Origin of the sequence: Bacillus sp. DJP31 (assembly GCF_049310945.1) — a bacterium.
Lineage (GTDB): Bacteria > Bacillota > Bacilli > Bacillales > SA4 > Bacillus_BS.
This window is the reverse complement of record NZ_JBMERO010000001.1, coordinates 346,030-461,372: the sequence shown is the minus strand read 5'-3', so window position 1 is coordinate 461,372 and position 115,343 is coordinate 346,030. Positions and strand designations below refer to the sequence as shown.

Genomic DNA, 115,343 nt, shown 5'->3' with positions numbered 1-115,343 from the left:
GAACAATTAATTGGGGAGAATCCAACTCTCGTTCATTTCTGGTCGGTTAGTTGTTATTTATGCAAGGAAGCCATGCCTGAAATCAATCAATTCCGTGATGATTATAAAGATCGCTTGAATGTGGTGGCTGTTCATATGCCTAGATCAGAAGAAGATCTAGATCTTGAAAAAATAAAAGAAGTTGCAGCAGAACATAATATTACACAACCCATTTTTGTTGATAGTGAGCATAAATTAACCAATGCTTTTCAAAACGAATATGTACCAGCCTATTACGTTTTTGATAAAGCAGGACAATTAAGACATTTTCAAGCGGGTGGTAGTGGAATGAAGATGTTAACAAAACGAGTAGACAGAGTCTTAAACGAAGCTGCACTATAAGCTAGAAATCCAGCGGGTATAATTAAACGCTGGATTTTTTAATTCATTTACAAGTAAAACCCTTAGTATACAAGGTTTTAAAAATTAGAAATGTTTTGAAAAAAATAAACAAAATACTGGCAATTTACTTCGATATCCGATATATTTTTAACTATGTTCTATTTTTTTGATTGAATGTACGGAACTAAGGAGGGTAACCAAAATGGAGACATTTAAAAAACTAAAGCAATTTTATTGGCCTTATTTACCTTATTTTTACTGGTCATTGTTATTCTTACTATTTGTGACGGTCATTACCGTTATGTATCCAATAATCCTACAATTTACCATTGATGATGTCATCATTGCAGGGAGTTATGAATACATTCCATATTTGGCTATTGGGTTTATTGGTATTATGACAATAAAAGGTATCACAACTTACTTTCATCAATACTTAGGAGATATGTTCGGGATCCGTTCTGTTTATCGTCTTCGAAATGCTTTATATGAGAAGCTTCAATTCCTTCCATTTCGCTATTTTGATAATGCAAAAACAGGTGACTTGATGTCACGGTTAACCGCAGACGTTGAAGGATTTCGCTTCTTCTTATCATTCGGATTTGCGGAGTTATTGCGCTTTATGTTACTAATCACGATTAGTTTAGGGGTCATGTTTTACTATTCAGTCGAGCTAACCCTTGTAACTATGGCAGCTCTGCCATTCTTAGCGGTCGTCGTGTACCGTTTTGATAAGAAGGTTCACCCTGCCTTCAGGGGCATTCGAAAGTCCTTTGGTAAGCTTAATACAAAGGTACAAGAGAACATTAGCGGAATAAACACGGTAAAGTCCTTATCAAGAGAAAACTTTGAAATTGAGAAATTTAACGATTCAAACGGAGACTATCGTGATAATTACCTTACTACTTCTAATATATGGGCTAAATACTTTCCTCTAATGGAATTCATCGGAAATATATGTGTAGTGGCTTTACTCTCTTATGGAGGGTACTTAGTTATAAATGATGTTGTAAAGCCGGGAGAATTAGTTGCATTCTTTAGTTTAGTTTGGTACATTATGTGGCCAATTATGAATTTAGGTTTTGTCATTAATCTTTTTTCTCAATCGAAAGCATCAGGTGAGCGTCTTCTTGAAATCTTAGAAGCTGACACTGAGATCCATGAGGTTGCAAATCCAATAGAAAAAGAAAGACTCATTGGGCATGTTCAATTTAAGGATGTCACTCTTCAGTATAAAGAAGAAGATGCGATTGCCCTTCAATCCATTAACTTTGATGCAACGCCAGGTAAAGTAATTGGTTTAATAGGTGCAACGGGTAGTGGCAAGACGAGTATTACTCAGCTGATTACAAGATTTTATGAGCCGACAAGCGGACAAATCTATATTGACGGTCTTGATATTAAAGAGTATTCCCTTAATACACTTAGGCGGAATATAGGATTTGTTTTACAGGAGTCCTTCTTGTTTTCCTCCTCTATCAAGGCTAATATTGCTTATGGTAATCCCAATGCAGAGATGGAACAAATCATCGAAGCAGCTAAACGGGCTCAGGCTCATGAATTTATCATGGAGTTACCTGAGGGCTATGATACGATGCTAGGTGAAAGAGGAATGGGACTCTCAGGTGGACAAAAGCAACGGATCGCCATTGCACGGTCTATCCTCATTGATCCTAGTATTCTAGTATTAGATGATGCGACAAGTGCGGTTGATATGGAAACAGAGTTTCAGATTCAAAAGGCATTCCAAGAGGTCATGACTGGTAGGACAACATTTATTATAGCTCACCGAATTTCGTCCTTGAAACATGCTGATGAAATTATTGTTCTTGAAAATGGAGCTATTGTTGAAAGAGGAGTTCATGAAAAACTACTCAATAATCATGGGCCATACCAAAGAATTTATGACATTCAATATAAAGATAGAGAAATTGTCTTACAAGGACAATAAGGAGGGGGGATATCAATGAAAGGTAGAGTAGAAGGAAAGAAACATTTAGATCGGTTCCAGTACTCGGTAGAACAGGTGATTGAAAGTCCGTTTAACTGGCGACAGCTTTCAAGGCTATTTGCCTATATGAAGCCATATTCAAAAAAATTACTACCACTTGCTTTTCTGGCAATGATGCTTTCAACAGCTGTGCGTCTAATTGTTCCAATCATTATTGGGGTATGGACATTTGACTATGCCATTAAGGAAAAGGATACGAATCTATTAATTACACTTGTGCTCATTATTGCTGGCCTATACACCATATCCTATATCGGAAATGTGTATAGAATTCGATGGACAAATCTTTTAGGTCAAAACATTATTTATGATTTACGTCAGCATTTATTTACACATATCCAAAGGCTGTCGCATCGTTTTTTTGATTCACGTTCAGCTGGTTCCATACTTGTACGGATACTGAATGACATTAACTCACTACAGGAATTGTTCACGAGTGGAGTAATCAATCTACTGATGGATTTAATCATGTTAATAGGAATTTTTGTCATTCTATTTATGTTAAGCCCTGAACTTACGATTGCCGTAATGATTATTTTACCTATTATGTTTTTCATCTCTACAAGTCTTCGTAAGAAAATTAGACGGTCTTGGCAGCTTGTAAGAATGAAACAATCTAAGTTAAACTCTCATCTAAATGAAAGTATTCAAGGTATTCGTGTTACACAAGCTTTTACCCAAGAGCATGAAAATATGGAGTTCTTTGACGGTGTCAATAAAGAAACTCATGATTCATGGAAGGATGCAACGAAGAAAAATGCAATGTTCCGTCCGTTTGTAGAAATGTCTAATGCGATTGGAACAGCCATCCTAATTTGGTATGGTTCTAGTTTAGTTGCTAATGGAACGATTGAAATTGGTGTATTTGTTTCCTTTGCCTTTTACTTAGGGATGTTTTGGGAACCAATCTCAAGGATTGGGCAAATATATAACCAATTATTGATGGCAATGGCTTCATCCGAACGTATATTTGAATTTTTGGATGAAGAACCAAATGTGGCTGAAAAAGAAAATGCAGAGAGATTAGAAAATATTAAGGGCCACATTGAATTTGATCAAGTAGAATTTGCTTATGACGAGAATCGAAAAGCGCTTAAAGGAATCTCACTTGAGATGCTACCAGGTCAAACGATTGCTCTAGTAGGACACACTGGTTCTGGAAAAACGACGATTGCCAATTTAATTGGTCGATTTTACGATCCAACTAGTGGAAGTGTGAAGATTGATGGTGTTGACCTATTGGACGTTTCACTTGAAAGTGTTCGTTCACAAATTAGTGTAGTCCTACAGGACACATTTATTTTCTCTGGAACCATTATGGACAATATTCGATTTGGTAACCCCAGGGCAACAGATGAAGAGGTAAAGAAGGCAGCTACTGCTGTCGGAGCGCATCTCTTTATTGAAAAGCTATCAAGTGGGTATGAAACGGAAGTAGAAGAGCGAGGAAATGTGCTTTCTGTCGGAGAGCGTCAGCTCATATCATTTGCACGTGCTCTACTAGCTGATCCGAAAATCTTAATCTTGGATGAGGCGACAGCAAGTATTGATACTGAAACAGAAGTTAAGATTCAAACAGCACTAAAAACATTGCTACAAAATCGTACTGCCATTATCATTGCCCATCGATTATCAACTATAAGAGAAGCGGATAAAATATTCGTTCTTGATCATGGTGAGGTCATGGAACAAGGTAGTCATTCTCAGCTTATGGATTCTAAGGGGATATACTTTAAGTTAGTGAAGTCTCAATTTAATATGTTGAGTGCTGGGTAGGTAGTGGGCTCTGACTGTGGATAGTGCTGGTAGTTAATTGTTGTTTTCACACTCCTGAATGTGAACACCATTCAGGGGAGGTGGGAAGAAGGGTATTCGGGTAGGTGCGGCCTCGGCACGAGACCGAGATTAAACCCAAACCAAACCAAACCCTAAACCCAAAAACCAATAGATTAGATATAGTAATAGAAAATATGAAAAGGGACTTGCAAGTTGAGGTCCCTTTTTTGTGTGTCAAAATTAGTATAGGCAAGGTATCCAATTAAAGGGTATTATAAAACCAAGAAATTTTATTTAATATTCATTATTTTGTAACAAATCTGTAATATTTTCGTCTATGTAAAAAAGAGGGGCCTAGTTTGAAGCTGAAAGATATGGTTTTATGGTCATTATTTATCATATTAATGGTAACACTTATTGGTTGTAGTGGAGGAAATAAAGAGGAATCAGCGGATATGTCGGGAAAGGAGTCTTCGATCGATGAGGATTCAAAAATGGATAATCAAGCTACTGAGTCAGAAGTAGAAGAAGCAGAGTCTGCTGAAGAGCCAGCCGCCATTTCAAGTGGTACCGATTCTAAAAGTACAAATCAACCTCAATCCAACCAGATGATCATTTATCATGCTAGTATTACTATTGAGGTTAAGGATTTTAACAAAGCGAAAGACAGTCTGGAACAGCTGATTGTTGAGAAGAAGGGTTACATTGCTAATTCATCTAGTCAACAAATTAGTGATGGACAGGTAGAGGGTTCATTGTCTGTAAGGATCCCTCAAGAGCATTTTCAGCAATTCTTAGATGAAATTGAAGACTTAAGTGTTAAGGTTCATCACCAATCCATTGAAGGTATGGATGTTACCGAGGAATATGTAGATTTAAGCTCTAGATTGAAGTCAAGAGAAGCGGTAGAAGAGCGACTATTGCAATTTATGCAAGAAGCACAAAAGACAGAGGACTTACTAAAAATTTCCGCAGATTTAGGTAAGATTCAAGAAGAGATGGAGCAAATTAAAGGAAGAATAAAATATTTACAAAACCAAGTAAGTCTTTCAACCGTGGAAATATCGTTTACAGAGAATAAGATTATAGTTCCTTCAATTGATAACAGTGAATTAAATACATGGGAAAAGACGAAGAAACAATTCATAACTAGTGTCCAGTTATTGCTGTCTTTTTGTTCAGGAGTGTTTATTTTTCTAATCGGTAATTCACCAGTATTTATTATTTTGGCAGGTCTATCCCTTCTTATCTACTTGTTTTACCGGAGAAGACTAAAGAAAAACCAGTTGCCAACAAATCATCATGATGGGGATATTAGCTGAAAATAATAGTACTTTGTGATAAAATCACAGTGAATAGATTTAATAAGGTCAATTGGAGGAATCATCGTGAAAAAAGAGTTCGCCGTCATTGGCCTAGGAAGATTTGGTGGTAGCATATGCCGTTCACTAAGTCAGCAAGGGATGGAAGTATTAGCTATAGATTTGGATGAAGATAAAGTGAATGAATATTCTTCAATTGCTTCACATGCCGTTGTTGGAGATTCAACTGATGAAATGGTTCTTAAAAGTCTAGGAATTCGTAACTTTGATCATGTAATCGTAGCAATTGGTGAAAATATTCAAGCAAGCATCCTAACCACTCTTATTCTAAATGAATTAGGAGTTAAGCACATCACGGTTAAGGCCCAAAATGATTACCATGAAAAGGTACTTTCAAAAATTGGTGCCGATCACATTGTGCATCCTGAAAGAGATATGGGTCAAAGAATTGCCCATAATATTATCTCAAACAATGTACTGGATTATTTAGAACTTTCAGATGAACATAGTATTGTTGAACTTATTGCGAGTAAACGAGTAAACGGGTTCTCATTAATCGATTTAGATATTCGAGCGAAATACGGTATTAATATCGTTGCCATTAAGCGTGGAAAAGAAATCTTGGTTTCGCCACAAGCTACCGAAACGATTCAACAAGGTGATATATTGATTATCATTGGTGCGGATACTGACATTAGCAAATTTCAGAAAAAATTTATCGACTAAAAGTAAGTCCCTTATCCACTTGGAACAGGGGCTTTTTTATGTTAAAAAAAGAAAAAACTCCTCAAGTAGAGGAGATTTCTTCGAACCGCTTAGCTGTAAAAGTATTCTTTAAACTTCCATTATGATTGGTAAAATCATTGGTCTACGCTTTGTTTTCTCATAAAGGAAAGGAGATAAAGTATCGGTGATTTCATTTTTAATTTCAGACCATTGTGTTGTTTTTCTTTCCATCACACGATTAAGGTGCTTTGTAATGAGTGCTTGGGCATCGTTGATTAGATCTCCAGATTCTCTCATGTAAACAAATCCACGTGAAATTAAGTCTGGTCCTGCTGAAATTTTGAATTCCTTCATATTGATGCTAACAACAACAATGACAAGTCCTTCTTCAGATAAAATACGGCGATCTCTTAAAACGATATTCCCGATATCACCAATACCACTTCCGTCGATATAAACATTACCTGAAGGGATCTTACCGGCAACACTTGCTTCATTTTCGGTAAGTGCTAACACCTCACCGTTGTCCATAATAAAACAGTTTTTTTCGTCGACACCACAGTCTACTGCTAGATTTGAGTGCATTTTTTGCATGCGATATTCACCATGAATAGGCATGAAGAATTTTGGTTTCATGAGACGAAGCATTAACATCTGCTCCTGTTGTCCACCGTGACCTGAAGTATGTATATCACTAAGTGAACCATGAATAACGTCTGCCCCGGCTTTGAAGAGGGCATTTATTGTTCGGCTTACACTTATCGTATTACCAGGAATAGGTGAAGAAGAAAAAACGACCGTATCACCAGGTATGATTTGAATCTGACGATGAGTACCGTTAGCAATTCGTGATAAGGCAGCCATTGGCTCACCTTGACTACCTGTACACAAAATAACAACTTTATCTGCCGGTAATCTATTGATTTGAGAATGTTCAATAAGTGTTTCCTTAGGGCAAGTAACATAACCCAATTCTTGACCAATCGTCATAGCAGCTTCCATGCTTCGACCGAATACGGCTACTTTTCGTCCATTAATTACTGCTGCCTCGACAACCTGTTGAAGACGGTGAATGTTAGAAGCAAATGTTGCAAAGATGATTCTTCCTGGAACCTTACGAAAGATCTCGTGTATACTTTCGCCAACTTTTCGCTCAGACATCGTAAAATGAGGAACTTCACTATTTGTACTATCAGATAATAAGCAAAGTACGCCTTCTTTTCCGATTTCCGCCATCTTGGTCAAATTAGCAGGTTCCCCAACAGGTGTAAAATCAAACTTGAAATCACCTGTGTGAACAATTTGTCCAGGAGGTGTTTTCACAACAATCCCATAAGCATCAGGAATACTGTGGGTAGTTCTATAGAAGGATACTGATGTTTTTCTAAACTTTATAACATCATCTTCTTTAATTTCATTTAAAATCGTTGTTCTTAGTAGGCCATGCTCTTCTAGTTTATTTTTGATTAAACCTAGAGCTAACTTTCCACCATAAATGGGGATGTTAATTTCCTTTAATAAATAAGGAATTCCACCGATATGATCCTCGTGTCCGTGTGTGATAAATAATCCTTTAATCTTATCTACATTTTTGACTAAGTAGCTGTAATCCGGAATAACATAATCGATTCCCAATAATTCATCTTCTGGGAATTTAATACCAGCATCAATTAAGATGATTTCGTCCTGAAATTGAACTCCATATGTGTTTTTACCAATTTCGCCCAGTCCGCCTAGGGCAAATACTGCTGTTTGGTCATTCTTTACAAACTTCATATCTTACACCGTCTCCAATACGTAGTTTTCAGATTGTTTTTCATAATCAAGGTAAGCACCTGTTACTTTTTGTACGAGTTCGATATTGTAGTTGCGGTCTGCTAATCTTCTTCGTACTTCTCGTTCCGTTTCAGCCTCTAAGTAAATTGCTTTCGTACGCTCACGTACTGGTACTTCAAAAGTACCTTCTTGAAAATATACTTTAAATATCATTTCTATCTCTCCTTGGGTTACTTTATATATAATGTTCAAAGCTTCACTAACACGCCTCTATTGTTTATTTGTGTTCTAAAAGAAAGAGGGTTAACTAACTACCAAATTGAACATTTCTATGAAATATCTGTAAATACAAATAAAATCAATTATATGATGATATGTCCGAGTATGCAAACAACATAGTAAACGAACCAATTAATCTCAAGATAAGTTCTATTATATCGGAAATCTAATTTTATTTCATGTTTTTTCTATACCACGTAAATTTCACTAAATAAAATGCGTCTTAAATAAGCTTTTTGTCCAACATATTTTGACAAGTGCAGCCTCATTCTTGAGTTATAGTAAGAGGTACTATTACGCAATTGTTCTTTTTCGTAGCATATCATTCCATTGCTCCATTAATTTTTGCTTTAGTTTTTTTAACATGTCTTATCAAACTCCTCTCTCGTTTTACTTATTAATAGAATGGTCTCAGTTGGCCTTTTTACTACTAGTATATGATTTTTTAGGTCAACCCTTTCGTGGATAAGAATGGAAGTTTGCGAAAAGATACAATTGACATTTAATGAATCATTCTTTAGCGTAAAAAGTAGATGTGTTTTGAAGGGGAGATACGCACGTGGGGAAGCTATACGTTGTTTTACTTACATTGAGCTTGATATGGGGAACGTCTTTTTTGTTTATAAAATTGCTTGTAGATCCATTAGGTGCATGGGGAGTAGTGTTTTGGCGTTGTTTTTTTGGGACAGTCATCCTCGTTGTAATTGTAACCATTCGGAAAGAATGGGGTTCTAGTAAAAAATTACCTTTTATGATGATTATTATTGTTTCCTTATTAAACAACGCTATACCTTGGGTCTTAATTGCATTGAGTGAAACGCAGATATCAAGTAGCTATGCTTCATTGATTAATGCCACGACGCCAATTTGGACGGTTATAATAGGGTCAATATTTTTCTTCCAAAAACTAGGGTGGATACAGTGGTTTGGAATATCCCTTGGATTTATCGGAATCGTGATTTTAACTGACGTCCAATTAGTCAATCTATTTAACCAATCCTTCATAGGTTTGTTTACAATGCTAGGGGCAACAATCTGTTATGGGTTATCAACCCACCTTTCAAAAAAATACTTGAAGGGAATAAGTATAACGATGATTTCCGTAAGTACATTACTAGTCTCAACGATTATTAGCTTCTTTGTCGTTCTAGTCTCCAACCCTAGCACCTTCAGTAAGGTAATGGATCCATCTATCTTCCTTGCTTTAATTGGCCTTGGGGTGTTTGGTTCAGGATTTGCTTACATCCTATATTATTATTTGATTCAAGAAGGAAGCCCGGATTTCGCTGCTCTTGTAACGTATTTAGTTCCAATATCAGCCATGTTGTGGGGATCTTTATTTTTAAATGAGAAAATATCGTTTATGATGATTATTGGCTTCTTTATTATATTAAGTGGTGTTTACTTCTCTTCAAAGAAAACGAAAGTACCAGAACTCGAAAAACGAGCTACAGCCTAATTATACTTGGAGGTTTAATCAATATATGCAGAATACAAAACTCATTTTCTTTGATCTTGATGGAACGTTATTAAATCATAACAAACAAATTCCAACGAATACTATAAAAGCAATTGAATCCCTAAGGTCTGCTGGACACTTCGTCGCGATTGCAACAGGTCGAGCACCCTTCATGTTTAAAGAAATACGGGAGAATCTTTCAATCGACACATTTATTAGTTTTAACGGACAATTTGTTGTCCATGAGAATGAACCTATTTTTAAAAATCCATTAAAGAAGTCTACCTTACAAAGGTTGCACGTTGAATCAAATGAATCAGGTCATCCGCTTGTCTTTATGGACCATTTAACAATGAAGGCAAGTAGCGGAGATCATCCTCATATACATGAAAGTTTAGGGACGTTACATTTTACACATCCAGAGGTAGATCCACTTTATTATGTAGACAATGATATCTATCAAACCCTATTGTTCTGTAAGAGTGTTGATGAAATGCCGTATGTGGGCTCTTATTCAGACTTCCATTTCATAAGGTGGCATAAATATTCGACAGATGTTCTCCCACATGGTGGCTCGAAGGCGAAGGGAATAGAAGTTATGATGAAAAAACTTGGATTTCAGAGAGAAGATGTTATCGCATTTGGTGACGGACTAAATGACCTAGAAATGCTAGAATTCGCTGGAACTGGAGTAGCAATGGGGAATGGTGTTCAGAAAGCAAAGGAAATTGCAAACATAGTTACCAAATCTGTAGATGAAGACGGTATTGTATATGGGTTGGAAATGTTAAAGTTGATCTAATAGAAGGTAAACCCCCGACAATATGTCGGGGGTTTACTTGTTACTATTATATTCCATTTCATTGTACTATTATCTTTCAATCGCAATAGCGCCCTCAGGTTCTTCCATTGGGTCCTCTTGGTTTATGTGATCATAAAACATCACACCGTTTAAATGATCGATTTCATGTTGAAAGACAATGGCCGGAAGTCCTTTTAATCTTAGCTTAACTTCTTTACCGTCTAAAGTAATTGCTTTTACAGTAACCCTTGCGTATCTTGGAACATATCCTTCAACTTCGCGGTCTACTGATAAGCATCCTTCCCCAACTGTTAAGTATGATTTCTCAACAGAGTGACTTATGATTTTTGGATTAAAAAGAGCATAACTAAGTAGGGATTCTTGATCATCTGTAACATGAATTGCTATCATTCTTTTTGAAACATTAATTTGAGGGGCTGCAATTCCAATTCCAGGGCGTAGATCATACTTGTTAGCAAGCTCAGGAACTTGGCTATTGATAACAAATTCCATCATATCCTTTAAAGTCCCTTTATCCTCTTCAGAAGCAGGAAGATTTACTTCTTCCGCTACTTTTCGAAGAGTGGGATGACCTTCTCGTATAACATCATTCATTGTAATAATGGTAACCCTACCTCCAAACATGCATTTATAATTGTAAATAGCATACCATATCTGTGGCTTTGTAAAAAGAATAAAATATCGTATTTATATGGCAGTCAGCCTTATATACTTTTATAGGCTAGGACTATTTTTTGGGACAAGCGCATATGGTTGGGATAAGACTTTTGTTGTCAAAAGAAGGATAAAAAACTATAGTAGAACGAGGAGATATAAAGGGGGGAGTAATTAAATTATGAAATATGTTTTGATCATTTTGGGCCTGTTGAGTATCCTTTTAAGTGCTTGCCAAACTGGTCCATTACCAGAGGAACAAATATATGTACATCTTGAACAAGCTGTCAAGCTAGAGGCTGAGTTTGAAAATCAACAAGACCCTATTGTGGAACTTGAACAGAAAGAGAAAGAATTGTATGATCAAATTATTGAGCTTGGACTAAAGGAACTGGATCAAATCAAAAAACTATCAACAGATGCACTCTCTTTAGTCGCCGATAGAAAGTCAAGACTAGAAAAAGAATATGAAAGCATAAAGCAATCCAAAATTGAATTTGATAAAACGGCTGAAATCGTTGAACAAATAGATGCTGAGCAACCTAAACTACTAGCAAATGAAGTAGTAGGTTTAATGAACGAGCGTTTTCTAGCATACGAGGAGCTTTACAAAGCGTATTCTAGTTCTATAACTTTAGATGAAGAGTTATACAAGATGTTTCAACGAGAGGATTTAAAGCTTGAGGAGCTTGAGTCTCAAATTGAAAAAATAAATAAAAGCTATGAGCAAGTTATCACGTTGAATGAAACGTTTAATAAACTGACAACAGAATACAATAATCAGAAAAGAACGTTCTATGAAGCAGCAGGAATTGCAGTAACCTATGGTAAAGAATAATAATGACATATGGACTCTGTATAGGGTCTCTTTTTTTTGTGTGTTGTAATATATAGTACAGATGATTTAGTTGTGTTAGTACAGAGTTAATTCCTTTAAATACTGAATTTACTGATTTATTATAAATACTCAATATTTGACGGTAAAAAGATCTTTGTTGTAAACTGTTAATATAGTTTATTGTTGTATTAGTTTAGTTTTGAATTTGACTGATACAGATCATAGATTCTAACTTATAGTGCAACAATTTAGGATAAACAAGAAATAGGGAATAGAATACTGAATTAATTAAGTGGTTTATGAGTTTCTATGTTGTTTTTTGGGTAACCTAATGCTGTATGTAAACTAGGTTATTTACCATTATTTCTAAATGGAATATATAGGAGGAAGGGTGACTTATATGGCTGCCAAAACAAAAAAGGCTACTTTAGATGGACAAAAACAGTTTGATGCAATTGCAGACCAATTTCAAACTTTACAAATCTTAAATGAAGAAGGAAAAGTAGTAAATGAATCTGCAATGCCAGATTTAACTGACGCACAACTAAAGGAATTAATGTCAAGAATGGTCTACACCAGAATACTAGATCAACGTTCAATCTCACTGAACCGTCAAGGACGACTAGGGTTTTATGCCCCAACTGCTGGTCAGGAAGCTTCTCAAATTGCTTCTCAATACGCTCTTGAAAAAGAAGACTTTATCTTGCCTGGTTACCGCGATGTACCGCAAATGATTTGGCACGGACTACCATTATACCAAGCATTTTTATTCTCAAGAGGCCATTTCCATGGGAATCAAATGCCAGAAGGTGTAAATACGATCTCGCCTCAAATCATTATTGGTGCTCAATACATTCAATGTGCTGGAATTGCTCTTGGAATGAAGAAGCGTGGAGCGAAGTCTGTTGCGATTACATATACAGGTGATGGTGGTGCATCACAAGGTGATTTCTATGAAGGGATCAACTTTGCTGGGGCATTTAAAGCTCCTGCGATCTTTATTGTACAAAATAACCGTTTTGCAATTTCAACACCAGTAGAAAAGCAATCAGCTGCAAGAACAATAGCTCAAAAGGCTGTCGCAGCAGGAATTCTAGGAATTCAAGTTGACGGAATGGATCCGTTAGCTGTGTATGCTGCCGTGAAGGATGCCCGCGTGCGTGCGATAAACGGAGAAGGTCCAACATTAATTGAAGCCTTAACGTATCGTTATGGACCTCATACGATGGCTGGTGATGATCCAACTCGTTATCGCACGGAAGATTTAGATAATGAATGGGAACTGAAGGATCCACTTGTTCGTTTCCGGAAATACCTAGAAAGCAAAGGTATTTGGAATGAAGAAGAAGAAAATAAAGTAATCGAGCAGGCTAAGGATGATATAAAAGAAGCCATTAAAAAGGCAGACGCGCAACCAAAGCAAAAGGTTACTGATTTGATTTCGAATATGTATGATGAAATGCCAAACCATCTAAGAGAGCAAATGGAAATTTATAAAGAGAAGGAGTCGAAGTAAGCGATGGCTCAAATGACGATGATTCAAGCAATTACGGATGCGTTACGTACAGAACTTAAAAACGATCCGAATGTATTGGTATTTGGAGAGGACGTAGGAAATAACGGAGGAGTATTCCGTGCTACTGAAGGACTACAAGCTGAATTCGGTGAAGAACGTGTATTTGATACACCTCTTGCAGAATCAGGAATTGGTGGACTTGCAATAGGGCTCGCGCTTCAAGGATATCGTCCTGTACCTGAAATTCAATTTTTCGGTTTCGTGTTCGAAGTAATGGATTCAATTTCAGGTCAAATGGCTCGTATGCGTTATCGTTCTGGGGGACGTTACTCTTCTCCAGTGACGATCCGCTCACCCTTTGGTGGTGGTGTACATACACCTGAATTACATGCTGATAGTTTAGAAGGTCTAATGGCTCAACAGCCTGGTTTAAAGGTTGTTATTCCATCCACTCCTTATGATGCAAAAGGGCTATTAATTTCTGCCATTAGAGATAATGATCCAGTTATTTTCTTAGAGCATATGAAGTTATACCGCTCCTTCCGAGGTGAAGTTCCAGAAGGTGAATACACAATTGAGATAGGGAAAGCTGACGTAAAACGTGAAGGTACAGACCTATCTATCATTACGTATGGAGCTATGGTTCATGAATCTTTAAAAGCAGCGGAAGAGCTTGAGAAGGAAGGACATTCTGTAGAGGTAATCGACTTACGTACAGTAATGCCTTTAGACCTCGACACTATTATTGCCTCTGTTGAGAAAACAGGACGTGCAATCGTCGTTCAAGAAGCACAGAAACAAGCGGGTATTGCGGCTAATGTTGTAGCAGAAATTAATGACCGCGCTATTTTAAGCTTAGAGGCACCTGTGCTACGTGTTACGGCACCTGATACAGTATTTGCATTCTCGGCTGCCGAGACTGTTTGGCTGCCAAACTATAAGGATGTAATGGAAACAGCGAAGAAAGTATTAAATTTTTAAGACTTTTTGACATCATAAGAAATCAGATGAATAGTGCTGATTTCTTTTTCCCATTCTATAAAATTTTTCTTCACATGAAAGAGGAGGTAACATACAGTGTCATTTCAATTTAAATTACCTGATATCGGTGAAGGTATCCATGAAGGTGAAATCGTTAAATGGTTCGTAAAGCCAGGCGATGAAATTAATGAAGATGATTTACTTGCTGAAGTTCAAAATGATAAAGCCGTAGTTGAAATCCCATCACCTGTTAAGGGAAAAGTATTAGAACTACTAGTTAGTGAAGGTGAAGTCGCAACCGTTGGTCAGACGTTAATAACGTTTGATGCTCCAGGCTATGAAGACCTGAAATTCAAAGGGGATGATCATGATGATCATCCGAAAGAAGAGAAGAAAGCAGAAGAGCCTAAGCGAGAAGTGAAAATGGAAGAAGCTCCAAAAGCTCCTGTTGCAGAAGCACCTGAAAAGACTGAGGCTGCCAAGGTAGATTCTAACCATCGAGTAATAGCTATGCCTTCAGTCCGTAAATATGCACGAGAAAAAGGTGTGGATATTCGTCAAGTTGCTGGTTCAGGTAACAATGGTCGTGTGGTAAAAGGAGACGTAGATACTTACGCAAGTGGTGGTGGAGTTAAGGCTGAATCAACTCCTGTAACAGAGCAAGTAGCAGCACAAGGAACAGAAGAAAAGGCAGTTGCAACAAAGTCCGCGGCTACTCCTATCCCTACTGGTGATTTCCCAGAAACACGAGAGAAAATGAGTGGAATCCGTAAAGCAATTGCAAAAGCAATGGTCAACTCAAAGCATACAGCTCCACACGTTACACTAATGGACGAAGTAGATGTAACAGAGCTTGTTGCGCATCGTAAAAAGTTTAAACAACACGCAATTGATCAAGGTGTAAAACTAACGTACTTACCTTATGTGGTCAAAGCTTTAACTTCTGCTCTAAAGAAATTTCCTGCATTGAATACATCACTAGATGACTCAACAGATGAGATCGTCCATAAGCATTATTTCAACATTGGGATAGCTGCTGATACAGATAAAGGTCTACTCGTTCCAGTTGTTAAAAATACTGACCGTAAATCGATTTATGAGATTTCGAATGAAATTAACGAGCTTGCATCAAAAGCACGCGACAGTAAGCTGGCACCTGCTGAAATGAAAGGGGCATCTTGCACGATTTCAAATATCGGTTCTGCTGGAGGACAATGGTTCACACCAGTAATCAATCATCCTGAAGTCGCAATACTTGGTATCGGTAGGATTGCTGAGAAACCGGTTGTTCGTAACGGAGAGATTGTTATTGCTCCTGTTCTAGCACTTTCATTAAGCTTTGACCACCGTATGATTGATGGAGCAACTGCTCAACATGCATTAAATCATATTAAAAGACTTTTAAATGATCCACAATTAATCTTAATGGAGGCGTAACTAATGGTAGTAGGAGATTTTCCAATTGAATTAGATACTCTTGTCATTGGAGCTGGACCTGGTGGTTACGTTGCCGCAATTCGTGCTGCCCAACTAGGCCAAAAGGTAACAATTGTAGATAAAGGTGAGCTTGGTGGTGTTTGTTTAAATGTAGGATGTATTCCCTCTAAGGCACTAATTGCAGCTGCCCACCGGTTTGAAACAGCGAAGCATTCTGAAGATATGGGGATTAAGGCTGAGAATGTTACAGTTGACTTCACGAAAATGCAAGAATGGAAAACGGGTATTGTTAAAAAGCTAACAGGTGGAGTAGAAGGACTGTTAAAAGGAAATAAGGTTCAAATTCTTAAAGGTGAAGCCTATTTTGTTGATGAAAATACAGTGCGTATTATGGACGAAAATTCTGCTCAAACATATACATTTAATAACTGTATTATCGCAACAGGCTCTCGCCCAATTGAAATTCCAACCTTCAAATATTCAAAACGTGTCATTGATTCCACTGGGGCTCTTAATTTGAAAGAGATACCTAAAAAGCTAGTTGTAATCGGTGGCGGATATATTGGAACAGAGCTTGGTACAGCTTATGCAAACTTTGGCACAGAGGTTGTCATTGTTGAAGGTGCTGATGAAATTCTAAACGGATTTGAAAAGCAGATGACATCTATTGTGAAGCGTCGCTTAAAGAAGAAAGGCAATGTTGAAATCTTTACAAAAGCGATGGCAAAGGGTGTAGAAGAGACTGAAAATGGTGTAAAGGTTACCTTTGAGGTAAAAGGTGAAGCTCAAACAGTCGAGGCTGACTATTGCTTGGTAACTGTTGGTCGTAAGCCGAATTCAGATGAATTAGGACTTGAACAAGTCGGTATTGAAAAATCAGACCGTGGTGTCGTTAAAATTGATGATCAATGTAGAACTACTGTGAAAAACATCTATGCCATAGGCGATATCGTGGATGGACCACCGTTAGCTCACAAAGCGTCATATGAAGCAAAAATAGCAGCTGAAGCAATAAGTGGACAAACTTCAAAAATTGACTATCATGCTATTCCTGCTGTGGTATTCTCAGATCCAGAAATGGCAACGGTTGGATATTCAGAACAGGAAGCAAAGGATGCGGGAATTGACAGTATTGCTTCTAAGTTTCCGTTTGGAGCCAATGGTCGCGCACTAGCATTAGACAGTGCAGATGGTTTCCTAAAGCTTATTACACGTAAAGAAGATGGATTGGTTATTGGTGCTCAAATTGTTGGTACAAATGCCTCTGATATGATTGCTGAGCTTGGACTAGCAATTGAAGCAGGAATGACGGCTGAAGATATTGCCATGACAATTCATGCACATCCTACATTAGGTGAGATCGCAATGGAAGCTGCTGAAGTGGCCATTGGTCACCCTATTCATATCGTTAAATAGATGAAGAAAAAGACGAGTCAAAATTCAGAAAGTGAATTTGTGACTCGTCTTTTTTTTATAATATAAAATGTTTATCCCTTTAACACAGAACGAAATTCCCCGACACCAATTGTTTTTAAGAAAAGGTCAAATATGTGTCTATTTGGGATTTTCTATAGAAAATCTGTTTTCGAAAAACGTTGTTGCTTTTTAGAATAGGGGTTGATTGTAACGAGAGGATGCACCATTCCCCGGGGTGGGCGGTGAGCTTACTCGGCGAGAACGCCATGTGTTGAGTCTCACCTGTCCCACTGCTCTAAGCAGGTGCCCTAGCACCTTCGGTTCCAATCAACTCATTTATTTAAGGGTTGCTTGACCACTTTTTAGAGGGTGTTCAAAAAGTCCGGCAAAAATAGCTTCAAATTTCTTCGTCAGCTCGTCTCTCCGCTCCTCACGTATACAAAACATACGCGCAGGAAGCTCAAGACTTCGCTTCCTCGAACTTCTTTGCTCTTTTTGTCCTCCTTTTTGAACAGACTCTTTTAGAGAAAGAGCTTAAAGAAAAACACCAACACGACTACTTATTCTGAGATAGTGGGATAATCAGTTAATATAATTCTTTTTTTACTGTTCACTAATAACCATAGTCATTTTACTGATGATACTATCTTTTTCATTTTCACCTTCGATTTTAGCTATGATTTTTTTTTGATCAATAAGTAATAAAGTAGGGTAAGTCTGAATTTTTAACTCTTCTTTTATATTCTTTATATCATGGTGTGAAAGAACAAGGATTTCTTCCATTTCACCAGGGTACAGCTTCTTAATTTCTAAAAGGGCATTATAATATTCATTCTCAGTTTTACTGTTTTCTTCATTTGATATATATAAGGCATCTGCTTCAAGGAGCGTCAATAGCCTTGGGTCATTTTCCCTGTTTCCAAATTGGCAAGATGTTAACAATAAAAAAGAACATAGTGTCACGAGTATTCGTTTTTCCATTCCATCTCACCCTTTTTCTAACGGAAATAATTTTAGGGCTATTGTATCATGTTATCTGACATTATTTGTGAATGTCATTTAAATGTTACAAAAATGAAAAATACTCTTTCTTATCTTGCATAAACTTTAAATAATAAAGTTGTAGTTAGGAGATTGTCTATGAGGGGATTACTTGTAATAAGCTTACAAAACATCATATATAGTAGCTTTTTAATGGTTGAAATGAATTCCCAACACGACCGGTTATATGCCAAAGTCCTGTTGTTCATGGTATTTCTTTACCTTGCATTCTTTACAGCGAATATATCTGGTTATAACACTAAGCGTGCCTTTAAAATGACAATTGGATCATTAACAGCTTTCTTACTTTTACAGCAAGCATTTTGGTGGGTTTATTCCTCCATATAAGTCCTACCTATAAGTAATCTAATGTTGGTAGGAAATACATATTTACATCTACTTTTCCTTGTAGTAGCGTTGAATGACAGACAACATGTTATTTTAGTATGGGGGAGACTATGAAAAAGAAAAGGATTTTCGAACTATTGTTTATGATAAGTATAGTGACGGCATGTGCTACTGATACAAATGAATCTAAAGAAGAAATTCAGGTTCAAAAAGAAGATAGAATTCAAGAAAAACCGAATGAAGAAAATGCTACCGAAGATTTAGAGTCAATTGAGGATACAGACACCGTCAAGGAAACAGAGACAGTTAAGGATACAATCCAAAAGCCAATGTATAAAATAAATGACGCACATTGGGGAGTTGAGCCTTTAGAGAATGCCAATGATAAGGTCGTCCTATTAACAATTGATGATGCTCCAGATCAATACGGCTTACAAATGGCAGAGGTTTTAAAAGAGCAAGGGGTGAAAGCGATATTTTTTGTTAATGGACACTTTATTGACTCAGCCGAGGAAAAAGCTATCTTAAAACAAATTTACGACCTCGGATTTTCTATTGGTAATCATACATGGAATCATAAAAACCTAAAGAACCTGTCTGAAGAAGAACAATTTCAAGAAATCGTAAAGCTGAGCGACGAAATTGAAGCCATTACAGGTGCTCGTCCATCTTTCTTTAGAGCACCATTCGGGGCTAATACAGATTATGCTAGGAAGCTCGTGAAGACAGAGGGTATGGTTCTAATGAACTGGACATATGGCTATGATTTTATGAAAGATTATATGACGAAGGATTCAATAGCAGACATTATGGTAAACACTCCACTTTTAACAAATGGGGCTAATCTTCTCATACATGACCGTGAATGGACCTTTTTAGCATTGCCTGAAATAGTGAACGGGTTAAAAGAGAAAGAGTATGAGTTTGTGGACCCCAAAACCATTGAAACCGGGGCAAGTAGCTATTAATTAAGTAGAAAAAGATAGCCAGTGGCTATCTTTTTTTTTATATAAACATTAATCAATTAAAGGAAAAAGAGCACCCTTTGCTTTTCTTTATAAATATTTGCTTGCCTAAGGCTGGTTAGGCGCTTTCCATTTCTCATTTTCTTTTATAAAAGTACATAACTCTTCCGTTGAAAAGATGCAGTTCACCCTCAAGCTTCTTTGCAAGAAACTTACAAAATTCGTTGCCTTTTCCTTTATCACCAAATGTAGATCCATCTGGCAAAACGACTTGAATGTAAGACTGAGTTGACGGCTGACCATCTTCGGTTACCAATTCCTCACTACCTACACCGACAAGCAACATATTATATCCTCTCTCCTCAGATTTTAAATAAAACCATGTATCTTTTCCTTCGGGTTTCTCTTTTATTTCATACGGAAAGGCAACAGAGCTATATTCCCAACTCAATTGAGAGCCTGTTTTAGAAGTAATCTCTTTGTAATAACTAAATAATTCTTTTACCGCATCTAGCGTAATCTCTTGCTTGTTTGATGCAGATACAAGCTTAACATATGCACTATGACTCAACAAACTCACTCCTACTTAGCATTTTTTATGAATTAAAGAATAAGTTTTTAATAAACTAATTATTTTTCTCTTCGTACTTGGGTTGTTCGTCGCTACAGAGAATAATCCATTATGTTACTATTCTATCAGACGTTTTTTATGATTGACAACAGTTTGGTGAAAGGAATGAGAGAAGGTGCTATTGAATTTTGTTCCAACTATAAGATTTGGGTATTTGTGCGGGTTGATGAACGTCTGTTTTTAATTTATAATAATATTCAGAATAATTAAATTAAAATGGAGGGATACAATGAATTACTTTGATAGGCTCTATGATGAGAGTGAAACGGTAAAGGTTCGATTCGTTGGTTTTACGACAGACGATGTTCGATATGATTTTGGCATCGTTTATACTAATATGTTCTTTGGAAAACCTCTGGTCGTCTGTATGCAAACAGGTAGATCAGCCCTCCTTGACCCTCAAGATATAAAAAATTTAGAACATCTTCAACAAGTCTTCAAAATACGTTCCCTTAAAGAGGCAGAGGACATTGCCGAATTTTTTAAAGAGACATTGCCCTCTATGCCTCTAGAAACCCAATATGAATAACAGGTTAAGACGTCAACATGGCGTCTTTTTCTTCGTGGAGTTTTGTTGAGTTCTTAATAAGGGTTATGCATTAATGAGTGATACATAACAGTTAATGTGTTATACAAATTATTATTGACAGGTTTAATATGTCATATTATTATAAAAGAAAGAGATATTGATAACGCTTTCAACTTTTTTTAAATAAAGGGAGATGAGTAGCCTGGGTATTATCATTTGTCAGTCATGTGGGAAAACTATTGAGCATTTTGAAGAAGAGAAAGTAACGACCCTGTATGCACATTGTAACAATTGTCCGTGTGACTCAGTTAATAAAGAAAATAGAAAATTGAACTAATTTAAAATATAGAATAAAAGCATGCGGTGCATTACTCCTGCATGCTTCTTTTATCGTTTATTTGATTGCGCGATGTTCCTTTATGACTCTGAGATGTTTAAGTTCAAAATCCTCAGGACCTTGAACAGGTAAACCGACTTCAAGATTTTTTTGGATATAACTAAGGTTTTCTTCAGTAATAATTTCACCAGGGATAAAAATTGGTATTCCAGGTGGATATACCATTATAAATTCTGCAATAATTCTACCAGCAGACTCATGGAATGGGACGATTTCAGTTTCAGCGTAAAAGGCTTCCCTCGGTGATAAGGCAAGTACTGGAATATCCGGTACATAAACATGTGCTGCTTCAATTTTTGACGAATTTTCATATGTTTCCGAAAGCTTCTTTAATGCATTTACTAATATGGTGGTTTCTTTTTCAGTGTCGCCAGGTGTGATGATACATAAAATGTTATATAGATCAGAAAGTTCAACCTCGATGTTATAGTGTTCTCTTAGCCAACCTTCAACATCGTACCCTGTTATTCCTAAATCCTTCACTGAAATGGTCAGCTTGGTAGGATCAAGATCAAAGGTTGCTTTTGAACCTACTATTTCTCTTCCTACGCAATATAAATTTTTGATCTCGTTTATTTGATTTCTCGTCTTTTCAGCCAACTCAATTGCTTGACCTACTATTTCTTTACCTTCAACGGCTAACCTTCTACGAGCTGTATCTAAAGAAGCGAGAAGTAGGTAGGAGGTTGATGTTGTCGTTAACATACTAATAATGGATTGAATCCGTTTAGGTGAGACACGCCCTTCCTTTATATTAAGGATGGAGCTTTGAGTCATCGATCCTCCAAGCTTATGAACACTAGTTGCAGACATATCAGCCCCTGCTTGCATAGCTGATAATGGAAGTTCGTCATGGAAATGTATATGGACACCGTGTGCTTCATCCACAAGAACAGGTACATCATAAGAGTGGGCAATTTCAACAATACGTTTCAAGTCTGCGGAAACTCCAAAATAAGTAGGGTTTATGACAAGAACCCCTTTTGCATCTGGATTTTGTTGAAGTGCTTTTTCAACTGAATCAGAGGTGATTCCGTGCGAAATTCCTAATTCTTTATCAATCACAGGATGAATAAAGACTGGAGTTGCTCCAGAAAAAATAATGGCTGACATCACTGACTTATGGACATTTCGTGGCACAATTATTTTATCTCCAGGACCACATACAGACATAACCATCGTCATAATGGCTCCACTAGTCCCTTGTACAGAAAAAAATGTATGGTCCGCACCAAATGCTTCAGCTGCTAGCTCTTGAGCTTCTTTAATAATCCCTTTAGGATGATGCAGGTCATCTAAAGGTCCGATGTTAATTAAATCAATGGATAATGCATTCATACCTACAAAATCTCGGAATTCAGGGTCAATACCATTTCCTTTTTTATGCCCAGGTATATGAAACTGAATGGGATTTTTCTTTGCATGTTCTAATAAACCCGTAAATAACGGTGTTTTAGTTTGGTTCAATACTTACACCTCTTTACTTGTATCTTTATAGAAAAATAAAACAAAAGTGATTATAGCATTAATCGTTCCTGTTGCAAAGAAAAAATAATTGCCTAAATTATGCTTGCTCTACCTCTATACCATAACCTAACATTAAATGAATAAACAATAAGTATAAGAAAATCAATTTCATACCGGGTCGATTTAGAAGGAGGAATATAATTTATGAACTGGAAAACAAGAGTGACAGAATTACTGCATATCCAGTATCCGGTTATTCAAGGAGGATTAGCCTTTCTTGCTTATTCCGACCTGGCTGCTGCGGTTTCAAATGCAGGAGGATTAGGACAAATTACAGCCATGTCGTTACATAATCCTGAAGAACTACGTGAAGAAATTCAAAAAGTCCGTAAAAAGACAGACAAACCATTTGGTGTAAATTATGCGATTGGTCAACATGGTCGTCCTTTTGAAGAAATGTTAGAGGTTGCCATAGAAGAAAGAGTACCAGTTATATCAATGACTGGTGGTAACCCCTCTTCCTTTTTTGAACAGTTAAAAGGAGTCGACGTAAAAAAGTTAGTGTTAGTCGCTGCCAGAAGACAAGCGGAAAAGGCAGAAGAGCTCGGAGCAGATGCAGTAATGGTTGTTGGTCAAGAGGGGGGAGGTCACCTGGGGAAAAATGATATAGGTACAATGGTGTTAGTTCCACAAGTTGTTGATGCCGTAAGTATCCCTGTTATTGCATCTGGTGGAATTGCTGATGGACGTGGGTTGATGGCAGCCTTTAGTCTTGGAGCTGAGGGAATTGAAATGGGGACTCGTTTTATTGCGACAAAAGAGTGCATTCATGCTAGTCTAGAATATAAGAACCGACTAGTAGAGGGTACAGAAAATGACACAGTTGTGATTAAACGAAGTTTAGGTGCCCCAGCAAGAGCCATCCGTAATGTCTGGACGGACAAAATCCTTGAGATTGAGGCAAGGAACGAAGGGTATGACTCCATTAAAGAGTATATTAGTGGACTTGCCAATATGCGTTATATTCATGAAGGTAGAGAAGACGTAGGATTTGCATGGGCAGGGCAGGTAATGGGAAGAATCAAGGATATTCCAACAGTACATGAATTATTTGAGCGAATCATACTAGAGGGCGAGGATATTCGTCTAAAGTGGTCTTAGGAGGGAACGTGTATTATGAGCTATCACTATCCGATTTCAACGGATTGGAAGACAAATGAAATTGTGGATGTTGTTAACTTTTTTTCTTGTATTGAAACAGCCTATGAAAAAGGGATAGAGCGTGACAAATTAATCCAGGCTTACCAACGCTTTAAAGCAATCGTGACGAGTAAGTCAGAAGAAAAAAGTATTTGTGGGGATTTTGAAGATGAGAGTGGATATTCCTGCTATAAAACAATGAAAAAAGCAAAAGAAGAAACCACTACTAAAATAATAAAGATGAGATAGAAAAGTTGAATGCTTCCGTAAGAAAGCATTCAACTTTTTTTTTACAATATCAGAATTTATATGGACTAGTGCAATCTGAATCCGGCTCCAGCGCCCTGCACCTCGAGGTCTAATAACCTGAGGCAAAACGGGGCGCTTGCGCCTTTTGTTCCATCACTTTTGTCTTGCGTCTTTTTTATAAGGACTGCTTATAAATTGGCATAAGAGTTTTAAAGGTTTCTCTTGCAAACTCAATAAAAGCCTCTCCGTTCTTAAGTAATTCATCGTTAGCTTGTACATGTCTTCCGATTAGGAATTCAGCCTTTTTCACATTCTTAAAGTACTCAAGTGATTGTATAAATTCCGGTTTGGAAATATCTTTTATCGACTTTGATTCCTTCTTAGTATGATCCATCGACATTACATAGGTAGGGGGGATGGTCTTGTATATATTTGTTGCATCTTTTAAGAAAGCATTTGCAATCTCCGTTTTATTTGGAAGTTCATAAATAAAAGCTAACCAAATAAAGACATGATCATCAAACAATCCTATTTGAAAGTGAGGATGCTGTTTATAACCACGTTTATTATGGCAAATAGCTAACCATGTGTCCTTAGGTGGATTTACCGTTCTCCTTAAATGCTTGGCAATATGTAAATACATTTCCACGCCCGAAAATCCGGATATATCTTGGCAAAGAATATCCCCTAATTCCTTAAATTTCGGCTGAATGTTTTCTTTTATTGACTCCATCCGATTATCGAGTCCTTCGATTAAAAATGTCTGAAAATCTTGTTCTGAAAATCCGTTAAATATCATGTTTACCTCCATAGCTCTTATTCCCTATCATCATAGCATATCTAAAACTGAAGCTTTGAAAAAAATGCTTAAAAAAGAAAGAATAGGTGAATACACATTTTTGTTGCATAGCACAAGAACTATACATAATATATATAAATAAAAATATCAGAATATTAAGTTTATAACCCAGGTATTTAATTAGTGCAAGAGACAAAAAAACAATGAAAAGGGGTGCGATTTTTATGAAACAAGTGTTAAATACCCAAAAGAGAACAGACGCCGAAAAAAGGATCCCAGTTTTACGTTTAGAAGTAGACTATGAATTAGTTACCCTATATGATGCCATGAAAGAAAGTAACGCTAAGCAAATAATTGAATGTAAACGCAAATTAGAAAAACTTAGACAAGAAAAGATACGCTTGGAAGCATAAGCTTAGGTTACGAACCTTTGATGAGGTTCGTTTTTTCTGTGCTAAGACTCATGCATTTAGATTCAAGAGTATCCTATACTTGCTTTTCACCAATTACTTCCTTTAATCTTGATTTATGAATAGTAACAGGCTGTAAAGTAAAGGAGAATCTATAATGGTGGGAAAACATGATTGGGAAAAAATTGATACATATGCAAAACAGTGGATAAAGGAAGCTGGAAACATCATTTGTGAATCATTTTCGAAGGAATTGATGATTCATACAAAGTCATCAGCTAATGATCTTGTAACAAATATGGACCATGAAATTGAAAAGTTTTTTATTAAGAATATTTCTGAAAACTTTCCGGAGCATAAAATACTAGGTGAAGAAGGATTCGGGGATATAGTTTCAACCTCAGAAGGTGTCATATGGATCATTGATCCGATTGATGGAACGATGAATTTTATTCATCAGCAGAAGAACTTTGCCATTTCAATTGGTATTTATGAAGATGGAGTTGGTAAAGTCGGACTTATTTATGATGTGGTGAGTGACGAACTATATCATGCAAGAAGGGGAAAAGGTGCATACTTTAACGATACCAAATTACCTACACTTTCAAACGTATTGATTGAGCAATCTATTATAGGAATTAGTGCAACTTGGGTAACAGAGAATAAGCGCATAAATCCAGACCTTTTGTCCCCTTTAATTAAAAGGGTTCGAGGAACTAGATCTTATGGCTCAGCAGCAATTGAGCTAGCCTACGTTGCTTCAGGTAAGCTAGATGCGTATATTACAATGAGACTTGCGCCATGGGATGTTGCAGCAGGGCTTATATTAATTGAAGAAGTTGGAGGGACTGTCACGACGATTAACGGTGAGCCACTTAATCTGTTGGGACAAAACTCTATTTTTGCATGTAACAAAAGTATTCATGAAGAGATTATCCAGACCTATATAAATGGATCAGAGGAATGACCCTCATAAATCGAAGTATGACAAAAAAGGACTTCCCTTTTTTTCAGACTCTAATTAAGAGTAGTCCCGAATGGGAAACAGAGGAGTGCACTTCTGAAGAGCTAGAGCACTATTTGAAGAGATACGAAGACATTAAAGGAAAATGGTCTGTTTGGTATGTGGACAATATTAAAATGGCCATAACTTACTGTGTTGAAAACGCTTCTTCTAATTTACGTCCTTGGGTCGGAACCATAATAGTAGAGCCAGCTTTTCGTCAAAAGGGCTGGGGTAAAAAGATTGTCCATCGCTTAACGACTGACTTTCAAAAAAACAATCATCAAATTGTTTATGCGGCAGTATCAATACATCAAAATATCTGGATTTCTTTTCTAGCCTCATGTGGTTTTGAACAGTATAAAATAGAAAAGGAAGATGGAAAAACGTTTTTACTTTTTGTTAAGCCACTAAAAAAAGAGTAGGTCAAGGGACCTTACTCTTTTTCTCTTAGCTTTTTTTTATAGGTAAAACCAATCCCCATCATGGCAACAATACCGACGATGGATCCAATTATTCCAAGTATACTTCTCTCACCAACTGCAATTCCAATTAAAATAATTAAAAATGCTGTAAGAAATGCTAATATTAAGAATACTATGTTTGGTTGCTTCATTTTATCCCCTCCAACCTACAGTTTACAAAAGTTTTATAAAAATGAATAGAAGATTCCTTCACCACAATGAAAACTGTATGGTATAATAACAAAGTTGTAAAGAAAAGCCTGTCGAAAGCACAGGAACAGAGGACAAACCCTTAATATAAAGTAGGAGATGAGATCGTGAACTTACGTAACGATATTCGTAATATTGCTATTATTGCTCACGTTGACCATGGTAAAACAACATTGGTCGACAAATTGCTGCATCAGTCTGGAACATTCCGCACAAATGAACATGTGGAAGAGCGCGCTATGGACTCAAATGCACTTGAAAAAGAACGTGGGATCACAATCTTAGCGAAAAATACGGCGATAGAATATAAAGAGAAAAGAATCAACATTATGGACACACCTGGTCACGCTGACTTTGGTGGAGAAGTAGAACGAATTATGAGAATGGTTGACGGTGTTCTACTTGTTGTAGATGCATATGAGGGTACAATGCCTCAAACACGTTTCGTATTGAAAAAGGCGTTAGAACAAAAGCTTACACCAATTGTTGTTGTAAACAAAATTGATAAACCATCAGCTAGACCATTAGAAGTGGTTGATGAAGTTATCGATTTATTTATCGAACTTGGTGCGGAAGAGGATCAGTTAGACTTTCCAGTAGTCTACGCTTCTGCAATTAGTGGTACTGCAAGCTTAGATCCCGATCCTGCTAAACAGGAAGAGAATATGAATTGTTTATTTGATTCTATTCTAGAAAACATCCCTGCTCCAATCGATAACAGTGACGAGCCACTTCAATTTCAAGTTACACTTCTTGACTATAATGATTATGTTGGTCGTATCGGGATTGGACGTATTTTCCGTGGGACGATGAATGTTGGACAAGAAGTTAGCTTAATGAAACTTGACGGTACCGTGAAGAAATTCCGTGTAACCAAAATGTTTGGTTTCATTGGACTTAAACGAATTGAGATTCAAGAAGCAAAAGCAGGAGATCTTGTTGCTGTATCGGGAATGGAAGATATTAACGTTGGTGAAACTGTTTGTCCAACTGACCACCCAGATGCATTACCATTGCTTCGTATTGACGAACCAACTCTTCAAATGACATTCCTTGTTAACACTAGCCCTTTTGCTGGTAGAGAAGGGAAATGGGTTACAGCCCGTAAAATCGAAGAACGTCTAATGGCTCAACTAGAGACAGATGTAAGTTTGCGTGTTGACCCTACAGATTCTCCAGATGTCTGGACCGTTTCAGGACGTGGAGAACTTCATTTATCCATTCTTATTGAAAATATGAGACGTGAAGGCTTTGAACTACAGGTTTCTAAGCCAGTCGTTATCATTAAAGAAATTGATGGTGTTAAATGTGAGCCTATAGAACGAGTTCAAATTGATGTGCCTGAGGAAAATACAGGTGCTATTATGGAATCTGTTGGAATGAGAAAAGGCGAACTGATTGATATGGTAACAAATGGTGGTGGTCAAACACGTATGGTGTTTAATGTACCTGCACGTGGTTTAATTGGATACTCCACAGAATTCTTAACCTTAACGAGAGGTTATGGTATCCTTAACCATACTTTTGACAGCTATCAGCCTGTATTCCAGGGACAAATTGGTGGAAGAAGTAAAGGTGTTCTTGTTTCAATGGACGCAGGTAAATCAACTCTTTACAGTATTTTATCATTAGAAGACCGTGGTACCATCTTCGTAGAACCAGGTACTGAAGTTTATGAAGGTATGATTGTTGGGGAAAGTAGTCGTGATAATGATTTAACTGTAAACATTATTAAGGCGAAACAGATGACCAATATGCGTTCAGCAAATAAAGACCAAACAACAACAATGAAAAAGCCTAAAATCATGACCCTTGAGGAATCATTAGAATATCTAAATGATGACGAGTATTGTGAGGTTACACCACAGTCTATTCGCCTTCGTAAAAAGATTCTTGATAAAAATGAGCGCGAAAGAATGGCTAAAAGAAAGAAATTTTCAGATATAGAAGCATAAGAATTTTTTGAAGTGGGTTAACGTTTTTCGTTGACCCATTTCTTTTAATTTATTTTTTGGATCCATAACATGGTAATGCATGTGAGAAGTTAAAATACTACTTTTACATAGGTTTAAGGTAAGGATGACCTTGCCTTTATTTGGAAGGAGGCTGTCAAATGGAAATTAACGAGCGATTATCATTCTTTGCTGCTTTATTTAAAGTGGGTGAGTACCCAGAAGTGGGGATGTGGTTATTATATGGAGCTATTTTCCTTCTCTCGGTTCTCGTCTATAAACTTGGTTTTGCAAAGAAGCTACCTGTTTTGAAATCAGCTGTTGTTTATTTCGTTTTAGCCCTAGGTTGTACATTTTTGACTTTTTTAGGTGTATTTTTACCTGTAGCAGAAGGTTTAGTCGCAGCAGCAATTGTGCTCATCATTTATAAAATTCGATTACATCAGTCAAAAAAGGAAAATTCAACAATATGAGCTCACTTCAGGACACTCTTTATAATTGGTTAACAATCAAGATAGTGGCTGATGCAAGAAAAGATGATGTGTCTGCTCAAGAAACAACTGAAATGTTTTATGATATTCTAACGAAAGACCTCGCGTTAAGGAATATTCAAGTTGAGAAGGCCGACCAAATGTATCTTGTTCATTACATAATTGGAGATGAATCTAAATCAACAAAGTTCCCTATTGAGCTCATCGATGTCATGCTCCAACAAATGGAAGCAGAGCCCGAGAAATTTAAAAACTATCCAGAACTGAAATAAGGCCAATTAGTAATAAACGTTTTGTTCCATTTTATCTTATTTGAAATAACCAATCGTTGCTAGTAACAACTTGAAAATCCCGCCAAAAAATTGGCGGGATTTTCAAGTTGTTTGAGATTTCAGATGTTTGTCATTAACTTTCTAATTATCGACACATTTCACAGATTCAATACGAAACCAATTTGCCATATTAAACTCTTCTAACCAAAATTTGATGACTCAGAGCTAGAGCCAAAGCAAAAAGAATATGACCTGCTACCCACCATAATATTGCATATAAATCGTAAAGTGCCGGTGTTTCTTTTATAGATAGCAGTGTTAGTGGCACATACAATGGAATGGTAGGTAAGGTAAGAAGGATAGCCAGTGTATATCGATTGGATCTTTTTATAAGAAGTGCTCCATAACTTAATCCAATAATACAAGCAATGAGTAAGTGAAATACAAATTCAATTAATTCAGGCCATACAATATGGCCTATGATGGGCATGAAATCCACATTTAAAAGTAGTGTGTATACTTTTATATGTGTTACGATTTGAATTAGTTTTAAGAATAATCCAAGTACTACACCACTAATCAATCCACTCATTATTCCGACAGTATACCATTTCATGACTACCAGTCTTCCTTTAATTTCTTTTCTCGATAAAGTCTAAAGTTTCCGGTTGCAAAGCGTTCATTTGTTCTTTCTTCAATGCGTTCATGACATGGTTTACACATATATGTATGAATGGGACGATTTCTTAATCGTTTTGCAATTAATGTCTCATCCTCGATCTCTTCTATTTTGTCGCATAGCACGCATTTAACTCTCATTTTTCCCACCCCAATTGTTGAAATCTTCCTGTAAACAGTATAGCATGAAAAAAGTATGATGTTTATTTAAAAAAGTAAGAAGGATTAATCAATTGAAGATCGAATGTCCATAGGGTGAGTGCGCTTTTGACAATATAAGCATTCTAAAAGGATTAGAGTGAATCCACAGACTCAAATAAAACAGAATGGAGGTACTTTTATAATGGCAAATCAGGTAGAGCCTACTTTAACTAAGAGCTTATTTGAAAACCTTCAAAGGGAAAAATTTGTAACTATTTCAACCGTTGATCACGAAACAGCAGGTCCAAGTTTACGTGCAATTTCTTGGGTGTTTGCTCCAAATCAGGAGAAAGTTTTTTTTGCTATCGATAATCGTTCAAGAGTTTTGCAAAACATCAAGAAAAACCCACTTATTGTATTAAATATGATTGCAAATGAATCTACATATGCAATCTATGGTGAAGCGACTATTAAGATTGAAAAATTAGAGGAAGTACCATTAAAGCTTGCCCTTATTGAAATTTCAGTAAAGGAAGTTCGTGATGTTATGTTTTATGGCTCTAAAATCTCTGCCGAGCCTAAATATGAGAAGACATATGATGCAGAAGCAGCAGCGAAGTTAGATTGTCAAGTTATGAATGCCATAAAAAAAGCTTAGTAAGTTTTAATTTACTAAGCTTATTTGTTTGATTTTGGCCTTTTCTAAAAGCTTGTTGCTTTTAGATAGGAGTTTGTAAAAGTAACCTGAAGATAAACAAGTTGATTGGAGCAAGCATCCTGGAGAGGAAATCAGCCACTCCTCTTTTGGGTTAGATAGCAACAAAGTTTACGAAATCAGCCTAATCTTTTGAAGGAACTTTAGGGTTTTCTCGATCTTTCATATGTCCCTTTGATTGATCCTGTTGTACTTCGTCGAGCTGATTTTCTTTTCCTTCTGGAAGTTGTTTGTTATTACTATCAGTTGGTTCATCTGGTGCTTGCTCGAAGATATCGGCTGGTAGTTCTGGCATTAATCGACCAATCATAGCGGATAGTTCGTTCATAATCCCACTAATTGGGTGGCCTTGTTGTATGTCATTTGCCATTTCTCTTAATCGAACATTTGCATCCGGATCAGCAATAACTATGGCATTTGCTCCATGGGGATCATGCTTTAGGCTCTCTGCAACAGAATACTTAATGGTTCCAACTCGTGATCGATCAATTTTTGAATTTACGTCAATTCCAACAACAGCCACATTTCCAACGACAAGTGCTGTTGCATCATTTACATCTGGAACACTAGAAGCAAGTTTCACTAAATTCTTTGCTATCTGCTCAGCGGATTGCTTCTCGCTTTTGTCTGGTGCCTGATTTTTTACTTGAATAAGTTCATTCTTGGTATTTTGATTATTTTTGGCTTCGTTATTATTTGAGCAGGCAGTAACCATGCTAAGGACAAGAACCATAGCCATCAAAATTTTACTATTCATGATATCACTCCCTTTTTGAATCTCTTAAGAGTTTACTTGTGCTTATTGTTTAATAATTCTTCTATCTTTATTCATCCACTCATATATTTAAAGCAACATCTGAGCTGAGATATACAGGCAGATGAGTGGTTTTCACTCCTTAAATATGAACGGTTGGGCTCGTTGTCAACCAGTTACCTCAGATTATAACGCTTTTGTACAGCCAGAAAATCTTTGATGATACATAAACGCGTTATATACAAAGAAAAAGTGGAGTCAGGAGGCGGAAATTTGAGTAAAATCTATGTATTAGACACAAATGTGCTCTTGCAAGACCCGCAGTCTATCTTCTCATTTGAAGATAATGAGGTAGTCATTCCAGCAGTAGTCTTAGAAGAGGTTGACTCAAAAAAAAGGAATATGGATCAAATTGGAAGAAACGCTAGGCAAGTATCCAAACTGATTGATAAGTTAAGAGAAACGGGCCGTTTGAATGAGCAGGTCCCTCTTGAAAATGGAGGTACATTTAGAATTGAATTAAATCACCGATCCTTTCATCAGCTTCAGGAGATCTTTATTGAAAAGACAAACGATAATCGTATATTGGCGGTGGCCAAGAATTTATCATTAGAAGAACAAACAAAGGAAAATGGAAAACCCGTTATTTTAGTAAGTAAAGACGTCTTGGTGCGTGTAAAAGCAGATGCTTTAGGGCTTCAATCAGAGGATTTTTTGAGTGACCGAGTTGTAGAATTTGATCACATTTATACTGGATATCTTGAGCTTTATGTTAATTTAGAACTGCTCGATCGCTATTATGAAAAGGGTGAAATCCTAACAACGGAGCTTGCAAATCATCCGTTTTATCCGTATCAATTTGTCCTTTTAAAAGATGCTCTTGGTGGTTCTGGTTCGGCTGTAGGCATGGTTGATCCAACTTGTAGAAAAGTAAGGAAGCTAGTGTTTAATCAGGAGCCAATATGGGGGATAAAGCCTAGAAATGTTCAGCAAATAATGGGTCTAGAACTGTTGCTAAGAGAGGACATACCACTTGTTACACTAATGGGTAAGGCAGGCACTGGTAAAACACTTCTTGCTTTAGCGGCGGGACTTCTTCAAACAGAAGATTTAGGCATGTATAAAAAATTATTAGTTGCAAGACCAATTGTGCCTGTAGGGAAGGATTTGGGGTATTTACCTGGTGAAAAATCGGAAAAACTAAAGCCTTGGATGCAGCCGATCTTCGATAATCTAGAATACCTATTTAATACAAAAAAGCCAGGAGAGCTTGATGCTATCTTAGCTGGTATGGGATCCATTGAAGTTGAAGCACTGACATATATACGCGGTCGCAGTATTCCAGAACAATTTATTATCATTGATGAAGCACAAAATCTAACAAAGCATGAAGTAAAAACAATTCTTACTCGAGTTGGAGAGAGAAGTAAGATCGTTTTGATGGGGGATCCAGAACAAATTGATCATCCTTACTTAGATGAATATAATAATGGATTAACATACGTGGTAGAAAGCTTTAAGGATCAAAAGATTAGCGGGCATGTTCGTTTTGTAAAAGGAGAACGCTCAGGCCTAGCCCAGTTAGCTGCAGATCTTTTATAAGTGCTCTAGATCTATCTAGAACCTGTACTTGGATACTTTAAAAGAACAAAAGGCGCAAGCGCCCCGTTTAGCCTCAAGCATAGCAAATGTTCTCGAGACAAAAAGGCACTTTTTGCCTTTTTGGGCTTGAGGTTATTTAACCATGAGGGGCTGGGCGCTGGAGCTGTATTCCAACAACCCAACCTAGTTATCCACAGTTTTTTTACTCTATAGTTTCCTAGAAAATAAAAAAGGTTGAGGGGTATTTTAATTCCCCTCAACCTTTTTACGTCACGATTATTTCATGGATGGACGTAATGGGCTGATCCTTATTAGAACCATCACCATAATAAAAATGAATGGGCCCGTTTTCTGTGAAGCGTTTCCCTTTTAGGGAAAAGCCAAACAAACCGTTGTATGCATCTTTGTAAGGTAAGATAAAATCTTCCGTAGATGTCTTTAATACCACATGTTCAGCACTTGACTCTGGCTCAGCATTATCCAAGAAATAATGAAATGGGATGGCAAACGTGCCTGTTAAAAGTTTTTCTTTTTCATATTTTTTTACACTTTTCTTTATAGGAGGAAGAGAAGAACCTTCTTTAATTTCACGATCCCAATATTCAGAAACAGATTTTGTATAGGTCTCAAGAGAATCCACCTCAACAAGTTCTTGATCAAAATAAATAGTCAGATCCACTTTTCTGTCATCAAAAATCCAAACACCTGGATCGATTGTGAGTGGGAACTTCACTTTACCTTTTAATAAAACAATGGATTCCATTAATCGTTCACCTCGTTATTAATAAGAACATTACTTGTAAAAGTATATACGTATATCACCGATTTGTCATTTGGTGGGTAACCTGTCAAAGACCATTTATACATTTGAGCGCAAGTTCTTGCGATTATACCTAACTTTGCCGAGATTACGATCTTAATCTTGCCATGATGTTGACGATAAAGAGAGAATAGTATTGCCGAATTAAAACTATTCTAAATTCATTTCTGAACGCCATGAAGTTATCATATCTTAAGGAGTATTTTAAAGGATTGTTCGCTATTTTTTCTTGCATTTTGTTTCATATCAAGATAAGATTTAAAGATAAGAATGCAATCGCTCATAGAACGGAGGGATTCTATTGATGTCAGAGGTTGCGATCGACCATCGCGAAAAAGCATATGAGCTGTTAAAATCAGATGCTGATAAAATATTAAAGCTAATAAAAGTGCAAATGGACAATTTAACCATGCCACAATGTCCTTTATATGAAGAAGTCCTAGACACACAAATGTTCGGCTTATCAAGAGAAATTGATTTTGCAGTAAGATTAGGACTTGTAGAAGATCATATAGGCAGGGAACTAATGGACACGTTAGAACGAGAGCTGTCTGCATTGCACGATGCTTTTACAAATAAATAACCAAAGTAGTAAACTCACACTATAAAGATAATAGTTTGAGTTTTTTTCTTTTTTAATAGGGTTTCTTACCTAAATCTCTAATGTTTATAGTAAAATAATAATAGAATAACCATTAAATTAAAATAAGGAAGATTCTGATGCTGAAAAAAATGTTTCAGTTGTATGATTACAAAATAATTATCGCTGTTTTTTTATTGTGCTTATTTGGTTTGGTTATGATATATAGCTCGAGTGCAGTTATAGCTGTTTCTCGCTATGAGTTTGATTACAATTATTTTTTCTTGAAGCAGCGAAACTCGTTGATTCTTGCAAGCCTTGTATTTATATTTACAATGATTTTACCTTACCGAATATATTATAAGTTTTTCAAGATTATTGCCCTAGGTAGTATTGTAATATTAGCTTTAGTTTATATGATAGGGACGACAGCAAATAATGCTCAAAGTTGGATTTCAATAGGGGGATTCGGTTTACAGCCAGGTGAGTTTGTGAAAATTGGAGTCATTGTTTATTTAGCGGCAATTTTTTCTAAAAAACAGGCGTACATTAATGAATTTGGTACAGCTGTCTTACCACCACTTATTTTCACAGTAATTATATTTTCACTTGTGTTTTTTCAGCCTGATTTAGGGACAGCTGTTTTAATTGCAATGATTGCAGTAGTACTTACACTTTGTTCAGGGATGAATATGAAGAATGTAATAAAGCTTCTTGCGATGGGTGCAATTTTAATTGCTATATTAATTCCATCTGCTACCATAATTCTATCAGATGAACAGCTATCAAGAATTGGGGCAGCCTATGATCCTTTTGCTGATCCTGAAGATAGTGGGATGCAATTAATAAACTCCTATATCGCAATTGGATCTGGTGGTGTTACAGGTTTAGGTCTAGGAAACAGCGTCCAAAAATCTGGATACTTACCTGAGTCACATACCGACTTTATTATGGCCATTATTTCTGAGGAACTTGGTATTTTTGGAGTAGGTTTTGTGCTTCTGCTATTAAGTTTTATTGTGTTGAAAGGGTTTATACTTGCAAGAAAGTGTGAAGACCCATTTGGTAGTTTACTAGCAATAGGCATTTCAAGTATGATTGGAATACAAGCTTTTGTTAATTTAGGTGCCTTAACTGGACTATTACCTGTTACTGGAGTGCCATTGCCATTTGTTAGTTTTGGAGGTTCTTCTTTACTTGCACTTATGGCTTCAATGGGTGTTTTACTGAATATATCCATGTTTGTAAACTATCGAAAATTAAAAGATATACCTCAAGATTTAGCAGCATAGATGGCTCTGTCGTAAATGCAGAGTCATTTTTTTGGGAATACTTTTTTTGTAGAAATCACTAGGAGGGTTTATATGAAGAAGCGGATTCAAAAGGTATTGGTAGCCAATAGAGGAGAAATTGCCATACGGATTTTTCGAGCGTGTACGGAGCTCAATATTCGCACAGTCGCTATATATTCAAAAGAAGATACAGGTTCGTATCACCGCTACAAAGCAGATGAAGCGTATTTAGTCGGTGTTGGGAAAAAGCCAATTGATGCTTATTTAGATATTGAAGGTATTATTGAAGTTGCCTTAACAAATGGGATTGATGCCATTCACCCTGGTTATGGGTTTTTATCTGAAAATATCCAGTTCGCGAAGAGATGTGAAGAAGTAGGGATTATTTTTATTGGTCCTAAATCAAGTCACTTAAATATGTTTGGGGATAAAGTAAAAGCAAGACATCAAGCTAAGCTTGCGAACATTCCTGTTATTCCTGGAAGTGATGGTCCTGTTGATAATTTGGATGAATTCATAGAGTTCGGAAGACAATACGGATTTCCAATTATGATTAAAGCGTCTCTTGGTGGTGGCGGTCGTGGCATGAGAATTGTTAGGAATGAATCAGGAGTAAAGGAAGCTTACGAACGAGCTACATCTGAAGCGAAAGCCGCATTTGGAAGTAGTGAAGTGTATGTAGAAAAGTTTGTTGAAAAGCCCAAACACATAGAGGTACAAATTTTAGGTGATGAAGATGGAAACATCATTCACTTATTTGAAAGAGATTGTTCCGTTCAAAGAAGACATCAGAAGGTCGTTGAAATAGCTCCAAGTGTAACTTTATCGGAGGAACTTCGGATGGAGATATGCGCGGCAGCAGTTACGCTCATGAAAAATGTAAACTACATAAATGCTGGGACAGTTGAGTTTCTCGTCAATGATGACGGTTTTTACTTCATAGAGGTCAATCCGCGTGTCCAAGTAGAACACACGATTACTGAAATGATAACAGGTGTGGATATTGTCCAAACTCAAATCCTGCTTGCAGAAGGACATAGCTTACATGATAAAAAAATTGGTATACCGCACCAAAATGAAATCAAGACACATGGCTATGCCATTCAATCCCGTGTGACATCGGAAGACCCTTTAAATAATTTTATGCCTGATACAGGCAAAATTATGGCTTATAGAACGGGTGGTGGATTCGGAGTTCGTCTCGATGACGGCAACGGATTCCAAGGGGCAGTCATAACACCTTATTACGATTCTCTATTAGTCAAAGTTTCTACTTGGGCTCTGACTTTTGAACAAGCAACCGCTAAAATGATTCGAAACTTAAAGGAGTTTCGTATTAGAGGTATTAAAACAAATATTGCCTTTTTGGAAAACGTCATGAAACATGAAGATTTTATTTCAGGTGAGTATGACACTTCTTTTATTGATGCAACGCCAGAATTATTTGTTTTTCCAAAAGGTAAAGATCGTGGAACAAAAATGCTCTCCTATATTGGAAATGTTACTATAAATGGATTTCCGGGTATCGAAAAGAGAGAAAAACCATTCTACCCAAAGCCGAGAATGCCAAAAGTCAAATATGCAGAAACGATTCTTTCTGGTACAAAACAAATTTTGGACGAAAGAGGGGCTGAAGGTGTAGTTAAGTGGATCCAAGAGCAATCCAATGTACTATTAACAGATACTACCTTCAGAGATGCTCATCAATCCCTTCTGGCGACACGAATTCGTACGAAAGATTTAATAAACATAGCAGATCCGACAGCGCGTCTATTGCCAGATTTATTTTCATTAGAAATGTGGGGAGGTGCGACTTTCGATGTTGCCTATCGCTTCCTAAAGGAGGACCCTTGGGAACGATTATTAACCCTTCGTGAAAAAGTGCCCAATACTTTGTTTCAAATGCTTCTTCGAGCATCTAACGCGGTAGGTTATAAAAACTATCCAGATAATTTGATAAAAGAATTTGTTGAGCAATCATCACAAGCAGGAATTGATATTTTCCGGATTTTTGATAGTTTGAACTGGGTTAAAGGGATGACGTTAGCAATTGAGGCTGTTCGTGATTCAGGGAAGATTGCAGAAGCTGCCATTTGCTACACAGGAGATATTGGTAATTCAACAAGAACGAAATACGACTTAGACTATTATGTGAACATGGCGAAGGAATTAGAGGCAGCAGGAGCACACATTTTAGGAATAAAGGACATGGCTGGTTTATTAAAGCCTCAAGCAGCCTATACGCTTGTTTCTGCACTGAAGGATGCTATTACTATTCCCATTCACCTTCATACACATGATACGAGTGGAAACGGTATTTACACGTATGCAAAAGCAATTGAAGCTGGTGTAGATATAGTTGATGTCGCAGTAAGCTCAATGGCAGGATTGACCTCTCAGCCAAGTGCAAACTCCTTGAATTATGCTTTAGAAGGGGCAGAGCGAAAGCCTCAAGTAAAAAGCCAAGCACTCGAACAACTTTCCCATTACTGGGAGGATGTGCGAAAATACTATGTTGATTTTGAAAGTGGTATGAATTCTCCTCATTCGGAAGTTTATGTACATGAAATGCCAGGCGGTCAATACAGTAACCTCCAGCAGCAAGCGAAGGCAGTAGGTCTAGGTGAAAGATGGGAAGAAGTTAAAGTAATGTACCAGCGTGTTAATGAGCTTTTTGGTGATCTTGTCAAGGTTACACCATCATCTAAGGTAGTGGGGGATATGGCCTTATATATGGTTCAAAATGATTTAACAGAAGATGATGTGTATGAAAAGGGAGAAACACTAAATTTCCCTGATTCTGTTGTGGAGCTATTTGAGGGGTATCTGGGTCAACCATACGGAGGTTTTCCAAAAGAGCTACAACGTATTATCCTAAAAGGGAAAGAACCCATTACGGTTCGTCCAGGAGAGCTTCTCAAGCCTGTTCATTTCCAAGAGCTTAAGGAGACCATCACCCACACATTAAATCGTCCGACGACAAGCTATGATGCTGTTTCATACGCCCTATATCCAAAGGTGTTTATGGATTACCAGAAGACGGTTGAGGAATACGGCGATGTCTCTGTATTAGATACACCAACCTTCTTCTACGGAATGAGACTAGGTGAAGAGATAGAAATTGTCATTGAGCATGGTAAAACACTTATTGTTAAGCTGGTTTCAATTGGAGAACCACAGCTAGACGGTACAAGAGTTTTGTATTTTGAATTAAATGGACAACCACGTGAAATTGTTATTAAGGATGAAAGTATCAAATCAACTGTAGCAACCAAAATAAAAGCAGACCGCCAAAATCCAAATCATGTAGCTGCATCTATGCCTGGAACAGTTGTAAAGGTTCTCGTAAAAAAAGGAGAGCAGGTAGAAAGAGGAGACCACTTAGTCATCACTGAAGCAATGAAAATGGAGACAACGGTTCAAGCAACTTTTTCAGGTACTATAAAAGAGATTTTTGTAATAGACAGCGAATCTGTTCAAACTGGAGATTTATTACTAGAGTTAGAAAAATAAGTAGATGGAAGGGCTGCTGATAACCTATCAGCAGCCCTTTTTTTAGATTTAGTCGAATGGTTACATCAACAAAGAACAAACTAATTCTTTCCTGATTGGTGTCTTTTCATTAAAATAGTTGAGAGGTGAATCAGCATGAGTACTATTGGAATGTGGTTTAGAAGAGATTTTCGTATTCAGGATAATACAGCGTTATATGAAGCTGTAATGCATGCGAAGAGGGAAGGCTCCAAGCTCCTATTCTTCTATCATTTAGATCCGAAATTCATAAGGAAACGATCAAATCATCATTTGTATTTCTTTCAAAGCTTATCTGTATTTAAAGAAGAGCTAAGTAAAATAGGAGTTACACTACATCTCCTTTATGGTAATGAACAGACGGCATTCGAAAAGCTTTTGTCTGATATAGAGCTTCAGCAAGTTTATTTCAATTTAGATGAGGTTGGAAGTGGACTTCAGCGGGATCTGTATGTTAAATCCTTACTAATGGAAAAAAAGATACAGGTTCACTCCTTTCATGATTCACATATTCACAGTACTAGCCAAGTTGTTAAAAATGATGGAACACATTATCATGTGTTCACTCCTTACTATAGAGCCTGGCTTAAAAAGCCGAAAAGGAAGCCAAAATCAATTGAAGCTCAACTTCTAAAAGAGGTTTGCATTTGTGTTGATTCTCTTTCCAATGGTGAGGAAATACTGAAAAACACAATCAGTTCTAGTCCTATAAAATGGGATAAAATAGGGGAGAAACAGGCAAGGAAACAATTAAGTTCATTTTTAGAAGACTCTATCTATGCTTATCACGAGAAAAGGGACATCGTTTTTGAAAGTGGTACAAGTGGTTTATCCAAATATCTTAAAACAGGTAACATATCGGCTCGAACCGTCTACGATCATGTAAGTCAGTGCTACGGATTGGGTAGTGATGTAGGAGTAGAAACATATAGTAAGGAGCTAGCTTGGAGAGATTTTTATCATAGTGTGCACTACCATTTCCCCCTTTCAAAAGAAGAAGAAATAAATCTTAAGTATAAAGATTTAAAATGGAATGAAGATGAGTCATTATTTCAAAGTTGGTGTGAGGGTAAAACTGGATTTCCACTAGTAGATGCGGCCATGAAGCAGCTGAACGAAACGGGTTGGATGCATAATCGGTTAAGAATGATTACAGCCTCTTTCTTGACAAAGGATTATCTTATTAGTTGGAAAAAAGGAGAGCAATATTTTGAAGAGATGTTAATCGATTATGATGAGTCTTCTAATATTGGTGGTTGGCAATGGGCAGCATCTGTTGGTACAGATGCCGTTCCTTATTTCAGAATTTTTAACCCAATTACACAATCTAAGAGATTTGATTCAAAGGGTGAATTCATTAAACTGTATATACCAGAACTGAGGAATGTCGATATAAAACATATACACGAACCATATAAGATGAATGACTTAGAACAAGCTATCTCGGGGTGCATATTAGGGGTTGATTACCCTTACCCAATTGTTGACCACAAGATTCAAAGGGAAAGAGCCATTGAACTTTTTAAAACGCATAAAAGCGAGGGGTAAAATCCCTCGCTTTTCATTTTAAACATTTGCTGATTTAGCCTCATTGCTTGTATTCATTTTTTGGTGATACCTGCTTCTTGATAAAAGAAGTACAAGGTAACTTAATACTCCAAAAAGACAAGAAATAAGGAAAGCGTGTAATAGAGCAATTCCTAAGAATTCAAGTTTGGTTATGACAATCAAAGCCCCACTACATACTTGAAGTGAAACTAAAATAGAGGCAAATATAAAGCTCCATTTTATTGCAGGCTGCTTGCTATAATGTTTTACAGCAAAGAATGTAGCATATAAAATCCAAATAAAAATTAAACCTGCAACGAAACGATGTCCCATTTGGATCCATTCATGAAACTGAGTTGGTAAGCCAAACGGACTTTTGCTACACAAGGGCCATTCTGGACAAGCAAGGCTGGCGTTTTTATGACGAACTAATGCACCCGTATAAACAACCACGTAGCAATAAATAATAAGTCCAAGAATATGAAACTGCATTCTCTTATCAATAAATAAGGTTGAAGGGTTCACTTTTTTGTCCACTTCAAAAATTAATAGTGTTAATAAGAGAACGGCTGCAAAGGAAATCAGAGATATACCAAAATGGAGAGCTAATACAGTAGATGATTGTTCCCATTTAACAGCTGCTGCCCCTATTAAGGCCTGAAGAACTAAAAAAGAAAAGGCTAGAATAGCAAGGAATTTTGCTTCACGAACATGTCCTATTTTACGCCATGACCATATAGAGAGGATAAGCACTAAGATTCCAACTGCCCCTGTTACAAGACGATGGCTAAGTTCTATAATTAACTCTAGTGTTATTTCACTTGGAAGGATCTCCCCGTGGCAAAGTGGCCAACTATCACCACAGCCTCTTCCCGATTCAGTTTTTGTTACGACTGCCCCACTAATTAACACAATGAGCATTCCTATTGTTGTTAAAACAGCGAAGAATTTAAGAGCTCGATGCAAGTAATTCACCTTCATTCTATAGGAAGTAGTATTTTTAAGTTATACATACATTAGCAATCATATAAAAAAGAGGAGAAAATATCAAAGGAAATAAAGTGACAATAATGTGATAGATTTCAAAAAGCACTGATTTTATAACGATTTTTGTAAATTGGTAATTATTTATATGTACATAAACAGAGAAAACGGTTGAATATTATTCATTATTTTGCTAGTAATATAACTGGAATTACTAAATAAATTATAGAAGAATTAAAGTATGTCTTTCTATACATGCATACAAAAAGTCTAGTCACAAAAAAGACAAAAAACATCCACATCTATTTCACAATTTGTCAGTGTTTTATGGTTTAATATACTGTAGTGTTATTTTTTAAATGAAAACAATGTTATTATAGTAAAGGTACCATTAAATATGGACTGCCTTCGAATGTACTGTGTGCTTTGAAATTAAAAGGAGGAGTAATAATGGCGAATTCGAGGACATTGGATGAAACATCTGCAGATCTTTTAAAGCAAGATGGTCCTCAGAGTGATGCTTATGAAACAACCGTCTGGAAGGACCTTATGGCATTGATCAAGGTTGGTATTATCAGATCGAACCTAATCACAGCCTTCACAGGTTTATGGCTGGCATTCCATTTTTCGGGGATGAGCTTCTTTCAGAATTGGGACATTGCTCTGCTTACTTTACTAGGGACTTCATTTGTTATTGCAGGGTCCTGTAGTTTAAATAATTATATTGACCGCGACATTGATCATTTAATGGAGCGAACGAAGCAAAGACCAACTGTTACAGGTAGGTTTTCAGCTAAGAGAGTTTTATGGTTGGGTATCTTATTAACAGTAGTGGGAACAGCTCTTTTAGCAGCCACAACTTTAACTGCAGCTCTAATAGGCTTAGTCGGTACGTTCACCTACGTCGTTCTCTACACGATGTGGTCAAAAAGAAACTACACCATTAATACTGTAATAGGGAGTATTTCTGGTGCTGTTCCTCCGTTGATTGGCTGGGCAGCTGTTGATCCGGACCTTCATATGGTGGCTTGGGTTTTATTCTTGATTATGTTTATTTGGCAGCCTCCCCATTTTCTAGCACTTGCTATGAGAAGATGCGAGGAATATAGAGCTGCAGGCATACCTATGCTTCCGGTAGTTCACGGCTTTGAAATGACAAAGCGTCAAATTATGCTTTGGATTGCTTGTTTACTACCACTTCCTTTTTACTTGTATTCTCTAGGAACTGTATTTCTAATTCTAGCAACTCTATTAACTGTGGGTTGGTTAGTGATTGGTTTTAAAGGTTACAAATCGAAGGACGATATAAAGTGGGCAACCATGATGTTTGTATACTCCCTGAACTATTTGACTATTCTTTTTGTAGCGATGGTAGTAGCAACATTATTTTAAAACATTGGTTTATAGCTAGTTTAGTACCTTGACTCTAAAATAGAGTTTGAACAAGGCACTTGCTATTTAATTATTGGGATTCCTTTTTTATTCATATATAAAAAATCCAGGTAGGGTTCTCCCGTACCAACTAAGAACTATTGATAATTATAAGGAAAGTGGGGTTAACTACGTTATGAAGCAAAGGCAATTGAATTGGCGCATATTCTCATTATTAACAATGATGGCGCTTTTATTAGCGGGCTGTGGTAAGCCATTTTTGACAACACTAGAGCCTAAAGGTGAAGGAGCGGACATGCAATTCTCACTAATGATGATTAGTACAATCATCATGGTAGTCGTTGTATTGATTGTATCAATCATTTTTATTTACGTTCTCTTCCGTTTCCGTGCAAAAAAAGGGGACGAAGACGTAATCCCTGAGCAAGTGGAAGGAAACCATAAGCTTGAAATCATGTGGACTGTTATTCCGATTTTATTATTAATCATCCTAGCAGTACCAACAGTATCTTACACGTTTCAGCTAGCTGATGTTACACCAATGAAAGAAGAGACACGGGATAAAGATGCTCTTGTTATTAATGTAACCGCGTACCTTTACTGGTGGGAATTTGAATACCCAGATCATAAAGTAGTTACATCACAGGATTTAGTCATTCCAACAGGTGAAAGAGTCTACTTGAACCTTAAGGGTGGAGATGTTAAGCATGCTTTCTGGGTACCGACAATCGGTGGTAAGATGGACACAAATACAGACAACACAAACCAAATGTGGCTTCATGCTTATAAAGGTAAAGAAGGAATCTACTATGGTAAGTGTACAGAGTTATGTGGACCGTCCCATGCATTAATGGACTTTAAAGTAAGCGCCGTATCAAAAGAAGACTTCAATAAATGGATTGATAAAATGGCAAATGCGGATTCAACTGCAGATACTGAGCTAGCACAAGTTGGTGAGCAGTTATTTACCGAAAAGAGCTGTATTGGTTGTCACGCTGTTGGCAACGAAGGTAGTCGTTTAGCACCAAATTTAACGAATTTTGCTGATCGTACTCGTATTGCTGGTGTAATGGATCACAGCCCTGAAAAATTAAAGGAATGGTTACGCGATCCAGAAACATATAAATCAGGAAATAAAATGACTGGTACTTATGGAACTAAAAAAGAAGATGGAACTTATGCTCCGTTAACTGAAGAAGAAATTGATGCACTTTCTGAATATTTATTCAGTCTCTCCGTAAAGGATTAATTTAGCATCATTGAAAAAGGGAGGTAAAATCGTGACTACGTTAACAAAGAATACGATTGGCGCAACAATGTGGGACTATTTAACAACAGTTGACCATAAGAAAATCGCCATTCTCTATTTTATTGCTGGTGGCTTCTTCTTCTTAGTTGGAGGACTTGAAGCACTATTTATCCGTATCCAGCTTGCCATTCCTAGTAATGACTTTGTCAGTGCTGGACTTTATAATGAAATTTTAACCATGCATGGAACTACTATGATTTTCTTTGCCGCCATGCCATTGATTTTTGGATTTATGAACGCAGCTGTGCCATTACAAATAGGGGCACGTGACGTTGCATTCCCATTCTTAAACTCTTTAGGTTTTTGGTTATTCTTCTTTGGTGGAGTATTCATGAACTTAAGCTGGTTTTTAGGTGGAGCACCTGATGCTGGTTGGACATCATACGCATCTCTTGCAATGGAAAGTAAGAGTCATGGTGTTGACTTTTATGTATTAGGTTTACAGATTTCAGGAGCAGGTACTCTAATCGGAGGTATTAACTTCCTCGTAACAATTGTTAATATGCGTGCACCTGGAATGACTTACATGCGTATGCCATTATTCACATGGTCTAGTTTTGTCACTTCAGCACTTATTCTTTTTGCATTTCCAGCGTTAACAGTAGGTTTATTCTTAATGATGTTTGACCGTTTATTCGGATCTAATTTCTTTAATGAGGCACTTGGTGGAAATACAATTATTTGGGAACATTTATTCTGGATCTTCGGGCATCCAGAGGTATATATCTTAATACTTCCTGCATTCGGTATCTTCTCAGAAGTATTTGCTACTTTCTCGAAGAAGCGTTTGTTTGGTTACTCAGCAATGGTGTTTGCAACTGTATTAATTGGATTCTTAGGATTCATGGTATGGGTGCATCACATGTTTACAACAGGACTTGGACCCATTGCTAACGCCATTTTCGCTGTTGCAACAATGGCAATTGCGGTCCCGACGGGAGTTAAGATCTTTAACTGGTTGTTAACAATGTGGGGCGGACAAATTCGCTTTACGACTGCAATGCTATGGGCTGTAGCATTTATTCCAACATTCCTAATGGGTGGAGTAACTGGGGTTATGCTTGCAGTAGCTGCGGCTGACTATCAATATCATGACACGTATTTCGTAGTTGCTCACTTTCACTATGTAATTGTTGGTGGAGTAGTGTTTGGTTTATTCTCAGGATTACATTACTGGTGGCCAAAAGTGTTTGGTACTATGTTAAATGAAACACTAGGGAAAATTACGTTTTGGACCTTTTTGATTGGATTCCATTTAACATTCTTTATTCAGCATTTCTTAGGATTATGGGGAATGCCACGTCGTGTATTCACCTATTTACCGGGCCAAGGATTTGAACTTGGAAACCTAGTTAGCTCCATAGGTGCGATAGGAATGGCAATTGGGACAATCGTTCTTTTAATTAATGTTGTCGTAACTACAGTTAAAGGAAAACAAATTGGTAATGATCCTTGGGAAACTGGTCGTACATTAGAATGGGCAATTCCATCTCCTGCTCCAGAATATAACTTTAAGCAAACTCCACTAGTACGTGGACTGGATGCGTTGTGGGTTGAAAAGATGGAAGGACGTACTGAAATGACACCTGCTGAACCATTAGGTGACATTCATATGCCAAATGCATCTATCCTACCTTTTGTTATTTCACTTGGATTATTCATTGCAGCTTTCGGATTCTTGTTTGCAAATATTCAAGGGGATGTTACTAATATACCAGCTCTACTAGTTGGGATTGCGGGTATGTTAATAGTTCTTGGATCTATGTTCCTACGTTCAGTTATTGATGATCATGGGTTTCATATCCATAAAGAAGATTTAGAAAACGAAGACAAGGGGGTTAAGGGATAATGGCAGCACATGTTGAAGAAAAATTAACAGCCGAAACCTTCCCTGCTGATGCAGAAAAAGCTACCCTTGAAGGAAAGAACAAATTTCTAGCATTTTGGTTCTTTCTTGGGGCAGAAACAGTTTTATTCGCATGTTTATTTGCTACTTACTTAGCATTAAAGGATCAAACTGCTGGTGGACCTGGAACGGATGAATTATTCCAGTTACCAATAGCATTTCTAGCCACAATGCTTCTATTAACTAGCTCTTTAACGAGTGTATATTCAATGTATCACATGAAAAATTTCGATTTTCGCAAAATGCAACTTTGGATGGGTATTACTGTTTTATTAGGTTTTGCATTCCTAGGGTTGGAAATATATGAATTTATTGAATATATTCATGAAGGGCATACTTTTACAAGTAGTGCGTTTGGTTCTGCATTTTACACATTAGTAGGATTTCATGGAGCGCACGTTGCATTCGGATTAATGTGGATTTTGACTTTAATGATTCGTAACTCTCGTCGTGGACTTAGCTTATACAACGCTCCAAAGTTCTATATAGCAAGTCTTTATTGGCACTTTATCGACGTAGTATGGGTGTTCATCTTTACAGTCGTATACTTGATGGGGATGGTGGGATAACATATGGCTACAAAGCAATCAGGTAATCCTAATGTTGATTTAGCCTATCGTCGCAAGAAAAATAAGCAAGAAATGAAATACCAAGTTGTTTCTTTTGCCCTAATGATTGCTTTAACTTTAATCGCATTCTTGGCTGTTGGATATGAGGAGTTCTCGGCTTGGTTCTCTGTTCCGTTTATCTTGCTCCTTGCAGTTATACAGGTAATTTTCCAGCTATATTACTTTATGCATATGAGTCATAAAGGACATGAAGCTCCAGCGTTATTTTTATACTCAGGACTTCTAGTTGGTCTTATTACAATCCTAGCGTTTGTAACAATTATTTGGTGGTAAAAAAAATTGCACATGAATAGGTGTTTCAACTTAAAAAAAAGAGAGGATGAGCAAAATCAGCTCATCCTCTTTTACTTATTCTATCCTAGTGTTCACATAACGTTCATTGCTAGTGAAAAATAAACTATTGTATAATAGAAAAGTAACTACAATGAGTTACGGTTATCAAAGTCCCTTTGGAGGTGACATAAATGGATATAAGTATATTTGGATTTAGAGCATTATGGAGCCCAGGATATCTAACTTTTATTGTTGCTCTTATTGTTTTATACTTTTACTTAATACGCAAAGAAAAGTATGCTGTAACTGTGAAACAGCAATTCTTCTTCGTAACGAGCATGATCCTTCTTTATATGATGAAAGGTGGACCTCTTGATTTATTAGGTCATTTAATGTTCAGTGCACATATGACAGGAATGGCTATCGTATATTTAGCAGTACCACCTCTCTTAATTTTAGGCCTTCCTCAAACTCTACTAAGAGAATTTATTAATTTAAGAGGAATTAAACCTTTATTTTCATTTTTTTCTATACCATTGCTTGCACTGATCATATTTAATGGAATGTTTTCTTTTTACCATATTCCATTAATCTTTGACGTCGTAAAAACGGATGAAGTCCTTCATTCAATTTTTTCGGTTTTGATGTTTATAAGTGCATTTATTATGTGGTGGCCAGTTGTTAATCTTTTACCTGAGGCTGAATCACTGACTCCCATTAAAAAAATCGGGTATATATTTGCAAATGGAGTTTTACTTACTCCTGCTTGTGCCCTCATTATATTTGCGTCTGAACCTTTATACAGCACGTATTCTGATCCTACTATTTGGATGAAGGCACTAGAGCTATGTGTACCAGCTGATACTTTAGCTACATTAAACATTGGGGCTCCAGAGCTATTTAATTGGTTTCCATTGATTGAAGACCAGCAGACTGGCGGAGTGATAATGAAGGTAGTCCAAGAAATTGTATATGGTTCAATACTTGGCTATATTTTTTTCCAATGGGCGAGGAAAGAACGCGAAAAGGATCAGTTAGAACTTAAATCTACCCCACAAACTAATTTATGAGCTATACTTTGATTTACTCTACAGAATGTGTCTAGAAAGGATGCTAGTATGAATTTACCAATTTTACCGACAATTAGTACTATCTTTATCGCTTTGAGTGCGATTGCTGTTGCCATTGGATGGTACCTCATAGCAAAACGACAAATAGAGGCACATAAGAAAATGATGTTTTTGGCTGCTATTTTCGCTATCATTTTCTTCGTCATTTATGTTTCTAGAACTATTTTTATAGGTAACACACAATTTGGTGGACCAGCGGATATAAAAATTTTCTACACCATCTTTTTAATTTTCCATATTACTCTTGCTACTACGGGGGCCGCGTTTGGGTTATTTACACTGTATTATGGATATACGAACAAGCTTGAGAAACACAGGAAGCTAGGTCCAATTACAAGCATCATCTGGTTTTTCACGGCAATTACAGGTGTTGCTGTGTATTTATTACTTTATGTATTTTACCATGGTGGGGAAACGACGTCAGTCATTAGAGCCATTCTGGGTTATTAAATGTCTTAGAAATTTAATTTGAAAAGGCATATGAAAAGTTGGTCTTAGAATAGGATATTCTAAGACCTTTTTCTATTGGGAAAGGAAAGTGAAGATTTTAATGGAAGATTTGTCGGATTAGAGACTGGGAATCAAGCAAAGAGTAAGATAAGAAAGGGGATGTGTTCGTGGAGATTGTTACCGATCGCTTACTACTTGTGCCTTGTTCTTTAGATTTAACAAAATCATTGGCATTGTACAGAGGAGAGCTTGAAAAGCGATCACCGATAAGAATTCCCCATGATTGGCCTTCAACACAACTAATAGGTATGCTCCCTTACTATATTGAAAAGTTAGAAACAGACCAGGCTGAATATGGATGGGGAATATGGATGATTATTTTATATGAAGAAAAAAGAATTATCGGGGATGTTATGATGCTTGGAAAGCCATTGGATGGTGTAGTAGAATTTAGCTACCATTTGATTAGTGATATCCGTGATGATGGGATTGCTTTTGAAGCAATTGAGGCTATGATTGATTGGCTAATTGAATCGAACGATGTAACATCACTTTTGACTGAATGTGGTATTTATGATGAGAAATCCATCCGTTTACTTGAGCGTCTAGGAATGAGATGTACGTTAAAGGATGGTGAATTTCTCTACTGGGAGCTTCATCATGCGGTATAAAAAAAACTAAGGAAAGACTTCGTTTAAAAGTCATATAAAACCTTAGTTTTCTTATTTTTATAACTTAAAATTGAATCTTAGAATACCAGCTTCACGAGCGGAATTAAATGCGATTAGCAATAATGGCCCAACGATAAATCCGATTAAGCCAAATATCTTTAACCCTAAGTACATGGCGACTAGCGTGAATAACGGAGACAAACCTATATGGCTACCCATTACTTTTGGCTCAACAGTTCTTCTTATGATTAAAAGTATAACTGCTAGGATGGCAATATTCGTTCCAGTTGCAACCTGCCCCGTTAACAGGAGGAATAATGCCCATGGGCCAAGAATCACAATAGATCCAATAATAGGGATAAAATCTATCACCCAGATGACAAAGGACATTAAGATTGCAAGCTCTGGAGATACAATTAATAATAAACCAATTAGAGAAGCAATAAAAATAAGAACACTTACTAAAAATTGAGCTTTTAAAAAGCCGAATACCACGAAAGATAATCTAGATACCATGAACTGGGACTTTTCGGCAGTTCTTTCTGACATATGTGAAAATGCACGTTCCTTTAGCTTAGGGAGGTCTATCATAAATAAAAATAAGGCAATTAAATAAACAAGTAAACTCACTAAATAATTAGGTATTTTCGTCACGATCTGCTTTACATTTTCAATATTAACTGAATCGGTTATACTTTCTCTTACACCTGCGAGAAAATCATCTACTTGTTGGGTTATTTCATCAACAAATTGTTTAGGTAAATCCTTAGCAGCATCATTTAATTGATCTTCAATATCGTACCACGCTCTAGTAATATCATTTACATATAATGGAGCTTTTTGGGCGATATTTATACCTTCAGCAATGACTTTTGTTGTTAGGAAATATCCACTGACGCCGATAAACATCATAAAGAGTAAAAATACAATGATTACAGACAAATTTCTTGTTCGTTTAAATCGAGCTTGTAGTAACCTAACTGCAGGATCTAGAAGTAAAGCTGTAAAGAATGCCACTATAAGAGGTACTGATATTGGCATAATAAAAAAGAATAGGAGTAATAGGACGATTGAAACAATTGCAATTATGATAAGCCGCTTTGAAAATAGGTAAGACAATGTGTTTCCCCTTTCTAGTGCAAGCAAGTATAAGTTTTACATTTTAACATGTCTATTTAAATTATAGTATGAATTTTTGGAGAAGGATAGAAAAACCCACACTCTTTTTTCATTTAATTGGAATCACATTATGTGTGGAACCTGAACTTCATTTTGGTGGGTTAAGGAGGAAAGGCCATACTACCTTCAAATTTCACCAGTACCATGGGAATTAGTAACTTAATTTTTGAGTTCTAATCTTTAGGAATTTGAATCACTATAAGAAGCCTAAAAAAGTTGTGCCCAAAGTTCTGATCTTTCATACACTATGTTGAGTAGTTAATGATAGGGGAGTGAGCGTATGTTTAACAAAGTTTTACCATACGGAAGTGTTCAAATTGCTGATCAAATCGTGGCATTAATTGCATCGTTAGCCATTGTTGAAGTTGAGGGTGTTGCAGGAACGGTTGCAGATTTAAAGGATGAAATGATTCGTGTTGTCAATAAAAAATCAAGACAGAAAGGTATACTGATTGAAAAGGGTGAGTTTGACGAAATTTCAATTGAAATGAAAGTCGCCCTCTATTACGGAGTAGATATAGTGAAGACATGTAAAGCCATTCAGCACGCAGTTAAACATGAAATTGAAACAATGACTGGGATTGAAGTAAACGCTGTACATGTAAAGGTTGAGCAAATTAAAGTAAAAACGCATGAGTAAAATCATGCGTTTTTTACTTGTGTATTATGAAATTTTTGATAGGTTTTCGCTTAACCGTTTTAGGAGCTCTTCGCTACGTACTAAAACTGTTTTAGGGAAATCCTCACCTTCTCCATATTCAACACCATGGGGGTAGTAATGCTTTCCAAGTAGCGGTGTTAAAAGCTTTATGGAAGCATGATGACTGCCAACATCACCTTCGACAGTAAATCCAAAAACACGTAAGTAATATATTTCTTTTGCTTCTAGGATTTCGATCTTGTGATCATAAGTTACTCGCTCATAATCCCATTGACCAGCTCTTACAAATCCTAATTCATCCATCACTTCATCAAGACGAGTTAAATCTGCGATTACATTTTCAATCCCTGTATTTTCAAATTTCATTGTATGTACCCCTCCTCAAAAACTATCCAATCCTAATAATATCTTTAAATGAAGCAACTTGCAATGTATAGTATTTAATATTCCATGACGAATTTATGAAATTTTTAATTCATAGAAGTGATGGTTCTAATTAGCAATCAGTCATTGATTTTATGAATAATTGTGAGACATCTTAGACCATAATAAGATGTAGTATAGCTCTGGTAGTAGGGACTTATGCTTATTACGGTACACGGACGAACACCTTGTTTTTCCTATTTAAACGATATTCTAGGGGGTAAATATGCAAACGGTACGTGATGTAATGACAACTAATGTAGAATATTGTACTCCGCTTGACAATGTTTATGAAGTCGCAGTAAAAATGAAGGATTTGGATGTCGGTGCCATTCCGATTTGTGAAGACGATAAGCTTATTGGAATGATTACCGATCGTGATCTAGTCGTAAGAGGATATGCAGAAAAGCATTCTGGGTCCTATCAAGTAACAGGTGTTATGAGTAAGGATTTAATAAGTGTTCCTCCTGACACGACCCTTCAGGAAGCATCAAGATTGATGTCTGAGAAGCAAATCAGAAGACTTCCTGTTGTGGAGGAAGGTCAACTTGTTGGAATTGTATCATTAGGAGACTTAGCCACCAATCAAATGTCTGATGAAAGTGCAGGACATGCCTTATCTGAAATTTCAGAAGACAGTCAACGAAAGCATTAATGAAAAGCACCCATATGGGTGTTTTTTTGTACTATCAGAATTTATATGGGCTAGTGCATCTGAAACCAGCTCCAGCTCCCTGCCCCTCGAGGTCAAATAACCTGATAAAAAGAAAAGGGAAAACCAACCTTTTAATTCTTTTAGAACATTGGCTATGCCTGAGGCAAAACGGCACTTGCTCCTTTTGTTCGTGAAACTATTATATTCATCTGAATGTTTTTGTCACTGATTGATATATGAAGAAGTTAAAAACAAAACTAGTAAAAAAAAATAGTAAAACGCTTTCATTCTTGTTTTTTATGAATATTCTCCAACCTCATTAATATAATGGTAGAAATAGTTTTGTCTGGAGGGATGACGATTGAAAAAGATTAGCTTCATTCTATCTGTCCTATTAATTGTATCTTTTTTCTCATTTTATTCACAATTTAAATCTAGTAAAGGTTCTGAAGGAGAGCAGAAGAAAATTGTAATGGATCAACTAATGGAAGATGCTACTTTGAGGGCAGTTGAAACGAGTGGGAAGCCTGAAAAAATAGCGACAACAACTTACGAAGGACTTCACACATTAATTGGTGTTTCTGGAGATGAGATTATAGGATTGTGGGGGAAGCCACAACGAATCGACCCATCTTCTTATGACTATGTTTGGTGGATCTATAAACAAAATGAAACTAGCTATATCCAAGTTGGGGTTTTGGATAATAAGGTGGTCACGATATATGCTATTGGAGATGGAATAAATATTGATCCATTTATTATTAATCAGCCATTTGAAGATATAGTGAATAAATTTCCGGTTTTAGCAACATACACGCTAGAAGTAGAAGATAACTCCTATCGATTTGAGTTATCTGAAGAAGAGCAGCATGTCCGACCATTATTTCAGTTTGGTGACGTTTGGGCACAATTATATGTGGATCAATTTACAAACAGGCTTTCTAGCGTAAGGTTCTTAGATTCAGCTACCTTAGTCAAACAGCGTCCTTATGAACTTGTTTACAGGGGTGAATTAGTATCTCCACGGGAACTCACAAAAGGTGATTGGCTTGCCGTTGAAAAGGGGAGCTCTCAACAAATTCTCGATATAACCAATATAATTAGAAAACGACATAAGCTAAAGGATGTCATTTGGCATAACGAAACATCAAACGTTGCCCTCCTTCACAGTAAAGATATGAAAGAAAATAATTTTTTTTCACATCATTCTCCAACCAACGGTGGTTTGTCTGATCGGTTGGAAGTGGGTAATATCAAATATCAACTAGCTGGAGAAAATATCGCTGCAAAATATGTGGATGGCATAGCTGCAGTTGAAGGCTGGTTAAACAGTCAAGGACATCGTGATACATTATTAAACAGGGAGTTTACCCATCTTGGAGTTGGTGTATATGAAAAATACTTTACTCAAAACTTCATCAGTACTTGGGAACTTAAAACTAACAAGAAGTGATTAGCTTCTCGTTAGTTTTTTGTTTCAACTATAATATATCGATTAAAAGTAAACAAACCTTGATCCCAATACCCATAGCATATAATCTGAGTGGATTCTTCAATTGGATCAGGAAGAGAGGATAGGGTGATAGGGGTTCGCCTAACTACTTTTACCGTTTTTAGATGTGTTTGGATGAGCAAGGTAGTAACAGAAACGAAGTGACTCCCAACAAATTTCTCCGATTTCGTTATAGATTGAACGACTTTTCCCTGTATATAGGACTCTTCTTTACAATTTCCTAAGTTTAGCCACTCACTATATCTCCTTTTTCTTTCTACTATCGTGACATAAAAAAAGTAAAAGAAGATAATGGGAATAACGATGGCAGCAACCATTCTTACTTGATCTTTCTTGGAATAATAAAGAAGCTAGCTGTTGAATGAGCCATTAATTTTCCATCATCACGGAAAACCTTTCCTTCACATACCACCGTTCTTGATCCCTTATGGATTATAGTGGCCACACACTTGAGTTCACTACCAACTCCAGGTGCCACATAGTTGATTTTCATTTCAGTGGTTACTGCAGCCACATCACTTGGAAGTAATCGATGAACTAATGTACCCATTGCTGAATCAAGAAGAGTTGCAGTGATGCCACCGTGAACTATACGAAGAGCATTTTGAATGATTATACTATTGGGAATGGTCATTTCGAATCTTTGCTCAGACTCATCATACAGGCTTGTTGCTTTTAATAATCCACCCAAATACGATCCATTTTCCCCTTGTTGCTTTCGAAGCAATCCATCTAAAATAAATGTAAGAGCTTGTTCCTCTTCCGAATTTGCATCTTGTAAAAAAGTTTGAAGCTGGTTTTGAATCAATGCTTTTGTGTTGTCCATAGATCTGTACTCCTTCTAACTAAATTTCCTACTAACATTATTTTATCATAACCACCTTGTAGTTCCATCAAAATGGGCGAACCTTCTTTGCATTTCTATCCTACAATATAGTAGGCACTTGCATAGTTCAGCAATATACAGAGGTGAATAGTAGATGAGTAAAAAGACATTACATCCTTCAATTGAAAAGTTCAAAGAATTTGTCAAAAATCATCCAAAGCTTATCAATGAAGTTAGATTAGAGAAGAAATCATGGCAAGAGCTCTATGAAGACTGGTATTTACTTGGGGAAGACGATGGAATTTGGAAGCCATATAAAGATGGAAATGAACTCAAAGAAGAAAAAAAAGAAAAAAGTGATTTTATGTCTACAATCTTTTCTGCGGTGAAAGGAATGGATTTGAATCAAGTTCAGCAGCATATGTCTTCATTTGGTGAAGCAATCACAAATATACAACAACTAATTGGTCAATTTAAAGGAACCGAAAAACAAACATCAAGTACGAAACAAAATAACCAGCCATTCTTTTTCAATAAGGATTAAGGTGCCCGACTTATGAGACCTGAAATCATGACAATTATCCGTTCAAAGGAAGAATACAAGAAGTATTTACGTGAACAACCCTACTGGTACAGAAAGCTGACAAGAGAGCCAACATTCATTAGTGAGATTGATTTATATTCAAAGGAATATTTCAAACGGACCATCCCACATAAAGTGGCTAGTTTCTCAGAGAATCTTCAAATGGCTTCCATGATGATTAGTATGTTTCAAGCTATGAGAGAAAACGATTAAAGCGAATTCGAATTAGAGAATTCGCTTTAATTTTCCTGCGTGTAGAATACTCCTTTTTTGCAAACAATAGGTAAAAAGGAGTGAGCTTTTGATGAAATTTGTAATTAGTTTAGCATGCCTGTTAGCTGTAACAGCATGTGGCACAGATGACCCTAAACCTCCAGAAGCATCGGTCATGCCAATGTATTTGACCTACCCAATAGATGAATCTATTGTCGCTAGTGCTTCTATTAATGAAAACAATGTCACTGTTCGCCATCATGTAAAAGGTAATGATGTTTATGTAGAAGTTATTGTACCAAGCTTTACCTTCACCTCTTCAAACAAAAAGATAAATGTAGATGGCGAAGGATATTTAAAGTTGTTTCTAAATGGAAAACAAGTGGATGAAATCCATCAAGCTGCCTTTATTGTAAAAGGACTTCCAACTGGTAAACATAATTTGAAAGTTGAACTTGTTCATAATGATGCGACTAGCTATGGTATTGCTCAAGAAATGTCGGTTATCATACCTTAATGATTGTTCAACTATTTACTTGTTTAAAAAAGAGCCCGAAGCGTTAAATAACGGGTTCGGGTTTTCGAGTACAAAAAGTGAAAAAGCAACCTATTTAGAGACACAATTCGCAAATGAATTGGTGTCTCCTTTTTTATTGATATATCAATGTTTTATGCGTAACGCAGAAAACGTCAATTGGTGGGTTTCGGAACGTGTAAGAAGTCTCGTGAAAAGCTATGCAGAATACACCGAATATAACGAGAATGATGTGGTTAACGAATTTCTTTTAAACCTACTAGAAGATAAAGATTTCATTAAGTGGATTGAAAATAAGAGACAATCGAAGAATGATAAAACAGTTGGAAATTGAAGAATTGGTAGGTGAAGACAAGATTGGCTTAATTAAAACGGTTGTCTTCCAAAGAGGATAACTTAGTTGATGTTCACTCTCCACTTTCTATGAACGAAATTGGAGAAAGGATGAAAGATTATGACCATCTTACTCCAAAACAGTTTGGAACCAAATATAAAGATTTATTTTTTAAACCAAATGAATTCACTTGGAACGGTATTGTAAATCAAATTCAATATAATCATTGTGCCAGTCCGATTGTAAATATCTGGGCTATCTCAAACCAAGTTTGATGCGTAAGGCAAACCAACACGTTATAAAATTTCAGGAGTTTCCAATCATAAATCTATCAAATGCAATCCTGAACCGATGGGTTCGGGAAGAGAAGCTATATTAGGTTGTTACACCTCTAAAGCATATACCGAGGTAGAAATAAAGATGAAAAGCGAAGAAGAGCAAAAAGTAATTTTGGATTCTTATACATTTGATGATTAAAAGAAAGTTTTTGATGAAGTAGTAGCAGACGCTGATAAATTTGAGGAAGATGAACAATTTAAAAAATGGATTATTAGAACTTTAGCTCAAGAAAAGCTGTATTATGAAACATATTTAACTGATGAACAAGTAGTAACCCTATCTAAATAAGCAATGGAAGAAGATGAAGTGTGGAAAAAAATAGCTAAAGATGAAATGGTATTACTGTATCTAAAGAAGAAGTAGATAATTTTATTAAAGAAGGACCAGATATCAATGATTTACCGCAACACCTAGTATTTGCAGAGGCCTTAGGATTATCTTTGGAAGAACTAAATCACAATTTCGATTCTGATATTTATGAGAAGAATGCTATTTGGATAAAACTAAAACCAGAATTAGAAAAGAAATATGATATTACAGGTAATAATAAACAGGTTGAAAAGTATGAAGAAGTAAAAAAACAACTAAATTAATAGAAGTCATATTCAAAGAAGGCATTGATAATATCAATGCCTTCTTTACTGTTAATAATACTGTTATTTAAGGTTAAAAAACTATGCTAAAATGGATGCTATTTCTGTGTCTATTTTAACTTTTGTACTTCAAAACCGAACCCGTTACTAATTAATGGAGGTGTTTTTTATGGGAAGAAATTATACTCTTACTCAACTACTGCCTCTATTTTCAGATTATTGCCAGTGATTTTTCTTTCTCCAAAAATGGAAATAACAGTACAGGAAGAGATTTCTAAAATAGGAGAGTCCTCTTTTTGTACATAATCTACGAGTAAACCTTGCTCTACAAATTCTTCTTTTTCATTTACTACCATTACCTTTTGTCCCCTAAGTGACCTTAGCTTTGCGGTCAGAATAAATTTTTCCCACTTTTTAAAATTGGTCACAATACAAACGGGTCTTTGATCAAGTAAATATCCAAGTTGGCTGTTGCTATCATTTATCTTACCGTTAAGATGAATGACTAGCTCAGTCAACAACCTGTTTATAACCATATACTCTTTAAATGTTAAATTGTTTGCAAAAGTTCCTTTGACCCTATCGAAGTCTACTTTTATTGTAATTAGTTTCTTATTAGAGTCTATTGATTGGAAGAAGATACCGTTTGCTTCTTTCCATTTTAAATTATGCAATATTTTATGTGGATTTTCAGTAAAAGAGTGAACTGTAACTGTAAACATTTTAACACCATCTTTCAGAAATCATTACTTTTCATAATTATACGGAGAAGAATGAAAGATTACTGTGACCTACATCACTATCACCATAGCTTTTTTAGTTTTTGATTTAAGTATGAACACTTTATGAATTCTTTATAAACTGTGAAAAACATCACATCTAAAAAGCTTCGTTTTTCTTAAGATAAAAGTATCAACAAACAATTGATGACAGAAAGACGAAGTTCAGCAAATAGGTGAGTAGTTTAAGGAGGAATTTACGATGGCAAGGATCGGAAACAATTGGAATCCTGAACAGGAAGAATTTTGGGAAAGGGAAGGGAAAAAACATGCAAGAAGAAATCTATCCATTTCTGTACCTGCACTGTTTTTAGCATTTGCTGTATGGCAAATCTGGTCAGTAGTAGCAGTTCGTTTAAATGATGTAGGATTTACCTTTACTACAAATGAGTTATTTACACTAGCTGCTTTGCCAGGATTAACAGGAGCTACCTTGAGAATTTTTTATACTTTTATGCCAGGAATATTTGGTGGAAAGAACTGGACAGTTATTTCGACTGCCTCGCTATTAATTCCCGCTATCGGAATTGGGATTGCTGTTCAAAATCCAGAAACATCTTTTCTAACTATGGCAACATTAGCAGCCCTTTGTGGTTTTGGGGGAGGTAACTTTTCGTCTTCCATGGCGAACATTAACTTTTTCTACCCCAAAAAAGCTAAAGGTGCAGCACTTGGTATAAATGCTGGTATTGGGAACCTAGGAGTAAGTGCAGTTCAATTTTTAACACCTATTATTATCACTGTAGGAGCTTTTGGAGCTATTGGTGGAGCAAATCAAGTAATAGCTAATGGGTCTACTGTCTGGATTCAGAATGCAGCATTCATATGGGTAATCCCTATAGTTGTTGTAGTAATTGCTGCTATCTTTGGAATGGATAATATGCCTTCTGCCAAGCAGTCATTCAAAGCACAAGCAGTGATCTTTAAAAGAAAGCATACATGGATTATGACGTGGTTATATACGATGTGTTTTGGTTCATTTATTGGTTATGCTGCCGCATTCCCGCTATTATTAAAAACTGAGTTTTCTGAGTTAAACGTTATTCATCTAGCTTTTCTAGGTCCATTGTTAGGAGCCTTGATTCGCCCAGTGGGAGGATGGTTAGCAGATAAATTTGGAGGAGCATTGGTAACTCTTTGGGATATTGTTATTATGATTGCCGCAACTTTTGGAGTTATCTACTTTGTAAGTGCTCAAAATTTCACAGGATTCTTAATTATGTTCTTGATCCTATTTACTACAACTGGAATTGCGAATGGTTCCACATTCCGTATGATTCCATTTATTTTTCCTGAAAAAGAGGCAGGACCTGTATTAGGATTTACAGCAGCTATTGCAGCGTATGGAGCATTCCTTATCCCAAAAGTATTTGGGTGGTCTGTTGACACAACTGGAACCGTTAATATGGCACTTTATATTTTAATAGTTTATTACGTTATAAGTCTTGTAGTTACTTGGTATTTCTATGCACGTAAAAATGCGGAAGTGAACTGCTAGAACTTTAAGGGAGATGTGTCTTCAATGAGACTAAGGGATTTTACGAGAAGTGGACATACGCCAACGTTATTGTCTTCGTTTCTATATTTTGATATAAGCTTTATGATTTGGGTTATTCTTGGTGCAACAGGTACTTTTATCGTAGAAGATCTCGGATTAAGTCCTGCTGAGAAAGGAATGATGGTAGGTATTCCTGTGTTAGGAGGAGCACTTCTGCGGATACCAATGGGTTTATTAGCAGATCGATTTGGTGGAAAGCGTATTGGTATGATTGGTATGGTATTAACGATGATTCCACTATTGTGGGGATGGTTATATGCTTCTGAGTTATCACATATTTATGCCCTAGGATTTTTGTTAGGTATAGCGGGCGCCAGTTTCGCTGTAGCACTACCATTAGCTAGTCGTTGGTATCCTAAAGAGCATCAGGGATTAGCAATGGGTATTGCTGGGGCGGGGAATAGTGGGACTGTCTTAGCGATGTTATTTGGACCACGTCTTGCTGAGTTATATGGATGGAATATAGTATTTGGTCTTGCCCTTATTCCTTTAGCCATTGCATTTATCGTTTTCGCGATTTTTGCAAAAGATTGTCCAACAGCAGTGAAGGTTACTTCGGTAAAAGACTACTTAAATGTAATAAAACAAAAAGAGCCATGGTTATTCAGTTTCTTTTATAGTCTCTCTTTTGGTGGATTTGTTGGATTAACTAGCTTCCTATCTATCTTCTTTTTTGATCAATATGATGTAGATAAGGTAACAGCAGGTGATTTTGTAACCTTGGTCGTGTTTGCGGGTAGCTTTGTACGACCGATTGGAGGTTTGTTAGCAGATAAATACGGGGGTATGAAGTTATTAATCTTTCTTTTCTGCGGCGCATTTGTATCACTAACCATAGTTGGAATGCTACCCTCTGTATATGTTGCATTAGCAATGCTATTTATTACCTTGATCTTCTTGGGGGCAGCAAATGGTGCGTTATTCCAAGTCATTCCGGTTCGTTTTCCGAAAGAAGTAGGGTTGTTAACAGGTTTTGTAGGAGCGGCAGGAGGTTTAGGAGGCTTTTTTCTACCCAATATATTAGGGATGTTTAAACAACTAACCAATTCTTATTCACTTGGTTTTTGGTGGGTGGCAATTACAATGCTTGTCTCAGTAATATTTATGGTTAAAATTTACAAATCAGAAAATAGAGATAGATTAATTTCAAGTTATGAAAGAACAACAAATAGTTAAGTGCAACTTTAGTTTGAAGATAAATTCAATAAGAAAAAAGGTGATTATAGAGTAGTCACCTTTTTTTGTTGTTTTAATAAAATATAAAATTTTAACTCTGTACCTTTTTTATGTGTCAGTTTGAATCTCTTGAGTAGCTGCCATAACTAACTGCTAAGAGTATTCTTCAGTCTTACTTAACTAATCCAACGTTCTCTTGCTTTTGGGAACAAGACATTATTCTCAATATGCACGTGATTGAATAAGTCGTCTTCAATAGCTGCTAACCTGCGATATACTAACTGATAGGTGCCGCAAGCTCCTTCAGGAGGAGTGAAGTCGTTAGTTATAACTCTTAATTTTTTCATAATGTCACCTGCTGCATCATGCTCTGCTTCTAATTCCATTATTTTATTAGTTAATATTTCCGTAGCTTCAAGAATATTATCTTGCTCAGCTTGTAGGATAGTAGGGAAGACTTCTGTCTCTTCTTTAATGGTATGTTGCTCTAACTCAGTTTTTAATTGGTGGAATAACTTGTGTACCTCAGCTAAATGAGGCTGATGGTGCCCATGAACTCTTAATACCTTTGTTACATATGGACTAAGTGAAGGTAGCTCTTCTTGTAAGAACAGATGATGTTTTTGAATAATGAGCTCAATGATGTCTTCGAAGGATGCTTGATCCCAAACAACCCCAAGCTCATTACGTTTAAGAGCATTCGAATATAATGTATTTAAATCAGAGATAACAACACTTGCCTCTAATTCACGTTCATTAAGCGCTTCTATTAATGGACGATTTCCTCCACAACAAAAATCAATTCGGATTGATTTGAAATAATCACCTGCTTTGGGAAACTTTGCAACAATATCACCTACATTTGATTGTTCATGAAATACTTCTGCCATTTCCTTCGCCTCCATATAATTTTTACTTTTACACCTTTAGTTTACCCTTCATTGAATAGGGGAGAAGTGATGCAAGTCACATAAAACACCTAGTCTATAGTAATAATTGTCACAGACGTGTGACAAATTCATGTATACCATTACGTACTTGTTCGACTCGCTCTAACTAATATAATATTGAGTTTAAGAGTGAAACCTTGTAAATAGTGATTTACCTCACAGATTACTTTTGTCTTTTTCCTTAGAATGAATATAAATTAATGGAAAAGAGTGATATAAATGAACATGTTTGACGTTTTTCTTTGGGTAATCATTCCGTGTACATTTTTTACCATTTTCATCATGTCAATCATTTGGAAGTATGATTACCCATTACAAAACGAGAATAATGAAACCACAGGTTTTCAATTAGAAAAACTTACTGTTATCATATTTAATTTAAGTTTTCTAGGATTTATTATTTCTGGAGTGGTCCTGCTTAGTAAATTTGGTGCAATCACTATATTTACTTACCTAATAAATTGGATTGTAGGTCTGATAACGTTAAATCCAGATATGAATCAACTTTCTAATCAACCTATTTTATTACTCTTTCATCTATTATTTGCCTTCTTATTATTCATGGTTTCATTCAAACATAGAAAACACCTTGACGTTTTTATACAATGTCTAATTTCAATGAATTTATTTAGGAAAAAAATTCCAGTATGATACATTATTAATGTGATACCTTAACAAAAACGGTGCCTTGGCAATATTGCTAAGGCCATTTTTATTTCTCAATATTAAGTAAGGTTAAAAGGTACTGATATTCCATATGGAAAATATGGAAGAATGGTAAGTGATCTTATACATCTAAGCTTAATGATATCTATTTAGGTTATGCATTATATTTTTTTTATTCCAAGTAAGATATGAGCAATTTATAAAAATTATAAATAAAGTTGCTTGAACAGATTGTAGGACTAATGTGATATGAGGAAGGTTTTAATTGCGCTTCTAAAGAACTAGTTGATGGTAACAAAATAAGTGTTCTCGCCTATAGTCGCTTTTCAAACATTCCTGTAAAATGAGGAAGATTCGGGGAATTACGACATTTTTTGTTAGAGAGGAACTAGGGGAGTAATGAAAGTAGCAAATCTATCTAGAAAAGAAACAGCGAAGAAAAAGAGAAGAAAAAGTATAATGATATTTTTTTTGATTTTAAGTAGTCTTGTTTGTGGAATCATGTTAATAACCCACTTTACCAATAAAAAACCGTTGACAGATAGTACACTTTTAAAGAATGCCAATCTATTATCCTTACAAGCAGAAGCTGAAACTGTTGAGGAATTGCAGAGTCCATTAACAATTTTAGACAAAATTGAGGGTAAAGAGGTTATAAAGACAGAAGTCGAGTCACAAATAATTGAAGAACAAATAGCAGAAGAACAAACTGTTATAGCTGGGGACGTGGAAAAAAATGTATCTAGTCCTATTAAAGAGAAGGAAAATAAAGCTATAGAGATACCTACAACAGAAGAGGAATCAACGATTAGTATAATGAATTCTGTATCTGGAAATCAAAGTATGATTATACTTGAACATATTGTTAAGAAACAAGAAACCATTTATAGTATTTCAAAACTGTATTATGATAAAAATGAAGTTGAATACCTTCTTCGTTATAATCAAATGAAGAATCCACAATTACAGCTCAAGGCTGGAATGGTATTATTAATTCCTAATCCAACTTATTTGTCCCGTCATAAGGTTCATAAAGGTGAAACGCTATATCAAATTGTAAGAACATATTATAGTAAACCGAATCTACTTACTTACCTTGCGCAAGTTAATAATATAAGGAATCCTTCAACAGATATTAAGGTCGGAATAAATCTAAACGTGTTCCACGAACATCGGTTGATCCAACACAAGGTAATGACAAAAGAAACGTTATACAGTGTAATGAGTACATATTATCAATTCTCAGATTTTCTGTCCTTAATCAAGGATGCAAATAAATTAACAGAAAATGTAAAAGAGGGTGCGGTTATCAAAATTACCAATCCTTATCAAAACAAAAAACAATCAATCTCTGAAACTACGAAAGTTAAATGGACAGTTAAGGTCATGTTAGCTCAGAACAAAATAGATATATATCAAAATGGTAAATTGATTAAAACTTCAATTGTTGCTACTGGTAAAAATTCATTCACACCTAAAGGTACCTACCAAATCATCACAAAAATTAGCAATCCAGGCTATACTCCCGGAAAAATTTCAGGGGGAGACCCTCGCAATCCATTAGGGACAAGGTGGCTTGGCTTAAATGTACCAGGTACAACGGGAAGAACTTATGGTATCCATGGCACGATTGATCCAACTTCATTAGGTAAATATGTGACAAATGGTTGCATCCGTCTTGATAATGATGTTATAGAAGAAATATTTGACTTACTTCCTGTAGGAACTACTGTTGTTATTAATTAACGAATGAGAAAGATTACTAGCATTTTCTTTTTAAGCATATGAATACTTTAATTTATAAACCCGATTTAAATAATATGAGAAGTTATAACAAGTCTAGCTTTTGAGCCTAGAAGGGGTAGACATCTGTATGCAAAAAACCTCGGAACAAAAAAGGTGGAAGTACCTTTTGTGGCTCCGAGGTTATCTATTTTAAGATTAGTTTTAAGGGGTTGTAACTAGCGACTCATTTTTTATTCAATGGTGCAATATTTAGCGTCACAGTTCTCACAACCAACTTCTTTTTTTAGGTATCCTAAATCTTGGATTGTGATTTTGCCACTTTGAATGGTAAGAATGTTATTTTTTCTTAGTTCAGATAACATTCGGTTTATACTTTCTCGAGTGGTACCGCAAAAGTTAGCAAGAATCTGGTTGGTTAAATACATATCTATCAGTATACCGTTTGTAGTTTTTATACCATAACTATTTGTCATTCGAATAAGTGTGCTATAAAGGGCTCCTTTTTTTCCTAGCATAACTAAGTCTCGAAACTTAGTATGGGTTCTACGGAAATGATCACTCATCCATTTCATGTATTCAATTGATAACTGATTATTATGGAAAAGTTCTTCTTCCAACACATCCTTCTTAATCACCCCAACTTCACAATCCTCTATGACTTTAGCGTTTAGTAGGTACTTTGGATCCTTTGTAAAGAGGGTTAATTCCCCAACAATTTCATTCACACTACAAATCCTCAGTGTTAATTCTTTACCATCAGGAGTAACTTTACTTACTTGTATTTTTCCGCTCTTGATAACATAGATCTCTTTTGCAGGCATACCTTCAGTAAATAAAAAGCTACCTTTTTTTAGATTTAAAGTGTGATGAACAAGAAGTAATAACTCATGGAACTTATCAAATGATTCTAGAAGATTATTGAAGTTTTGAGTGGACATTCTTATCACCTTATTTCTTTAGTAATACATCGACTCTTTGTGCAAATTCCATATATTTTTGATAGGAGATACATCCTTCTCTGTAAATAGCTACAGTATCGTTTTCAACCAAAGGTTCAATTGGGAGCTGAGCAATTACATCCGTATCTAATAAGGATGCTAGTTTAACGCCTCCGCCGTTACCAAAAATATAAAACTTTTCGTTACTTTCTGGGGGAGTAAAGTAGCACATGTTTTCAACAATTCCTAAAATATCGTGATTCGCTTTTTGGGCCATCACACCTGCACGTTCTGCAACATGCGCTGCAGTAGGATGAGGAGTCGTGACAATTATTTCCTTGATTTCTGGCAGATGGTGATGCATGTCAAGTGCAATATCACCTGTCCCTGGAGGTAAATCAAGAATCATATAATCTAATTCTCCCCATATTACATCCTTAGTAAAATGTTCAATCATCTTACCTAACATGGGCCCTCTCCAGACAATCGGTTCGTTTCCTTTTACTAGAAACCCCATGGACATTATTTTCACACCTTCAGCTTCAACGGGAATAATTTTTCCATTTACTGTGCGTGGTCTCGAGGTAATTGAAAACATTTTTGGAATACTAAATCCGTAAATATCTAGGTCAACGAGGGCAACACTTTTTCCTAGCCTGACTAAACTAACAGCGAGATTAGCGGCAACAGTGGACTTTCCTACGCCTCCCTTACCACTAGCAATTGCAATAACATTTCTTGAAATCGAAATCATCTAATCATCCTTTCAGCTTATCTATCCCTCTCTATCTTAAAAGAAGTGAAATGTAAACTATGTGATGTTTCTCACATTTCTTCTGAAAAGTGATCATTTTCATTAATCTGTCACATAGTTTTAATTTGTCTTATAAAAGTGTGATTGATGTCACAGTCAAAAGAACTAATAACATTTAGAATGAAAGTACAACAAGTGGAGGGAGTTTTCTTCCGTTTTTAAAGGAGTGTTAGAGTTGGAATTACAAAGGTCCTTTTATTCACGAACTAGTATGTATGCTTTTTTTGTATCCATATTGTTAATTGTTACAACATGGGTAAGTACAGATCGTTTTCTTCATTTTGATATGGCCTTATTAGGATATTTTCTTTCATCGATTATTTTTGCTATTGGTGTAACGGTTAGGATGTGCTCATGGTTAATTCGTCCAGCTACTCATCAAGTCATTAAAAGAAGTTTGCAAAACTTAATTACACGAGAGCGAAAAAGGAGAAATATATCCTCAATTTTGATCACTGCAATTGACAATATTATTTTACAAAGATTTATCTTTCGCCGAGGAATTTGGAGAGGGGTTCAACATATTTTAATTGCTTGGGGTTGTATTGGATCCTTCGCAATCACATTTGGTTTAACGTTTGGTTGGTTACGTTTTGATTTAATTGATCCAACCACCTATCAAATTGTAGCGTTTAACATACCTACAATAAAAATGGCGGCACACGGAATTTTAGCTGAAATGATTTATAACGGGTTAAACATAACCGCAATTATGGTACTTATAGGAGTGTCAATGGCTCTTTATCGTCGAGTGAAGGATCATGATGTAAGGGTAACTCAACGAACTGAATTCGATTTATTCCCTTTATGGCTATTACTCGCAGTAACCGTTACTGGCTTAGTATTGACAGTTTCTTATGCATTTTTAGATGGTTTTATGCACCAATATTTAACGCTTATTCACCAAATGACCGTAGTCCTTTTGTTGGTTTACTTTCCATTCGGTAAACTATTTCACTTTCCAGTTCGCCCTTTAGCAACTGCGGTTCCAATGAACTACCAAGAGCAAATGCAAATTGATACAAGAGCATGTAAAAGATGTGGAACAAAATATAGTAGTGACGATCAGATTATTGACGTAAAAGAAATACTAGAAACTCAAAATTTTGATTTAAAGCTAGATGACGGTTCGTATTTAGCAGATTACTGTACCGCATGTCGTCGTCGAATTCGAGTAATGAAGCAATTGAATTTAGAAGCACCTAAAGGAAATCCTTATGGTCCAATCCAAACTTTAAATGATATACATTTATCGGGGTTTGGGAAAAAACGCTCTGATGAATTTTATCAATTGAAAAAAGAAGAAAAGGAAAAAAATGATGGGAGTGACCTAGCATGAGTGAATTTTTAGTAAAACAAGGTGTAAAAAATTTACATAAACCTGGAGAGAAGCTAATCACTACGCATTGCTGTTACTGTGGTATGCAATGTGGTATGCACATTCGAGTTAATGAAAAAACAAACAAAGTAGTTGGGGTTGAACCAAGATATGATTGGCCTGTAACAATGGGAAAGTTGTGTCCTAAGGGGGTAACTGCATATCAAACAATCGATCACAAAGACCGGTTACGAACTCCTTTAATTAAAAAAAATGGACAATTTGTGGAAGCAACCTGGGAAGAAGCACTTAATCTAATAGAAATAAACTATAAAAGATTACAAGGTGAGTATGGTAAAGATGCCTTATCTGTTTTTGGTGGGGTTTCTATGACAAACGAAAAATGCTATTTAGTTGGAAAATATGCAAGAGCAGTATTAGGTACGAGGTTTATTGATTATAACGGACGTTTTTGCATGAGTTCTGCTGCAGGTGGGTTCATGAAAACGCTTGGAATTGACAGAGGATCTACTTTACCTTGGCCTGAACTTGAACATTCGGACTGTTTCTTTATGGCTGGTACGAATACGGCTGAATGTCATCCAACAAGCATTCAATGGATATGGAAAGCGAAGGACAAAGGGGCAAAGCTTATCGTTGTAGATCCTCGCGAAGTACCTACCGCTCGTATAGCGGATGTTCATTTAGACTTAAAGCCAGGGACAGATTCCGCATTAGCAAATGGAATGCTTCACCTTTTGATAAATGAAGGATATGTCGATGAAGAGTACGTTTCTAAACGTTGTAATAATTACGAAGAGCTAGTCGAGTCAGTTCGCAAATATACACCGAAATATACATCAGAACTTACTGGGGTTGATGAGAAGAAGATCATCAAAGCTGCTCATATTTATGGCCAATCGTCTAGATCTGTCGTCATGTTTGCACGGGGTGTAGAACAACAATCCAAAGGTGTTGATAATGTTGCCCTTTATACTTCGATGGCACTTTTAAGAGGACAAATTGGCAAATTCGCTTCAGGCGTGGCCACTTTTACAGGACAAGGAAATGGGCAAGGAGGGCGTGAGCATGGTCAAAAAGCTGACGCATTGCCTGGCTATCGAAAACTAAACGATCCAGAAGCCGTAAAATATATTTCAAGCGTATGGGGAATCGATCCGAAAGATATGCCTAAAGAAGGTGTATCCGCATTTGAAATGTTTGATGAAATTCATAAAGGTAGCATAAAGTCCATGCATGTTATTTGTAGTAACCCAGCTGTCTCTGCACCGAAAACAGAGTATGTTTGGGAAGCGTTTCGAAAGCTAGATTTTATGGTCGTAAGTGATTTTTTTCTTTCTGAGACGGCAGAATTTGCTGACGTAGTTTTACCAGCTACTTCATGGGCAGAAGATGAAGGTACCACAACTAACTTAGAGGGCCGTGTTATAAGAATTAGAAAGGTAGTTGAACCAATTGGGGAGTCAAAGCCAGATTGGGAAATTTTAAAGCTTATAGCAGAAAAGATGGGAAAGGGTCACTTATTTCCATACAACAATCCGAAAGAAATATTTGAAGAGTTTCGGCTTGCAACAAAAGGTGGCAAAGCTGATTATTATGGGATTACATGGGACCGTATTGACAAAGAAGACGGTGTGTTTTGGCCATGTCCATCTGAGGATCACCCGGGAACTCCAACAATGTTTAAAGAGAAGTTCGGTACACCAGATGGTAAAGCCAACTTAGCCTTTGTCAAATGGAAAGAACCAGGAGAAATTCAAAGCAAGGAATACCCACTTATTTTGACTACAGGGCGAGTTGTCTACCATTACCTCTCAGGATCACAAACAAGGAGGATAGACTTTTTAATGGAACAATGTCCACTTCCATTTGTCGAAGTTCATCCAGAGCTTGCAAGTCAATATAACCTTTCAAATGGAGATTTTGTGAAATTAACAACGAGGCGTTCTAGTATGAAATTAGAAGTGCTATTGACGAAAGCAATTAGAAAAGACACCTTATTTGTTCCTTATCATTGGGGGAAGGAACTGTCTATTAATCAGTTAACAAATCCTTGTTTAGATCCAATTTCAAAAATGCCGGAATTTAAGGTTTGTGCAGTTAAAATGGAGAAAATTTAACGAAGGAGGGGAACTGTTATGAACAAAATAATGTACTTAGAGTTTGAAAGATGCATAGGTTGTCGGGCGTGCCAGGCAGCTTGTCGTGAATGCGGAGATCATGGTGGAAAGGAACGTAATTACGTGGAACACGTCGATTTTTTGGAAAGTCGCCAAACCTATCCAATGCTTTGTATGCAATGTAAAGATCCTGCATGTGCGAGGGTTTGTCCTGCCAATGCTATTCAGATTACAGAAGAAGGCGTTGTTCTATCTGCAATGGAAGAAAAATGTATTGGTTGCCGTAACTGTACGTTTGGATGTCCGTTCGGTATCCCTAAATTCGACTTTGAAGAAAATAAAATGTACAAATGCGATATGTGCTATGACCGAACAAAATATGATATAGCACCAATGTGTGCATCTGTTTGCCCTTCTGATGCCATTCGATTTATCGACTTTGATGAAATGCAATCATTAAGAAGAAAACGCACTCAAATGAATCTAGTCGAAGGAAAGAAACCAAAGGAAGGAAATAAATGGGAATATGTACCGGAGTTTTTTGGAGTTTATTCTGATTAATAACTTCGAATTGGAAAGGAGAGAGTTTTCTTAATGGTCAGTAAAAATAATAAGAAAAAAGACGAAGACATGATTAACCTGATTGACAATTTAAATCGAGAAGATGACTTGAAATATAATCGTCGTTCCTTTTTAAAATCTGCGGTAGGTGCTTCTATAACAATTGGTTTAGCGACCCTACCTTTTTCGATAAAAGCTATGATGGATAATGATGAGGAAGATATTATACGTGTTAAAATTATTGAATTAGAAAAACTTGCAAAAGGTAATTCAGTAAATTTTAATTACCCAACAGAGTCAGAACCTGCTATATTAGTTCATACCGTATCCGGGGAGTTAAAAGCCTATAATAATAAATGTACTCATTTACAGTGTCCTGTTTTTTACGAGAAAGAGGAAGATGTTTTATTATGTCCATGCCACAAAGGATACTTTAATGTATATAGTGGACAACCGGTTGCAGGACCACCTCAAAGAGAATTGCCTCTAATTGAATTGGAGATTAAAGGTGGAACCGTTTATGCAGTCGGAAGGAAAATTCGACATGGGTAAAAGAATGTGCTGGATGATTATCTTATTAACGATGGCATTAAATGTGGTCCTGCTTCATTATACAATTGAATCTTATTACGGAAAGGAATACGATCACGTATATCTTTTTACCGGTATATCTATGATATCTGTAATCATAGCATTTAGTACGTTTGTTAGATGGCGTAAACTAGAATATAAATAATAAAAAAAGGACCGTAAATTTACGGTCCTTTTAGACATTAATCCATCTATATTTGATGTTAGTGATCGTTTAAGATGCAAAAATGACCCATTTGTTTTGTTCTGCTATTTTAATCATGTCTTCTTTTGGATTGACAACAATTGGGTGAGTAACATACTTCAATAATGGAATATCACTTTCACTGTCCGCGTATGCCCAGATTTCATTTGTGGGTGAGTTTGTGAGAATTTCCTGCTGCGTGGTCCATTCCTGCAATTTTTCCACCTTTACATTTCCATTAACAATCTGACCAATTTCACCGCTGCACAGGCCGTTGTGATCAAATAATAATTCAGTACTAATTACATGAACATCCAGTTGAAGATCACTTGTAAAAGCTTTCAAAAATGGGTGTAGGGCACCAGACAATATAATGATTGTATCACCCTTTTTTTTATGCTCTCGAATTTTGACCACAAGATCTTGGTTAACATCTTTTTTTCCGAACTGTACAAGTTCCTGGAAAAAAAGTTCTAATTCTGTGTTTGTTAGCCCTTTAAAGGTCTTTGCAAACGCTTTGAAAAAGTCGTGCTGAAACTTTGTTTTTCCTTTTATTAAACCAACAGCACTCGCCTTAACTAATCCACCTGCTACAACTAGCCATTGGCTCATAGTAAATCTTTGTTTACCAATCTCAAACATCGCTTTAAAAGAGTTCCCTTGATAAAGAGTTCCATCAAAATCTACAGTAACAATTGCCAAAAAACTAACACCTCACTTTTTTAGTAAGTATAGGGTAGTGCTGAAATTTTGTAAATTGTTTTTCTTGTGTGCGATGGCAATCATTTTAATTACAGGATGCCAGACAAAAGCAAATACCCGAGGTAGAAATAAAGATGAAAAGCGATGAAGAGCAAAAAGAGATTTTGGAAACTTATACTTTTGATGATTACAAGAAAGTCTTTGATGAAGTAGAAGCAGACGCTAATAAATTTGAGGAAGATGAACAATTAAAAAAATGGATTATTAGAACTTTAGCTCAAGAAAAGCTGTATTATGAAACAGATTTAACTGATGAACAAGTAGTAACCCTAGCTAAATAAGCAATGGAAGAAGATGAAGTGTGGAAAAAAATTGTTAAAGATGAATATGGTATTACAGTATCTAAAGAAGAAGTAGATAATTTTATTAAAGAAGGACCAGATACCGAGGCTCACCGCCCACCCCGGGAAATGGTGCATCCTCTCGTTACAATCAACCCCTATTCTAAAAAGCAACAAAGTTTCCGAAAATAGATTTTCTATAAAAAATCCCAAATAGACACATATTTGACCTTTTCTTAAAAACAATTGGTGTCGGAGAATGTCGTTCTGAGTTAAAGGGATAATCATTTTTAAGGTTAAAAAACTATGCTAAAATGGATGCTATTTCTGTGTTTATTTTAACTTTTGTAATTCAAAACCGCCCGTTAATCGTTAAATGCGGCTCTTTTTCTTTTGCCAAGTATTATTCATTTTCTAGTTTTCTTTTTTCATGGTATGATGGGTGAAGGAGGTGTCGCTAGTGCTGGCAACTTTAGAACGAGTTGAACTTATTGAACATGCGGAAAATTTAGCCGACATGATTATTCAATCAGAAGTGGCAGATTATTATCGTGAATGCTTATATTTACTTAATAAAGATCAAGAGGCACAACATCTCATTAAGAGATTTGTTTTTATAAAAGAGCGGTTTGAAGAAGTACAACGATTTGGTAAGTATCATCCCGATTACAAGGAAATTACTTTAGAAACGAGACACTTAAAAAGAGAAGTAGACTTGCATCCATCTATTCTTGCCTTTAAGAAAGCGGAGAAGCAATTGCAAGAGCTCTTAGATGAAATAAGTGTATTGATTGGTCATGCAGTTTCACAATATATAAAGGTTCCAACGGGCAACCCATTCTTTGAAAAGTCATGTAGTACTTCTAGTGGTGGCGGTTGTGGATCAGGTGGGAGCTGTGGATGTAAATAACCGTGAGCAGAAATTGCTTATGGTTATTTTTTTTTCAAACGCACGCAATTAATACATAAATTTCCGCAACAAAACATTTTTTCCTGTGGGACGTAAAATCGGTGACGGTATACATATACATTCGTCTCCTTTCTCACGAAGATTGTTTCTGAGTGTAAACGCTTACCCTTCATCGCGAGTGCTGATGCTTCTCTTATACTTTTCTCTAATAAAGACACATCTATCGTTTTAGGGCATTCAATATAAAGAAATGGAGTTCCCGAATAAATTTGCTTAGTGACAGTAATGAAAGTTGTATCTTGATTTAGTTGATTAAGAAAGACAATCCAGATTTTTTCAAGATCCATAGATGTTCTCCTTTGTATATCTATAAGATGTACTTTATTCACCCTATTCTATTGCTTGTCAATCCAATTCCTGCTAGACTAGATTTTGACAAGATTGTTGTAAAAAGGGGAAAATATGATGTTTGAAAAGCGTCAAGGCGTAATTGTCTGGTTACACCATTTAAAACAAATTAAAAATCTTCGCCGTTTTGGAAACATTCATTATGTCTCAAAGCGACTGAAATATTGTGTGCTTTATTGTGCGTTAGACGAAACTGAACAGATCATTAAAAAGCTAGAAGTACTTCCATTTGTTAAATCTGCGGAACCATCTTATAAACCTTTCTTAAAAACAGAGTTTGAAAACAAGAGACCAGATAAAGCAAAGGAATATGATTATAAAATAGGAATCTGACTTAGTGCCCTCCACTAGGAGGTTTTTTTGTAATATCAGAATTTATATGGGCTAGTTCATCTGAATCCGGCTTAAGCGCCTAGCCCCCCCCCGAGGTCAAATAACCTCAAGACAAAAAGGCAAAAAGCGCCTTATTGTCTTCGCGAACATTTGCTATGCCTGGGCTAAACGGTGCGCTTGCGCCTTTTGTTCTATGTGGCTATACTCGTTAATTCTCCACACCCTATTGAATTAATCTTCATAAAGGGAGTGGAAAACCATATTCAAAGAATGGCGACCTAGGAACGAAACCAAGATATAAATTAACTAAATCAACACTGCATCCCATGCATCCCAAGCGCCTTGCAATCTATGACAATGGTGGAATGACGTGATAAAGTCTTAGGATTCCAATTACATATTGATAATAAAGTTCTTTTTCAGAGAATGCTGAGGAGGGTTTAATTTCAAACCTAATAATAGGTTTTTTGACCTCTTCACTAGCATATTCAAATATGGCAAGTCGTTGACTAGGTTTCTCTTCTGACAAGGAGATTCCTTCTCTACAAATGTAGATAGGCTGAAATTTACCTGTTTTGGCTGGGTTCAAAACAACAGCGATTGATGCAACTTTTTTATCGTTTATTTTTGTATGTAGAGCAAGAAAGTACTTCACTCTGTGACTGTTTGTTTTGGCAATTTCTACTAATTCGTATATATCTGAGTATCCTTCTCCAAGTTCTATAAATCGTTGTATCATGATGCTTCGTCCTTTCTCATGTTAACTTTGTAACTTTAAGCTTCTGAGCATACAATATGTTATAGCATTCTAAACCTAATACATCATACCATATATGAGCTTGAAGGGTGTGTGCTCGGAGGATTTGTTATGAGGCTGACCAGACACTTCTTTTAAAATCTTTAGATTATTTGCTTTAAATAAAAAAAGAAAAATAAAAAATCCCTGCAGTCGATTAAACTGCAGGGTCCTTCTATTTCTTGATTTTATTCAAGAGTAAGAAGGCAAAGGGAGAGGAGAAACCGGAGGAAGAACTTATGGGGAAACGTAAGTCTTCTCCGCGGTTGGCAACAACATCACGCAAAGAGATGTTGTTACAACTTAGTATGACCAATTGGTATTTAGCTATACATGATACGACCATTTAATTGTTATGTTTTTCTTTATTGCTAAGTATGGTAGGATAATGTTGTTTGATAATAAAATGCGTGTTACTAATGTTAGGATCGTGATAATAGATGAGAGTCGTTTCAGGAATATGTAAGGGTCATCCTCTTAAGGCTGTACCAGGACGATCAACTAGGCCAACAACAGATAAAGTTAAAGAATCTATTTTTAGTATGATTGGCCCTTATTTTGAGGGCGGAATTGGTCTTGATTTATTTGGTGGAAGTGGTGGCCTTGGTATCGAGGCCTTGAGTCGAGGGATGGAAAAATTCATTTTTGTTGATGTGGATCAAAAGGCCTTCCAAACAATAAAAGCAAATGTAGAAGCCTGTCGTTTAACAGAACAAGTTGAAATCTACCGAAATGATGCTGAAAGAGCGATTAAAGCATTAATTAAGAGAGAGGTAGAGTTTGACCTCATTTTCTTAGATCCACCGTATCATAACCAAAAATTGAAAGCGCTTATCTCGATTCTTGATGCCAATCGTTTAGTAAAAAATAGTGGGACAATTGTTGTCGAGCATGCAGCGGAGATAGAATTGCCTGACAACTTTGGGCTACTCACTCGAAAACGTCTTGAAAATTACGGAATAACAGCTATCTCAATTTATACATATACGGAAAAAACGGAGTAGAAGGGGGTTATTATTTTGCCGAAAATTGCAGTTTGCCCAGGAAGCTTTGACCCTGTCACTCTTGGACATTTAGATATCATAAAAAGAGGGGCAAGTGTTTTTGAAAAGGTATATGTTGTTGTTTTAAACAACTCCTCCAAGCAGCCCTTGTTTACGGTTGAAGAAAGAATGGAGCTGCTTAAAAAGGTAACCGAGGATTTACCTAATGTTGAGGTTGATTCATTCAAGGGTTTATTAATTGACTATGCAACTAGTAAAAATGCCAAAGTCGTGCTAAGAGGTTTAAGAGCCGTATCCGATTTTGAGTACGAAATGCAAATTACTTCCATGAATCGAAAACTTAATGATAACATTGAGACATTGTTTATGATGACCAATAATCAATACTCTTTTTTAAGTTCATCTATCGTGAAGGAAGCTGCAAAATATAAAGGGAATATATCGGACCTTGTACCAGTTGCGGTTGAAGAAGCATTAAAGAAGAAATATGAAAATCTAGTTCAACTGGATTAACCAAATTTATAAGTTTGGACTAAAATATTAAACTAAAGCCCCCTTTTCATTCAAGAGGGGGCTTTTTACCGTAATGACAACCTACTCACAAGCAATAGAACGTAGATACATAATGAAGCTATTGTGAAAATTGGACCTAAATAAATCATTAAGATCCATAGCTCGTGCAATTGATTACTAGACTGTTCAACCATATACATTACAGGTATAGTCGAATTATTGTGGTCAAAGGCTTGTAATTGGACATAAAGAGGCTGCCAAAGAATAAAGGCGAATAGACTAGCAAATAGTCCATGAAAGATTCTCGCAATAAAGAAGGGACGAAAACGGATGTCTGTGTCTGCTAGTATACTAGCAACCTGTGCTTGTACGGAAAATCCGCAAAATGCCAAGATAAAACTTACGATAATAACCTTCTGAAATAGTGCTGCATTTGCATGGCTTGTCATATCACTTCCAAGAGTAATTTCAAATAATCCAGAAATTAAGGGAACACTCAGTTCACTAGAAAGCTGAAAAGTAGCTAATATAAATGAAATAAAAATACCAAATAAGTCCGTAATATGTACTAATGATAAAAGACGATTTAATACAGAGAAAAGAATAATAAAACCACCAATCATCAGTAGTGTTTGGATGGAAGAAAGGACAGCATCACCAAGTAATTTTCCAATAGGGCGTTTATCCTTTAATCGTGTTCGATGTAAAACACGAAATGCTTCGATAAATGAAAGTCGTTTCGTTAACTTATCTGCTTTTGTTTTCTCTCTGGGGCCATGAAATCTCATTACTAACCCTACGCATATATTACCGAGGTAATGTGATAGTGCTAACACAATGCCGATTTTCGGATTGTTAAAGAAACCTACAGCAACTGCACCAAATATGAATAACGGATTAGATGAATTTGTAAAAGAGACGAGGCGTTCAGCCTCAATGGCTGTTAGTTGATTTTCTTGCCGTAGCCTTGCTGTTAATTTGGCTCCAGCTGGGAATCCAGATGCCATCCCCATTGCCCACACAAACCCGCCAACTCCAGGCACTCGAAAAATAGGTCTCATAATAGGCTCTAATATCACGCCTATAAAGCTGACTACTCCAAAACCAATTAGCATCTCTGAAACAATAAAAAAGGGTAAAAGAGAAGGAAACACAATCTTCCACCACATATCTAACCCATTAAGTGAGGCATCAAAGGATTCCTTTGGAAATGCAATTAAGGCGATAGCCATTAGTGTAATTAAAGATGCAAGAATGAGGGTCTTAAATCTCGATAACGTCAATATGATGCCTCCTATGGTAGAAATTCAAAATTATTTGCTCCCTAAGTTTTAACTGGATTCGTTTAGCTGATTCTAGAGGATGTCTTAAAAGTCTTTGCCGGTTGTCCACATGTAATATCAATATACGTGTATAGGGTGAGCATTTAGACCATAGAATTTATCACTAGGACATGAAAAAACGTACTGGAGATGATATGCTTGAGACAACCTAAAATTGGTCTTGCTTTAGGCTCTGGAGGTGCAAGAGGCTTTGCACATCTTGGCGTGTTAAAGGTTCTTAAAGAACACGATATTCCAATTGATCTAATTGCAGGAAGTAGTATGGGGGCTTTAGTGGCGAGTTTTTTTGCAGCAGGTCATGATATGGATCGTCTATATAAACTGGCAGTCGCATTTAAGCGCAAATACTACCTTGACTTTACGGTTCCAAAAATGGGCTTTATTGCAGGGAACCGAGTAAAAGAATTAGTAAAGGTGTTCACACATGGAAAAAATATTGAAGACTTAGAGCTGCCCATTGCCATTGTAGCTACTGATATTATTAGAGGAGAAAAGGTTGTTTTTAAAGAAGGCCCGATCTCAGATGCAGTGAGAGCGAGTATCTCGATACCAGGTATATTTGTTCCAGAAAGAATGAACGGAAGACTATTAGTAGATGGTGGTGTCATAGACCGAATTCCGGTCTCAGTAGTGCGTGAAATGGGAGCAGATATTATTATTGCTGTAGATGTATCACATGTTAAGATAAACGAAGAGATTACTTCAATTTTTGATGTAATTCTGCAAAGTATTGATATTATGCAGGATGAGCTTGTAAAAAATCGAGAAATTGAGTCAGACATTATGATCCGTCCCCATGTTGAAAATTTTAGTTCGAGAGCATTTACGAACATAGAAGAGATTATTAAGGTTGGTGAAGAGGAAGCACTCTTATTACTTCCGAATATCATAGAAGTTATTGAAAAGTGGAAGGAGAAACATAGTGAGTAAGCGAAAAATATATACCTTTTTCATTAGTACAGGCATAATGTTAGCCATCTTAAACTTTATAAAGCTTCCTTATTTTTTAAATCTACCCGGTGATGCCTATGAGTTAGCCCCAATTGTGAAGGTTGAGGGCGGTGACGCTGCAAGTGGGAAATTTATGATGACAACGGTGGGGGTGAGTCGAGGAGAAATAAACGTACTTACCTACCTTTGGGCACAAGTAGCGCCCCACCATGACTTAATCCCTTCTGAAAACATGAGACCAGTTGGAGAATCTGACAAAGAGTATTATTATCGTCAGCTTCATATGATGGACATGTCCCAAAATGTAGCCACTGCAGTAGCGTATGAAAAAGCAGGTAAACAGATTGAATATCAATATAACGGTGTTTTCGTAATGAGTTTAATAGAGGGTATGGATGCCGAGAATAAACTAGAAATCGGAGATAGAATTTTCAAAGTAGAAGGAAATCCTCTAGAAAGCTCGGAACAATTTATTGGGTATGTTGAAAAAATGAATGCAGGAGATCAATTAGAGCTGTCTTTAGAGCGTAATGGAGAGGAATTAACACGAGAAGTTAAAATAAGCCCTTTTCCATCTGATCCTGATAAATTCGGTGTCGGTATTTCCTTAGTGACAGACAGAGAGATCGACGTTGAACCTGAAGTAACAATTGATGCTTCTGCAGTTGGTGGCCCATCTGCCGGACTAATGTTTACACTAGAGATATACAACCAATTAACGAGCGGAGATTTAACCAGCGGGTATAAAATCGCGGGAACTGGAACCATCAATTATGACGGAGTTGTCGGTCCAATCGGTGGGATTTCTCATAAAATTATTGCTGCCAAAAGAGCAGGGGCATCTTATTTCCTAGCACCTGTAGCAAGTTCAAACTATACTGATGCAAAAAACACAGCAGAAGAAATTGGGACAGAGATGAAAGTCATTCCTGTTGATTCGCTGGATGATGCCATTAAATTCCTTCAAACACTGCAACAAAAAGGGAAGAACCAATAATAGGTTCTTCCCTTTTACACGAAAATTTTTTCTTTTTCATCAAATTGAATGGGAGGGGTAGAATATTCTAATTGATGCCAATCAGAACGAACAGGCTCATCGAAAATCATACCATAAGTATGTGATGCTTTAATGTCTAATTGTAGCATTTCATTAGAGTTCTGTTTTAGTTTTGAAATCAAAGGCAAAGTGAACTCTTTTTTATTTTGTTGCAAATAGGCTCGGCCAGTCTGACTCATTCCCAATAATCGAATGTAGGTAGCATTATTGCTTGTCACTCTTTTCATACTAACCTTTGTGGTGTTTGTTAATATATGTGTACACACTCTCTGAAGTCTCGTCCAAGTGTATCTTTTGGTCTTTACTTTTATCATAAATTCATTGAAAGATGTTGCATCCTTAATTTGAGAAATAAACCGATGCTCTAGGCCTTCCTCAACTTCATATATGGCTTTTAGTTCTTCAGGGGAAGAGGTCAGTACTTTATACTTTAAAAGCTGAAAATAGGCTTCCCAATGATGGAGCTGTCGAAAATCCGTCATATATTGATTCAATTCTTTAAAGGTTGTGTCGGGAACAAATGAACGAACATCATCTATTGATTTATTAGATGAAAATAGAGCCTTTCGAATACTTGTTGCACTTGCGATTGTAGGTGATTGAAAGTGTTCATCATGATAGTTAGCACCTGTACGAATAATCGTTTTTGGGATAATTTTAGCCTGCTGATCAACAATGGCTTTTATATAATGGAAACCGAGAATGTTGTTCGGTTGACTTAAATCGACCCCATCATCTTTTAAGGATAAAGCTTGGAATGCTTTCGAAGCGGACGTCGGAAAGCTATTCCCCTCTTTAAGGTAGATGTGGAGGTAAGAATTAAATTCTGTTTCATAGTCTTTCATTACCTGTACAGTATGTATGAATGGATCAAGAGATCCAGATTCACTGCCAAAGCAAACTTCATCAACGCCCAATCCTTCTAAAATGGAAATGGAACCATTTGCAAATATCTCTGCTTTCTGAGTGGAGAAGGCATATGGAAGTTCAATGACAAGGTCAACTCCAGCAAGCAAAGCCATCTTTGTTCGGGCCCATTTGGAAACAAGAGCTGGTTCACCACGCTGTAAGAAATAACCGCTCATCACAGCCACTATACAGTCTGCATTCGTCACCTTCCTGGTTTGCTTTAAATGGTAGAGATGACCGTTATGAAATGGATTATACTCTACAATTACTCCTGCCGTTTTCATAAATAAACTCCTTTCAACATAACCGTAAGACTAAGGTAAGAGTGGGACTGGCATATTAAAGAAAAACATGTTAAAGTATAAATTGTAATTTTAACTATACTGTAAAGAAATTTTATTGACAATTATATTATATAAGGGCTATAATTATTTTTGTTGCCTTGAGGTGATTAATTATGAAATGGCATGTACATCAGTTAAGCAAGTATCAGAATAAGCCACTCACGATTGATGAGATGGTCGATTTAAGTGAACTGAAGAAGAGAAATCACGAGATAAGAGACGTATCTCCAGTGCATGTTACTGGTAAGGTTGACGTTAGTAGTGATAAAGCAACTTTTCAGTTGCATCTAACAGGGAAACTTGTGTTACCTTGTTCGAGAACCTTAGTAGATGTTGATTTACCTTTTGACATCACAACAACAGAGCATTTTATGCTTAAACCCACAGAATTTGCGGGTGATGAGGATTTTTATCAACCTCAAGGAGAAGTGATTGACTTACTACCCGTTATAGAGGAAAATATTCTTTTAGAGATTCCCTTGCAAATTTTTGCGGAGAACCCTAATAAAGAAGAGAGTGCTCCTCAGTCAGGTAAGGATTGGCAAGTCATAACCGAACTTGAAAATAAAGAGAAAGTTGATCCTAGATTAGCAGGATTAGCGAATTTCTTTACAAAAGATGAGTAACTATTGTTGATTTTTTTAAGGAGGTGGGAACAATGGCTGTACCTTTTAGACGAACATCTAAAACTGCAAAGAGAAAGCGCCGTACACATTTTAAGTTAGTAATTCCTGGTATGGTAGCATGCCCAAACTGTGGTGAAATGAAATTAAGTCACCGTGTTTGTAAAGAGTGTGGAACATACAAAGGCAAAGAAGTAGTAAACAAATAATGAATTCTCTAAAGACCGTACTTGCTAAGTGCGGTTTTTTTGTGTTTAAAATAAGTAGAGTATGATGCAAGGAGGAATATCCATGGAAAAAACTAGAACTGAAATGAGACCAGATGGAATCGTTGTTTTTACAATCCAAAGACCTGCAGTTCGTAATGCTATCGATTTTGACGTGATGGAGAATCTAAAGAAAGTTATACAAGAGGTTAAAGAAAATGCCGCTTGTAAGGCTCTCGTTATAACAGGGAACGGAGAGGAGGCCTTTTGTTCAGGAGGTGATTTATCTGTTTTTCATGGACTACATACGAAAGAAGAAGCCTATTCTATGCTATCAAAAATGGGTCACATATTATATGAATTATTGACCTTAAATCGTCCAACAATTGCTTTATTAAATGGAGCAGCAGTTGGAGGAGGTTGTGAACTAGCGACTGCATGTGACTTCCGTATCGCTAGAAGTGGAGCGAAATTTGGCTTCGTTCAAGGGAAATTAGGTATTACAACAGGGTGGGGTGGAGGAACGATGCTACTCCAGAAGCTTACCTATGATAAGGCCTGTCAGTTACTATATTCGGCTGGGACTTATACGGTTGAATATGGAGAACAAATTGGGTTTATTCATAACCTTATCGAAGATCCAAATTGGAAAGATGCTGGGATAAGATGGACTGGAGAGCTTGTCTTAAACAGTTCGCCAGCAGTGTTATCAAGCTACAAAGAGATAGCTGTAAGAAAATGGATAGACTTACATATGAAGGATAGAATGTTGATAGAAATTGAACAATGCTCAAGGTTATGGGAGAGTGATGAGCATCATAAAGCAGTGGAAACTTTTTTGCAGAAAAAACATAAGTAATAGACAAAAAAGAAAGAAATTTATTCAATGCTAGAGTTTACTATGTCTATCTTTTCTCCTAGTCGCATATGTATGAAATAAAAAAGTGACTAGGAGGGTATACCATGACAACTGTTCGTCAGGATGCTTGGACCCAAGATGAAGATTTATTATTAGCAGAAGTTGTACTTCGATATATTCGTGAAGGTGGGACACAATTAACTGCATTTGAGGAAGTAGGGAGAAAGTTAACACGAACGTCTGCAGCATGTGGATTTCGCTGGAATTCATATGTAAGAAAACAGTATAAACAAGGAATAGAACTGGCGAAAAAACAAAGAAAAGAGTTAAAAACAGAAGGTTCCTTCCAAAAATTTCCTAGTATGGAAATACCACCATCAATTGAGAAAGAATCCACTTCACAAGAGAAATCATTGTCATTATCTGATGTTATTCAATATCTACATTCTTATGAGCAATCAGGAGATTTGAAACAGCAAAACCAACAACTGATTGAAAAGGTATCCATGATTGAAGGTGAAAATGCTAGACTAATGCGAGAGAAAAAAGAAATGGAAAAACAATTACTCTTAGTGAAAGAGGACTATAAAGCCTTGATTGGTATTATGGACCGAGCAAGAAGAATGATGATGCTTCAAGACGATGAACAGGGTCATAGGCAAGTGACGTTTCAAATGGAACGAAACGTAAACATTGAACGAGTAGAAAAATAAGTAAAAAACAGCTGAATTCATTGATTCAGCTGTTTTTTTATAAAACTACCTAACTTGCTCTTTAACCCCTTCTGGATACCAAACCAATGGGTTTTCGCCTAAATCTCGTTCCATATCGTAAGAGACTGGAGTAAAGCCCAAATTGCTCCAAAACTCTTGTGATTTAACACGCGGGTTTGTTTTTATTGGGAGCTGATAGCTTTTCGCAAAATTAACAAGTGCTCTTCCGAAACCTTTTTGTTGGTAGTCAGATAATACCTCAAGCTTCCAAAGCTCTAAAAAATCCTGAGCAGGTTCAAAATATTTATCGAATTTCTTATCAATTCGATATAAGCTCATTCTTGCTACTAGCTTTTCACCGAAATAAATTCCGAAAAAGGGTGATTCGCTATCATTTTCCATTATATTGTCCTGAAGATCCTCGAGCATAGATAGTTCTTGTAATCCGTACTCTTTAAATCTTTTAAACTCTTCAATTGTTTTATAATTAATACGAAGCCTTTCTACCTTAAATGAACCCATTCAAGCTCCCCCTCACATATAGTAAATATCTCTCTTAGAGGGTGTTCAAAAAGTCCGGCAAAAATAGCTTCAAATTTCTTCGTCAGCTCGTCTCTCCGCTCCTCACGTATACAAAACATACGCGCAGGAAGCTCAAGACTTCGCTTCCTCGAACTTCTTTGCTCTTTTTGTCCTCCTTTTTGAACAGACTCTCTTAGTAAAGATATTTACGAAATAACATAATAAATATTCCATTATACAAATGAAAAATTTTATATAACACTATGTTTCTTCTCTACATTATTATACAAGATAACAAAAAAAACTGCATTAATTTCAGAAAGCGTTTACAATAAAAGAAGGATTTTTATAAAAAGTAAAGAAATAGTAGTGGTATGTTTATTTTTATATAAGGCTAAAGAATTCCATTTGCTACTTACTTTTTGCCCTAAAACATTGTATTTTTAATGGAGGAACGGAGCTGATTGTTTGAAAAAGATATTGATCGCTAACAGAGGAGAAATCGCACTTCGAATCATTAAAACGTGTCAAAGATTAGGTATTGAAACGGTCGCAATTTATTCTGAGGCAGATGCAGATTTACCTTATGTAAAAGAAGCGACTGTCGCATATTGTGTTGGGGAACCACCTGTCTTAAAATCGTATTTAAATGTAGATCTAATCGTTGAAATCGCTCAAAAGGAAAATGTAGATGCAATCCATCCTGGCTATGGGTTTTTATCGGAAAATGCAGGTTTCGCTAATAGGATTGAAGAAAAGGGAATCAAATTTATCGGACCGAGTGTAAAGACAATCGCTCAAATGGGTGACAAGGTAGTCGCAAGACAAACGATGAAAAAGGTTGGTGTTCCGGTCGTACCTGGCAGTGAAAATGAACTGAACAGCATAGATGAGGTTTGTGCTGTTGCGATGGAAATTGGATATCCTGTCATGTTGAAAGCCAGTGCGGGTGGCGGTGGTATCGGGATGCAAAAGTGCGAGAACGAAGAAGCCTTGCGAAAAGCTTACCAAACGACAAAAGGTCGAGCTAAGGCATATTTTGGTAATGATGATGTCTTCGTAGAGAAGTTCATTGAAAATGCTAGACATATAGAAATTCAAATATTTGGTGATTCTCATGGAAACATTGTTCACCTTTTTGAACGAGACTGTTCGATCCAACGTCGAAACCAAAAGGTAATTGAAGAATCGCCAAGTCCATTTCTAACACAGCAAAAAAGGCTTGAAATGTGTCAATCTGCTGTATTGGCGGCGCGTTCTGTGGACTATGTGAATGCAGGTACAATTGAATTTGTCGTCGATGAAGACGGGAACTTCTATTTCTTAGAAATGAATACAAGATTACAAGTTGAACATCCAGTTACAGAGATGATTACTAATTTAGACCTAGTTGAATGGCAAATCCTAGTTGCTAAGGGTGAGGAATTGCCTTTAAAGCAAACGGAGATTAATCAAGAAGGTCATTCAATAGAATTTCGTTTATATGCAGAGAATCCTGAAACATTTATGCCATCACCAGGTAAAATTACAGAATTCAGCTATTCACTAGGCGACGGTGTTCGATTAGACTTAGGGTATAAGAGTGGATCAACAGTCACACCTTATTATGATCCTATGATTGCGAAGGTTATTGTCCACGGGCATGATCGACAGGACGCGATTCAAAAGGCCAAGCTTTTCTTTAGGGATCTATCTATTAGTGGTATTAAGCACAATGGGCCATTATTTGAAGAAATATTAAATGACGAAGCCTATCAGAGTGGAAAATACACTACTTCTTACTTGGCAAAACAAAAAACATAATACAATTATTTGGAGGTAATGGAAATGAAAGAAATCACAGCAACGATGGCAGGAACAGTATTAAATGTATTAGTTGAAGGTGGACAAAACGTATCAGCAGGTCAAGAGATTATTGTTCTTGAATCAATGAAAATGGAAATTCCAATTGAAAGTACATATTCGGGGGAAGTAGCTGAAGTCAAGGTCAATATTGGTGACTTTGTTAACGAAGGCGACATACTAGTAGTTCTGAAATAAACTCTTTGGGAGGGGATTGTTATGGTTAAGACTGAGCAGCTAGAACAGATATTAAATGAAAACCGTACTAAGATTGAAGCGGGTGGAGCTCCAAAATACCACGATAAATTAACTGAACAAAACAAGTTATTCGTTCGTGACCGCCTGAGTCTTCTATTTGATAATGGTGATTACAAAGAGGATGGGATGTTCGCTAACCATTCTGCAGGAGATTTACCAGCAGACGGTGTCGTTACAGCGATTGGGAAAATCAAAGGTCGGACCGTTTGCGTCATGGCCAATGATTCAACGATTAAAGCGGGCTCTTGGGGTGCAAGAACGGTTGAAAAGATTATCCGTATCCAGGAAACGGCAGAGAAGCTAAAAGTACCCATGCTATACTTGGTTGATTCTGCTGGGGCAAGAATAACAGATCAACTTGATATGTTCCCTAATCGTCGTGGCGCAGGTAAAATATTTTATAATCAAGTGAAGCTGTCAGGAATGATTCCGCAGATATGCCTATTGTTTGGTCCTTCTGCAGCAGGTGGTGCCTATATTCCAGCCTTCTGTGATATTGTCGTCATGGTTGATAAAAATGCATCCATGTATTTAGGTTCACCACGTATGGCTGAAAAGGTAATCGGCGAGAAGGTGACGCTTGAGGAAATGGGAGGAGCACGCATGCACTGTTCGGTTAGTGGATGTGGTGATATTCTAGCTCAAAATGAAGAAGAAGCAATTGCTCTTGCTAGAACGTATTTGGACTTCTTCCCAAGTAATTACAAAGAAAGAACAAAGTTAATTGAGGGTATTTCACCTAAGATAGGTAGAAGCTTAACTGAAATTGTCCCAGAAAACCAAAATGCACCATTCGATATGTACGAGGCTATTGATTCATTAATTGACGAAAATAGTTTTTTCGAAATCAAAAGATTATTTGCTCCTGAAATTGTAACTGGACTCGCTAGAATGAATGGCCGAGCAATTGGAATAATTGCCAACCAACCGAGAGTGAAGGGCGGCGTACTCTTTGTTGATTCGGCTGATAAAGCAGCTAAATTCATTACCTTATGTGATGCCTTCCACATCCCTCTACTGTTTCTTGCTGATGTTCCAGGATTTATGATTGGAACAAAGGTAGAGCGGGCAGGTATTATTCGCCATGGTGCTAAACTAATTGCAGCCATGAGTTCTGCAACTGTTCCAAAGATTTCTGTTATCGTTCGTAAGGCATATGGAGCTGGATTATATGCAATGGCAGGCCCTGCATTTGAACCGGATTGTTGTATTGCCTTACCAACTGCTCAAATCGCAGTAATGGGGCCAGAAGCAGCCGTAAATGCTGTTTACTCCAATAAAATAAATGAAATTGAAGATCCGAAAGAACGACTTCAATTTGTTCAGCAAAAACAGCAAGAATATAAAGAACATATCGATATTTATAAGCTAGCATCTGAGATGATCGTTGATGACATTGTAGCCGCTGCAGAGCTACGAGAAGTGTTAATTGACCGCTTCGGGTTGTATGAAACAAAAGATATTCCATTCGGTGAAAGAAAGCATCCTGTATATCCTGTATAAATAACTAAAGAAAACCCATGACTAATTAATCATGGGTTTTCTTTAGTAGTTTGAGTCAGGCAAGCAAAATTCTGTAAATATAATAAATTTTTAAAGGAATTCAGGCAAAACAGCTAAGAAGTTTGCTAAAATGAAACTATTAAATAGTAAAGGAGATTCATTTAAGATGAATATTGGGATTATAGGAGCTGGTTCAATAGGACTGCTTTTTGGAGCCTATCTTTCAAAAATGAATCATACAGTGACTCTTTATACTAGGTCTGTAGAGCAATCTTCAATCCTTAATAAGGAAGGTGTGTTAGTCGAATATGCCGCAAGTAGTTCCAGTTCACCTGTTCGTTCAATTTGTATCAAGAACGGTCTCCTCACACACGATGTTATCATTATTGCAGTTAAGCAGTATCATTTGCCTACCATCTTGGATGAGCTTAATTCAATTGAAGTGACTACTCCGCTGTTATTTATTCAGAATGGAATGGGGCACGTAGACTTGTTAAAGGACTTACCACATCAACAAATCCTGGTTGGTGTTGTGGAGCATGGAGCATTAAAGAAAAACGATTTTACAGTCATACATAGTGGGATTGGCGTAACTAAAATCAGTGTTTTTAGAGGGGACTACACCATTTTACATAGCTTACTATGGAGCGATGCTACTCCTCAGTTTCCATTCCAACTTTGTGAGGATTGGTACGAGATGCTTTTATCTAAATTAGTAGTGAATAGCATGATAAACCCTTTAACTGCATTATTCGGAGTGGAAAATGGACAACTCCTTAGTAATCCATACTTTTTCAAGCTGTTTCAGCAGCTCTTCGGAGAAATCAATTCCCTACTTCAACCAGGAGACCCCGAAATCTGGTGGAATTCAGTTATATCAATTTGTGAAAGAACAGCAGAGAATCGTTCTTCTATGTTACGTGATCTCGAACAAAAAAGGCCAACCGAAATTGAGGGTATAATAGGATTTCTACGTTCGCTACCTGCCTACAGTCACAAAAATCAACCAGTAATCAACTTTTTATATACAGGAATAAAAGGGTTAGAAGGGCAAAGGAGAAGATAAAAATGACTTCCTTTTTTTCAGGAGTTATCGCTACCATTATCACAGTCCCGTTATTGGGCTTTTTACTTTTGTTTACCGTATTTAGATTCATCCTGGAAAAGAAACGGAAAGCATTTCAGCTTTCAGTAGATCTTACGACTATTTTGCTTATGTATTCGGTTTATTACTTGGGACAAGTCATTTTCAATATTTCGTTCCTTTCCTATATTTTAATTTTCGTATTAATTATTGCCATTATATTTTTATTCTTACAATGGAAAGTAAACGAAGAAGTACATTTTTTGAAGGTTTTAAAAGGTGTGTGGAGATGTAATTTTTTATTTTTTCTCGTCTTTCATTTTGCACTTACCATTTATGGGCTGACTGAACGAATGAGGGAGCTTTAGTAGTGAGCAATTTTTTTTCCTTTTCACACTCCTAGTGCTATACTCTAGAAAGAAAATTCTAGAGATCCTAAGAGAGGAAGAAATTTCATGGATGTTTGTGAGCACACAATACCCCTTACCAATAAATTAATGGCTGATTACATGGAGAGTAACCCACATACTTCCTCCTTTTTTCACTATACTCCATATGAAATGAGCTCTTATGATGCACGTATAGAGGAATTAAATACATATGATTTTCCTAGAGAAGCATTAGTACAATACTTAGAAGCTTTTAATCAAAAAATTGATGCTGATGAAAAAACTCTCCACAACATACAAAGACTAGGAGATTCTACTAGTGTAGTCGTCATTGGAGGACAACAGGCGGGTTTACTAACAGGGCCTATATATACAATCAATAAAATTATTACGATTATCCAGCAAGCAAAGCAAATGGAAGAACGCCTAAATAGACCCGTACTCCCTGTGTTTTGGATTGCGGGTGAAGATCATGACTTTGCTGAAGTCAATCATACATTTATTGAAAAGAATGGGCAGATTCGCAAGCATTCAGTGGGTCAGAAATGGCCAAATAAATATTCCGTTAGTGATGTTGAAATTGACAAAACTGCCTGTATAAAATGGATTGAAAAGCTTTTTATTCATTTCGGAGAAACAGCTTTTACGAATAATATTATGGAAAAGCTATCAGGATGTTTAGATATTTCTACCACATATGTAGACTTCTTCGCGAGAATCCTATTTCTCTTATTTAAAGATACAGGTCTGATCTTAATTGATTCGGGTGATAAAGATCTGCGAAGAATAGAAGTTCCTTACTTTCAACGACAGATTCAACTTAATGCTGAGATTGATGAGGCATTGAATCGTCAACAAGCTAAATTGGTCGAATATAATCAAGACAAAATGATCGATACAGACTTTGGCACAGCCCATCTATTTTATCATGTGAATGGGGAGCGAATCCTCCTTCAACGTGAACAGCGTGATGGAATTGTTTATTTTGAAGGGAAACAAAAGGGATTTAGCTTTACTGAGTATGACTTGTTGAATCTTGTACAAAGTAATCCTGAGTGTTTTAGTAATAATGTCGTTACTCGTCCAATTATGCAAGACTTTTTATTTCCGACACTTTCCTTCATTGCAGGTCCTGGCGAGATCGCCTATTGGGCTGAGCTAAAAGAAGTTTTCGAAGTTTACGATAGAAAGATGCCACCCGTTTTTCCGAGGTTAGTCACGACCATAATTGAAGGTCCTGTTAGGAGAGATATCCAACATTTAAATATTTCCATTGACGAGATTCTTCAAAAAGGTGTAAGTGGTAGGAAAGAGGAGTATCTAGAGTTATTAAAAGACAGTAACATCACTGATGAGATCCAAGCTATGAAAAACGGATTGAATACCCATTATGAAGTGTTAAAGCAATCTGCTATAGGTATACATGATAGCCTATCTCATGTTGTCACAAAGAATGAAATCATCATACGCGATCAGTTAGACTATTTGGAAAAAGAGTTTTATAAACAAATTCAAAGAAAAAATAAAGTAACAATCCAACGATATGACAAAATACAAAATTCAATAAAACCAGATGGTCAGCCGCAAGAAAGAATGCTGAATATCTTTTATTTTGTCAATGTTTATGGATTTAGCATTATCACTCGTATACTAGAAGAGACCTCTTCATCAGAATATACTCATAAAATTCTTCACGTCTAATACCATTAGAAGCTCTCACTAACTGTGAGGGCTTTTTTGTTATACCTATTTCCTTTTCTCACTCCACTTCCCTTGAGGTTACTAAGCCAGAGGCTAAATGAAATATTTCCTCTTTCTACCTTCAATTTGTAAAAAAAATTGAATGAATACAAGATAACCTATTGCAGGATTATCATAAATGAGAGAGAATAATACTAATAAGTGGTGATTTGTGGGTGAAAGTGGTGGACGTTGGGTAGAGAGTGGGGTCATGGGCATGTTTATGGGCGAGTATCATCATAGTATTGACGCAAAAGGTCGAATTATTGTACCGTCCAAATTCAGAGATGACCTTGGTACTACATTTATCCTGACGAGAGGGTTGGACAAATGTCTATTTGGCTATCCAATTGAAGAGTGGAAGATCCTTGAAGAAAAGTTAAAAGCCCTTCCACTTACGAAAAAAGACGCCCGTGCATTTATTCGATTTTTCTTTGCTGGTGCCATTGAATGTGAAGTGGACAAGCAGGGGAGAATAAACATATCCGCACCTCTTGTGCAATATGCTGGGCTCGACAAAGAATGTGTTGTGATTGGTGTTTCAAACCGCATTGAAGTTTGGAGTAAAGACGGTTGGGACGATGTATTCTCTGATTCTGAAGAGTCATTTGCGGAGATTGCGGAAAATTTAATTGGATTTGACATTTAATCTTACAAAGATTCTAAGAAATTATGAGGTGCTCCCATGTTTGAACATAAAACTGTGTTGTTAGATGAAGCTGTTGAAGGATTAAATATTAAACCTGATGGACTATATGTGGATTGTACATTAGGCGGGGCTGGGCATAGCTTAGCGATAGTATCTAAGCTCACGAAAGGCGGAAAGCTTTTCGCATTTGATCAAGATAGTTTTGCTATTGAGACTGCAAAAGAAAGATTAAAAAGCTATCAGGATCAAGTGGTCTTAATAAAAAGTAATTTTGCCTATTTAAAAGATAGATTGGCTGAACTTGGTGTAGATAAAGTGGATGGAATTGTATTTGATTTAGGCGTTTCATCTCCGCAATTAGATTTACCAGAACGGGGATTTAGTTATCATAATGATGCCCCACTTGATATGAGAATGGATCAGCAATCTGACTTGTCCGCATATGATGTCGTAAATCATTGGCCTTATGAGAAACTAATTCGTATTTTCTTTCATTATGGGGAAGAAAAATTTTCAAAGCAGGTTGCCAGAAAAATTGAGGCATATCGTGAAACAAAACCTATTGAAACAACGGGTGAACTCGTTGAAATTATTAAAGATGCAATACCTGCTTTTGCTAGAAGAACAGGGGGACATCCAGCAAAACGTGTGTTCCAAGCAATTAGAATTGCCGTCAATGATGAACTACAAGTGTTTGAGGATACGTTAAAGGATGCGATTGGCCTGACCAAAAAAGGTGGAAGAATTAGCGTCATTACCTTCCATTCCTTAGAGGACCGTATTTGCAAAACAATTTTTAAAGAGCAATCTAGCGGGCCTGATTTACCTCATGGATTACCAATCATTCCTGAAGAATACCAGCCAATATTAAAGCTAGTGAACAGAAAGCCAATCGTTCCTTCTGATGAAGAACTAGATGAGAATAAACGTGCCCGGTCAGCTAAGCTTAGAATTGCAGAAAAGATGAAATAATCCCATTTACTAAAAGGAGGCAAACAGATTGAGTAATCTAGCCTATCAAATACAGCAACGTAGAAAAATTGAAGAACAACAACAACAACAAAAACAAATACAACACCCGACAAAAAAGAAATTACAAACTACAATGGGTGAAAATACACTATTCCTATTATTTGCATTTGTGGTTGTAATTGGAAGTATCGTTATGGTATCAAACAGTGCTAAAATATATTCAGTTAATAGTGAAATAAGTGAGCTACAAGTATCAATTGATACTCAAGTAAAGACTAATGCTGACTTGGATCAACAAGTTATGGAATTAAGTACATACAAACGTATCTGGACAAAGGCTCATGAGCTTGGATTAATGTTGAATGAAAACAATGTAAAGGTAGTTCAAGACTAATTAATGCCCTTTACTCCCTAATAATAAATTAGCGAAAAATAATACGATACAATTTATACTAATGTGTCCGCGAAAAGATACCCCAATACAAGCTTCATTACGCTGTATCGGCACTTCTTTTGAAAACAACAAACTAGAGTAAAAATAAGTATTTGTATTGTGAGCGTGGTCTAAAATGAAAACAAAAAGTAAAAATATAAACAGAGGAGCAGCTGTATTTTCAGTACTATTTGGCTCGCTCTTTTTTCTTTTATGTTTGCGTTTTCTATTTATCCAAATTACGGGAACGATTGACGGTCATGAATTACCTGTTATGGCTGAACAAAAATATTCAAAAACGGCTCCAATTGAAGCAGAACGTGGGAGTATTCTAGATCGGAATGGATTGGCTATTGCTCAGGATACTCCTGCTTACACTGTGATTGCCATTTTAAGTGAAGAACATTCAAAGGATTCGAAAGAAAAACGTCACGTAGTGGATCCTCTTGAAACAGCCGAAAAGCTCTCTCCATTGTTAAATGTGGAAACTAACACACTGTTGGAAACGCTTGAAAAGGGTATTAAACGTAAAAGCTTCCAAATAGAGTTTGGTTCGGCTGGTCGTGGTATTAGCTTTCAACAAATGCAAGAAATACAGTCATTAAGTTTACCGGGGATTATTTTCACCAAAGACACGAAACGGTATTATCCGAATGGAGATTTTGCCACCCATGTCATTGGATTTGCTCGGAAAGATGATGCTGGGAACGTTGAAGGGAAACAAGGGTTAGAACTCACACTAGAAGAATACTTAACAGAAAAAGATGGGGAGATTAATCGCAAAAGTGATCGAAATGGCATACCCATATTGTCTAAAAAAGATGAGATTATAGCACCTGTCCATGGCAAAAAGGTTTACTTAACAATCGATCAAAAAATACAAATATTCCTAGATGATGCGATGAATCGTGTTGTCGATGAATATGAGCCTGAGAACATTATAGGTATCGTAGCTGACCCTAATACGGGGGCAATACTTGCAATGAGTTCAAGACCAAGCTACGATCCGAATGAAATACCTGCAAATGCCTATATGTTAAATGATGCAATAGCTTCTCGGTATGAGCCAGGTTCAACCATGAAAATGTTTACCTTAGCCACTGCGATCGAAGAAGGGGTATTTAACCCGAATGAAACTTATCAATCAGGTTCGTATGTGGTTACAGGCACAAGAATAGGTGACCATAATCAAGGTAGAGGATGGGGGATAATTTCCTATTTGGAGGGATTCCAAAGGTCCTCTAACGTTTCAATGGCGAAGCTTGTAATGGAAAAAATGAATGGTGACGATAGACTATTTAATTATTTAGAAAGCTTCGGTTTTAATCAACCGACTGGAATAGATTTACCTGGTGAAGTAAGTGGAAAGATTCTATACAACTACCCAATTGAAAAAGTAACCACATCTTTTGGTCAAGGGACAACCGTTACACCAATTCAGCAAATTCAAGCAGCAACAGCCATCGCAAATGGTGGAAAGATGATGCAACCCTACATCATTGGAAAAATAGTAGATCCTGTAACGAACAAAATTATTGAGGATAGAGAGCCGGTAGTAGTTGGAACTCCGATTTCAGAAAAAACGGCTAATCAAGTGATGGATATACTTGAAACAGCAGTTTCCTCAGAAAATGGTACTGGGAATCCGTATCGTATCGAAGGCTATCAAATCGCTGGTAAAACGGGTACTGCGCAAATTCCAGATCCTAATGCAAAGGATTCAAAGCGAAGATATTTTTCAGGTCATGGAAACAATATCTTTTCATTTCTTGGCATGGCACCTAAGGAAAACCCAGAATTACTCGTCTATATTGCAGTGAAAAAGCCTAAGCTAACCATTCACCAATCTGGCTCACAACCAGTATCTGCAATATTTAATAGTGTTGTAAAAAATAGCTTACAATATTTAAAGATTAAGCCGACAACTACAAATAAGAGTGAAACAAGTCATGAATCAACAAAAAAACAAGTTGGAATGAAGCTTATTTCTTTTCTAGGACAATCAAAAGACAATACTCTAGCTGACCTTGCAAAGTTGGAAGTGAATACAGTAGTTATTGGTGATGGATCTAAAGTCATAGATCAAGTTCCCTATCCTTCAAGTATTGTAATGAAGGGTGAAAAAGTCTTGCTAAAGACAGACGGTGCATTTTCAATGCCGGACATTACGAACTGGTCTTTGCGCGATGTCATGAAACTAAGTGATCTATTAGGTTTGAAAATACATTTAATGGGTAATGGGTATGTAATCAAACAAAACATTCCTCCCGGTTCACCTATCATAGAAGGGGAACAATTGGTGATTGAACTCGACGTGCCAAAACCAAAACAAGAGGTACCACCGCAAACCGAAGAAAGTGAAAATATGGATAACACGGAAGAGCCCCTAAACTAGAGAGGCTCTTTCTTTTTGCATTACGAGTGTATTGATCTAGCTCCCGCGCCTAGCCCGCCTGAGGTCAAATAACCATGGGGGCAAGAAGTATTTTTGGCTTTTAGAACATTTGCTATGCCTGGGCGGAACAAGGAGCTTGCACTTTGCTTATAATGTTCTAATCCAATCTGTACAAGCATATGATGAATCGAGCCTATTAGATTGTACAAAAAATGGTTTTTGTACTTCTTTATATAAGGGGAGGATCAAAAAAATGCGTGTATCTAATGTAACAGTCAGAAGAAGACTACTTGTTGTTTTGACAGTTGGTGTTCTTCTTTTTACAATCATTGATTTTCGATTAGGTATTGTTCAGTTTTGGATAGGAGACTGGCTAACTGAGCGAGCAAAAAACTCTTGGAGTCGCAATATCCCATTTGAGCCTGAAAGAGGCGAAATTTTGGACCGCAACGGTGTTCCTCTTGCGACCAATATGAGTGCACCAACCGTTTTTATTATGCCCAAGCAAATTAAGAATCCAGCGGAGACTTCTGAGAAGCTAGCAGCTATCTTAGGTATGTCAAAGGAAAAAGCCTATAAATATATGACTCAAAAAAGCTATCTTGTAAGAGTTAATGAAGGTAGAAAAATTGCACATGAAAAAGCGAGAGAAATTCAAACTTTGGATATTGACGGTGTTTACATTGCGGAAGATTCAAAGCGTCATTACCCTAACGGTAGCTTTCTGTCACATGTTCTGGGCTTTGCAGGTGTAGATAATCAAGGATTAATGGGTTTAGAACTTTTTTATGATAAACAGTTAACAGGGGAACAAGGAAGTGTCCAGCCCTATATGACAGCTAAAAGTCAGCCAATGCCAAATCTATCGGCTGACTATGAGCCACCAAAGGATGGTCTGAATTTAAAGCTTACAATAGATTCTAAAGTTCAAACCATTATGGACCGCGAGCTCGATATAGCAGCAGCTAAGTATAACCCAGATGGAATGGTTGCCATTGCCATGGATCCTAAAACAGGGGCCATTCTAGGTATGGATAGCCGTCCTAATTTTGATCCTGCGAATTTCAGAAATGTGCCACAGGAAACGTACAATCGGAATTTGCCAGTGTGGAGTACATATGAGCCAGGTTCAACCTTTAAAATCATTACACTTGCAGCAGCTCTTGAAGAAAAAGAAGTGGATTTAGAGAAAGAGAGCTTTACAGATAATGGCTCTGTTAAGGTAGGAGGGGCAACTCTTCGTTGTTGGAAGAGACAAGGGCATGGACATCAATCATTTTTAGAGGTCGTTCAAAACTCCTGCAACCCAGGCTTTGTTGAATTAGGTGAACGTTTAGGGAAAGAGCGTTTATTTAAATATATAAAAGATTTCGGGTTTGGCCAAAAGACAGGTATAGATTTACAAGGGGAAGGTAGTGGAATACTTTTCAAGCTTAAAAATGTTGGACCTGTCGAACAAGCGACTACTGCTTTTGGCCAAGGGGTTTCGGTAACGCCGATTCAGCAGGTGGCCGCTGTAGCTGCTGCTGTAAATGGGGGGAATTTATTTACACCATATATCGCTCATGAGTTTGTTGACCCTGAGACGGGAGAGGTTGTGAGTAGAAACACTCCTGAGCTTAAAAGAAGAGTGATTTCAGAAGAAACATCCAAACAAGTAAGACATGCCCTAGAAAGTGTTGTTGCACAAGGCACTGGTGGGAAGGCTTTTGTAGAAGGTTACCGAGTTGGTGGAAAAACAGGGACAGCGCAAAAGGTAAAAGACGGTAGGTATATGGAAAATAATCATATTGTTTCATTTATCGGCTTTGCCCCAGCGGATGATCCGCAAATTGTCATCTACGTAGCAATAGATAATCCAAAGGGCACAACTCAGTTCGGTGGTGTCGTAGCTGCTCCAATTGTTGGAAATATTATAGGTGATAGTCTAAGAGCACTAGGTGTAGAGCCTCGAAAGGACCAAATTGAAAAAACAAAATATAATTGGCCTGATCAAAAACCGTTGGTTATACCAAATCTAATTGGATTAACAAAGAGTGAACTTACCCAACAATTATATAATTTTAAACTCGATCTTACTGGTGAAGGTAATGTTGTCATCCAACAATCTCCAGTAAGTGGTACGAAAATTGAAGAAGGCTCAACCATTCGAATATATCTTGGTCACTCCAACAAAAATTAAAGAAAAAGAAACTATGGAGTAAAATCCATGGTTTCTTTTTACGAGGTACTTCATGTAAAATGAAATGGATGATTTTAAAAAGAGCTGCAGTTAATATGAGACCACTGAAAAAGTAGTTACTCTCGAACATGAGCTATTTTAAGGAGTATATGTTGATTGGAGCGGATATGCTCGACTCCTGCGCAAGGCGTTTGCGCCGAGGTAGGTTTTTTCACGGTAATGAAAAATAACCTTCCTTTTTTGCCCGCCCCGGGGAATGGGGTGCATCCTGGATTGGAAATCAATAGGTAGATTTAACATACTTTTAAAAATTGGACTTTTTCAAAGTCTCTGTTTATATAACGGATTACTCTGAAACTAACCTTTTGGAGAATTCTACTAAAAGTGGTTCAGAGTGAACCCTTTAACTGTCTAAATCCGCATATACCAAAGACTTTATTAATCGAATAGGAGGATGATTATGCACTTACAATCTTTACTTTCTTATCTTACCTTTTACAAGTCACAAACATTAGAAAATCCTCTAATCACTTCTATAGAAATGGACTCAAGAGAGGTCAAACAAGGTAGCTTATTTATTTGTATAAACGGATATACACTAGATGGTCATGAATTTGTAGAACAAGCCATTTCTAACGGAGCAATAGCGATTATCTCGGAACTTCCATTAGAATTGTCAGTTCCTGTTGTAGTGGTAAATGACTCAAAACGGGCAATGGCTGTTCTAGCAGATGCCTATTACAAACACCCCAGTCATAAGCTAACTCTAATAGGAGTTACGGGCACAAATGGAAAAACCTCAACTACTCATATGATTGACCAAATAATAATTGCTTCAGGGAAGAAAACAGGATTGATTGGAACATTACATACCAAAATTGGAGACCAAACCTTTGAAGTGAAGAATACAACTCCAGAGTCCTTAACACTCCAAAAAACATTCTTTAAAATGGTACAAAATGAGGTCGATACAGCGATCATGGAAGTATCTTCACATGCTCTAGACTTAGGAAGAACTCACGGATGTGACTTTGATATTGCGGTCTTTACTAATTTGACACAGGATCATCTAGACTATCATGGGACAATGGCTGAATATCGTCGCACGAAAGGCTTATTATTCTCACAATTAGGAAACACCTTTGATCCGAACAAGGAAAAATTTGCAGTGCTGAATAATGATGACGAAGCAGCGGATGAATATAGAAGAAGTTCCGCTGCACATATCATCACATATGGCATTAAAAAACAGAGCGATATTATGGCTTCCAGTATTAAAATGAAACATACTGGTACTAGCTTTATACTTTCAATATTTGAAGAGTCGTACAGCGTTGAAATAAACCTAGTTGGTATGTTCAGTGTTTATAATGTTTTAGCAGCCGTTTCTACATCACTTGTAGCTAAAGTGCCTATTCCAATCATTCTAGAAACGATAGTAAAATTAAATGGGGTTCAAGGTAGATTCGAGTTGGTTCATGCGGGGCAAGATTTTGCCGTGGTTGTTGACTTTGCCCACACGCCAGACAGTCTTGAAAATGCGCTCACAACACTTAAACAATTCGCAAAAGGGAAAATTTTTGCCATCGTTGGTTGTGGCGGAGATCGCGATAAGACCAAAAGACCGATCATGGCTAGAATTGCAACTGCTCTTGCAGATGTTCCCATTTTCACCTCTGATAATCCCCGGTCAGAAGACCCTAACCAAATATTAAAAGAAATGGAAGCGGGAGTAAAGGCAGGTAGCTATCAAACCATAGAAGACCGTGAAGAAGCGATACGTTATGCAATCAAACAAGCTAATAAGGACGATATCGTCCTTATCGCAGGTAAAGGACATGAAACCTATCAAATCATTGGCCAAAAGGTTTATAACTTTGATGATCGTGAAGTAGCAAAAAAGGCCATATTAGAGAGACTAGCATAATTCTAAAATGGGATTATTACTACCAGCTACTTTAAATGATTATTTTTGTAAAATCTAATGAAATCCGCAAATGAATGTCATAAAAAAATATATTCAATCGAATTATTTGAAAGGAACTAAAACTGTGCATACCAATTGCTTATTTTCTATAACTATTAAACATAATGATGAATTTGCTTCATATGCTAATGCTGTAAAAGACAAAATGTTAAATTACCCCACTATATGGTCAAAGTTAATTTTCCTTGTGTTTTCTGATGGGAAAGGAGGGGTAAGGCAATGGTAGAACAAGTGATACTCTTTACAATCTTAATGGGCTTTCTGATATCTGTTCTTCTTTCGCCTATCTTTATTCCTTTCTTACGTCGATTGAAATTCGGTCAAAGTATTAGAGAAGAAGGTCCAAAATCTCATCAAAAGAAATCTGGTACACCGACAATGGGTGGAGTGGTGATTATATTATCGATTCTAATCACCACTTTAGTAATGGCCTTTAAATTCTCAACACCGTCGGTTGAAATTTTGCTACTACTGCTTGTGACAATTGGTTTTGGAATAGTAGGTTTTTTAGATGACTTTATTAAAGTCGTGATGAAAAGAAACTTAGGTTTAACATCTAAACAAAAATTACTTGGCCAAATTCTAATTGCCATTATTTTCTTTATCATCTTTATCCAACATGACTTTTCAACAGTTGTAGGTATCCCTGGAACAACCTATTCTTTTGATTTAGGTTGGTTTTACATTATCCTCTTGGTCTTCATGCTAGTTGGCGGTTCTAATGCGGTCAATTTAACAGATGGTCTGGATGGATTACTTGCTGGAACCTCTGCTATTGCTTTTGGGGCATTCGCAGTCTTAGCTTGGAATCAATCACAATTTGATGTTGCGATTTTTTCATTGGCAGTTGTTGGTTCTGTATTAGGTTTTCTTGTCTTCAATGCACATCCTGCTAAAGTTTTTATGGGTGATACGGGTTCACTTGCACTAGGTGGTGCGATCGCGACTGTGGCTATACTAACAAAGCTTGAAATTCTTTTGGTCATAATAGGTGGAGTGTTCGTCCTAGAAACCTTGTCAGTAATTATACAAGTTATTTCATTTAAAACTACAGGTAAAAGAGTGTTTAAAATGAGTCCTCTCCACCATCACTATGAAATAGTGGGTTGGTCAGAGTGGAGAGTGGTTGTTACTTTTTGGAGTGTAGGACTTGTTTTTGCAGCAATCGGAATTTATATAGAGGTGTGGATGTAAGTGAAAAACATACAATTGTATACCAACCAGAATGTACTAGTAGTTGGCTTAGCGAAAAGCGGGTATGCAGCGGCTAGGCTTCTTCATCAGTTAGGGGCAAATGTTACTGTAAATGACAGGCTGCCTCTAGAGAAAAATGAAACGGCCCAATCCTTACAAGACTTAGGGATACTGGTTATTTGCGGAGGACACCCATTAGAATTAGTGGACGAAACATTACATATAGTTATGAAAAACCCAGGGATTCCTTATACAAATCCATTAATTCAAAAAGCAATGCTGCTAAACATACCAATTCTTACTGAGATCGAGTTAGCCTATCAAATTTCTGAGGCACCTTTTATTGGGATTACAGGCTCGAATGGAAAAACGACAACAACTACGCTGCTTTTCGAAATGCTAGAAGCTGGATTTAAACGACCACTTATTGCAGGGAATATAGGAACTGTAGCTTGTGAGGTAGCTCAAACTGCAGATAAGGACCATTATATTGTGACTGAATTATCTTCATTCCAGCTATTAGGCGTAAAAACATTTCGACCTAAGATTTCTGTTTTTCTAAATTTGTTTGAGGCTCACCTTGATTATCACGGTACCGCTTTGGAATACGGAAAAGCAAAAGCCAACATCTTCATGCAGCAAACAGAAGAAGAATTTGCAGTGATTAATGCAGAAGATGCTGAAGTCTGTGCACTTGCATCAGCATCTAAAGCTCAAAAAGTCTATTTTTCAACGAGACAAGACCAGCCAAACGGTGCTTGTGTTTCTGGAGAATACATACGATTCCTAGGTGAAAACATCGTTAGAATCAAGGATATCGCTTTGCCAGGAGAACATAATATAGAGAATGTTTTAGCCGCTCTTTCTGTAGCAAAGCTAGTTGGAGTCCCAAACGAGTGTATTATACAAGTCCTGAGAACATTTACAGGTGTCAAGCACAGACTTCAATTTGTTTGTTCCCTAAATGATCGGATTTTTTATAATGATTCAAAAGCAACCAATATGTTAGCTACTTCGAAGGCTTTGTCCTCCTTTACACAGCCTACAATACTACTAGCTGGTGGCTTGGATCGTGGAAATGACTTCGATGATTTAATGCCTTACATGAATAATGTAAAAGCACTTGTTGTGTTTGGGCAAACAGCTGAAAAATTAATTAAAATGGCTCAAGTTGCAGGGATTAAAACGATTGAACATGTCGATAATGTGGAACATGCAGTACCTTTAGCGTATGAGCTCTCTAATCCACATGATGTTATATTGTTATCACCTGCTTGCGCAAGCTGGGATCAACATAAAACATTTGAAGTGAGAGGAGACATTTTTGTAGAGGCTGTGCATAGACTGAAATAAGGGCTTGGCCAAACGAAAAGTACAAGCGCACCGGGTAGTCTCAGGCATAGAAAATGGTCTGAATTGATAAAAAGGGTCTCTTTTCCCATTTATTTTATTTAGGTTATTTGACCTCAGGCGGACTCCGACGCTGGAACTGGACAAAGTACCTCGCCTTTAATCTAGGACCTGAGGTGACACAATTGCCGACAAAAAAGTCTACACCAGATTTTTTATTAGTAGTGATTACATTAATGCTTTTAGCAGTTGGTATGATTATGGTTTACAGTGCTAGTGCCGCTTGGGCAACTTTTAAATTTGAAGACTCTTTTTTCTTTGCAAAAAGGCAGCTTCTTTTTGCTGGCTTAGGTATTATTGCAATGTTTCTTATCATGAATATTGATTATTGGACATGGCGGACATGGGCCAAAATTGTTCTCATAATTTGTTTTGGATTACTTGTATTAGTTCTCATTCCAGGAGTGGGTTTGACACGTGGTGGAGCTACAAGTTGGATTGGTATTGGAGCTTTTTCAATTCAGCCATCAGAATTTATGAAGCTAGCAATGATTGCGTTTCTTGCAAAATACTTATCTGAAAATCAAAAGAAAATAACTTCCTTTAGGAAGGGCCTCGTTCCATCCCTTTCGTTAGTGTTTCTTGCATTTGGGATGATTATGATTCAGCCGGACTTGGGTACAGGGACGGTAATGGTCGGAACGTGCATGGTCATGATTTTCGTTGCGGGTGGGAGAATTAGTCACTTTGTTGGATTAGGACTAATAGGTGTTGCTGGATTTGTAGCATTAATATTGTCTGCTCCCTATCGAATTAAACGTATCACGTCGTTTTTAGATCCATGGCAGGACCCAACAGATAGTGGATTCCAAATTATCCAGTCGCTTTATGCCATTGGTCCAGGTGGATTGCTGGGCTTAGGTCTTGGGAAAAGCCGTCAAAAGTTCTTTTATCTTCCAGAGCCTCAGACAGATTTTATCTTTGCGATTTTAGCAGAAGAACTCGGATTCATTGGTGGATCGCTCGTTATTTTGTTATTTGCATTGTTACTTTGGAGAGGGGTTCGAATTGCCCTTGGTGCACCAGATTTGTTTGGGAGTTTTTTAGCAATAGGAATTATTTCGATGATCGCTATACAAGTCATCATTAATATTGGAGTTGTTATTGGGTTGATGCCAGTAACAGGGATCACCCTTCCATTCCTTAGCTATGGAGGTTCATCCTTAACACTCATGTTAATGGCGGTAGGTGTGTTATTAAATATTAGTCGATATGCTAGGCTATAGAAAACGTAATTTCTTATGAATAAACCCTGTTTAATTAAACAGGGTTTAGACTATTTTTAGGTAGGGAACTTAAGATTAATGGAGGTGACCCATGAAAATACTAATAAGCGGTGGAGGAACGGGTGGACATATTTATCCAGCTCTTGCGTTAATAAAGGAAATAAAAAAGCAGGATCCAAATGCACTATTTTTGTATATCGGAACTGAAACAGGATTAGAAAAAAAGATAGTAGAAAAAGAAGGAATTCCATTTAAATCGATTCATATAACTGGGTTCAAAAGAAAGTTATCATTTGAAAATGTGAAAACGATTCTAAGGTTCTTAAAAGGTGTTCAAGATAGTAAGAAGATGATTAAATCCTTTCAGCCAGATATTGTAATTGGCACGGGTGGCTTTGTATGTGGTCCTGTCGTGTACGCTGCAGCCAAACTCAAAGTACCGACCATCATACATGAACAAAACAGTGTTCCTGGATTAACAAATAAATTTTTAAGTAAATATGTTGATAATGTGGCGATTTGCTTTCAAGAGGCTACACCTTTTTTCCCAAAAGAAAAAGTGTCGTTGACTGGGAATCCAAGAGCGACAGAGGTTGTGCAGCATGTACCAGTAAAAAAAGCCGAACTTGGTTTAAATCCGAACAAAAAAACAGTTATGATTGTTGGTGGAAGCAGAGGAGCAAGACCTATAAATGATGCATGTGTAAAGGCATTACAAAGCTTCAAAAAGAAGGACTATCAAGTTTTATATATTACCGGTGAAGTACATTATGATAAAGTGGTAGAGGAAGTAGAAAAGGTGGGTAATCCACCGAACGTCATTATTAAGCCGTTTTTGCATAATATGCCGGATTATCTAAAGAATATTGATTTAATCGTCGCAAGAGCTGGTGCAACAACGCTCTCAGAAATAACGGCACTTGGGGTGCCAAGTATCTTAATTCCAAGTCCTTATGTCACGAATAATCACCAAGAAAAAAATGCACGTGCATTAGAGCAGAATGGGGCAGCTATAGTGATAGTTGAGCCTGAATTATCAGGTGAAGTACTTTTACATGAGATAGACGGAATCATTGGGAACACTGTGAAATGGAATGATATGAGTTCTAAATCATTAGAACTTGGAATTCCGGATGCATCCTCTAGGTTGTATAGATTAATAAAAAAACTGATCAAAAAATAGACAATGACTTTCGCTCAACTCTCATGCATAGAATAGTAAAAATGAGGTAGTGGCAGTTTTGGTTAGGAGGTCGACATGGAAAAAATAGCGAGTAAACTTCGTAAAGAAAATGTTGGGAAAGTGTTAGTAGGGGAATCAATAGCTAATCATACAACGATGAAAATCGGAGGACCGGCTGATTTATTTGTTGAACCTTCTTCAGTTCAAGGTCTAGAAACCACGATTCAATTTATTAAAAAAATTGGAATTAAGTGGAGAGCAATTGGCAGAGGGTCGAACCTATTAGTCTCAGATAAAGGGATTGAAGGGGTTGTCATAAAGCTAGGCGACGGTTTAGATTCATTAGAAATCAATGGAACTGAAATCACAGTAGGTGGGGGCTACTCATTAGTAAAGCTTGCGGCTGTTTTAGCAAGAAAGGGCTTAGCGGGACTAGAGTTTGCTGGAGGTATTCCAGGTTCTCTTGGTGGAGCAGTTTACATGAATGCAGGAGCTCATCGGTCGGATATGTCAAAAATAGTAAAAAAAGCATATGTGCTGTTTGAAGATGGCACTTTTGAATGGGTATCCAATGAGGATTTAAAATTCTCTTATCGGACATCAGTTCTTCAAAAAGAACGACCTGGAATATGTGTTGAGGCTGTTCTTCAATTGTCAGAAGGAAGCACTGAAGTAATTAAGGCAGAGTTACAAAAAAATAAAGATTACAGACGTGATACACAGCCATGGAACTTTCCTTGTGCAGGTAGTATTTTCCGTAATCCACTTCCAGAGTATGCAGGCCAATTAATTGAGAAAGCTGGATTAAAGGGGTACCAAATTGGTGGGGCTCAAGTATCCGAACTGCATGCGAACTTCATTGTGAATAAAGATCGTGCCACAGCAGAGGATGTACTAAATCTAATTAACTATATCCAAAATACGATAAAAGATAAATATAATATAGACCTCCATACAGAAGTAGAAATTATTGGCCGAAAATAATCCCACTATCTTTCCATATTGTGCTATAATTTTACTATTATTAAAGAAAAAAGAATCCTATTTCGTGGATGGCGGCCTCGGCACGTCAGCCTGAAACATTTGAATATCACCATAGTTTAATAACAGGGCTATTAAAAGAATAAACGGCATGTTTCTATGCCGTTTATTCTATCGATTATATAAAAATTATAGTATCTTATTAAAATGTAGGTGGATAACGTATGGAGAAGGGAAAGATCCTGACACTTGAAGATAGAATTCCTAAAATTAAGCAACAAAGAAGACAAAAGGCAAACAGAAGACTAATTATTTATGTATCAATCTTTTTTCTTCTCATTATTGGTATCTTGTATCTTCAATCTCCTTTGAGTCATATCGCTACTATCGAGGTTAAAGGGAATTTGCATGTACCTACTGATGAAATCATTGCCTTGTCGGGGATTACGAACAGGACAAGCTTTTGGAACCTCAAAATGGATAAAATCATAAATAAAGTAAAGAAGAACAAAGAAATTAAACAAGTAGTTATTCAAAAGAAGTTTCCCAATACGATCTTTTTAACAGTTACTGAAATGAAAAGGGTCGCCTATGCTATAAATGAAGGGACTTATTTTCCGATATTAGAGGATGGGAATGTTCTTAAGGCTTTTAAAACGACAAGTATTCCTTCAGATGCGCCTATCCTAACGAATTGGGAAGCAAGTAGTGAATTGCAAGAAATGGCGGATGAATTAGCCAAATTATCACCTGCTATTGCTAATTCTATCTCTGAAATACATCATACCCCACAAGATGCTGACTTTCTTCATATCACATTGTTTATGAATGACGGTCACGAGGTCAGTGCAACTATAACTGATTTTGCAAAAAAGATGAGTGCCTATCCTTCCATTGTAAGCGAGCTTGATGCCAGTTTAAAGGGAGTCATCCACATGGAAGTGGCATACTATTTTGAGTCTTATGAACCAAAAGAGATCGAACAGGAAAAAGAGGAAGAAGTGAAGGAAGATGAAAGTGAAGGGTAATCATGTCATTCTATCCTTTGTATGTGTTGTGCTAGGTTTTATGATTTCATTTTCTTACCAATTTACAAAAAGTGAAAATAAAGATGAAAATCCTATCACAGATCGTCAATGGGAAAGAGAATATGAATATCGGAACACATTAATCAATCAAGAGAAAACAAATCGGAATTTACAGCAAGAGTTATTTAAACAGCAAGAAAAAGTGCGCCAAGTAGAAGAGAACTTAGGCGACCAAGAACAAGTCTTATTCAATCTAGTTGAAGATGTTGAAAAATATAGAATGTATGTTGGTGAAATTAAGGTACAAGGTAAAGGAATAGAAGTTACTTTAGAGGATGCTTCTTACGTTCCAACTGAAGCTAATGTAAACAGCTATATTGTTCATGAAGGACACATTCAAAATGTAATGAACGAACTAATGATATCAGGTGCTAATGCTATTGCCATAAATGGTCAACGAATCTTTCACGATTCGTATATTTTATGTATTGGTCCAGTTATAAGTGTAGATGGAACTCAGCATCCTGCTCCTTTCGTGGTTTCAGCAATTGGTGACTCTGACGTGTTAGAGGCAGCACTCAATATTACTGGTGGAGTAAATGCTCAGCTCGTGAATGATAATATTAAAGTTAAAATTGAGAAGAAACAGCAAATCATATTAGATCCAAAGCTTGGATTGGAAAAGAATAATTAGAAAACTTGAAGGAGGTTCTCGTGCGTAACAAAAGTGTTTATATTTTTGCCCTAATTGCCCTATTAGTAGGCTTTATGCTAGCCATTCAGTTCCAAACAACAAATGAACCCGTAATAAGAGATACAAGAGACGCATGGGAGCTTAGGGAAGCCATAAAAAAAGAACTAGATGTCCAATCCCAATTATTAAAAGAGATTAGAAAGTACGAAGAAACAATGAAGGATTACGAAACAGATCTAAAGCAAAGCAAAGAGGTATCTCTTAAAGACACTTTACAAGCACTTAGGGAAGAAGCAGGATTGACTGTTGTTAGTGGACAAGGCATTACAATCAAGATAGAAGAGATGTTTGACGAGCCCATAATAGGACAATCAAGCTCACGAGTGTCAGCCGAACAGCTCAGAAGACTAATTAATGAATTAAACATTAATGGAACGACTAATATTTCGATTGCAGAGCAACGGTATGTAAACACTTCTGCAATTAGAGATGTGAATGGATATACAACAATCAACAATTTTCGACTTCCAGTAGTTCCTATTGAAGTAAAGGTCATTACAAGTGATGCTGAGAAGTTATACAATCGCATGGTAGCTTCTGAATCCATCCAATTTGAGTTTGAAATTGAAGGCCTCAAGTTAGATATTTCTTCTCCAATCAATCATTTAACTATTCCCGCCTACGATCAGCCCATTCGTATAAAACATTTAGATTCTGTCAAAAGCGAGAAGGAGGGATCATGATATGTGGCTTCCACTCGTAGGATTAATAATAGGAGTTATTCTTGGACTATTTTCAGAAATCAAAATCCCTGATGAATACTCAAATTATTTATCAATTGCAGTTCTTGCATCCCTGGATACTCTTTTTGGAGGAATACGGGCTCATATGCAAAATTTATATGATGAAAAGGTTTTTGTTTCAGGATTCTTTTTTAATATCATCTTAGCTGCAAGTTTAGCTTTTCTTGGTGTCCATCTTGGTGTAGACTTGTATTTGGCTGCAGTTTTTGCGTTCGGAGTTAGACTATTCCAAAATATTGCTGTCATTCGTCGAATTATTATATCAAAATGGTCAGCCTCAAGAGAAAAAATAGAAAAAAATTAATTTTACAAAAAGGGAAAAAAGTAGTATGTGTTGAATATTTCCCTATGTGATAAATTTATTTGAAAAATCCGACAAAGATGTTGGAAACCTAAAAGTGAATGAACAGTGGAGACGGAGATTAAAAGGGAGGTGCCATAGAATGAACAGCAATGAGCTTTTCGTTAGTCTTGACATCGGTACATCCAATGTGAAGGTTATCATTGGTGAAATGTTAAATGATAATTTAAACATTATTGGAGTGGGGAATGTAAAATCTGAAGGATTGCGTAAAGGTACAATTGTTGACATAGATGAAACAGTTCATTCTATTAAAAGGGCTATTGAACAAGCTGAAAGAATGGTTGGAATATCGATTAATCGAGTCGTAGTTGGTGTAGCTGGTAATCATGTCCACTTGCAACCTTGTCATGGTGTAGTAGCTGTATCAAGTGATAACCGTGAAATTACGAATGAAGATATTCACCGTGTCATCGATGCAGCTCAAGTTATTTCGATTCCTCCTGAAAGAGAGATCATTGATGTCATTCCAAGGCAATTTATTGTTGATGGATTAGATGAGATTAACGACCCTCGAGGAATGATTGGTGTTCGTCTCGAGATGGAAGGAACCATCATCACGGGTTCTAAAACAGTCTTACATAATTTATTGCGATGTGTAGAACGCGCTGGTTTAGAAGTAACTGATATATGCCTTCAGCCTTTAGCTGCAGGTTCTATTGCCTTATCTAAGGATGAAAGAAATTTGGGAGTTGCACTTATTGATATTGGTGGTGGCTCCACAAATATTTCTATTTTTGAACACGGGAATCTTATTTCAACAATGGTCATTCCTGTTGGTGGCGAGCATATTACTAAAGATTTATCAATTGGACTTCGTACTTCAACCGAAGATGCTGAAAAAATCAAGATCAAGCATGGACATGCTTTCTATGATCATGCATCAGAAGAAGAAGTGTTTAGTGTTCCAATTATCGGAAGTGATCAGCATCAGCAGTTTAGTCAATTAGAGATATCTGACATTATTGAAGCAAGACTCGAAGAAGTATTAGAGCTTGTTTTACAAGAACTTAGAAAGCAAGGCGTGAAGGATCTTCCAGGTGGATTTGTACTTTCAGGTGGAGTCGTTTCAATGCCTGGAGTAGCAGAGCTAGCCCAAATCGTCTTGGATAGTAACGTACGAATTGCCACTCCAGATTATATAGGAGTTCGTGAACCTCAATATACGACAGGTGTAGGATTAATTCAGTTTGCATTTAAAAATGCAAAGCTTCAAGGGAAAAAAATTAGTTCTTCTGTTTCGGTTGATTCTGTGGAAAAGAAAGTACAAAAGAACCAATCAGCAAAGAAAACAAAATCAGAAGATGATAACATACAAAATAAAGTCAAAAAGTTCTTCGGCTACTTTTTTGAATAAGCTTAGGACAAGTCCTACCCCTGGTATTAATGACGTTAAACTAAATCGTATCAGGTGAATATCTCCGCGTAAGTACCTTTTTTCGATAAAATGGTATATTGCTAGGTAAAATGAAGTAACGGAAATTGGTAAATTAGGAGGACCTACAATGTTGGAGTTCGATACAAATTTAGATCAATTAGCTACTATAAAGGTTATTGGTGTTGGCGGCGGTGGTAATAATGCAGTTAACCGAATGATTGAGCACGGGGTTCAAGGTGTAGATTTTATTGCTGTAAATACGGATGCACAAGCTTTAAATTTGTCCAAAGCGGAAATTAAAATGCAAATCGGTGGTAAATCTACTAGAGGACTTGGAGCTGGAGCGAATCCTGAGGTTGGAAAGAAAGCTGCTGAAGAAAGCCGTGAACAGCTTGAAGAAGTTCTAAAAGGTGCAGACATGGTGTTTGTCACAGCAGGAATGGGTGGAGGTACGGGTACTGGTGCTGCACCTGTAATCGCTCAAATTGCACGTGAGATTGGAGCCTTAACTGTTGGAGTTGTGACCAGACCGTTTACTTTCGAAGGAAGAAAGCGTCAATCACAAGCTTCTGGTGGGATTGCAGCAATGAAAGAAGCAGTAGATACATTAATCGTTATTCCAAATGATCGTCTACTTGAAATTGTTGACAAAAATACTCCAATGCTTGAAGCATTCCGTGAAGCTGACAATGTACTTCGTCAGGGAGTACAAGGTATATCAGATTTAATCGCTGTTCCAGGTTTGATTAATCTTGATTTCGCAGATGTAAAGACGATTATGTCAAATAAAGGCTCTGCACTAATGGGAATTGGTGTTTCAACTGGCGAAAACCGTGCCGCAGAAGCTGCAAAAAGAGCAATCTCTAGTCCACTACTTGAAACCTCAATTCATGGTGCGCAGGGAGTATTGATGAATATAAGTGGAGGTTCAAACTTAAGCTTATATGAGGTTCAAGAAGCCGCGGATATCGTTGCATCTGCTTCTGATCAAGATGTTAACATGATATTTGGGTCTGTCATAAATGATAACTTAAAGGATGAAATTATCGTTACTGTCATCGCGACAGGATTTGAAGACAATAACAACTCAGCTGAACCAAAATCTTATCGTCCTTCCACACAAGGTAGCAAGCCTGTTACTCCAGTGACGAAACGTGAAGTTAAGCGTGATGAAGTTTCTTCTAATCAACCACAAGCTGAAGAAGCATTAGACATACCGACGTTCCTGAGAAATCGTAACCGTCGTCGATAATACTAGTTAAAAAAGTCAGTAGGGAACTTCCTACTGACTTTTTTTATATTTCTTTCCAAGAATTATAAAGTTTTACATATTTGAATACAGAAAAATAAGCCATTAACCCGATCCATAATGTTGGCTTAATGAAACATGACTTCTTTCTAACGAGAGATTTTAATATATTTAGGAAAAAAATAAAAATACGTAACTAGTCTGAATTTAAATAAAAAAACTCACTATTTTAAAAACTATAGATTGCCAAAGGAGTTTCAAAAAAAGCTCCTTCTTTTAAGAATGTTTGACAAAATAGGTCTAAATATTTCAAAATTTCTACGCTCTTGTCGGCATAAACTGACAGACTTCCAACTAGAATGAATATATACTAGATTTTACAAAGGAAATAAATGAGCTGTTTCATAGATTAATGAAAGGTTGTGCTAGCTTGACAGTATATTTAGATGCGATCTGGTTATTGAACTTTTGTATTGACGCATCCTTGCTGCTGTTAACAGCCATTATCCTTAAACGGAGAATACAAAAAGTCCGACTACTACTTAGTGCATTAATTGGATCAACCATTGTCCTGTTTATGCTAACGCCTTATTTTTCAGTTGTCAGCCATCCTTTTAGCAAGCTGTTATTCTCAGTTGTCATGGTATTGGTCGCATTCGGATTTAAGAGACCTCGCTATTTTGTCCAAACTTTACTAACTTTTTACTTTGCGACGTTTATTCTGGGGGGAGGTATGATTGGTGTACACTATTTTTTAAGCTCCGATATCGAGGTAGTAAATGGAGTGGTTGCAACTAAATCTACAGGTTTCGGGAGTCCTATTAGCTGGACATTCGTTGTAATAGGTTTCCCGGTTCTTTGGTACTTTTCAAAAGCTAGATTAGAAGATATGGAACTTAAGCATATTCAATATGAGCAATTTGTAGAGGTCTCCATTTCCATAGATGACCAAACACTCAATATAAAGGGATTAGTTGATAGTGGAAACCAATTATATGACCCCATTACAAAGTCTCCAGTTATGATACTAGATGTTAGTCGAGCTAAGGGATTTTTACCACCTGAAATAATTGAAAAAACAGAAGGTTTTGATTCATTTACTGATGTTAGCTCCCATCATCCGTGGGAGAGTCGATTACGAATTGTCCCATATCGTGGGGTAGGGCAGCAACATGAGTTTTTGGTTGCAATAAAACCAGATTTGGTGTCCATTTCACAAAACGACGAAGTCACACATGTCAAGAAGGTACTAATCGGTTTAAGTAAATCAACCCTATCATCAGATGATGAATTCGACTGTATTATTCATCCGAAAATGCTTGTGCAATCTTCTATACAATCTGCTTAAAGAGGAGGACAATTCATGCGACATTGGAAAATTCATTTAACCTTATGGTGGTATAAAGTTCTTATAAAGTTGGGCTTAAAAACGGATGAAATCTATTATATTGGTGGAAGTGAGGCGTTGCCACCACCACTTTCAAAAGACGAGGAAGAAGTATTATTACAGAAACTTCCGCTTGGGGATAAAGCTACTAGATCGATTTTAATTGAACGAAACTTGCGTTTAGTTGTGTATATTGCAAGAAAGTTCGAGAATACAGGGATTAATATTGAAGATTTAATTAGTATTGGAACGATTGGCCTAATAAAAGCTGTAAATACTTTCAATCCTGAAAAGAAGATTAAGTTGGCTACATATGCTTCACGATGTATTGAAAATGAAATTCTAATGTACTTACGTCGAAATAATAAAATTCGATCAGAAGTCTCATTCGACGAGCCATTAAATATTGATTGGGATGGAAATGAATTGCTTTTATCTGATGTACTAGGAACTGAAGATGATATTATTACAAAGGATTTAGAAGCAAATGTTGAAAAAAAATTATTGATCAAAGCATTACATCAATTAAATGATCGCGAGAAACAGATTATGGAGCTGCGCTTCGGACTTATAGGTGGCGAGGAGAAGACACAAAAGGATGTTGCAGATATGTTAGGGATTTCTCAATCCTATATCTCACGGTTAGAAAAACGAATAATAAAAAGGCTGAGAAAAGAATTTAATAAAATGGTGTGAGTTGGAGAATATTCTGAGAATTATGGGTCATGGATAAAACAAGTTTCTATATTGATTTTTTAAAAATATTTTAAAGAATTCATAAAGAAATTTTCAGGACAAAGAATAAGGAATATCAGGCATTTTAGATATTTTTATGATTAATGAGCGGGTCAACTCCTGTTAGCTTGTGCATAAATTTCCCTTCAAAGGAGATACTTTACTTTGTACAGCAGCTCCTGACAGGAGGGAAAGAATTGACTCGAAATAAAGTAGAAATCTGCGGCGTGGATACTTCTAAACTTCCAGTATTAAAAAATGATGTGATGAGAGTGCTTTTCAAGGAAATGCAGAGTGGGGACCTTTACGCTAGAGAAAAACTAGTAAACGGAAACTTGCGACTTGTATTAAGCGTCATCCAAAGATTCAACAATAGAGGAGAATTTGTTGATGATTTGTTTCAGGTAGGCTGTATCGGTCTGATGAAATCCATTGATAATTTCGACTTAGGACAGAATGTGAAATTTTCAACATATGCAGTGCCCATGATTATTGGGGAAATTAGACGATACTTACGTGACAATAACCCAATCCGTGTTTCAAGATCATTAAGAGATATTGCTTATAAGGCTTTGCAAGTAAGAGAAAGATTAATGAGTGAGGTTTCTAGAGAGCCCTCAGCAGAAGAAATCGCTAAAGAACTAGGAGTACCTCATGAAGAAATTGTTTTTGCTTTAGATGCGATTCAGGATCCAGTTTCGTTATTCGAACCCATTTATAATGATGGTGGAGATCCGATTTATGTAATGGATCAATTAAGTGATGAGAAAAATAGAGACATCCAATGGATTGAAGAATTAGCATTAAAAGAGGGAATGAGACGCTTAAACGACCGAGAGAAGCTCATTCTTAGAAAAAGATTCTTTCAAGGTAAAACCCAAATGGAGGTCGCTGAGGAAATTGGTATTTCCCAAGCACAAGTCTCTCGCTTAGAAAAAGCTGCGATTAGACAAATGAATAAAAATATCCAATCGTAAGAACTGTCATAGGGCAGTTCTTTTTTTATGTTTTCTTTTAAGCATGATTAGGATTCCTTGTATCATATATATTTATAAGCGGAATTATTTCCACTCACCACATAAATATAATCATAAACATAGAACCCGAATCATAAAGACAAAAAAGCAAAATTTAAAAGTCAACGTAATACATTTTCAGAGCAGATGGATAAATGAGTTGGAAGTAGTACCTTTTTAAGAGATACAAGTAGAAAGGAATGATGTAAGTTATGGTTAAAATTTCAGAGTTTCAAATTAAGGATGTTGTTAATGTTGCAGATGGAAAAAAATTAGGGAATATTGGAGATCTTGAAATTAATACGACAACTGGAAAAATTGATTCTATAATTATCTCTTCAGGAGGTAAGATGTTTGGATTATTTGGGAAAGATGAAGAGGTTATGATTCCGTGGAGAAATATTGTTAAGATTGGAACAGATGTTATTTTGGTCCGTTTCTATCAAACATCAGAAGAGTATAAGGAGACTATTAATTAGCAATAAAAATGTATTTCCCGTTTTTTCGTCATTTATGATAAAATAGTGTCGAAGGTATTATTTTCCTCTATGTAAGGCCTATAGAGAAGTTCATTACAAACAAACGATAAAGCTAAAGGAGATTTTTTTTGATGGAGCCTTTCCAACTAATTCAAGATGAGATCGTACTTATATCTGAATGGAAAAAGCTATATCCCCACTTGACTGCTGGTTTTACGACAAAAAACGGTGGATACAGTAAGGAACCATTTGAATCGTTTAATTTAGGCTTACATGTAAATGATTTGGACGAACACGTTCATCAAAATAGAGTGAAACTTTCAGAGATTATTGGGTTCTCAACCTCCGAGTGGGTTTGCTCAGAGCAGGTACATGAGTCTGAAATCAAGAGGGTATCTACTCGTGAAGTTGGAAAAGGTGTATTTACGTATAGAGACGGGATCCCTCTTACAGATGGGATCTATACGGATGATCCTTCAATTTTGTTAACATCCTGCTATGCGGATTGTGTTCCCTTGTTTTTTTTCGCACCAGGAAAAAAACTGATAGGATTAGCACATGCTGGTTGGAGGGGAACGGTGCAATGCATTGCAATTAAGATGGTTGAGCGATGGAATCAAGTAGAGGGGGTATCTCCTAAGGATATTCTTGTCTCAATAGGTCCTTCTATCCGTGATTGCTGCTATATCGTAGATGATCACGTGATACAAGAGGTTAAAAGGATATTAGATTCATCATCTGAAAAGA

At 36.7% G+C, this 115,343-nt stretch carries 123 protein-coding genes (2 of these 123 only partly in view); 95 read left to right on the top strand and 28 right to left on the bottom strand.

The features are described from left to right. The 5 genes from ACOI1C_RS02375 to ACOI1C_RS02355 all read left to right on the top strand — a co-directional run. Positions 1 to 381 carry the 3' portion of a TlpA family protein disulfide reductase gene (locus ACOI1C_RS02375; RefSeq protein ID WP_422507591.1) on the top strand. Its footprint begins 69 nt before the window's first position, so only the last 381 of its 450 coding nucleotides appear in the window; the start codon falls outside the window, past its left edge; it ends in the stop codon at positions 379 to 381. Positions 382 to 583: 202 nt separating this feature from the next. Continuing rightward, the gene (locus ACOI1C_RS02370) at positions 584 to 2,332 is read left to right on the top strand and encodes an ABC transporter ATP-binding protein (protein ID WP_422507589.1); all 1,749 of its coding nucleotides are present in this window, start codon (positions 584 to 586) and stop codon (positions 2,330 to 2,332) included. 15 nt (positions 2,333 to 2,347) lie between these two features. Then, on the top strand, positions 2,348 to 4,168 hold the full coding sequence (locus ACOI1C_RS02365; protein WP_422507587.1) for an ABC transporter ATP-binding protein: 1,821 nt from the start codon (positions 2,348 to 2,350) through the stop codon (positions 4,166 to 4,168). 359 nt (positions 4,169 to 4,527) lie between these two features. Next, positions 4,528 to 5,490, top strand: a complete 963-nt coding sequence (locus ACOI1C_RS02360; protein ID WP_422507585.1) for a DUF4349 domain-containing protein — start codon at positions 4,528 to 4,530, stop codon at positions 5,488 to 5,490. 66 nt (positions 5,491 to 5,556) lie between these two features. Then, positions 5,557 to 6,216, top strand: a complete 660-nt coding sequence (locus tag ACOI1C_RS02355) for a potassium channel family protein (protein WP_422507583.1) — start codon at positions 5,557 to 5,559, stop codon at positions 6,214 to 6,216. 108 nt (positions 6,217 to 6,324) lie between these two features. Here ACOI1C_RS02355 and rnjA read toward each other — a convergent pair whose 3' ends face one another. Together rnjA and ACOI1C_RS02345 are read right to left on the bottom strand one after the other, a co-directional pair. Beyond that, entirely contained in the window at positions 6,325 to 7,992 is a 1,668-nt protein-coding gene (gene rnjA / locus ACOI1C_RS02350; RefSeq protein ID WP_422507581.1) for a ribonuclease J1, read from the bottom strand. Positions 7,993 to 7,995: 3 nt separating this feature from the next. Then, positions 7,996 to 8,205, bottom strand: a complete 210-nt coding sequence (locus ACOI1C_RS02345; protein WP_422507579.1) for a DNA-dependent RNA polymerase subunit epsilon — start codon at positions 8,203 to 8,205, stop codon at positions 7,996 to 7,998. A gap of 625 nt (positions 8,206 to 8,830) precedes the next feature. On the opposite strand from ACOI1C_RS02345, the gene ACOI1C_RS02340 reads away from it, so the two are divergent. Together ACOI1C_RS02340 and ACOI1C_RS02335 are read left to right on the top strand one after the other, a co-directional pair. Further along, entirely contained in the window at positions 8,831 to 9,730 is a 900-nt protein-coding gene (locus ACOI1C_RS02340; protein ID WP_422507577.1) for a DMT family transporter, read from the top strand. 25 nt (positions 9,731 to 9,755) lie between these two features. Continuing rightward, positions 9,756 to 10,532, top strand: a complete 777-nt coding sequence (locus tag ACOI1C_RS02335; RefSeq protein ID WP_422507575.1) for a Cof-type HAD-IIB family hydrolase — start codon at positions 9,756 to 9,758, stop codon at positions 10,530 to 10,532. A 69-nt stretch (positions 10,533 to 10,601) separates the two neighbouring features. On the opposite strand, the gene def is transcribed toward ACOI1C_RS02335, so the two are convergent. Then, entirely contained in the window at positions 10,602 to 11,156 is a 555-nt protein-coding gene (def, locus tag ACOI1C_RS02330; protein WP_422507638.1) for a peptide deformylase, read from the bottom strand. A gap of 232 nt (positions 11,157 to 11,388) precedes the next feature. On the opposite strand from def, the gene ACOI1C_RS02325 reads away from it, so the two are divergent. The 5 genes from ACOI1C_RS02325 (at position 11,389) to lpdA (ending at position 17,395) form a co-directional block, all read left to right on the top strand. After that, a complete protein-coding gene (locus tag ACOI1C_RS02325) occupies positions 11,389 to 12,045 on the top strand; it encodes a YkyA family protein (protein ID WP_422507573.1) in 657 nt (218 codons plus the stop codon). Positions 12,046 to 12,445: 400 nt separating this feature from the next. Then, a complete protein-coding gene (gene pdhA, locus ACOI1C_RS02320; RefSeq protein WP_422507572.1) occupies positions 12,446 to 13,561 on the top strand; it encodes a pyruvate dehydrogenase (acetyl-transferring) E1 component subunit alpha in 1,116 nt (371 codons plus the stop codon). A gap of 3 nt (positions 13,562 to 13,564) precedes the next feature. Further along, on the top strand, positions 13,565 to 14,542 hold the full coding sequence (locus tag ACOI1C_RS02315; protein WP_422507570.1) for an alpha-ketoacid dehydrogenase subunit beta: 978 nt from the start codon (positions 13,565 to 13,567) through the stop codon (positions 14,540 to 14,542). Between the two features lie 96 nt (positions 14,543 to 14,638). Next, positions 14,639 to 15,979 (top strand): dihydrolipoamide acetyltransferase family protein, encoded by a 1,341-nt coding sequence (locus ACOI1C_RS02310; protein ID WP_422507568.1) that lies wholly within the window; start codon positions 14,639 to 14,641, stop codon positions 15,977 to 15,979. A gap of 3 nt (positions 15,980 to 15,982) precedes the next feature. After that, positions 15,983 to 17,395, top strand: a complete 1,413-nt coding sequence (lpdA, locus tag ACOI1C_RS02305; protein ID WP_422507566.1) for a dihydrolipoyl dehydrogenase — start codon at positions 15,983 to 15,985, stop codon at positions 17,393 to 17,395. Between the two features lie 603 nt (positions 17,396 to 17,998). Here lpdA and ACOI1C_RS02300 read toward each other — a convergent pair. Next, positions 17,999 to 18,376 (bottom strand): hypothetical protein, encoded by a 378-nt coding sequence (locus ACOI1C_RS02300; protein ID WP_422507564.1) that lies wholly within the window; start codon positions 18,374 to 18,376, stop codon positions 17,999 to 18,001. A 159-nt stretch (positions 18,377 to 18,535) separates the two neighbouring features. Between ACOI1C_RS02300 and ACOI1C_RS02295 the strand changes: the two genes are divergently transcribed. After that, on the top strand, positions 18,536 to 18,784 hold the full coding sequence (locus tag ACOI1C_RS02295; protein ID WP_422507562.1) for a hypothetical protein: 249 nt from the start codon (positions 18,536 to 18,538) through the stop codon (positions 18,782 to 18,784). A gap of 110 nt (positions 18,785 to 18,894) precedes the next feature. Then, positions 18,895 to 19,752, top strand: a complete 858-nt coding sequence (locus ACOI1C_RS02290; protein WP_422507561.1) for a polysaccharide deacetylase family protein — start codon at positions 18,895 to 18,897, stop codon at positions 19,750 to 19,752. A 133-nt stretch (positions 19,753 to 19,885) separates the two neighbouring features. Here ACOI1C_RS02290 and ACOI1C_RS02285 read toward each other — a convergent pair whose 3' ends face one another. After that, complete coding sequence (locus ACOI1C_RS02285) at positions 19,886 to 20,320, bottom strand: DUF1885 family protein (protein WP_422507559.1); 435 nt, start codon at positions 20,318 to 20,320, stop codon at positions 19,886 to 19,888. 289 nt (positions 20,321 to 20,609) lie between these two features. Between ACOI1C_RS02285 and ACOI1C_RS02280 the strand changes: the two genes are divergently transcribed. Next, positions 20,610 to 20,909: a DUF3055 domain-containing protein gene (locus ACOI1C_RS02280; RefSeq protein ID WP_422507557.1), complete on the top strand. Its 300-nt coding sequence runs from the start codon at positions 20,610 to 20,612 to the stop codon at positions 20,907 to 20,909. A gap of 193 nt (positions 20,910 to 21,102) precedes the next feature. Next, positions 21,103 to 21,246, top strand: a complete 144-nt coding sequence (locus tag ACOI1C_RS02275; protein ID WP_422507555.1) for a GapA-binding peptide SR1P — start codon at positions 21,103 to 21,105, stop codon at positions 21,244 to 21,246. A 57-nt stretch (positions 21,247 to 21,303) separates the two neighbouring features. Here the strand turns inward: ACOI1C_RS02275 and ACOI1C_RS02270 are convergent, their stop codons facing one another. Continuing rightward, positions 21,304 to 22,773 (bottom strand): aminotransferase class I/II-fold pyridoxal phosphate-dependent enzyme, encoded by a 1,470-nt coding sequence (locus tag ACOI1C_RS02270; RefSeq protein ID WP_422507553.1) that lies wholly within the window; start codon positions 22,771 to 22,773, stop codon positions 21,304 to 21,306. 204 nt (positions 22,774 to 22,977) lie between these two features. Between ACOI1C_RS02270 and ACOI1C_RS02265 the strand changes: the two genes are divergently transcribed. Continuing rightward, positions 22,978 to 23,934, top strand: a complete 957-nt coding sequence (locus ACOI1C_RS02265; RefSeq protein WP_422507551.1) for an NAD(P)H-dependent flavin oxidoreductase — start codon at positions 22,978 to 22,980, stop codon at positions 23,932 to 23,934. Between the two features lie 15 nt (positions 23,935 to 23,949). Beyond that, positions 23,950 to 24,222 (top strand): UPF0223 family protein, encoded by a 273-nt coding sequence (locus ACOI1C_RS02260; RefSeq protein WP_422507549.1) that lies wholly within the window; start codon positions 23,950 to 23,952, stop codon positions 24,220 to 24,222. A gap of 175 nt (positions 24,223 to 24,397) precedes the next feature. Here the strand turns inward: ACOI1C_RS02260 and ACOI1C_RS02255 are convergent, their stop codons facing one another. Further along, positions 24,398 to 25,021 carry a DUF1054 domain-containing protein gene (locus ACOI1C_RS02255; RefSeq protein ID WP_422507547.1) on the bottom strand — a complete coding sequence of 208 codons (624 nt, stop codon included), beginning with the start codon at positions 25,019 to 25,021 and terminating at the stop codon, positions 24,398 to 24,400. Positions 25,022 to 25,245: 224 nt separating this feature from the next. Here ACOI1C_RS02255 and ACOI1C_RS02250 point away from each other — a divergent pair, with 224 nt between their 5' ends. The 3 genes from ACOI1C_RS02250 to ACOI1C_RS02240 all read left to right on the top strand — a co-directional run bounded on the left by ACOI1C_RS02250 (position 25,246) and on the right by ACOI1C_RS02240 (position 26,859). After that, entirely contained in the window at positions 25,246 to 25,434 is a 189-nt protein-coding gene (locus ACOI1C_RS02250; protein ID WP_422507545.1) for a hypothetical protein, read from the top strand. 154 nt (positions 25,435 to 25,588) lie between these two features. Further along, positions 25,589 to 26,398, top strand: coding sequence for an inositol monophosphatase family protein (locus ACOI1C_RS02245; RefSeq protein ID WP_422507543.1), 810 nt, complete (start codon positions 25,589 to 25,591; stop codon positions 26,396 to 26,398). Continuing rightward, positions 26,395 to 26,859, top strand: a complete 465-nt coding sequence (locus ACOI1C_RS02240) for a GNAT family N-acetyltransferase (protein ID WP_422507542.1) — start codon at positions 26,395 to 26,397, stop codon at positions 26,857 to 26,859. The genes ACOI1C_RS02245 and ACOI1C_RS02240 overlap by 4 nt, the downstream gene beginning before the upstream one ends. 11 nt (positions 26,860 to 26,870) lie before the next feature. On the opposite strand, the gene ACOI1C_RS02235 is transcribed toward ACOI1C_RS02240, so the two are convergent. Beyond that, on the bottom strand, positions 26,871 to 27,050 hold the full coding sequence (locus tag ACOI1C_RS02235) for a DUF5325 family protein (RefSeq protein ID WP_422507541.1): 180 nt from the start codon (positions 27,048 to 27,050) through the stop codon (positions 26,871 to 26,873). 165 nt (positions 27,051 to 27,215) lie between these two features. Here ACOI1C_RS02235 and typA point away from each other — a divergent pair, with 165 nt between their 5' ends. The 3 genes from typA (at position 27,216) to ACOI1C_RS02220 (ending at position 29,823) form a co-directional block, all read left to right on the top strand. Further along, positions 27,216 to 29,063: a translational GTPase TypA gene (gene typA / locus ACOI1C_RS02230; protein WP_422507539.1), complete on the top strand. Its 1,848-nt coding sequence runs from the start codon at positions 27,216 to 27,218 to the stop codon at positions 29,061 to 29,063. Between the two features lie 158 nt (positions 29,064 to 29,221). Continuing rightward, positions 29,222 to 29,533, top strand: a complete 312-nt coding sequence (locus tag ACOI1C_RS02225) for a YlaH-like family protein (RefSeq protein WP_422507537.1) — start codon at positions 29,222 to 29,224, stop codon at positions 29,531 to 29,533. After that, positions 29,530 to 29,823 carry a hypothetical protein gene (locus tag ACOI1C_RS02220; protein ID WP_422507535.1) on the top strand — a complete coding sequence of 98 codons (294 nt, stop codon included), beginning with the start codon at positions 29,530 to 29,532 and terminating at the stop codon, positions 29,821 to 29,823. The genes ACOI1C_RS02225 and ACOI1C_RS02220 overlap by 4 nt, the downstream gene beginning before the upstream one ends. Positions 29,824 to 30,013: 190 nt before the next feature. Here ACOI1C_RS02220 and ACOI1C_RS02215 read toward each other — a convergent pair whose 3' ends face one another. Together ACOI1C_RS02215 and ACOI1C_RS02210 are read right to left on the bottom strand one after the other, a co-directional pair. Next, entirely contained in the window at positions 30,014 to 30,439 is a 426-nt protein-coding gene (locus tag ACOI1C_RS02215; RefSeq protein WP_422507533.1) for a hypothetical protein, read from the bottom strand. 2 nt (positions 30,440 to 30,441) lie between these two features. Further along, complete coding sequence (locus tag ACOI1C_RS02210; protein WP_422507531.1) at positions 30,442 to 30,642, bottom strand: YlaI family protein; 201 nt, start codon at positions 30,640 to 30,642, stop codon at positions 30,442 to 30,444. Between the two features lie 202 nt (positions 30,643 to 30,844). Between ACOI1C_RS02210 and ACOI1C_RS02205 the strand changes: the two genes are divergently transcribed. Next, on the top strand, positions 30,845 to 31,300 hold the full coding sequence (locus tag ACOI1C_RS02205; RefSeq protein ID WP_422507529.1) for a pyridoxamine 5'-phosphate oxidase family protein: 456 nt from the start codon (positions 30,845 to 30,847) through the stop codon (positions 31,298 to 31,300). A 181-nt stretch (positions 31,301 to 31,481) separates the two neighbouring features. Here the strand turns inward: ACOI1C_RS02205 and ACOI1C_RS02200 are convergent, their stop codons facing one another. Further along, positions 31,482 to 32,114, bottom strand: a complete 633-nt coding sequence (locus ACOI1C_RS02200) for a YhcN/YlaJ family sporulation lipoprotein (RefSeq protein ID WP_422507527.1) — start codon at positions 32,112 to 32,114, stop codon at positions 31,482 to 31,484. A gap of 270 nt (positions 32,115 to 32,384) precedes the next feature. Between ACOI1C_RS02200 and ACOI1C_RS02195 the strand changes: the two genes are divergently transcribed. Beyond that, the gene (locus ACOI1C_RS02195) at positions 32,385 to 33,713 is read left to right on the top strand and encodes a PhoH family protein (RefSeq protein ID WP_422507525.1); all 1,329 of its coding nucleotides are present in this window, start codon (positions 32,385 to 32,387) and stop codon (positions 33,711 to 33,713) included. Positions 33,714 to 33,978: 265 nt separating this feature from the next. Here the strand turns inward: ACOI1C_RS02195 and ACOI1C_RS02190 are convergent, their stop codons facing one another. Next, positions 33,979 to 34,476 carry a peptidyl-prolyl cis-trans isomerase gene (locus ACOI1C_RS02190; protein ID WP_422507523.1) on the bottom strand — a complete coding sequence of 166 codons (498 nt, stop codon included), beginning with the start codon at positions 34,474 to 34,476 and terminating at the stop codon, positions 33,979 to 33,981. Between the two features lie 361 nt (positions 34,477 to 34,837). Here ACOI1C_RS02190 and ACOI1C_RS02185 point away from each other — a divergent pair, with 361 nt between their 5' ends. The 4 genes from ACOI1C_RS02185 (at position 34,838) to ACOI1C_RS02170 (ending at position 41,484) form a co-directional block, all read left to right on the top strand. Continuing rightward, positions 34,838 to 35,116 (top strand): YlaN family protein, encoded by a 279-nt coding sequence (locus tag ACOI1C_RS02185; protein WP_422507521.1) that lies wholly within the window; start codon positions 34,838 to 34,840, stop codon positions 35,114 to 35,116. A gap of 137 nt (positions 35,117 to 35,253) precedes the next feature. After that, positions 35,254 to 36,405 carry an FtsW/RodA/SpoVE family cell cycle protein gene (locus ACOI1C_RS02180; RefSeq protein WP_422507519.1) on the top strand — a complete coding sequence of 384 codons (1,152 nt, stop codon included), beginning with the start codon at positions 35,254 to 35,256 and terminating at the stop codon, positions 36,403 to 36,405. Between the two features lie 72 nt (positions 36,406 to 36,477). Continuing rightward, positions 36,478 to 39,918, top strand: a complete 3,441-nt coding sequence (pyc, locus tag ACOI1C_RS02175; protein ID WP_422507517.1) for a pyruvate carboxylase — start codon at positions 36,478 to 36,480, stop codon at positions 39,916 to 39,918. A 135-nt stretch (positions 39,919 to 40,053) separates the two neighbouring features. Next, on the top strand, positions 40,054 to 41,484 hold the full coding sequence (locus ACOI1C_RS02170; RefSeq protein WP_422507515.1) for a cryptochrome/photolyase family protein: 1,431 nt from the start codon (positions 40,054 to 40,056) through the stop codon (positions 41,482 to 41,484). A gap of 18 nt (positions 41,485 to 41,502) precedes the next feature. Here ACOI1C_RS02170 and ACOI1C_RS02165 read toward each other — a convergent pair whose 3' ends face one another. Further along, entirely contained in the window at positions 41,503 to 42,450 is a 948-nt protein-coding gene (locus tag ACOI1C_RS02165; RefSeq protein WP_422507514.1) for a COX15/CtaA family protein, read from the bottom strand. 468 nt (positions 42,451 to 42,918) lie between these two features. On the opposite strand from ACOI1C_RS02165, the gene cyoE reads away from it, so the two are divergent. From cyoE to ACOI1C_RS02125, 8 genes are all read left to right on the top strand, one after another. Next, complete coding sequence (gene cyoE, locus ACOI1C_RS02160; RefSeq protein WP_422507512.1) at positions 42,919 to 43,860, top strand: heme o synthase; 942 nt, start codon at positions 42,919 to 42,921, stop codon at positions 43,858 to 43,860. Between the two features lie 175 nt (positions 43,861 to 44,035). Next, entirely contained in the window at positions 44,036 to 45,109 is a 1,074-nt protein-coding gene (gene coxB / locus ACOI1C_RS02155; RefSeq protein ID WP_422507510.1) for a cytochrome c oxidase subunit II, read from the top strand. 67 nt (positions 45,110 to 45,176) lie between these two features. Then, a complete protein-coding gene (gene ctaD / locus ACOI1C_RS02150) occupies positions 45,177 to 47,018 on the top strand; it encodes a cytochrome c oxidase subunit I (RefSeq protein WP_422507636.1) in 1,842 nt (613 codons plus the stop codon). Then, on the top strand, positions 47,018 to 47,644 hold the full coding sequence (locus ACOI1C_RS02145; protein ID WP_422507508.1) for a cytochrome (ubi)quinol oxidase subunit III: 627 nt from the start codon (positions 47,018 to 47,020) through the stop codon (positions 47,642 to 47,644). The genes ctaD and ACOI1C_RS02145 overlap by 1 nt, the downstream gene beginning before the upstream one ends. A gap of 3 nt (positions 47,645 to 47,647) precedes the next feature. Further along, a complete protein-coding gene (gene ctaF, locus ACOI1C_RS02140; protein ID WP_422507506.1) occupies positions 47,648 to 47,977 on the top strand; it encodes a cytochrome c oxidase subunit IVB in 330 nt (109 codons plus the stop codon). Positions 47,978 to 48,168: 191 nt separating this feature from the next. Beyond that, positions 48,169 to 49,047, top strand: coding sequence for a cytochrome c oxidase assembly factor CtaG (ctaG, locus tag ACOI1C_RS02135; protein ID WP_422507504.1), 879 nt, complete (start codon positions 48,169 to 48,171; stop codon positions 49,045 to 49,047). A 48-nt stretch (positions 49,048 to 49,095) separates the two neighbouring features. Continuing rightward, positions 49,096 to 49,557, top strand: a complete 462-nt coding sequence (locus ACOI1C_RS02130; RefSeq protein ID WP_422507502.1) for a DUF420 domain-containing protein — start codon at positions 49,096 to 49,098, stop codon at positions 49,555 to 49,557. 167 nt (positions 49,558 to 49,724) lie between these two features. Further along, a complete protein-coding gene (locus ACOI1C_RS02125) occupies positions 49,725 to 50,228 on the top strand; it encodes a GNAT family N-acetyltransferase (RefSeq protein WP_422507500.1) in 504 nt (167 codons plus the stop codon). 57 nt (positions 50,229 to 50,285) lie between these two features. Here ACOI1C_RS02125 and ytvI read toward each other — a convergent pair whose 3' ends face one another. Further along, positions 50,286 to 51,347 carry a sporulation integral membrane protein YtvI gene (gene ytvI, locus ACOI1C_RS02120; RefSeq protein ID WP_422507499.1) on the bottom strand — a complete coding sequence of 354 codons (1,062 nt, stop codon included), beginning with the start codon at positions 51,345 to 51,347 and terminating at the stop codon, positions 50,286 to 50,288. A 340-nt stretch (positions 51,348 to 51,687) separates the two neighbouring features. On the opposite strand from ytvI, the gene ACOI1C_RS02115 reads away from it, so the two are divergent. Continuing rightward, positions 51,688 to 52,047: an Asp23/Gls24 family envelope stress response protein gene (locus ACOI1C_RS02115; RefSeq protein ID WP_422507497.1), complete on the top strand. Its 360-nt coding sequence runs from the start codon at positions 51,688 to 51,690 to the stop codon at positions 52,045 to 52,047. A gap of 24 nt (positions 52,048 to 52,071) precedes the next feature. Here the strand turns inward: ACOI1C_RS02115 and ACOI1C_RS02110 are convergent, their stop codons facing one another. Next, entirely contained in the window at positions 52,072 to 52,434 is a 363-nt protein-coding gene (locus tag ACOI1C_RS02110) for a YugN family protein (RefSeq protein WP_422507495.1), read from the bottom strand. 283 nt (positions 52,435 to 52,717) lie between these two features. Between ACOI1C_RS02110 and ACOI1C_RS02105 the strand changes: the two genes are divergently transcribed. Together ACOI1C_RS02105 and ACOI1C_RS02100 are read left to right on the top strand one after the other, a co-directional pair. Then, positions 52,718 to 53,146 (top strand): CBS domain-containing protein, encoded by a 429-nt coding sequence (locus ACOI1C_RS02105; protein ID WP_422507493.1) that lies wholly within the window; start codon positions 52,718 to 52,720, stop codon positions 53,144 to 53,146. Positions 53,147 to 53,507: 361 nt separating this feature from the next. After that, positions 53,508 to 54,599 carry a CAP domain-containing protein gene (locus ACOI1C_RS02100; RefSeq protein ID WP_422507491.1) on the top strand — a complete coding sequence of 364 codons (1,092 nt, stop codon included), beginning with the start codon at positions 53,508 to 53,510 and terminating at the stop codon, positions 54,597 to 54,599. Between the two features lie 11 nt (positions 54,600 to 54,610). Here ACOI1C_RS02100 and ACOI1C_RS02095 read toward each other — a convergent pair whose 3' ends face one another. Both ACOI1C_RS02095 and ACOI1C_RS02090 read right to left on the bottom strand, forming a co-directional pair. Beyond that, entirely contained in the window at positions 54,611 to 54,976 is a 366-nt protein-coding gene (locus ACOI1C_RS02095; RefSeq protein ID WP_422507489.1) for a hypothetical protein, read from the bottom strand. Between the two features lie 2 nt (positions 54,977 to 54,978). Then, a complete protein-coding gene (locus ACOI1C_RS02090) occupies positions 54,979 to 55,485 on the bottom strand; it encodes a PaaI family thioesterase (protein ID WP_422507487.1) in 507 nt (168 codons plus the stop codon). A gap of 154 nt (positions 55,486 to 55,639) precedes the next feature. On the opposite strand from ACOI1C_RS02090, the gene ACOI1C_RS02085 reads away from it, so the two are divergent. The 5 genes from ACOI1C_RS02085 to ACOI1C_RS02065 all read left to right on the top strand — a co-directional run bounded on the left by ACOI1C_RS02085 (position 55,640) and on the right by ACOI1C_RS02065 (position 58,082). After that, positions 55,640 to 56,029, top strand: a complete 390-nt coding sequence (locus ACOI1C_RS02085) for a YlbD family protein (protein WP_422507485.1) — start codon at positions 55,640 to 55,642, stop codon at positions 56,027 to 56,029. A gap of 12 nt (positions 56,030 to 56,041) precedes the next feature. Then, complete coding sequence (locus tag ACOI1C_RS02080; protein ID WP_422507483.1) at positions 56,042 to 56,281, top strand: YlbE-like family protein; 240 nt, start codon at positions 56,042 to 56,044, stop codon at positions 56,279 to 56,281. Between the two features lie 91 nt (positions 56,282 to 56,372). Next, the gene (locus tag ACOI1C_RS02075; protein WP_422507481.1) at positions 56,373 to 56,798 is read left to right on the top strand and encodes a hypothetical protein; all 426 of its coding nucleotides are present in this window, start codon (positions 56,373 to 56,375) and stop codon (positions 56,796 to 56,798) included. A 136-nt stretch (positions 56,799 to 56,934) separates the two neighbouring features. Next, complete coding sequence (locus ACOI1C_RS02070; protein ID WP_422507479.1) at positions 56,935 to 57,150, top strand: hypothetical protein; 216 nt, start codon at positions 56,935 to 56,937, stop codon at positions 57,148 to 57,150. Between the two features lie 779 nt (positions 57,151 to 57,929). After that, positions 57,930 to 58,082 (top strand): hypothetical protein, encoded by a 153-nt coding sequence (locus ACOI1C_RS02065; protein WP_422507477.1) that lies wholly within the window; start codon positions 57,930 to 57,932, stop codon positions 58,080 to 58,082. A gap of 188 nt (positions 58,083 to 58,270) precedes the next feature. Here ACOI1C_RS02065 and ACOI1C_RS02060 read toward each other — a convergent pair whose 3' ends face one another. Next, positions 58,271 to 58,804 carry a hypothetical protein gene (locus tag ACOI1C_RS02060; protein ID WP_422507475.1) on the bottom strand — a complete coding sequence of 178 codons (534 nt, stop codon included), beginning with the start codon at positions 58,802 to 58,804 and terminating at the stop codon, positions 58,271 to 58,273. Between the two features lie 259 nt (positions 58,805 to 59,063). Here ACOI1C_RS02060 and ACOI1C_RS02055 point away from each other — a divergent pair, with 259 nt between their 5' ends. Continuing rightward, positions 59,064 to 60,359: an MFS transporter gene (locus ACOI1C_RS02055; RefSeq protein WP_422507473.1), complete on the top strand. Its 1,296-nt coding sequence runs from the start codon at positions 59,064 to 59,066 to the stop codon at positions 60,357 to 60,359. 24 nt (positions 60,360 to 60,383) lie between these two features. After that, positions 60,384 to 61,595 (top strand): nitrate/nitrite transporter, encoded by a 1,212-nt coding sequence (locus ACOI1C_RS02050; protein WP_422507471.1) that lies wholly within the window; start codon positions 60,384 to 60,386, stop codon positions 61,593 to 61,595. Positions 61,596 to 61,771: 176 nt separating this feature from the next. Here the strand turns inward: ACOI1C_RS02050 and ric are convergent, their stop codons facing one another. Further along, positions 61,772 to 62,485 carry an iron-sulfur cluster repair di-iron protein gene (gene ric / locus ACOI1C_RS02045; protein ID WP_422507469.1) on the bottom strand — a complete coding sequence of 238 codons (714 nt, stop codon included), beginning with the start codon at positions 62,483 to 62,485 and terminating at the stop codon, positions 61,772 to 61,774. 279 nt (positions 62,486 to 62,764) lie between these two features. Here ric and ACOI1C_RS02040 point away from each other — a divergent pair, with 279 nt between their 5' ends. Beyond that, on the top strand, positions 62,765 to 63,196 hold the full coding sequence (locus ACOI1C_RS02040; RefSeq protein ID WP_422507467.1) for a hypothetical protein: 432 nt from the start codon (positions 62,765 to 62,767) through the stop codon (positions 63,194 to 63,196). 414 nt (positions 63,197 to 63,610) lie between these two features. Then, entirely contained in the window at positions 63,611 to 64,957 is a 1,347-nt protein-coding gene (locus ACOI1C_RS02035) for a L,D-transpeptidase family protein (protein ID WP_422507465.1), read from the top strand. 230 nt (positions 64,958 to 65,187) lie between these two features. Here the strand turns inward: ACOI1C_RS02035 and ACOI1C_RS02030 are convergent, their stop codons facing one another. Both ACOI1C_RS02030 and ACOI1C_RS02025 read right to left on the bottom strand, forming a co-directional pair. Then, positions 65,188 to 65,895: a Crp/Fnr family transcriptional regulator gene (locus tag ACOI1C_RS02030; protein WP_422507463.1), complete on the bottom strand. Its 708-nt coding sequence runs from the start codon at positions 65,893 to 65,895 to the stop codon at positions 65,188 to 65,190. Between the two features lie 10 nt (positions 65,896 to 65,905). Continuing rightward, entirely contained in the window at positions 65,906 to 66,649 is a 744-nt protein-coding gene (locus ACOI1C_RS02025; protein ID WP_422507461.1) for an Mrp/NBP35 family ATP-binding protein, read from the bottom strand. Positions 66,650 to 66,884: 235 nt separating this feature from the next. Here ACOI1C_RS02025 and ACOI1C_RS02020 point away from each other — a divergent pair, with 235 nt between their 5' ends. Genes ACOI1C_RS02020 through ACOI1C_RS02000 form a run of 5 tightly spaced genes read left to right on the top strand, consistent with a single transcriptional unit; the run spans position 66,885 to position 71,465 of the window. Then, positions 66,885 to 68,048: a respiratory nitrate reductase subunit gamma gene (locus tag ACOI1C_RS02020; RefSeq protein ID WP_422507459.1), complete on the top strand. Its 1,164-nt coding sequence runs from the start codon at positions 66,885 to 66,887 to the stop codon at positions 68,046 to 68,048. Further along, the gene (gene fdhF / locus ACOI1C_RS02015) at positions 68,045 to 70,168 is read left to right on the top strand and encodes a formate dehydrogenase subunit alpha (protein WP_422507457.1); all 2,124 of its coding nucleotides are present in this window, start codon (positions 68,045 to 68,047) and stop codon (positions 70,166 to 70,168) included. Before ACOI1C_RS02020 ends, fdhF begins: the two co-directional genes overlap by 4 nt. Before the next feature lie 18 nt (positions 70,169 to 70,186). After that, complete coding sequence (locus ACOI1C_RS02010) at positions 70,187 to 70,729, top strand: 4Fe-4S dicluster domain-containing protein (protein WP_422507455.1); 543 nt, start codon at positions 70,187 to 70,189, stop codon at positions 70,727 to 70,729. Between the two features lie 33 nt (positions 70,730 to 70,762). Further along, the gene (locus tag ACOI1C_RS02005; RefSeq protein WP_422507453.1) at positions 70,763 to 71,281 is read left to right on the top strand and encodes a Rieske 2Fe-2S domain-containing protein; all 519 of its coding nucleotides are present in this window, start codon (positions 70,763 to 70,765) and stop codon (positions 71,279 to 71,281) included. Further along, on the top strand, positions 71,274 to 71,465 hold the full coding sequence (locus tag ACOI1C_RS02000; protein ID WP_422507452.1) for a hypothetical protein: 192 nt from the start codon (positions 71,274 to 71,276) through the stop codon (positions 71,463 to 71,465). Before ACOI1C_RS02005 ends, ACOI1C_RS02000 begins: the two co-directional genes overlap by 8 nt. 69 nt (positions 71,466 to 71,534) lie before the next feature. On the opposite strand, the gene ACOI1C_RS01995 is transcribed toward ACOI1C_RS02000, so the two are convergent. Then, positions 71,535 to 72,206 (bottom strand): HAD family hydrolase, encoded by a 672-nt coding sequence (locus tag ACOI1C_RS01995; RefSeq protein WP_422507450.1) that lies wholly within the window; start codon positions 72,204 to 72,206, stop codon positions 71,535 to 71,537. Between the two features lie 134 nt (positions 72,207 to 72,340). Between ACOI1C_RS01995 and ACOI1C_RS01990 the strand changes: the two genes are divergently transcribed. The 3 genes from ACOI1C_RS01990 (at position 72,341) to ACOI1C_RS01980 (ending at position 73,457) form a co-directional block, all read left to right on the top strand. Continuing rightward, positions 72,341 to 72,547: a hypothetical protein gene (locus ACOI1C_RS01990; protein ID WP_422507448.1), complete on the top strand. Its 207-nt coding sequence runs from the start codon at positions 72,341 to 72,343 to the stop codon at positions 72,545 to 72,547. Between the two features lie 3 nt (positions 72,548 to 72,550). Continuing rightward, on the top strand, positions 72,551 to 72,739 hold the full coding sequence (locus ACOI1C_RS01985; RefSeq protein WP_422507446.1) for a hypothetical protein: 189 nt from the start codon (positions 72,551 to 72,553) through the stop codon (positions 72,737 to 72,739). Positions 72,740 to 73,007: 268 nt separating this feature from the next. Beyond that, positions 73,008 to 73,457 carry a YlbF family regulator gene (locus tag ACOI1C_RS01980; RefSeq protein WP_422507444.1) on the top strand — a complete coding sequence of 150 codons (450 nt, stop codon included), beginning with the start codon at positions 73,008 to 73,010 and terminating at the stop codon, positions 73,455 to 73,457. Between the two features lie 23 nt (positions 73,458 to 73,480). On the opposite strand, the gene ACOI1C_RS01975 is transcribed toward ACOI1C_RS01980, so the two are convergent. Next, the gene (locus ACOI1C_RS01975; protein ID WP_422507442.1) at positions 73,481 to 73,804 is read right to left on the bottom strand and encodes a hypothetical protein; all 324 of its coding nucleotides are present in this window, start codon (positions 73,802 to 73,804) and stop codon (positions 73,481 to 73,483) included. A gap of 118 nt (positions 73,805 to 73,922) precedes the next feature. Between ACOI1C_RS01975 and ACOI1C_RS01970 the strand changes: the two genes are divergently transcribed. After that, complete coding sequence (locus ACOI1C_RS01970; protein WP_422507440.1) at positions 73,923 to 74,198, top strand: YlbG family protein; 276 nt, start codon at positions 73,923 to 73,925, stop codon at positions 74,196 to 74,198. 349 nt (positions 74,199 to 74,547) lie between these two features. On the opposite strand, the gene ACOI1C_RS01965 is transcribed toward ACOI1C_RS01970, so the two are convergent. Continuing rightward, complete coding sequence (locus tag ACOI1C_RS01965) at positions 74,548 to 74,937, bottom strand: DUF7147 family protein (protein ID WP_422507438.1); 390 nt, start codon at positions 74,935 to 74,937, stop codon at positions 74,548 to 74,550. A gap of 497 nt (positions 74,938 to 75,434) precedes the next feature. Here ACOI1C_RS01965 and rsmD point away from each other — a divergent pair, with 497 nt between their 5' ends. Together rsmD and coaD are read left to right on the top strand one after the other, a co-directional pair. Further along, positions 75,435 to 75,998, top strand: a complete 564-nt coding sequence (rsmD, locus tag ACOI1C_RS01960; RefSeq protein ID WP_422507436.1) for a 16S rRNA (guanine(966)-N(2))-methyltransferase RsmD — start codon at positions 75,435 to 75,437, stop codon at positions 75,996 to 75,998. Between the two features lie 15 nt (positions 75,999 to 76,013). Further along, the gene (gene coaD, locus ACOI1C_RS01955; protein ID WP_422507435.1) at positions 76,014 to 76,511 is read left to right on the top strand and encodes a pantetheine-phosphate adenylyltransferase; all 498 of its coding nucleotides are present in this window, start codon (positions 76,014 to 76,016) and stop codon (positions 76,509 to 76,511) included. Between the two features lie 65 nt (positions 76,512 to 76,576). On the opposite strand, the gene ylbJ is transcribed toward coaD, so the two are convergent. Continuing rightward, positions 76,577 to 77,794, bottom strand: coding sequence for a sporulation integral membrane protein YlbJ (gene ylbJ / locus ACOI1C_RS01950; RefSeq protein WP_422507433.1), 1,218 nt, complete (start codon positions 77,792 to 77,794; stop codon positions 76,577 to 76,579). A 189-nt stretch (positions 77,795 to 77,983) separates the two neighbouring features. On the opposite strand from ylbJ, the gene ACOI1C_RS01945 reads away from it, so the two are divergent. Then, positions 77,984 to 78,784: a patatin-like phospholipase family protein gene (locus ACOI1C_RS01945; protein WP_422507431.1), complete on the top strand. Its 801-nt coding sequence runs from the start codon at positions 77,984 to 77,986 to the stop codon at positions 78,782 to 78,784. Next, on the top strand, positions 78,777 to 79,802 hold the full coding sequence (locus ACOI1C_RS01940) for a SepM family pheromone-processing serine protease (RefSeq protein WP_422507429.1): 1,026 nt from the start codon (positions 78,777 to 78,779) through the stop codon (positions 79,800 to 79,802). Before ACOI1C_RS01945 ends, ACOI1C_RS01940 begins: the two co-directional genes overlap by 8 nt. Positions 79,803 to 79,816: 14 nt before the next feature. Here ACOI1C_RS01940 and ACOI1C_RS01935 read toward each other — a convergent pair whose 3' ends face one another. Further along, positions 79,817 to 81,055: a nucleotidyltransferase gene (locus ACOI1C_RS01935; protein ID WP_422507427.1), complete on the bottom strand. Its 1,239-nt coding sequence runs from the start codon at positions 81,053 to 81,055 to the stop codon at positions 79,817 to 79,819. A 173-nt stretch (positions 81,056 to 81,228) separates the two neighbouring features. On the opposite strand from ACOI1C_RS01935, the gene ACOI1C_RS01930 reads away from it, so the two are divergent. The 4 genes from ACOI1C_RS01930 (at position 81,229) to ACOI1C_RS01915 (ending at position 83,516) form a co-directional block, all read left to right on the top strand. Further along, positions 81,229 to 81,741: a YceD family protein gene (locus ACOI1C_RS01930; RefSeq protein WP_422507426.1), complete on the top strand. Its 513-nt coding sequence runs from the start codon at positions 81,229 to 81,231 to the stop codon at positions 81,739 to 81,741. 32 nt (positions 81,742 to 81,773) lie between these two features. Beyond that, on the top strand, positions 81,774 to 81,947 hold the full coding sequence (rpmF, locus tag ACOI1C_RS01925) for a 50S ribosomal protein L32 (RefSeq protein ID WP_422507424.1): 174 nt from the start codon (positions 81,774 to 81,776) through the stop codon (positions 81,945 to 81,947). A gap of 82 nt (positions 81,948 to 82,029) precedes the next feature. Then, on the top strand, positions 82,030 to 82,803 hold the full coding sequence (locus ACOI1C_RS01920; RefSeq protein WP_422507422.1) for an enoyl-CoA hydratase/isomerase family protein: 774 nt from the start codon (positions 82,030 to 82,032) through the stop codon (positions 82,801 to 82,803). Between the two features lie 104 nt (positions 82,804 to 82,907). Continuing rightward, the gene (locus tag ACOI1C_RS01915) at positions 82,908 to 83,516 is read left to right on the top strand and encodes an RsfA family transcriptional regulator (RefSeq protein WP_422507420.1); all 609 of its coding nucleotides are present in this window, start codon (positions 82,908 to 82,910) and stop codon (positions 83,514 to 83,516) included. 45 nt (positions 83,517 to 83,561) lie between these two features. Here ACOI1C_RS01915 and ACOI1C_RS01910 read toward each other — a convergent pair whose 3' ends face one another. Both ACOI1C_RS01910 and ACOI1C_RS01905 read right to left on the bottom strand, forming a co-directional pair. Next, positions 83,562 to 84,038 (bottom strand): N-acetyltransferase, encoded by a 477-nt coding sequence (locus ACOI1C_RS01910; protein ID WP_422507418.1) that lies wholly within the window; start codon positions 84,036 to 84,038, stop codon positions 83,562 to 83,564. Continuing rightward, entirely contained in the window at positions 84,020 to 84,157 is a 138-nt protein-coding gene (locus ACOI1C_RS01905; protein ID WP_422507416.1) for a hypothetical protein, read from the bottom strand. Before ACOI1C_RS01905 ends, ACOI1C_RS01910 begins: the two co-directional genes overlap by 19 nt. A 349-nt stretch (positions 84,158 to 84,506) precedes the next feature. Between ACOI1C_RS01905 and ACOI1C_RS01900 the strand changes: the two genes are divergently transcribed. The 28 genes from ACOI1C_RS01900 to pgeF form a co-directional block, all read left to right on the top strand. Further along, entirely contained in the window at positions 84,507 to 85,841 is a 1,335-nt protein-coding gene (locus tag ACOI1C_RS01900) for an acetyl-CoA carboxylase biotin carboxylase subunit (RefSeq protein WP_422507415.1), read from the top strand. Positions 85,842 to 85,865: 24 nt separating this feature from the next. Further along, positions 85,866 to 86,078 (top strand): biotin/lipoyl-containing protein, encoded by a 213-nt coding sequence (locus ACOI1C_RS01895; RefSeq protein WP_422507414.1) that lies wholly within the window; start codon positions 85,866 to 85,868, stop codon positions 86,076 to 86,078. 21 nt (positions 86,079 to 86,099) lie between these two features. Beyond that, on the top strand, positions 86,100 to 87,641 hold the full coding sequence (locus ACOI1C_RS01890; RefSeq protein WP_422507412.1) for an acyl-CoA carboxylase subunit beta: 1,542 nt from the start codon (positions 86,100 to 86,102) through the stop codon (positions 87,639 to 87,641). Between the two features lie 130 nt (positions 87,642 to 87,771). Continuing rightward, a complete protein-coding gene (locus ACOI1C_RS01885) occupies positions 87,772 to 88,707 on the top strand; it encodes a 2-dehydropantoate 2-reductase (protein ID WP_422507411.1) in 936 nt (311 codons plus the stop codon). A gap of 2 nt (positions 88,708 to 88,709) precedes the next feature. Continuing rightward, a complete protein-coding gene (locus ACOI1C_RS01880) occupies positions 88,710 to 89,093 on the top strand; it encodes a DUF3397 domain-containing protein (RefSeq protein ID WP_422507409.1) in 384 nt (127 codons plus the stop codon). An 87-nt stretch (positions 89,094 to 89,180) separates the two neighbouring features. Next, the gene (gene bshC / locus ACOI1C_RS01875; protein WP_422507407.1) at positions 89,181 to 90,815 is read left to right on the top strand and encodes a bacillithiol biosynthesis cysteine-adding enzyme BshC; all 1,635 of its coding nucleotides are present in this window, start codon (positions 89,181 to 89,183) and stop codon (positions 90,813 to 90,815) included. Positions 90,816 to 91,071: 256 nt separating this feature from the next. After that, positions 91,072 to 91,503, top strand: a complete 432-nt coding sequence (gene mraZ, locus ACOI1C_RS01870; RefSeq protein ID WP_422507634.1) for a division/cell wall cluster transcriptional repressor MraZ — start codon at positions 91,072 to 91,074, stop codon at positions 91,501 to 91,503. Between the two features lie 36 nt (positions 91,504 to 91,539). Continuing rightward, positions 91,540 to 92,475: a 16S rRNA (cytosine(1402)-N(4))-methyltransferase RsmH gene (gene rsmH, locus ACOI1C_RS01865; RefSeq protein WP_422507405.1), complete on the top strand. Its 936-nt coding sequence runs from the start codon at positions 91,540 to 91,542 to the stop codon at positions 92,473 to 92,475. Between the two features lie 28 nt (positions 92,476 to 92,503). Next, complete coding sequence (gene ftsL, locus ACOI1C_RS01860; protein ID WP_422507403.1) at positions 92,504 to 92,869, top strand: cell division protein FtsL; 366 nt, start codon at positions 92,504 to 92,506, stop codon at positions 92,867 to 92,869. Positions 92,870 to 93,044: 175 nt separating this feature from the next. Further along, a complete protein-coding gene (locus ACOI1C_RS01855) occupies positions 93,045 to 95,303 on the top strand; it encodes a penicillin-binding protein (RefSeq protein ID WP_422507401.1) in 2,259 nt (752 codons plus the stop codon). A 253-nt stretch (positions 95,304 to 95,556) separates the two neighbouring features. Next, positions 95,557 to 97,485, top strand: coding sequence for a stage V sporulation protein D (locus tag ACOI1C_RS01850; RefSeq protein WP_422507399.1), 1,929 nt, complete (start codon positions 95,557 to 95,559; stop codon positions 97,483 to 97,485). Between the two features lie 460 nt (positions 97,486 to 97,945). Next, complete coding sequence (locus ACOI1C_RS01845) at positions 97,946 to 99,412, top strand: UDP-N-acetylmuramoyl-L-alanyl-D-glutamate--2,6-diaminopimelate ligase (protein ID WP_422507397.1); 1,467 nt, start codon at positions 97,946 to 97,948, stop codon at positions 99,410 to 99,412. Between the two features lie 279 nt (positions 99,413 to 99,691). Further along, a complete protein-coding gene (mraY, locus tag ACOI1C_RS01840) occupies positions 99,692 to 100,666 on the top strand; it encodes a phospho-N-acetylmuramoyl-pentapeptide-transferase (RefSeq protein ID WP_422507395.1) in 975 nt (324 codons plus the stop codon). Then, positions 100,667 to 102,019, top strand: a complete 1,353-nt coding sequence (murD, locus tag ACOI1C_RS01835; RefSeq protein ID WP_422507393.1) for a UDP-N-acetylmuramoyl-L-alanine--D-glutamate ligase — start codon at positions 100,667 to 100,669, stop codon at positions 102,017 to 102,019. It abuts the gene before it with no gap. Between the two features lie 182 nt (positions 102,020 to 102,201). Then, on the top strand, positions 102,202 to 103,302 hold the full coding sequence (gene spoVE / locus ACOI1C_RS01830; RefSeq protein WP_422507391.1) for a stage V sporulation protein E: 1,101 nt from the start codon (positions 102,202 to 102,204) through the stop codon (positions 103,300 to 103,302). Positions 103,303 to 103,393: 91 nt separating this feature from the next. Next, a complete protein-coding gene (murG, locus tag ACOI1C_RS01825; RefSeq protein ID WP_422507389.1) occupies positions 103,394 to 104,485 on the top strand; it encodes an undecaprenyldiphospho-muramoylpentapeptide beta-N-acetylglucosaminyltransferase in 1,092 nt (363 codons plus the stop codon). Positions 104,486 to 104,560: 75 nt separating this feature from the next. Next, positions 104,561 to 105,469 (top strand): UDP-N-acetylmuramate dehydrogenase, encoded by a 909-nt coding sequence (gene murB / locus ACOI1C_RS01820; RefSeq protein ID WP_422507387.1) that lies wholly within the window; start codon positions 104,561 to 104,563, stop codon positions 105,467 to 105,469. A 221-nt stretch (positions 105,470 to 105,690) separates the two neighbouring features. Then, positions 105,691 to 106,494: a cell division protein FtsQ/DivIB gene (locus tag ACOI1C_RS01815; protein ID WP_422507385.1), complete on the top strand. Its 804-nt coding sequence runs from the start codon at positions 105,691 to 105,693 to the stop codon at positions 106,492 to 106,494. After that, complete coding sequence (locus ACOI1C_RS01810; protein ID WP_422507383.1) at positions 106,478 to 107,188, top strand: DUF881 domain-containing protein; 711 nt, start codon at positions 106,478 to 106,480, stop codon at positions 107,186 to 107,188. Before ACOI1C_RS01815 ends, ACOI1C_RS01810 begins: the two co-directional genes overlap by 17 nt. Before the next feature lie 20 nt (positions 107,189 to 107,208). Continuing rightward, entirely contained in the window at positions 107,209 to 107,931 is a 723-nt protein-coding gene (locus ACOI1C_RS01805) for a DUF881 domain-containing protein (protein ID WP_422507381.1), read from the top strand. A gap of 1 nt (position 107,932) precedes the next feature. After that, complete coding sequence (locus tag ACOI1C_RS01800) at positions 107,933 to 108,295, top strand: small basic family protein (RefSeq protein ID WP_422507379.1); 363 nt, start codon at positions 107,933 to 107,935, stop codon at positions 108,293 to 108,295. A 139-nt stretch (positions 108,296 to 108,434) separates the two neighbouring features. Beyond that, positions 108,435 to 109,709, top strand: coding sequence for a cell division protein FtsA (gene ftsA, locus ACOI1C_RS01795; RefSeq protein ID WP_422507377.1), 1,275 nt, complete (start codon positions 108,435 to 108,437; stop codon positions 109,707 to 109,709). A 148-nt stretch (positions 109,710 to 109,857) separates the two neighbouring features. After that, complete coding sequence (gene ftsZ, locus ACOI1C_RS01790) at positions 109,858 to 110,982, top strand: cell division protein FtsZ (RefSeq protein WP_422507375.1); 1,125 nt, start codon at positions 109,858 to 109,860, stop codon at positions 110,980 to 110,982. Positions 110,983 to 111,409: 427 nt separating this feature from the next. Beyond that, the gene (gene spoIIGA / locus ACOI1C_RS01785) at positions 111,410 to 112,327 is read left to right on the top strand and encodes a sigma-E processing peptidase SpoIIGA (RefSeq protein ID WP_422507373.1); all 918 of its coding nucleotides are present in this window, start codon (positions 111,410 to 111,412) and stop codon (positions 112,325 to 112,327) included. A gap of 15 nt (positions 112,328 to 112,342) precedes the next feature. Next, positions 112,343 to 113,062 (top strand): RNA polymerase sporulation sigma factor SigE, encoded by a 720-nt coding sequence (gene sigE / locus ACOI1C_RS01780; protein ID WP_422507371.1) that lies wholly within the window; start codon positions 112,343 to 112,345, stop codon positions 113,060 to 113,062. Between the two features lie 236 nt (positions 113,063 to 113,298). Continuing rightward, complete coding sequence (sigG, locus tag ACOI1C_RS01775) at positions 113,299 to 114,078, top strand: RNA polymerase sporulation sigma factor SigG (RefSeq protein ID WP_422507369.1); 780 nt, start codon at positions 113,299 to 113,301, stop codon at positions 114,076 to 114,078. Positions 114,079 to 114,329: 251 nt separating this feature from the next. Beyond that, positions 114,330 to 114,596 (top strand): YlmC/YmxH family sporulation protein, encoded by a 267-nt coding sequence (locus ACOI1C_RS01770; RefSeq protein ID WP_422507367.1) that lies wholly within the window; start codon positions 114,330 to 114,332, stop codon positions 114,594 to 114,596. A gap of 128 nt (positions 114,597 to 114,724) precedes the next feature. Continuing rightward, on the top strand, positions 114,725 to 115,343 hold the 5' portion of the coding sequence (gene pgeF, locus ACOI1C_RS01765; RefSeq protein ID WP_422507365.1) for a peptidoglycan editing factor PgeF. Its footprint extends 209 nt past the window's final position; 619 of the gene's 828 nt are visible here — the first part of the coding sequence; its start codon is at positions 114,725 to 114,727; its stop codon lies off the right edge, out of view.

What these genes read in the sequence shown, in the direction of transcription:
- ACOI1C_RS02075 (WP_422507481.1), top strand. Translation starts at nt 56,373, where the DNA reads ATGAAATTTGTAATTAGTTTAGCATGCCTGTTAGCTGTAACAGCATGT.
- ACOI1C_RS02190 (WP_422507523.1), bottom strand. Translation starts at nt 34,476, where the DNA reads ATGGAATCCATTGTTTTATTAAAAGGTAAAGTGAAGTTCCCACTCACA.
- ACOI1C_RS01910 (WP_422507418.1), bottom strand. Translation starts at nt 84,038, where the DNA reads ATGGGTTCATTTAAGGTAGAAAGGCTTCGTATTAATTATAAAACAATT.
- ACOI1C_RS01930 (WP_422507426.1), top strand. Translation starts at nt 81,229, where the DNA reads ATGAAATGGCATGTACATCAGTTAAGCAAGTATCAGAATAAGCCACTC.
- ACOI1C_RS02185 (WP_422507521.1), top strand. Translation starts at nt 34,838, where the DNA reads ATGTCAGAGGTTGCGATCGACCATCGCGAAAAAGCATATGAGCTGTTA.
- ACOI1C_RS01970 (WP_422507440.1), top strand. Translation starts at nt 73,923, where the DNA reads ATGTTTGAAAAGCGTCAAGGCGTAATTGTCTGGTTACACCATTTAAAA.
- ACOI1C_RS02275 (WP_422507555.1), top strand. Translation starts at nt 21,103, where the DNA reads ATGAGTAGCCTGGGTATTATCATTTGTCAGTCATGTGGGAAAACTATT.
- ACOI1C_RS02170 (WP_422507515.1), top strand. Translation starts at nt 40,054, where the DNA reads ATGAGTACTATTGGAATGTGGTTTAGAAGAGATTTTCGTATTCAGGAT.
- ftsA (WP_422507377.1), top strand. Translation starts at nt 108,435, where the DNA reads ATGAACAGCAATGAGCTTTTCGTTAGTCTTGACATCGGTACATCCAAT.
- ACOI1C_RS01920 (WP_422507422.1), top strand. Translation starts at nt 82,030, where the DNA reads ATGGAAAAAACTAGAACTGAAATGAGACCAGATGGAATCGTTGTTTTT.
- ACOI1C_RS02260 (WP_422507549.1), top strand. Translation starts at nt 23,950, where the DNA reads ATGAGCTATCACTATCCGATTTCAACGGATTGGAAGACAAATGAAATT.
- ctaG (WP_422507504.1), top strand. Translation starts at nt 48,169, where the DNA reads ATGGATATAAGTATATTTGGATTTAGAGCATTATGGAGCCCAGGATAT.
- ACOI1C_RS02280 (WP_422507557.1), top strand. Translation starts at nt 20,610, where the DNA reads ATGAATTACTTTGATAGGCTCTATGATGAGAGTGAAACGGTAAAGGTT.
- ACOI1C_RS01990 (WP_422507448.1), top strand. Translation starts at nt 72,341, where the DNA reads ATGAAAAGCGATGAAGAGCAAAAAGAGATTTTGGAAACTTATACTTTT.
- murG (WP_422507389.1), top strand. Translation starts at nt 103,394, where the DNA reads ATGAAAATACTAATAAGCGGTGGAGGAACGGGTGGACATATTTATCCA.
- ACOI1C_RS02300 (WP_422507564.1), bottom strand. Translation starts at nt 18,376, where the DNA reads ATGGAAAAACGAATACTCGTGACACTATGTTCTTTTTTATTGTTAACA.
- cyoE (WP_422507512.1), top strand. Translation starts at nt 42,919, where the DNA reads ATGGCGAATTCGAGGACATTGGATGAAACATCTGCAGATCTTTTAAAG.
- ACOI1C_RS02245 (WP_422507543.1), top strand. Translation starts at nt 25,589, where the DNA reads ATGGTGGGAAAACATGATTGGGAAAAAATTGATACATATGCAAAACAG.
- ftsZ (WP_422507375.1), top strand. Translation starts at nt 109,858, where the DNA reads ATGTTGGAGTTCGATACAAATTTAGATCAATTAGCTACTATAAAGGTT.
- ACOI1C_RS02060 (WP_422507475.1), bottom strand. Translation starts at nt 58,804, where the DNA reads ATGTTTACAGTTACAGTTCACTCTTTTACTGAAAATCCACATAAAATA.
- ric (WP_422507469.1), bottom strand. Translation starts at nt 62,485, where the DNA reads ATGGCAGAAGTATTTCATGAACAATCAAATGTAGGTGATATTGTTGCA.
- ACOI1C_RS02255 (WP_422507547.1), bottom strand. Translation starts at nt 25,021, where the DNA reads ATGATATTTAACGGATTTTCAGAACAAGATTTTCAGACATTTTTAATC.
- ACOI1C_RS02335 (WP_422507575.1), top strand. Translation starts at nt 9,756, where the DNA reads ATGCAGAATACAAAACTCATTTTCTTTGATCTTGATGGAACGTTATTA.
- ACOI1C_RS01965 (WP_422507438.1), bottom strand. Translation starts at nt 74,937, where the DNA reads ATGATACAACGATTTATAGAACTTGGAGAAGGATACTCAGATATATAC.
- ACOI1C_RS02030 (WP_422507463.1), bottom strand. Translation starts at nt 65,895, where the DNA reads ATGTCCACTCAAAACTTCAATAATCTTCTAGAATCATTTGATAAGTTC.
- ACOI1C_RS01815 (WP_422507385.1), top strand. Translation starts at nt 105,691, where the DNA reads ATGGAGAAGGGAAAGATCCTGACACTTGAAGATAGAATTCCTAAAATT.
- rpmF (WP_422507424.1), top strand. Translation starts at nt 81,774, where the DNA reads ATGGCTGTACCTTTTAGACGAACATCTAAAACTGCAAAGAGAAAGCGC.
- murB (WP_422507387.1), top strand. Translation starts at nt 104,561, where the DNA reads ATGGAAAAAATAGCGAGTAAACTTCGTAAAGAAAATGTTGGGAAAGTG.
- ACOI1C_RS02240 (WP_422507542.1), top strand. Translation starts at nt 26,395, where the DNA reads ATGACCCTCATAAATCGAAGTATGACAAAAAAGGACTTCCCTTTTTTT.
- mraY (WP_422507395.1), top strand. Translation starts at nt 99,692, where the DNA reads ATGGTAGAACAAGTGATACTCTTTACAATCTTAATGGGCTTTCTGATA.
- ACOI1C_RS01855 (WP_422507401.1), top strand. Translation starts at nt 93,045, where the DNA reads ATGAAAACAAAAAGTAAAAATATAAACAGAGGAGCAGCTGTATTTTCA.
- ACOI1C_RS02130 (WP_422507502.1), top strand. Translation starts at nt 49,096, where the DNA reads ATGAATTTACCAATTTTACCGACAATTAGTACTATCTTTATCGCTTTG.
- sigE (WP_422507371.1), top strand. Translation starts at nt 112,343, where the DNA reads ATGCGACATTGGAAAATTCATTTAACCTTATGGTGGTATAAAGTTCTT.
- ACOI1C_RS02115 (WP_422507497.1), top strand. Translation starts at nt 51,688, where the DNA reads ATGTTTAACAAAGTTTTACCATACGGAAGTGTTCAAATTGCTGATCAA.
- ACOI1C_RS02025 (WP_422507461.1), bottom strand. Translation starts at nt 66,649, where the DNA reads ATGATTTCGATTTCAAGAAATGTTATTGCAATTGCTAGTGGTAAGGGA.
- ACOI1C_RS02265 (WP_422507551.1), top strand. Translation starts at nt 22,978, where the DNA reads ATGAACTGGAAAACAAGAGTGACAGAATTACTGCATATCCAGTATCCG.
- ACOI1C_RS02365 (WP_422507587.1), top strand. Translation starts at nt 2,348, where the DNA reads ATGAAAGGTAGAGTAGAAGGAAAGAAACATTTAGATCGGTTCCAGTAC.
- ACOI1C_RS02220 (WP_422507535.1), top strand. Translation starts at nt 29,530, where the DNA reads ATGAGCTCACTTCAGGACACTCTTTATAATTGGTTAACAATCAAGATA.
- ACOI1C_RS01935 (WP_422507427.1), bottom strand. Translation starts at nt 81,055, where the DNA reads ATGAAAACGGCAGGAGTAATTGTAGAGTATAATCCATTTCATAACGGT.
- ACOI1C_RS01885 (WP_422507411.1), top strand. Translation starts at nt 87,772, where the DNA reads ATGAAACTATTAAATAGTAAAGGAGATTCATTTAAGATGAATATTGGG.
- ACOI1C_RS01915 (WP_422507420.1), top strand. Translation starts at nt 82,908, where the DNA reads ATGACAACTGTTCGTCAGGATGCTTGGACCCAAGATGAAGATTTATTA.
- ACOI1C_RS02050 (WP_422507471.1), top strand. Translation starts at nt 60,384, where the DNA reads ATGAGACTAAGGGATTTTACGAGAAGTGGACATACGCCAACGTTATTG.
- ACOI1C_RS01810 (WP_422507383.1), top strand. Translation starts at nt 106,478, where the DNA reads ATGAAAGTGAAGGGTAATCATGTCATTCTATCCTTTGTATGTGTTGTG.
- ACOI1C_RS02095 (WP_422507489.1), bottom strand. Translation starts at nt 54,976, where the DNA reads ATGGTTGCTGCCATCGTTATTCCCATTATCTTCTTTTACTTTTTTTAT.
- fdhF (WP_422507457.1), top strand. Translation starts at nt 68,045, where the DNA reads ATGAGTGAATTTTTAGTAAAACAAGGTGTAAAAAATTTACATAAACCT.
- ACOI1C_RS01985 (WP_422507446.1), top strand. Translation starts at nt 72,551, where the DNA reads ATGGAAGAAGATGAAGTGTGGAAAAAAATTGTTAAAGATGAATATGGT.
- ACOI1C_RS02225 (WP_422507537.1), top strand. Translation starts at nt 29,222, where the DNA reads ATGGAAATTAACGAGCGATTATCATTCTTTGCTGCTTTATTTAAAGTG.
- ACOI1C_RS01890 (WP_422507412.1), top strand. Translation starts at nt 86,100, where the DNA reads ATGGTTAAGACTGAGCAGCTAGAACAGATATTAAATGAAAACCGTACT.
- ACOI1C_RS01770 (WP_422507367.1), top strand. Translation starts at nt 114,330, where the DNA reads ATGGTTAAAATTTCAGAGTTTCAAATTAAGGATGTTGTTAATGTTGCA.
- coxB (WP_422507510.1), top strand. Translation starts at nt 44,036, where the DNA reads ATGAAGCAAAGGCAATTGAATTGGCGCATATTCTCATTATTAACAATG.
- ACOI1C_RS02000 (WP_422507452.1), top strand. Translation starts at nt 71,274, where the DNA reads ATGGGTAAAAGAATGTGCTGGATGATTATCTTATTAACGATGGCATTA.
- bshC (WP_422507407.1), top strand. Translation starts at nt 89,181, where the DNA reads ATGGATGTTTGTGAGCACACAATACCCCTTACCAATAAATTAATGGCT.
- ACOI1C_RS02085 (WP_422507485.1), top strand. Translation starts at nt 55,640, where the DNA reads ATGAGTAAAAAGACATTACATCCTTCAATTGAAAAGTTCAAAGAATTT.
- ACOI1C_RS01975 (WP_422507442.1), bottom strand. Translation starts at nt 73,804, where the DNA reads ATGGATCTTGAAAAAATCTGGATTGTCTTTCTTAATCAACTAAATCAA.
- ACOI1C_RS02110 (WP_422507495.1), bottom strand. Translation starts at nt 52,434, where the DNA reads ATGAAATTTGAAAATACAGGGATTGAAAATGTAATCGCAGATTTAACT.
- ACOI1C_RS01845 (WP_422507397.1), top strand. Translation starts at nt 97,946, where the DNA reads ATGCACTTACAATCTTTACTTTCTTATCTTACCTTTTACAAGTCACAA.
- ACOI1C_RS02295 (WP_422507562.1), top strand. Translation starts at nt 18,536, where the DNA reads ATGAGGGGATTACTTGTAATAAGCTTACAAAACATCATATATAGTAGC.
- ACOI1C_RS02035 (WP_422507465.1), top strand. Translation starts at nt 63,611, where the DNA reads ATGAAAGTAGCAAATCTATCTAGAAAAGAAACAGCGAAGAAAAAGAGA.
- ACOI1C_RS02345 (WP_422507579.1), bottom strand. Translation starts at nt 8,205, where the DNA reads ATGATATTTAAAGTATATTTTCAAGAAGGTACTTTTGAAGTACCAGTA.
- ACOI1C_RS02180 (WP_422507519.1), top strand. Translation starts at nt 35,254, where the DNA reads ATGCTGAAAAAAATGTTTCAGTTGTATGATTACAAAATAATTATCGCT.
- pyc (WP_422507517.1), top strand. Translation starts at nt 36,478, where the DNA reads ATGAAGAAGCGGATTCAAAAGGTATTGGTAGCCAATAGAGGAGAAATT.
- ctaF (WP_422507506.1), top strand. Translation starts at nt 47,648, where the DNA reads ATGGCTACAAAGCAATCAGGTAATCCTAATGTTGATTTAGCCTATCGT.
- ACOI1C_RS02080 (WP_422507483.1), top strand. Translation starts at nt 56,042, where the DNA reads ATGAGACCTGAAATCATGACAATTATCCGTTCAAAGGAAGAATACAAG.
- ACOI1C_RS02325 (WP_422507573.1), top strand. Translation starts at nt 11,389, where the DNA reads ATGAAATATGTTTTGATCATTTTGGGCCTGTTGAGTATCCTTTTAAGT.
- ACOI1C_RS02215 (WP_422507533.1), bottom strand. Translation starts at nt 30,439, where the DNA reads ATGAAATGGTATACTGTCGGAATAATGAGTGGATTGATTAGTGGTGTA.
- rsmH (WP_422507405.1), top strand. Translation starts at nt 91,540, where the DNA reads ATGTTTGAACATAAAACTGTGTTGTTAGATGAAGCTGTTGAAGGATTA.
- ACOI1C_RS02370 (WP_422507589.1), top strand. Translation starts at nt 584, where the DNA reads ATGGAGACATTTAAAAAACTAAAGCAATTTTATTGGCCTTATTTACCT.
- ACOI1C_RS02205 (WP_422507529.1), top strand. Translation starts at nt 30,845, where the DNA reads ATGGCAAATCAGGTAGAGCCTACTTTAACTAAGAGCTTATTTGAAAAC.
- ACOI1C_RS02290 (WP_422507561.1), top strand. Translation starts at nt 18,895, where the DNA reads ATGAAAAAGAAAAGGATTTTCGAACTATTGTTTATGATAAGTATAGTG.
- ACOI1C_RS02235 (WP_422507541.1), bottom strand. Translation starts at nt 27,050, where the DNA reads ATGAAGCAACCAAACATAGTATTCTTAATATTAGCATTTCTTACAGCA.
- rsmD (WP_422507436.1), top strand. Translation starts at nt 75,435, where the DNA reads ATGAGAGTCGTTTCAGGAATATGTAAGGGTCATCCTCTTAAGGCTGTA.
- ACOI1C_RS01905 (WP_422507416.1), bottom strand. Translation starts at nt 84,157, where the DNA reads ATGTTTTGTATACGTGAGGAGCGGAGAGACGAGCTGACGAAGAAATTT.
- ACOI1C_RS02055 (WP_422507473.1), top strand. Translation starts at nt 59,064, where the DNA reads ATGGCAAGGATCGGAAACAATTGGAATCCTGAACAGGAAGAATTTTGG.
- pdhA (WP_422507572.1), top strand. Translation starts at nt 12,446, where the DNA reads ATGGCTGCCAAAACAAAAAAGGCTACTTTAGATGGACAAAAACAGTTT.
- ACOI1C_RS01880 (WP_422507409.1), top strand. Translation starts at nt 88,710, where the DNA reads ATGACTTCCTTTTTTTCAGGAGTTATCGCTACCATTATCACAGTCCCG.
- mraZ (WP_422507634.1), top strand. Translation starts at nt 91,072, where the DNA reads ATGTTTATGGGCGAGTATCATCATAGTATTGACGCAAAAGGTCGAATT.
- ACOI1C_RS02105 (WP_422507493.1), top strand. Translation starts at nt 52,718, where the DNA reads ATGCAAACGGTACGTGATGTAATGACAACTAATGTAGAATATTGTACT.
- ACOI1C_RS02090 (WP_422507487.1), bottom strand. Translation starts at nt 55,485, where the DNA reads ATGGACAACACAAAAGCATTGATTCAAAACCAGCTTCAAACTTTTTTA.
- ACOI1C_RS02210 (WP_422507531.1), bottom strand. Translation starts at nt 30,642, where the DNA reads ATGAGAGTTAAATGCGTGCTATGCGACAAAATAGAAGAGATCGAGGAT.
- ACOI1C_RS01895 (WP_422507414.1), top strand. Translation starts at nt 85,866, where the DNA reads ATGAAAGAAATCACAGCAACGATGGCAGGAACAGTATTAAATGTATTA.
- ACOI1C_RS02145 (WP_422507508.1), top strand. Translation starts at nt 47,018, where the DNA reads ATGGCAGCACATGTTGAAGAAAAATTAACAGCCGAAACCTTCCCTGCT.
- ACOI1C_RS01800 (WP_422507379.1), top strand. Translation starts at nt 107,933, where the DNA reads ATGTGGCTTCCACTCGTAGGATTAATAATAGGAGTTATTCTTGGACTA.
- ACOI1C_RS02005 (WP_422507453.1), top strand. Translation starts at nt 70,763, where the DNA reads ATGGTCAGTAAAAATAATAAGAAAAAAGACGAAGACATGATTAACCTG.
- ACOI1C_RS01945 (WP_422507431.1), top strand. Translation starts at nt 77,984, where the DNA reads ATGATATGCTTGAGACAACCTAAAATTGGTCTTGCTTTAGGCTCTGGA.
- ACOI1C_RS02040 (WP_422507467.1), top strand. Translation starts at nt 62,765, where the DNA reads ATGAACATGTTTGACGTTTTTCTTTGGGTAATCATTCCGTGTACATTT.
- ACOI1C_RS02010 (WP_422507455.1), top strand. Translation starts at nt 70,187, where the DNA reads ATGAACAAAATAATGTACTTAGAGTTTGAAAGATGCATAGGTTGTCGG.
- ctaD (WP_422507636.1), top strand. Translation starts at nt 45,177, where the DNA reads ATGTGGGACTATTTAACAACAGTTGACCATAAGAAAATCGCCATTCTC.
- lpdA (WP_422507566.1), top strand. Translation starts at nt 15,983, where the DNA reads ATGGTAGTAGGAGATTTTCCAATTGAATTAGATACTCTTGTCATTGGA.
- rnjA (WP_422507581.1), bottom strand. Translation starts at nt 7,992, where the DNA reads ATGAAGTTTGTAAAGAATGACCAAACAGCAGTATTTGCCCTAGGCGGA.
- ACOI1C_RS01850 (WP_422507399.1), top strand. Translation starts at nt 95,557, where the DNA reads ATGCGTGTATCTAATGTAACAGTCAGAAGAAGACTACTTGTTGTTTTG.
- ACOI1C_RS02315 (WP_422507570.1), top strand. Translation starts at nt 13,565, where the DNA reads ATGGCTCAAATGACGATGATTCAAGCAATTACGGATGCGTTACGTACA.
- ACOI1C_RS02200 (WP_422507527.1), bottom strand. Translation starts at nt 32,114, where the DNA reads ATGAATAGTAAAATTTTGATGGCTATGGTTCTTGTCCTTAGCATGGTT.
- ACOI1C_RS02250 (WP_422507545.1), top strand. Translation starts at nt 25,246, where the DNA reads ATGAAACAAGTGTTAAATACCCAAAAGAGAACAGACGCCGAAAAAAGG.